Origin of the sequence: Bartonella sp. DB5-6 (assembly GCF_000278115.1) — a bacterium.
Taxonomy (GTDB): domain Bacteria; phylum Pseudomonadota; class Alphaproteobacteria; order Rhizobiales; family Rhizobiaceae; genus Bartonella; species Bartonella refiksaydamii.
Genome location: NZ_JH725115.1, coordinates 1 through 115,343, shown reverse-complemented (window position 1 = coordinate 115,343; position 115,343 = coordinate 1). Strand labels below are relative to the sequence as shown.

Annotated in this window: 100 protein-coding genes, 1 tRNA gene and 2 pseudogenes (1 of these 103 running past the window's edge); 63 read left to right on the top strand and 40 right to left on the bottom strand. The window is 38.7% G+C overall.

What is annotated here, in order from left to right; genetic code table 11:
- A protein-coding gene (locus MCO_RS01905; protein WP_007552261.1) for a peptide chain release factor 3 crosses the window boundary here: on the bottom strand, window positions 1–1,054 show its 5' portion. Its footprint begins 524 nt before the window's first position; only the first 1,054 of its 1,578 coding nucleotides appear in the window; its start codon is at window positions 1,052–1,054; its stop codon lies off the left edge, out of view.
- Entirely contained in the window at window positions 1,054–2,715 is a 1,662-nt protein-coding gene (locus MCO_RS01900; protein WP_007552260.1) for a lysine--tRNA ligase, read from the bottom strand. The genes MCO_RS01905 and MCO_RS01900 overlap by 1 nt, the downstream gene beginning before the upstream one ends.
- 167 nt (window positions 2,716–2,882) lie before the next feature.
- Between MCO_RS01900 and MCO_RS11470 the strand changes: the two genes are divergently transcribed.
- Window positions 2,883–3,005, top strand: a complete 123-nt coding sequence (locus MCO_RS11470) for a hypothetical protein (protein WP_256364614.1) — start codon at window positions 2,883–2,885, stop codon at window positions 3,003–3,005.
- Window positions 3,006–3,183: 178 nt separating this feature from the next.
- Here the strand turns inward: MCO_RS11470 and MCO_RS01895 are convergent.
- Window positions 3,184–4,260 (bottom strand): annotated as a pseudogene (locus tag MCO_RS01895) (argininosuccinate synthase domain-containing protein); the annotation flags it as partial.
- Between the two features lie 174 nt (window positions 4,261–4,434).
- On the opposite strand from MCO_RS01895, the gene MCO_RS01890 reads away from it, so the two are divergent.
- Window positions 4,435–5,073 (top strand): LysE family translocator, encoded by a 639-nt coding sequence (locus tag MCO_RS01890; protein ID WP_007552257.1) that lies wholly within the window; start codon window positions 4,435–4,437, stop codon window positions 5,071–5,073.
- A gap of 1 nt (window position 5,074) precedes the next feature.
- Here the strand turns inward: MCO_RS01890 and rlmN are convergent, their stop codons facing one another.
- The 6 genes from rlmN to lptC form a co-directional block, all read right to left on the bottom strand.
- Window positions 5,075–6,304 (bottom strand): 23S rRNA (adenine(2503)-C(2))-methyltransferase RlmN, encoded by a 1,230-nt coding sequence (rlmN, locus tag MCO_RS01885; RefSeq protein WP_007552256.1) that lies wholly within the window; start codon window positions 6,302–6,304, stop codon window positions 5,075–5,077.
- A 41-nt stretch (window positions 6,305–6,345) separates the two neighbouring features.
- Window positions 6,346–6,849, bottom strand: coding sequence for an invasion associated locus B family protein (locus MCO_RS01880; RefSeq protein WP_040298658.1), 504 nt, complete (start codon window positions 6,847–6,849; stop codon window positions 6,346–6,348).
- Between the two features lie 1,112 nt (window positions 6,850–7,961).
- A complete protein-coding gene (gene ptsN / locus MCO_RS01875) occupies window positions 7,962–8,426 on the bottom strand; it encodes a PTS IIA-like nitrogen regulatory protein PtsN (RefSeq protein WP_007552254.1) in 465 nt (154 codons plus the stop codon).
- A gap of 1,393 nt (window positions 8,427–9,819) precedes the next feature.
- On the bottom strand, window positions 9,820–10,614 hold the full coding sequence (lptB, locus tag MCO_RS01870) for an LPS export ABC transporter ATP-binding protein (protein WP_007552253.1): 795 nt from the start codon (window positions 10,612–10,614) through the stop codon (window positions 9,820–9,822).
- 6 nt (window positions 10,615–10,620) lie between these two features.
- On the bottom strand, window positions 10,621–11,229 hold the full coding sequence (locus tag MCO_RS01865; RefSeq protein WP_007552251.1) for an LptA/OstA family protein: 609 nt from the start codon (window positions 11,227–11,229) through the stop codon (window positions 10,621–10,623).
- Between the two features lie 82 nt (window positions 11,230–11,311).
- Window positions 11,312–11,956, bottom strand: coding sequence for an LPS export ABC transporter periplasmic protein LptC (gene lptC / locus MCO_RS01860; RefSeq protein WP_007552249.1), 645 nt, complete (start codon window positions 11,954–11,956; stop codon window positions 11,312–11,314).
- 174 nt (window positions 11,957–12,130) lie between these two features.
- Between lptC and ihfB the strand changes: the two genes are divergently transcribed.
- The 7 genes from ihfB to MCO_RS01825 all read left to right on the top strand — a co-directional run bounded on the left by ihfB (window position 12,131) and on the right by MCO_RS01825 (window position 17,222).
- Window positions 12,131–12,409 carry an integration host factor subunit beta gene (ihfB, locus tag MCO_RS01855; protein WP_007552248.1) on the top strand — a complete coding sequence of 93 codons (279 nt, stop codon included), beginning with the start codon at window positions 12,131–12,133 and terminating at the stop codon, window positions 12,407–12,409.
- An 8-nt stretch (window positions 12,410–12,417) separates the two neighbouring features.
- Window positions 12,418–12,714, top strand: coding sequence for a lipopolysaccharide assembly protein LapA domain-containing protein (locus tag MCO_RS01850; protein ID WP_007552247.1), 297 nt, complete (start codon window positions 12,418–12,420; stop codon window positions 12,712–12,714).
- Window positions 12,715–12,881: 167 nt separating this feature from the next.
- Entirely contained in the window at window positions 12,882–13,814 is a 933-nt protein-coding gene (locus tag MCO_RS01845) for a class I SAM-dependent methyltransferase (RefSeq protein ID WP_007552246.1), read from the top strand.
- A 2-nt stretch (window positions 13,815–13,816) separates the two neighbouring features.
- Window positions 13,817–14,671 carry an RNA methyltransferase gene (locus MCO_RS01840; protein ID WP_007552245.1) on the top strand — a complete coding sequence of 285 codons (855 nt, stop codon included), beginning with the start codon at window positions 13,817–13,819 and terminating at the stop codon, window positions 14,669–14,671.
- Complete coding sequence (lspA, locus tag MCO_RS01835; protein ID WP_007552244.1) at window positions 14,661–15,164, top strand: signal peptidase II; 504 nt, start codon at window positions 14,661–14,663, stop codon at window positions 15,162–15,164. The genes MCO_RS01840 and lspA overlap by 11 nt, the downstream gene beginning before the upstream one ends.
- 287 nt (window positions 15,165–15,451) lie before the next feature.
- Window positions 15,452–16,225 carry a Bax inhibitor-1/YccA family protein gene (locus tag MCO_RS01830; RefSeq protein ID WP_007552243.1) on the top strand — a complete coding sequence of 258 codons (774 nt, stop codon included), beginning with the start codon at window positions 15,452–15,454 and terminating at the stop codon, window positions 16,223–16,225.
- A 118-nt stretch (window positions 16,226–16,343) separates the two neighbouring features.
- Complete coding sequence (locus tag MCO_RS01825) at window positions 16,344–17,222, top strand: endonuclease/exonuclease/phosphatase family protein (protein WP_007552242.1); 879 nt, start codon at window positions 16,344–16,346, stop codon at window positions 17,220–17,222.
- On the opposite strand, the gene polA is transcribed toward MCO_RS01825, so the two are convergent.
- The 6 genes from polA to MCO_RS01795 form a co-directional block, all read right to left on the bottom strand.
- The gene (gene polA / locus MCO_RS01820) at window positions 17,219–20,125 is read right to left on the bottom strand and encodes a DNA polymerase I (RefSeq protein ID WP_007552240.1); all 2,907 of its coding nucleotides are present in this window, start codon (window positions 20,123–20,125) and stop codon (window positions 17,219–17,221) included. The genes MCO_RS01825 and polA overlap by 4 nt on opposite strands.
- Before the next feature lie 342 nt (window positions 20,126–20,467).
- Window positions 20,468–21,175, bottom strand: a complete 708-nt coding sequence (dnaQ, locus tag MCO_RS01815; RefSeq protein WP_007552239.1) for a DNA polymerase III subunit epsilon — start codon at window positions 21,173–21,175, stop codon at window positions 20,468–20,470.
- A gap of 4 nt (window positions 21,176–21,179) precedes the next feature.
- Window positions 21,180–21,767 (bottom strand): dephospho-CoA kinase, encoded by a 588-nt coding sequence (gene coaE / locus MCO_RS01810; RefSeq protein ID WP_007552238.1) that lies wholly within the window; start codon window positions 21,765–21,767, stop codon window positions 21,180–21,182.
- On the bottom strand, window positions 21,764–22,645 hold the full coding sequence (locus MCO_RS01805) for a shikimate dehydrogenase (RefSeq protein WP_007552237.1): 882 nt from the start codon (window positions 22,643–22,645) through the stop codon (window positions 21,764–21,766). Before MCO_RS01805 ends, coaE begins: the two co-directional genes overlap by 4 nt.
- The gene (locus MCO_RS01800) at window positions 22,638–23,234 is read right to left on the bottom strand and encodes a Maf family nucleotide pyrophosphatase (protein WP_007552236.1); all 597 of its coding nucleotides are present in this window, start codon (window positions 23,232–23,234) and stop codon (window positions 22,638–22,640) included. Before MCO_RS01800 ends, MCO_RS01805 begins: the two co-directional genes overlap by 8 nt.
- Before the next feature lie 10 nt (window positions 23,235–23,244).
- Window positions 23,245–24,069, bottom strand: a complete 825-nt coding sequence (locus tag MCO_RS01795; protein WP_007552234.1) for a pyruvate, water dikinase regulatory protein — start codon at window positions 24,067–24,069, stop codon at window positions 23,245–23,247.
- A gap of 650 nt (window positions 24,070–24,719) precedes the next feature.
- Between MCO_RS01795 and rho the strand changes: the two genes are divergently transcribed.
- The 6 genes from rho (at window position 24,720) to MCO_RS01765 (ending at window position 31,704) form a co-directional block, all read left to right on the top strand.
- Window positions 24,720–25,985, top strand: a complete 1,266-nt coding sequence (rho, locus tag MCO_RS01790) for a transcription termination factor Rho (RefSeq protein WP_004856222.1) — start codon at window positions 24,720–24,722, stop codon at window positions 25,983–25,985.
- 32 nt (window positions 25,986–26,017) lie between these two features.
- Window positions 26,018–27,325, top strand: a complete 1,308-nt coding sequence (gene mnmE / locus MCO_RS01785) for a tRNA uridine-5-carboxymethylaminomethyl(34) synthesis GTPase MnmE (protein ID WP_007552233.1) — start codon at window positions 26,018–26,020, stop codon at window positions 27,323–27,325.
- A 108-nt stretch (window positions 27,326–27,433) separates the two neighbouring features.
- Window positions 27,434–29,302 carry a tRNA uridine-5-carboxymethylaminomethyl(34) synthesis enzyme MnmG gene (mnmG, locus tag MCO_RS01780; RefSeq protein WP_007552232.1) on the top strand — a complete coding sequence of 623 codons (1,869 nt, stop codon included), beginning with the start codon at window positions 27,434–27,436 and terminating at the stop codon, window positions 29,300–29,302.
- Entirely contained in the window at window positions 29,302–29,949 is a 648-nt protein-coding gene (rsmG, locus tag MCO_RS01775; protein WP_007552231.1) for a 16S rRNA (guanine(527)-N(7))-methyltransferase RsmG, read from the top strand. The genes mnmG and rsmG overlap by 1 nt, the downstream gene beginning before the upstream one ends.
- A gap of 6 nt (window positions 29,950–29,955) precedes the next feature.
- Window positions 29,956–30,753: a ParA family protein gene (locus MCO_RS01770; protein ID WP_007552230.1), complete on the top strand. Its 798-nt coding sequence runs from the start codon at window positions 29,956–29,958 to the stop codon at window positions 30,751–30,753.
- A gap of 45 nt (window positions 30,754–30,798) precedes the next feature.
- Window positions 30,799–31,704 carry a ParB/RepB/Spo0J family partition protein gene (locus MCO_RS01765; RefSeq protein WP_007552228.1) on the top strand — a complete coding sequence of 302 codons (906 nt, stop codon included), beginning with the start codon at window positions 30,799–30,801 and terminating at the stop codon, window positions 31,702–31,704.
- A 227-nt stretch (window positions 31,705–31,931) separates the two neighbouring features.
- On the opposite strand, the gene MCO_RS11465 is transcribed toward MCO_RS01765, so the two are convergent.
- The 6 genes from MCO_RS11465 to dapF all read right to left on the bottom strand — a co-directional run bounded on the left by MCO_RS11465 (window position 31,932) and on the right by dapF (window position 37,103).
- The gene (locus tag MCO_RS11465) at window positions 31,932–32,066 is read right to left on the bottom strand and encodes a hypothetical protein (RefSeq protein ID WP_007552226.1); all 135 of its coding nucleotides are present in this window, start codon (window positions 32,064–32,066) and stop codon (window positions 31,932–31,934) included.
- Window positions 32,067–32,204: 138 nt separating this feature from the next.
- Window positions 32,205–32,966 (bottom strand): hydroxyacylglutathione hydrolase, encoded by a 762-nt coding sequence (gloB, locus tag MCO_RS01755; RefSeq protein WP_007552225.1) that lies wholly within the window; start codon window positions 32,964–32,966, stop codon window positions 32,205–32,207.
- Between the two features lie 69 nt (window positions 32,967–33,035).
- Window positions 33,036–33,725, bottom strand: coding sequence for a septation protein A (locus MCO_RS01750; protein ID WP_007552224.1), 690 nt, complete (start codon window positions 33,723–33,725; stop codon window positions 33,036–33,038).
- Window positions 33,722–34,954, bottom strand: coding sequence for a signal recognition particle-docking protein FtsY (gene ftsY / locus MCO_RS01745; protein WP_007552223.1), 1,233 nt, complete (start codon window positions 34,952–34,954; stop codon window positions 33,722–33,724). Before ftsY ends, MCO_RS01750 begins: the two co-directional genes overlap by 4 nt.
- 14 nt (window positions 34,955–34,968) lie before the next feature.
- A complete protein-coding gene (mtaB, locus tag MCO_RS01740) occupies window positions 34,969–36,252 on the bottom strand; it encodes a tRNA (N(6)-L-threonylcarbamoyladenosine(37)-C(2))-methylthiotransferase MtaB (RefSeq protein ID WP_007552222.1) in 1,284 nt (427 codons plus the stop codon).
- Window positions 36,252–37,103 carry a diaminopimelate epimerase gene (gene dapF, locus MCO_RS01735; protein WP_007552221.1) on the bottom strand — a complete coding sequence of 284 codons (852 nt, stop codon included), beginning with the start codon at window positions 37,101–37,103 and terminating at the stop codon, window positions 36,252–36,254. Before dapF ends, mtaB begins: the two co-directional genes overlap by 1 nt.
- 231 nt (window positions 37,104–37,334) lie before the next feature.
- Between dapF and MCO_RS01730 the strand changes: the two genes are divergently transcribed.
- The 8 genes from MCO_RS01730 to lpdA all read left to right on the top strand — a co-directional run bounded on the left by MCO_RS01730 (window position 37,335) and on the right by lpdA (window position 48,447).
- Window positions 37,335–37,880 (top strand): AprI/Inh family metalloprotease inhibitor, encoded by a 546-nt coding sequence (locus tag MCO_RS01730; RefSeq protein ID WP_040298655.1) that lies wholly within the window; start codon window positions 37,335–37,337, stop codon window positions 37,878–37,880.
- Between the two features lie 99 nt (window positions 37,881–37,979).
- The gene (gene zapE, locus MCO_RS01725; protein ID WP_007552219.1) at window positions 37,980–39,155 is read left to right on the top strand and encodes a cell division protein ZapE; all 1,176 of its coding nucleotides are present in this window, start codon (window positions 37,980–37,982) and stop codon (window positions 39,153–39,155) included.
- Between the two features lie 280 nt (window positions 39,156–39,435).
- On the top strand, window positions 39,436–40,398 hold the full coding sequence (mdh, locus tag MCO_RS01720) for a malate dehydrogenase (RefSeq protein WP_007552218.1): 963 nt from the start codon (window positions 39,436–39,438) through the stop codon (window positions 40,396–40,398).
- Window positions 40,399–40,492: 94 nt separating this feature from the next.
- Entirely contained in the window at window positions 40,493–41,689 is a 1,197-nt protein-coding gene (gene sucC, locus MCO_RS01715) for an ADP-forming succinate--CoA ligase subunit beta (RefSeq protein WP_007552217.1), read from the top strand.
- 3 nt (window positions 41,690–41,692) lie between these two features.
- On the top strand, window positions 41,693–42,595 hold the full coding sequence (sucD, locus tag MCO_RS01710) for a succinate--CoA ligase subunit alpha (RefSeq protein WP_007552216.1): 903 nt from the start codon (window positions 41,693–41,695) through the stop codon (window positions 42,593–42,595).
- A 157-nt stretch (window positions 42,596–42,752) separates the two neighbouring features.
- A complete protein-coding gene (locus MCO_RS01705) occupies window positions 42,753–45,752 on the top strand; it encodes a 2-oxoglutarate dehydrogenase E1 component (protein ID WP_007552215.1) in 3,000 nt (999 codons plus the stop codon).
- 32 nt (window positions 45,753–45,784) lie between these two features.
- Window positions 45,785–47,008, top strand: coding sequence for a 2-oxoglutarate dehydrogenase complex dihydrolipoyllysine-residue succinyltransferase (gene odhB, locus MCO_RS01700; RefSeq protein WP_007552213.1), 1,224 nt, complete (start codon window positions 45,785–45,787; stop codon window positions 47,006–47,008).
- 32 nt (window positions 47,009–47,040) lie between these two features.
- On the top strand, window positions 47,041–48,447 hold the full coding sequence (gene lpdA / locus MCO_RS01695) for a dihydrolipoyl dehydrogenase (RefSeq protein WP_007552212.1): 1,407 nt from the start codon (window positions 47,041–47,043) through the stop codon (window positions 48,445–48,447).
- 128 nt (window positions 48,448–48,575) lie between these two features.
- Here lpdA and MCO_RS01690 read toward each other — a convergent pair whose 3' ends face one another.
- Window positions 48,576–49,814: a saccharopine dehydrogenase family protein gene (locus MCO_RS01690; protein ID WP_007552211.1), complete on the bottom strand. Its 1,239-nt coding sequence runs from the start codon at window positions 49,812–49,814 to the stop codon at window positions 48,576–48,578.
- 59 nt (window positions 49,815–49,873) lie between these two features.
- On the bottom strand, window positions 49,874–50,971 hold the full coding sequence (locus tag MCO_RS01685; protein WP_007552210.1) for a carboxynorspermidine decarboxylase: 1,098 nt from the start codon (window positions 50,969–50,971) through the stop codon (window positions 49,874–49,876).
- A 171-nt stretch (window positions 50,972–51,142) separates the two neighbouring features.
- Between MCO_RS01685 and MCO_RS01680 the strand changes: the two genes are divergently transcribed.
- The 7 genes from MCO_RS01680 (at window position 51,143) to mnhG (ending at window position 57,915) form a co-directional block, all read left to right on the top strand.
- The gene (locus MCO_RS01680; RefSeq protein ID WP_007552209.1) at window positions 51,143–51,631 is read left to right on the top strand and encodes a BA14K family protein; all 489 of its coding nucleotides are present in this window, start codon (window positions 51,143–51,145) and stop codon (window positions 51,629–51,631) included.
- Between the two features lie 232 nt (window positions 51,632–51,863).
- Entirely contained in the window at window positions 51,864–54,785 is a 2,922-nt protein-coding gene (locus tag MCO_RS01675) for a monovalent cation/H+ antiporter subunit A (RefSeq protein WP_007552208.1), read from the top strand.
- Window positions 54,785–55,126, top strand: coding sequence for a Na+/H+ antiporter subunit C (locus MCO_RS01670; protein ID WP_007552207.1), 342 nt, complete (start codon window positions 54,785–54,787; stop codon window positions 55,124–55,126). The genes MCO_RS01675 and MCO_RS01670 overlap by 1 nt, the downstream gene beginning before the upstream one ends.
- Window positions 55,126–56,748 carry a monovalent cation/H+ antiporter subunit D gene (locus MCO_RS01665; protein ID WP_007552206.1) on the top strand — a complete coding sequence of 541 codons (1,623 nt, stop codon included), beginning with the start codon at window positions 55,126–55,128 and terminating at the stop codon, window positions 56,746–56,748. The genes MCO_RS01670 and MCO_RS01665 overlap by 1 nt, the downstream gene beginning before the upstream one ends.
- Complete coding sequence (locus tag MCO_RS01660; RefSeq protein WP_007552204.1) at window positions 56,745–57,230, top strand: Na+/H+ antiporter subunit E; 486 nt, start codon at window positions 56,745–56,747, stop codon at window positions 57,228–57,230. The genes MCO_RS01665 and MCO_RS01660 overlap by 4 nt, the downstream gene beginning before the upstream one ends.
- Entirely contained in the window at window positions 57,227–57,508 is a 282-nt protein-coding gene (locus MCO_RS01655; RefSeq protein WP_007552203.1) for a K+/H+ antiporter subunit F, read from the top strand. Before MCO_RS01660 ends, MCO_RS01655 begins: the two co-directional genes overlap by 4 nt.
- On the top strand, window positions 57,505–57,915 hold the full coding sequence (gene mnhG / locus MCO_RS01650) for a monovalent cation/H(+) antiporter subunit G (RefSeq protein WP_007552202.1): 411 nt from the start codon (window positions 57,505–57,507) through the stop codon (window positions 57,913–57,915). Before MCO_RS01655 ends, mnhG begins: the two co-directional genes overlap by 4 nt.
- 16 nt (window positions 57,916–57,931) lie before the next feature.
- Here the strand turns inward: mnhG and MCO_RS01645 are convergent, their stop codons facing one another.
- The 4 genes from MCO_RS01645 to MCO_RS01625 all read right to left on the bottom strand — a co-directional run bounded on the left by MCO_RS01645 (window position 57,932) and on the right by MCO_RS01625 (window position 60,896).
- Entirely contained in the window at window positions 57,932–58,333 is a 402-nt protein-coding gene (locus tag MCO_RS01645) for an MliC family protein (protein WP_007552201.1), read from the bottom strand.
- Window positions 58,334–58,350: 17 nt separating this feature from the next.
- Window positions 58,351–58,746, bottom strand: coding sequence for an MliC family protein (locus MCO_RS01640; RefSeq protein WP_007552200.1), 396 nt, complete (start codon window positions 58,744–58,746; stop codon window positions 58,351–58,353).
- A gap of 409 nt (window positions 58,747–59,155) precedes the next feature.
- Window positions 59,156–60,289 (bottom strand): 3-dehydroquinate synthase, encoded by a 1,134-nt coding sequence (aroB, locus tag MCO_RS01630; RefSeq protein WP_007552199.1) that lies wholly within the window; start codon window positions 60,287–60,289, stop codon window positions 59,156–59,158.
- Window positions 60,264–60,896: a shikimate kinase gene (locus MCO_RS01625; RefSeq protein WP_007552198.1), complete on the bottom strand. Its 633-nt coding sequence runs from the start codon at window positions 60,894–60,896 to the stop codon at window positions 60,264–60,266. Before MCO_RS01625 ends, aroB begins: the two co-directional genes overlap by 26 nt.
- 76 nt (window positions 60,897–60,972) lie before the next feature.
- On the opposite strand from MCO_RS01625, the gene MCO_RS10475 reads away from it, so the two are divergent.
- The 4 genes from MCO_RS10475 to MCO_RS01610 all read left to right on the top strand — a co-directional run bounded on the left by MCO_RS10475 (window position 60,973) and on the right by MCO_RS01610 (window position 63,917).
- Entirely contained in the window at window positions 60,973–61,155 is a 183-nt protein-coding gene (locus tag MCO_RS10475; RefSeq protein WP_155799330.1) for a hypothetical protein, read from the top strand.
- A gap of 1 nt (window position 61,156) precedes the next feature.
- Complete coding sequence (locus tag MCO_RS01620) at window positions 61,157–62,095, top strand: site-specific tyrosine recombinase XerD (RefSeq protein WP_040298605.1); 939 nt, start codon at window positions 61,157–61,159, stop codon at window positions 62,093–62,095.
- A gap of 78 nt (window positions 62,096–62,173) precedes the next feature.
- Complete coding sequence (locus MCO_RS01615; RefSeq protein WP_040298653.1) at window positions 62,174–63,130, top strand: acetyl-CoA carboxylase carboxyltransferase subunit alpha; 957 nt, start codon at window positions 62,174–62,176, stop codon at window positions 63,128–63,130.
- 37 nt (window positions 63,131–63,167) lie between these two features.
- Entirely contained in the window at window positions 63,168–63,917 is a 750-nt protein-coding gene (locus tag MCO_RS01610; RefSeq protein WP_007552195.1) for a murein L,D-transpeptidase family protein, read from the top strand.
- A gap of 434 nt (window positions 63,918–64,351) precedes the next feature.
- Here MCO_RS01610 and MCO_RS01605 read toward each other — a convergent pair whose 3' ends face one another.
- The 3 genes from MCO_RS01605 to MCO_RS01595 all read right to left on the bottom strand — a co-directional run bounded on the left by MCO_RS01605 (window position 64,352) and on the right by MCO_RS01595 (window position 67,865).
- Window positions 64,352–65,413 (bottom strand): GTP-binding protein, encoded by a 1,062-nt coding sequence (locus tag MCO_RS01605; protein ID WP_196794016.1) that lies wholly within the window; start codon window positions 65,411–65,413, stop codon window positions 64,352–64,354.
- Window positions 65,414–65,421: 8 nt separating this feature from the next.
- Window positions 65,422–66,525: a D-alanyl-D-alanine carboxypeptidase family protein gene (locus tag MCO_RS01600; RefSeq protein ID WP_007552193.1), complete on the bottom strand. Its 1,104-nt coding sequence runs from the start codon at window positions 66,523–66,525 to the stop codon at window positions 65,422–65,424.
- A gap of 533 nt (window positions 66,526–67,058) precedes the next feature.
- Window positions 67,059–67,865, bottom strand: coding sequence for a 1-acyl-sn-glycerol-3-phosphate acyltransferase (locus tag MCO_RS01595; protein WP_081488136.1), 807 nt, complete (start codon window positions 67,863–67,865; stop codon window positions 67,059–67,061).
- A 128-nt stretch (window positions 67,866–67,993) separates the two neighbouring features.
- Between MCO_RS01595 and thiD the strand changes: the two genes are divergently transcribed.
- Entirely contained in the window at window positions 67,994–68,866 is an 873-nt protein-coding gene (gene thiD / locus MCO_RS01590) for a bifunctional hydroxymethylpyrimidine kinase/phosphomethylpyrimidine kinase (protein ID WP_007552191.1), read from the top strand.
- Window positions 68,863–69,429: an NADPH-dependent FMN reductase gene (locus MCO_RS01585; RefSeq protein WP_007552190.1), complete on the top strand. Its 567-nt coding sequence runs from the start codon at window positions 68,863–68,865 to the stop codon at window positions 69,427–69,429. The genes thiD and MCO_RS01585 overlap by 4 nt, the downstream gene beginning before the upstream one ends.
- A gap of 1,191 nt (window positions 69,430–70,620) precedes the next feature.
- Here MCO_RS01585 and MCO_RS01580 read toward each other — a convergent pair.
- Window positions 70,621–70,695, bottom strand: a tRNA-Gly gene (locus MCO_RS01580).
- Window positions 70,696–70,890: 195 nt separating this feature from the next.
- On the opposite strand from MCO_RS01580, the gene MCO_RS01575 reads away from it, so the two are divergent.
- The 7 genes from MCO_RS01575 (at window position 70,891) to MCO_RS01540 (ending at window position 78,266) form a co-directional block, all read left to right on the top strand.
- Window positions 70,891–71,868, top strand: a complete 978-nt coding sequence (locus tag MCO_RS01575; RefSeq protein ID WP_007552188.1) for an ABC transporter substrate-binding protein — start codon at window positions 70,891–70,893, stop codon at window positions 71,866–71,868.
- 63 nt (window positions 71,869–71,931) lie between these two features.
- Window positions 71,932–72,828 (top strand): ABC transporter permease, encoded by an 897-nt coding sequence (locus MCO_RS01570; RefSeq protein ID WP_007552186.1) that lies wholly within the window; start codon window positions 71,932–71,934, stop codon window positions 72,826–72,828.
- Window positions 72,821–73,615, top strand: a complete 795-nt coding sequence (locus MCO_RS01565) for an ABC transporter ATP-binding protein (RefSeq protein ID WP_007552184.1) — start codon at window positions 72,821–72,823, stop codon at window positions 73,613–73,615. Before MCO_RS01570 ends, MCO_RS01565 begins: the two co-directional genes overlap by 8 nt.
- 4 nt (window positions 73,616–73,619) lie before the next feature.
- Window positions 73,620–74,660, top strand: a complete 1,041-nt coding sequence (gene holA, locus MCO_RS01560; RefSeq protein WP_007552183.1) for a DNA polymerase III subunit delta — start codon at window positions 73,620–73,622, stop codon at window positions 74,658–74,660.
- Window positions 74,661–75,388: 728 nt separating this feature from the next.
- Window positions 75,389–76,321 (top strand): prephenate/arogenate dehydrogenase family protein, encoded by a 933-nt coding sequence (locus MCO_RS01550; RefSeq protein ID WP_007552181.1) that lies wholly within the window; start codon window positions 75,389–75,391, stop codon window positions 76,319–76,321.
- A gap of 583 nt (window positions 76,322–76,904) precedes the next feature.
- Entirely contained in the window at window positions 76,905–77,759 is an 855-nt protein-coding gene (locus MCO_RS01545; protein ID WP_007552180.1) for a YihY/virulence factor BrkB family protein, read from the top strand.
- A gap of 12 nt (window positions 77,760–77,771) precedes the next feature.
- The gene (locus MCO_RS01540) at window positions 77,772–78,266 is read left to right on the top strand and encodes a YaiI/YqxD family protein (protein ID WP_007552179.1); all 495 of its coding nucleotides are present in this window, start codon (window positions 77,772–77,774) and stop codon (window positions 78,264–78,266) included.
- Between the two features lies 1 nt (window position 78,267).
- On the opposite strand, the gene MCO_RS01535 is transcribed toward MCO_RS01540, so the two are convergent.
- A complete protein-coding gene (locus MCO_RS01535; RefSeq protein WP_007552178.1) occupies window positions 78,268–78,948 on the bottom strand; it encodes a TlpA disulfide reductase family protein in 681 nt (226 codons plus the stop codon).
- 33 nt (window positions 78,949–78,981) lie between these two features.
- Here MCO_RS01535 and argH point away from each other — a divergent pair.
- From argH to MCO_RS01510, 5 genes and pseudogenes are all read left to right on the top strand, one after another.
- Window positions 78,982–80,398, top strand: a pseudogene (argH, locus tag MCO_RS01530) (argininosuccinate lyase).
- Window positions 80,399–80,460: 62 nt separating this feature from the next.
- Window positions 80,461–80,640 carry a lipoprotein gene (locus tag MCO_RS01525; RefSeq protein WP_007552173.1) on the top strand — a complete coding sequence of 60 codons (180 nt, stop codon included), beginning with the start codon at window positions 80,461–80,463 and terminating at the stop codon, window positions 80,638–80,640.
- 9 nt (window positions 80,641–80,649) lie between these two features.
- A complete protein-coding gene (lysA, locus tag MCO_RS01520) occupies window positions 80,650–81,924 on the top strand; it encodes a diaminopimelate decarboxylase (RefSeq protein ID WP_007552172.1) in 1,275 nt (424 codons plus the stop codon).
- Window positions 81,925–82,040: 116 nt separating this feature from the next.
- Window positions 82,041–84,476 carry a TIGR02302 family protein gene (locus tag MCO_RS01515; RefSeq protein WP_007552171.1) on the top strand — a complete coding sequence of 812 codons (2,436 nt, stop codon included), beginning with the start codon at window positions 82,041–82,043 and terminating at the stop codon, window positions 84,474–84,476.
- A gap of 229 nt (window positions 84,477–84,705) precedes the next feature.
- Window positions 84,706–85,500, top strand: coding sequence for a class I SAM-dependent methyltransferase (locus tag MCO_RS01510; protein ID WP_007552170.1), 795 nt, complete (start codon window positions 84,706–84,708; stop codon window positions 85,498–85,500).
- Between the two features lie 392 nt (window positions 85,501–85,892).
- Here MCO_RS01510 and MCO_RS01505 read toward each other — a convergent pair whose 3' ends face one another.
- From MCO_RS01505 to tsaD, 3 genes are all read right to left on the bottom strand, one after another.
- The gene (locus tag MCO_RS01505) at window positions 85,893–86,576 is read right to left on the bottom strand and encodes a response regulator transcription factor (protein ID WP_007552169.1); all 684 of its coding nucleotides are present in this window, start codon (window positions 86,574–86,576) and stop codon (window positions 85,893–85,895) included.
- A gap of 628 nt (window positions 86,577–87,204) precedes the next feature.
- Window positions 87,205–87,639, bottom strand: coding sequence for an EVE domain-containing protein (locus tag MCO_RS01495; RefSeq protein ID WP_007552167.1), 435 nt, complete (start codon window positions 87,637–87,639; stop codon window positions 87,205–87,207).
- A gap of 477 nt (window positions 87,640–88,116) precedes the next feature.
- Window positions 88,117–89,211, bottom strand: coding sequence for a tRNA (adenosine(37)-N6)-threonylcarbamoyltransferase complex transferase subunit TsaD (gene tsaD / locus MCO_RS01490; protein ID WP_007552165.1), 1,095 nt, complete (start codon window positions 89,209–89,211; stop codon window positions 88,117–88,119).
- A 382-nt stretch (window positions 89,212–89,593) separates the two neighbouring features.
- Here tsaD and MCO_RS01485 point away from each other — a divergent pair, with 382 nt between their 5' ends.
- The 4 genes from MCO_RS01485 (at window position 89,594) to MCO_RS01470 (ending at window position 94,383) form a co-directional block, all read left to right on the top strand.
- Window positions 89,594–90,766 carry a COG4223 family protein gene (locus tag MCO_RS01485; RefSeq protein WP_040298651.1) on the top strand — a complete coding sequence of 391 codons (1,173 nt, stop codon included), beginning with the start codon at window positions 89,594–89,596 and terminating at the stop codon, window positions 90,764–90,766.
- 11 nt (window positions 90,767–90,777) lie between these two features.
- Window positions 90,778–92,334 carry a heme biosynthesis protein HemY gene (locus MCO_RS01480; protein WP_007552160.1) on the top strand — a complete coding sequence of 519 codons (1,557 nt, stop codon included), beginning with the start codon at window positions 90,778–90,780 and terminating at the stop codon, window positions 92,332–92,334.
- 95 nt (window positions 92,335–92,429) lie between these two features.
- Complete coding sequence (locus MCO_RS01475; protein ID WP_007552158.1) at window positions 92,430–93,176, top strand: glutamine amidotransferase; 747 nt, start codon at window positions 92,430–92,432, stop codon at window positions 93,174–93,176.
- Between the two features lie 220 nt (window positions 93,177–93,396).
- Window positions 93,397–94,383, top strand: coding sequence for a DUF2125 domain-containing protein (locus MCO_RS01470; RefSeq protein ID WP_007552157.1), 987 nt, complete (start codon window positions 93,397–93,399; stop codon window positions 94,381–94,383).
- Here MCO_RS01470 and MCO_RS01465 read toward each other — a convergent pair.
- Complete coding sequence (locus MCO_RS01465; protein ID WP_007552156.1) at window positions 94,380–99,089, bottom strand: NAD-glutamate dehydrogenase; 4,710 nt, start codon at window positions 99,087–99,089, stop codon at window positions 94,380–94,382. The two genes, MCO_RS01470 and MCO_RS01465, sit on opposite strands and share 4 nt — an antisense overlap.
- Before the next feature lie 253 nt (window positions 99,090–99,342).
- On the opposite strand from MCO_RS01465, the gene MCO_RS01460 reads away from it, so the two are divergent.
- From MCO_RS01460 to rpsP, 4 genes are all read left to right on the top strand, one after another.
- Window positions 99,343–99,999, top strand: coding sequence for a carbonic anhydrase (locus tag MCO_RS01460; protein WP_040298600.1), 657 nt, complete (start codon window positions 99,343–99,345; stop codon window positions 99,997–99,999).
- Between the two features lie 216 nt (window positions 100,000–100,215).
- The gene (gene ffh / locus MCO_RS01455) at window positions 100,216–101,787 is read left to right on the top strand and encodes a signal recognition particle protein (protein WP_007552154.1); all 1,572 of its coding nucleotides are present in this window, start codon (window positions 100,216–100,218) and stop codon (window positions 101,785–101,787) included.
- 24 nt (window positions 101,788–101,811) lie between these two features.
- Window positions 101,812–102,135: a chorismate mutase gene (locus tag MCO_RS01450; RefSeq protein ID WP_007552153.1), complete on the top strand. Its 324-nt coding sequence runs from the start codon at window positions 101,812–101,814 to the stop codon at window positions 102,133–102,135.
- A 16-nt stretch (window positions 102,136–102,151) separates the two neighbouring features.
- Window positions 102,152–102,514: a 30S ribosomal protein S16 gene (gene rpsP / locus MCO_RS01445; protein WP_007552152.1), complete on the top strand. Its 363-nt coding sequence runs from the start codon at window positions 102,152–102,154 to the stop codon at window positions 102,512–102,514.
- 133 nt (window positions 102,515–102,647) lie between these two features.
- Here rpsP and MCO_RS01440 read toward each other — a convergent pair whose 3' ends face one another.
- Window positions 102,648–102,863: a DUF1674 domain-containing protein gene (locus tag MCO_RS01440; RefSeq protein ID WP_007552150.1), complete on the bottom strand. Its 216-nt coding sequence runs from the start codon at window positions 102,861–102,863 to the stop codon at window positions 102,648–102,650.
- Between the two features lie 83 nt (window positions 102,864–102,946).
- Here MCO_RS01440 and htpX point away from each other — a divergent pair, with 83 nt between their 5' ends.
- The 5 genes from htpX to MCO_RS09955 all read left to right on the top strand — a co-directional run bounded on the left by htpX (window position 102,947) and on the right by MCO_RS09955 (window position 109,268).
- Window positions 102,947–103,990: a zinc metalloprotease HtpX gene (gene htpX / locus MCO_RS01435; RefSeq protein WP_007552148.1), complete on the top strand. Its 1,044-nt coding sequence runs from the start codon at window positions 102,947–102,949 to the stop codon at window positions 103,988–103,990.
- A 38-nt stretch (window positions 103,991–104,028) separates the two neighbouring features.
- Complete coding sequence (locus tag MCO_RS01430; protein WP_007552147.1) at window positions 104,029–105,396, top strand: RsmB/NOP family class I SAM-dependent RNA methyltransferase; 1,368 nt, start codon at window positions 104,029–104,031, stop codon at window positions 105,394–105,396.
- Window positions 105,397–105,459: 63 nt separating this feature from the next.
- On the top strand, window positions 105,460–107,169 hold the full coding sequence (locus MCO_RS01425) for a heparinase II/III family protein (protein WP_007552146.1): 1,710 nt from the start codon (window positions 105,460–105,462) through the stop codon (window positions 107,167–107,169).
- 171 nt (window positions 107,170–107,340) lie between these two features.
- The gene (gene purH / locus MCO_RS01420) at window positions 107,341–108,957 is read left to right on the top strand and encodes a bifunctional phosphoribosylaminoimidazolecarboxamide formyltransferase/IMP cyclohydrolase (RefSeq protein ID WP_007552145.1); all 1,617 of its coding nucleotides are present in this window, start codon (window positions 107,341–107,343) and stop codon (window positions 108,955–108,957) included.
- A 158-nt stretch (window positions 108,958–109,115) separates the two neighbouring features.
- Window positions 109,116–109,268 (top strand): DUF1127 domain-containing protein, encoded by a 153-nt coding sequence (locus tag MCO_RS09955; protein WP_007552144.1) that lies wholly within the window; start codon window positions 109,116–109,118, stop codon window positions 109,266–109,268.
- A gap of 293 nt (window positions 109,269–109,561) precedes the next feature.
- On the opposite strand, the gene MCO_RS01415 is transcribed toward MCO_RS09955, so the two are convergent.
- Window positions 109,562–110,338 carry an SURF1 family protein gene (locus tag MCO_RS01415; protein ID WP_007552143.1) on the bottom strand — a complete coding sequence of 259 codons (777 nt, stop codon included), beginning with the start codon at window positions 110,336–110,338 and terminating at the stop codon, window positions 109,562–109,564.
- Window positions 110,339–110,614: 276 nt separating this feature from the next.
- Between MCO_RS01415 and rpmB the strand changes: the two genes are divergently transcribed.
- On the top strand, window positions 110,615–110,920 hold the full coding sequence (gene rpmB, locus MCO_RS01410; protein WP_007552142.1) for a 50S ribosomal protein L28: 306 nt from the start codon (window positions 110,615–110,617) through the stop codon (window positions 110,918–110,920).
- Between the two features lie 117 nt (window positions 110,921–111,037).
- Window positions 111,038–111,724 (top strand): VUT family protein, encoded by a 687-nt coding sequence (locus MCO_RS01405; RefSeq protein ID WP_040298596.1) that lies wholly within the window; start codon window positions 111,038–111,040, stop codon window positions 111,722–111,724.
- Between the two features lie 400 nt (window positions 111,725–112,124).
- On the opposite strand, the gene cobT is transcribed toward MCO_RS01405, so the two are convergent.
- Window positions 112,125–114,026, bottom strand: coding sequence for a cobaltochelatase subunit CobT (cobT, locus tag MCO_RS01400; RefSeq protein ID WP_007552139.1), 1,902 nt, complete (start codon window positions 114,024–114,026; stop codon window positions 112,125–112,127).
- A gap of 14 nt (window positions 114,027–114,040) precedes the next feature.
- Complete coding sequence (gene cobS, locus MCO_RS01395; RefSeq protein ID WP_007552137.1) at window positions 114,041–115,027, bottom strand: cobaltochelatase subunit CobS; 987 nt, start codon at window positions 115,025–115,027, stop codon at window positions 114,041–114,043.
- Window positions 115,028–115,343: the final 316 nt, after the last annotated feature.

The following is a 115,343-nucleotide window of genomic DNA, read 5'->3' as shown; positions in this document are numbered from 1 at the left end:
CATAAGCTTTATCAGCAATTTGACGTGAGCGGGCAAAGAAAAATTGAGGTGCTGACAGTGTCATTGGCTTTCCAGTCCGTACCAACTTTGTCTTCATACCACGCTCAAGTGTCCCTGAACACACCCGCAAAAATGCAATACGATCACGATGATGAGGGTCCATATTAGCCTGAATTTTAAAGACAAACCCTGTCATTTTGGGTTCTGTCGCTATGACATTGCGTTGATCTGCTAACTGATTACGAGGACTTGGACCAAAATCAATGAACGCATTGATCAAATCACGAACACCAAAATTTCTTAAAGCCGAACCAAAATAAACCGGTGTCATATGTCCTTCACGGAAAGCTTGCAGATCAAAATTTTTGCAAGCACTTCGAGCAAGGTCTACTCCTTCGATAAAAGACAAGCGTTGATTTTCAGGAAGCAAATTTGCAACTTCGTTAGGTCCCGAAACCGTCTGTTGCGTAACCTCATCATCTTTTTTTCGAAAACGGTCATGATGAAGGTCAAATGTTCCAACAAAATCTTTACCTATACCAATGGGCCACGTTATTGGTGCGGTATCAAGTGCAAGTTTCTCTTCAATTTCATCTAAAAGTTCTATAGGGTCGCGCGCTTCACGATCCATTTTATTGACAAAAGTAATAATAGGTATATCCCGCATCCGACACACTTCAAATAATTTCAGTGTTCTCGGTTCAATTCCGCGTGCACCATCAAGCACCATAATAGCACTGTCAACTGCCGTAAGAGTACGGTACGTATCATCGGCAAAGTCCTCATGACCTGGAGTATCTAACAAATTAAATATATGGTCTTGATATTCAAATGTCATCACTGAGGTCACAACCGAAATACCACGATCACGTTCAATATTCATCCAATCGGAACGGGTTTGAATACGATCTTTTTTCGCCTTTACTTCACCGGCAAGTTGAATCGCTCCACCAAACAATAAAAGTTTTTCTGTCAGTGTTGTCTTGCCCGCATCAGGATGAGCAATAATCGCAAATGTACGCCGCCGTTTTATCTCTTGCACTCTCTGTTCCATTATTCCCCCGTAGGCCGTGCAAGCGCTTCAGCAATCAGTGTGCGCATTTCATTAATCCCATACAGTGCAATAAATGATCCTAATCGCGGTCCTCGTTCTTGCCCTAAAAGGATTTCATAGAGCATTTGAAAAAAGATATTTGAAACACCTGGGCCTCCTTCAGGGCTTTTTTTGTTGTGATCTTGATAACGCTCTGTTAAACGTGCAACATCCAGAAGCGCATTTTGAAGAATGTTGCCATCAGCATTTTGTGGTAAACTAGCTAATTTTGCATCAATCTGCTCTAATGTTGTGCGTTCATCCTTATCTGGTGTTCGAAACTTTTTGTTTGGTTTGACAAAGACATCAAAATATTTAATGGCAAATTGCACTAACTGGTCAAGTTCTGGATAAACTTGTGCATTGGCTCCTTTAGCATAGCGAGAAATAAAACCCCAAAGGACCTCTTTATTCTCCGCATTTGAAGCACTAACTAAATTTAAGAGCATCGCAAAGGATACAGGCAAATCAATCAGCGGAGGGCAACCACTATGGATATGCCATACGGGGTTATTAAGCCGCTCTTGCCATTTTTGACGACCATAGGCTGAAAGATGTGCATAATACTCATCAACGGCTTTCGGAATAACATCAAAATAAAGTCGTTTTGCTGTTTTGGGCTTTGAAAACATGTAAAGCCCCAAACTTTCTGTTGGTGCATAGGTTAACCACTCATCAATGGTTAAACCATTTCCCTTGGATTTGGAAATTTTCTGTCCCTTATCATCCAAAAAGAGCTCATAATTAAATCCTTCTGGTGGATTTCCACCAAGCACTTTGCAAATTTTAGAGGAAAGATTGGTAGAATCAATAAGATCTTTACCCGCCATTTCATAATCAACCCCAAGCGCTTTCCAACGCATTGCCCAGTCCACCTTCCACTGGCATTTAACCTTGCCACCTGTGACCTCCGTTTCAATGGCTTCTCCGGTTTCAGGCTCAATATAGGTGACTGTTCCTTTTTCAACATTACGGGAAACCATCGGCACTTGTAATACTTTTCCAGAAAAAGGAGAAATAGGTAAAAAGAGAGAATAGGTAGCTCGCCGTTCTTCACCCAATGTTGGGAGGATAATTGCCATTACCTTGTCATAACAGATAAGTATTTTTAAAAGTGTTTCATCAAAACGACCAGAACTATAATAGTCCGTGGCACTCGCAAATTCATAGTCAAAACTAAAACGATCAAGAAAAGCGCGCAAACGTGCGTTATTCGCTGCTCCAAAAGAAGGATAACTATTGCCAAAAGGATCCGGTACGCGGCTGAGCGGTTGACCAAGATAACTTTCCATCTTTTCTCGATCAGGTACATTATCAGGTACTTTACGCAAACCATCCATATCATCAGAAAAACAAAACAGTTTTGTTTTAACTTTATTCTCCGTGAGAATATGGAAAGCATGACGCACCATGGTTGTACGTGCTACCTCCCCAAAGGTTCCAATATGCGGTAAACCAGAAGGTCCATAACCAGTTTCAAATATTACACTCTCTGGATAACCTGTTTTTTCATACCGCTTTATAATTTTACGTGCTTCTTCAAATGGCCAAGCTCTCGATTGAACAGCCGCATCTCTTAATTCTGGCGTAAGGCCAAGGGCATCACACTGATCACGCATCATTTCTTTATCCTAAAAATTAAACTCTTTCATGATATGGTGTATGGTTCTTGAATTTATTCGTCAATAATAGCAAGTGAAAAGACATAACCTCTTATCATACTATTGCCATAATTAGCATCTGCCCTATTATTCTGTTTATATTTTACGTCAACAAAAGTGTGAATATTATGAATCGCAATTTACTTGTTTTGATTATCGGTGCTTTACTCGTTTTTCTTATAGGTTTTTCTTATTACACTTACCAGCAAGAAAGCAAAACCTCTAGCATTGAACTCAAAATTGATAAATAATCTGTCTGTAACCAAAATCAATTAAAGAAGTTACCTTCTTCAACTTTTAATATAAAATATGTTCTGCGCTTAACACTATCAAAATGACTTCTGTTATGTTTCTATGTGTTGATGAGCGTGTTTCTCATGTGCGCAGACGTAGAGCATTTAATTTAATAAAGCCAGCAGCATCTTTTTAGTCATAAGTATCTTCATCATCCTCAAAGGTCACCAATTTATTGGAATAAAGCGACTTTTTACTTTCGCGTCCTCCAACGATCACATCGCTCTTATAAAGTTTTAATGTAACTTCACTTTCAATATTTTCTTAGGATAAATTAATAGCTGCCTGCAACATTTTGCGTTCAGGGAAAAATCAAAAGCTGTAATAAATAAGTTCTGCATAACACGGCATTAATTCATCTTTCAAATGAACCGCACCCCGATCCAATGTCAAAGATTCCATCGCTCGACGAACAGCTAGAAGAATAGTTCCTCCTAGTGTCTCATAAATGCCACGCGATTTCATGCCGACAAAACGATTTCTACTAAATCCAACCGACCAATACCATTGTCGCGTCCATAACCATTCAATTTAGAAAGTAATTTTACAGGAGAGAAACTTTTCCCATTGATCGAGATTACATCACCTTCTTTAAAACCAATAGTGATTCTCGTTGCTTGATCTGAAGCAGCTTCCGGCGAAATAGTACGCATATGCACATATTCAGGAGCAAGAAGAGCCGAATCTTCTAAAATTTTTTCCTCTGATGAGGTATGCTATAGATTCGCATCAACCGGAAAAGGTACCTCACCTTGCTTATCCTTTTCTGCCGGAATTTGCTGTGCATGCGCAAAGTCAATTAAATCCATCCTGCTTTTAAAAAACCAATCACGCCATGGAGCAATAATTTTGATATCAGGATTAAGTGCATAAGCAGAAAGCTTAAAGCGTACTTGATCATTGCCTTTTTTTGTTACCTTGGGCCATTGACCTTACTAAAAGGTAGGACTCTTCATAAACTGCATTAGCTCGAAACATCGGAAAGACAAAATCACGCACAAATTTTTCGCACAAATCTTCGATATAGATTTCTTTAACATCAAGCATTTCAGCTTTACGATGAAGTACTAACTCTTCCTCCCCTGCACAAATCGGCTGCAAAAGTTACAACTTCAGCACCTAGTTTGTTTTGCAACCATTTAAGAATAATTAAGGTATCCAGTCCTCCTGAATAAGCCAAAAAAGCTTTCTAACATTTTGCCACTTTTTTATTTTAAAATTCTACTGTGTTTGTTTTCTTTGAACTTAGAATTATGCAAAAAATGAAAATAAATTCCTTTTGAGCAGCATTTAAAAGATGCAAAAAAACAAAAAAGTGTAAAGAAGCATTTTTTGTAAGAGGTGTAAGTTATTTGAACCTCTTTACACGATAATGAAGAGGTTTATATGTCATTTCTTCCTGAATGGTCTATTTTAATACAGTTTTCTGCGGCATCTTTGATTTTAGCACTTATTCCAGGACCTGATATGATGCTTTCTATAGGACGGACCATTACACAAAGCAAAAAAGCCGGAGTCATGTGTGCTTTAGGGAGTGCAACAGGCTTTGCTATTCAAGTTACCGCCGTAGCACTTGGTTTATCAGCTCTTATTTTTGCTTCACCGCACGCTTTTGTTCTTCTTAAAATTGCTGGTGCTTTTTATCTCTTATGGTTTGCTATTCAAGCATTACGTAAACACTTAACATTTTCTGTTGAACCAGCACCATCTAAATACCAAAGCTTTAAACGCAACTATTTCGCTGGTATTGGAATTAATCTTTTAAATCCCAAGATCATTCTCTTTAATGTGACCTTTTTACCGCAATTTATCAATGCTAAAGATCCTATGGCGACACAGAAATTACTCATTTTAGGACTTTCTTATATCCCTATTTCTCTCCCCATTACAATTTCCGCGGTTTTTATGGCGCACAAACTTTTGCAAAGCCTCAAACAAAATCCTCTTTATATGCGTTTTCTTAACTGGCTTATTGCTGGTACTTTTACCAGCTTTGCTCTTCACCTCCTTATAGCTGAAAATTGAGTCATTGACTGGCAACCGCATCTTCAAATTGCACACGTTCAGACTTACGTAAACGTTCTGAAGCAGATTTGAGCTGACCACATGCAGCTAAAATATCGCGTCCGCGCGGCACCCGAATAGGTGAGGCATAACCTGCTTGATTAACCACATCAGCAAAACGCTCAATTTGTTCCCAATCAGAACATTGATAATTCGTCCCTGGCCATGGATTAAAAGGTATCAAATTGATCTTAGCAGGAATACCTTTAAGTAACTGGACCAACCGTTTGGCATCATCCAAACTATCATTTATGTCTTTCAGCATAACATATTCAAATGTAATTCGCTTTGCATTAGAAAGACCAGGATAATTACGGCAAGCATTCATTAACAAAGCAAGTGGATATTTTTTATTGATCGGGACAAGCATATCCCTTAGCGTATCATGTACTGCGTGAAGTGAAATCGCCAACATAACACCAATTTCCTCTCCGGTTCGGATAATTCCTGGAACGACCCCGCTGGTTGAAAGCGTAATTCGGCGTTTTGATAAAGAAAGCCCATCTCCATCGGAAGCAATTAATAAAGCTTTTTTAACTGCTTCAAAATTATAAAGTGGCTCCCCCATTCCCATCATAACGATATTGGTGATCTTGCGCCCTTCAACTGGAACAATTGCCCCATCAGGAGTATTTCTATCAGGAAAATCCCCCAAACAATCACGTGCAACCAATAATTGCGCCAAAATTTCTTCCGCTGTCAGATTACGAACTAGAACTTGCGTTCCCGTATGGCAAAAAGAACAGGTTAGCGTACACCCTACCTGAGATGAAAGACATAAAGTACCACGCCCTTCTTCAGGAATGTAGACTGTCTCAATTTCAACAGGTCTTCCAGCCCCACGTGCTGGAAAGCGCAAGAGCCATTTACGCGTACCATCTTTTGATATTTGTTCCCAGACAATTTCCGGACGTGCAATGGAAAAATGACTTTTAAGCATTTCTTGCATTGGTTTAGAAATATTCAGCATTTCATTAAAATTTGAAACACCACGCACATAAAGCCAATGCCAAATTTGGCGTACACGCATACGTATTTGACGTTCTGGAACACCAATAGTCTTTAAGGCTTGCATCATTTCATTTTGCGATAAGCCAATTAAGGAAAGCTTAGACCTCTCTTTCACGACAACGTTATCTGTGCCTCGTGCTGGACATTCACCAACCGGTCTAAGATCATATGAAACAGACATTGTTTTCTAATTTATACCACTATTTTAGAGTTACAGAGACCTTAATGGCATTTCTGGACCGCACTTAATGCAGCGGTGACTCCTTTTAAGGAATAAGTGTAAGTCGTATGGGTTCCCCGTTTTGAGGTCGCCTTCACCGTCATATTTCTTCCAGCACGCATAGCAGAAACAAGTTGTTTTTCTGACTCTGGTGACGCCAACCAAGCGGAAGAATCCTTTGTGAAAAAATCAAAATCCTGCCCTCCAATAGTAACAATAACTTTTGATCCTTCTTTAAGGGTATAACCAGCCATGAATTGTGGTTCAAACACAACAGGTGAATTCGAGCGCTTGGTAACCAAAAAGAAATTATCGCCATGATTAACCGTCGTTGGAAGTGCCTCCAAAGGTACTGACAATACGTAGCAAATTGTATTTTTGGGCGATTTATAAGAATAAGCTCCCCAAGCCTCAAATTGATTTAGACGGCTTGGCACTTGTGCACATGCTGCTCCTGCTGTAACTAAAACCATTATAGATGCAGCAATAAAAGTCTTTTCAAACATCTTCATTTAACCCACTTCTTTAGTCTTTCACAAAATTTCTTCATTGAAAAAGCTCAACAAAAGCTCGTCTACGCCTTAGTATAGTTTTTATCCTCCCCTCATGAAAGAATATTTTTGCACTAATTTAAGAGCAGATTTATTTACATTCAATCATGACCCTTTGGTTGTTATTAAAACATGAACTCTTTAATTCAATAGAAAAACTAAAAAACAATATATAGCTTTTCAAATATTATTTATAAACTTAACACACTCAATGCACTTGGTTAATAAAAATCGCGAACACCTCTTCTTGGTTATTGTGTGTTCATAGTATGTATTCAATGTCGTCTTTTCACGGCCTTAAAGCCTTTTCGCAAAAAGTTATCAGCATATTTACTATACAACATAGAATGTATAGCTCCGACCTTGACTATTCTACGTAATTTTGCCTGCCTTGATGCCATTTACCTTTACTATACGTCTTCCCATTTTCAATTGCCAATTTCTGAAGAGATTTCAACAATCTACATTAGTTTAACCGTATTGTTTTGATGTATTTCTTGTCATAGCTGTTCCTAAACCTTCTACCTTATAGTTTTTTTTAACAACTTCCTAATTAATTAAACCGTGATTAAACAAGCTTGTACATGCGTAAAAAAATCCTCTTACCCAATCTAAAACCTCTCATTTTCATTCTTACCGTACAAAATCGTTTTTTCAGTATTGGGTTCTATGCAAGAACTGATACTTAAAGCAAACCTGCTCTTAGACCGTTGGCCTCCTTCGTCAGCTTACATAAAGAAATGATAACCCTTATCTCACTTTAAGACCTAAATACCAACATTATCAAAAAATATTCAAATCACACTGATTAAGAAAAAAGACCAATTTGTAATACCCAACTTATTAAATAGGCCTAAAAGCGTGATAATTAAGGGCTGTGTACATGAAAAATAGCGAAAGTCTGTGATTTTTTCTATCCTCTCCCATTTTTAATATGAAAAATTTCTTGATAGCAACTTCTTCAAAATTACATAATATGATTAGTAATCCTCAGTTTTTTAAGCATAAATTATGCCATTTTCTAACCCACTTTGTGATAAACTATCCGCAATATACCCCACTGTCTTTTAAGCGGCATTTGATTCTGAATTTTGAATCAATAAAGCATAAAGTGCGCTGGCATCATGAGTATTGCGCAATTTTTGAACAACATCAGCATGACGCAAAACACGCGCAATCTGCGACAAAGCTTTTAAGTGATCTGCACCTGCATTCTCAGGTGCTAAAAGGAGAAAAACAAGATCAATAGGCTCGTCATCGAGAGCTTCAAAATCAACGGGGCTTTCAAGGCGTGCAAAGATACCAATGATCTTGTTAATACCAAGCAATTTTCCATGAGGAATCGCAATACCGCCACCCAGACCCGTTGAACCTAATTTTTCACGCTGCAAAACAATATCAAAAATTACACGTTCACTAAGACCTGTTAGTTCAGCAGCTTTTTCAGCTAAAATTTGCAGAACTTGTTTCTTCGAATTTGCCTTAAGAACCGGAATAATTGCTTCCGGTGCAATTAACTCACTCAAATTCATACTTTAATTTTCCTTTTACACGCTCAAATGCTCACCAATAAACCTGTAAAAAGTGCAGATACCTAAAGTTCTCTCACTTTCTTGCATCATCACATGTGACGTTACTTTTCAATTTATAATGGGTGATAATTCAATTCATCTCATATCACTCTCAGCGCAACAATAAATAGCATTCAGATCCTCATTAACAGCATGAGAAAACAAAGAAATGAAGTTATCCATAAAATTAATTTCCCTACAACATGAGTAAAGACCATCATTCATAAATTTAATGACCGTTCCGCTACAGAAGTTGGTGTACAATTCTTTACCAAACTTTTCCTTTCTTTTTTAAATTAGCTCCTATAAAATGAGAAGCACATCGAGACAAAATAGTACTTTACTTCGACAATATAGCGTGGGGCTTTAGTGCTGCCTGACTACAACAATTTGAGGGCTTTAAATCGTTCAATGGTTATTTTAAAGAGATTTACAGATTTTATCTGATATCCGCAATTGCGCTTCCGTTTTTAAATGCACAACGCAAACCACCAAAATACCACAAATCCTATTCGGTAACCATAATATATATAACACATAGCGTTACCATCAAAATATCTAAAACAGCATCCTCGACATATTGCTTAATTCAATAATGAAAAGCATTATTAGTATCTATGTAACTTTCAACAACACGCGCATTTATTTATAGCCTCGTTTATCATTCATTATTATGTTAATCTAGGGATATTTTCTCCACGGTACAATCAAAAGCAAACTAAACCGATAATAATAATAGAATCACCGTACTTTGATGAGTTCCTTTTTCACAACTCAGCAAAAATTCAGTTTAAGATTATAGTCATAAAAGAAGTTTTGGCATAAATAAGGAACTTCTTAGCAATAATGCGATAAATACAACCATTAGAGGAAGTCTTATTGTGTAATCAAACAAAAACACCTATTTTCCAACAACTGTATCACCTTATTTTATTTACAGCTTTTAACAATATTACCACAGCTTCTATATACCGGCACCATCATACTCATTGCTAGCTCCCAATAAATTGATAACTGTTCTTGAGAGGCATTTTAGTCCTTTTTAAATGGCTTTTAATTGATTCACCATATGAAGATTTGAGACTAGGAACTCTTACTGTATTTGGATTTTTCATTCAACAAGCAAAATGTTTAATTATCATTATAAATAAATGTGTTGTGACAAAATAAGCAACTATTTTTCTTAATTATGTGATGAAAACACATATCGGTCAACAGTTGTATTTAAGAATTAAAATGAAGTCTCATTCACTCCTGTGGAATATTTTTGATTACTTAAACATATGAAAATGGCTCTTGTGCTTATCACGTTGATCCGTCTAAGCTTAAATGAGAACGCATAAAGACTGTAAAATCAGAGAGAAAATTGATTTCCTAAATAAATCCTACGTACATCAACATTGTTAATAATATCATTAGGACAACCGTGAACTAACACTTGTCCCGCATGAATAATATAAGCGCGGTCGACAAGTCCCAATGTTTCGCGCACATTATGATCCGTTATCAAAACACCAATTCCACGTCGTGTTAAATGACGAATAAGCTGCTGAATATCAAAAATGGCGATAGGATCAATTCCTGCAAATGGTTCATCAAGTAACATAAAATTTGGGCGAGAAGCTAAAGCACGCGCGATTTCAAGCCGCCGACGTTCTCCCCCTGATAAAGAAAGAGCAGACATTTTACGTAAATGGTCAATTTTAAACTCATGCAAAAGACTCTCTAACTCTTCTCGTCGTTTAAGGTGATCTTTTTCAACGACCTCTAAAACAGCTTTAATGTTATCTTCTACTGAAAGACCACGAAAAATAGAAGCTTCCTGCGGAAGATATCCAATACCTAAACGAGCACGTCGATACATCGGAAGATGCGTGATATCAAAGCCATCAATTTTAATGGACCCTCCATCAGATTTAATGAGACCGGTAACCATATAAAAACAGGTTGTTTTTCCCGCACCATTAGGACCTAAAATGCCAACGGCCTCTCCAGTACGAATGCCAAAAGACACACCATTAACAACCTGTCTTCCGCGGTAAACTTTAATCAAATGACTGGCAATTAAAGTTCCCTTTAAGCGCTTTTTTAAAGCTTCACCTGTAAGATCATGTTGGTCCATCTGTTTTTTTCTTTTGATTCCAAACATGAAATCTTAATGGCCATTCTGTTGACTTTGTTTAAAAATAATAGAAACACGGCCCTTTTTCTCAGAAGTATCACATCCTTCTAGAAAAGCCTTCCCGCTTTTCATATCTGCCGTTAGTTTGCACCCTGTTGCCACATTATTACCATCAGTTAAAACAACATTCTTTCCTGTTAAGCTCATTATTTTCGACTTTCCGTCAAAAACGCCTTTATCACCCGTAGCGATTTGTGTGGCAATTTTTATATATACTTTTCCTAAAGCTTCCATTTTCTTAATACCTGTCGAGCCAAACCAAGCAGGTGGAGATGCTTTCGTATCTATTGGGCCCTTATCAGCAACTTTATGCGCTTTATCGTAGTAAACAACTAATTTTGCTGTTCGCAGAAGACGCTCACCTTGAACAACCGAAACATCACCATTAAAGAGTGCTATTCCCTCTTTATCAAGTATTTCTAAAGAATTTGCATAGAGTTCTAGGGGTTCTTTGTCATTTGATAAATTTATCCCAAAATGGGCATTTTCAGTATATCCAAAAGCTGTTCCAACCCCTAATATTCCTAAACTCAAAGCCAAACTTACACCAATCCATTTTTTGTATGATCCCTTCGGCTTCATTTCACTACTCTCATATTCTTTTGTTCATATATACACATACTTTTCTCTCATAAAGATCATTTAAATTCGTATTGATACCCTCTCATTGTTTGTCAAACACTAAATGCACACCACCATGAAAGTATATGTTTTGTCCTTTTTCTCGAACTTGCAAAGCATTTGCTACAAGATGTAAACCTGCACGCTGAATATTGACAGGTTGTTTTGTATTTAATTGCCCCTCTGACAAATTAATATTTGCTGCTATAAACTGTGCAACCATTCCGTCATTTGTTGTAATGGTAAATGGCTTATCCAACTGTAAATAACCATTAATATTATCGTAAAATCCCCCTTGTGCATTGAGAAAAACGCGTTTTTGTTTGCCCACAAACACTTCAGCTGTAATGCTTTGTAACCCAATTACTCCAGAACGTGTACGATCTTGAAACGCCTCTTTTGCTTTAAGCCAATAAGGTTCACGAGAGCGCGTGTAACCTTCTAATTTTGGATTGAGCATTGTCAATTTCATTACCCCCTCTTCTTTGCTATTCAAACTCACAGGATCAGAAGCAACGGGAGTAAAGGAAAATGTAAACCAGCAAAAAATGAACGCTACCATTAGTGCTAAGAGAGGTAAAAAAAATTTTAATATGCTAATACGACGCGAATGGTGAGATGCTTTTTTAAAAACATCACCAAAAGACGATTGCGGTGAAAAAGCTTCATAATGATTGTGTACGGACATACTATCCTAATCTTTTAAATGTTCCGTGTTTTTCAATTTGATACCACTTATAAGATGTATTTTAAAATTTTGTTTCTTGCAATTTGTTTTTTCTTGGTTTTATTTTGCTTTCATCCATTTATATATTGTAATGTGCAATTATAGAAAACCTTTTTGTGTGAAAGCGAGGCTATTTTGGTTAAATCAGAGCTTGTACAAATTATTGCCCGTCAGAACCCGCATCTCTTTCAACGTGATGTGGAAAATATTGTGAATGCTATTTTTGAGGAAATTGCAACAGCACTCGCGAATGGCAATCGTGTTGAACTTCGCGGATTTGGAGCTTTTTCCGTCAAAGGCCGCTCAGGACGTAAAGGTCGTAACCCTCGAACAGGTGAAGCTGTTGTTGTTGAAGAAAAATGGATTCCTTTTTTCAAAACTGGTAAGGATTTGCGTGATCGTCTTAATCAATGAGTAAAATTATGACAATTAAACGTTTCTTTTTAGCAATTATTTTGGTGATTCTCACGGCATTTTTGCTTGCTTTTATCGTAACTAATCGTCAAATAGTTACATTAACTCTTGATCCTTTTCGGATAAGCTCTGGAAATTTTACTTATCACGCTCCACTTTTTATATGGCTCTTTATTTTTTTCGGTCTTGGTATTTTATTAGGAAGTTTAACCAATTGGCTTGCATACCATAAATGCAAAAAAAACCTCAAAAAAAGCAAAGCTGAGCTCGAAAAATTAAAAAGGTCGATCACAGATGTGATATAATAGTATTTTAGTACTCTTTATTTATAGTGTTCAATAAAGAATAAAAATACCCTTTTTCTTTTTTTATATACATGTTTTAATTTATTTTAGCCTCTTTGCACTCTTACTTGAAATTCAAGAGGTTTGTAACGTGAATTTTTAAAAATACCTGTATCGTGATACAAAATATGCCTGCACAATACTTTAAACCTCACCATAATAATAGATATCCGCAAGAAAAGTTACCTCTTATTTTAGAAACAGGTATGAGTGCAGATTATGCTCTCATTGATTCTGGTAATGGGCAAAAATTAGAGCGTTATGGAGGTTATCACATTATTCGTCCTGAAGGTCAAGCACTATGGAAACCCGTTTTATCACAAGAGCAATGGGCTAATGTTGATGCTATTTTCACAGGCAATCGAGATGAAGAAAGCATTGGTCGCTGGCATTTTCCTAAGAAACCGCTTGGTGAAACTTGGCCACTTTCTTGGAATGGACTGTCTTTTCTAGGTCGTTTTACTTCCTTTCGTCATGTAGGGGTCTTTCCTGAACAAAATGCCCATTGGCGTTTTATGGAAGAACAAATTGTCAAAACGACACGCCCAATCAAATTACTCAATCTTTTTGGCTACACAGGTATTGCCTCTCTGATTGGCGCACGTGCTGGCGCAAATGTTACGCATGTTGATGCATCTAAAAAAGCTATCGCTTGGGCAAAAGCGAATCAAGAAAAAGCTGGATTATCAAATCGTTCTATTCGCTGGATCTGTGATGATGCCATAAAATTTGTCGAACGCGAACTGCGTCGAAAAAAAAACTATGATATGATTCTTCTCGACCCCCCAGCCTACGGACGTGGACCCCATGGCGAAATTTGGCAACTGTTTGATCATTTACCAGCGATGATCACAAACTGTCGTAAACTGCTCTCCGATAAACCTCTTTCTATCGTCCTTACCGCTTATTCTATTCGTGCTTCCTTCTACGCACTTCATACTTTAATGTGTGATGAATTCATAAACTTTGGTGGTACGGTTGAATCAGGAGAACTAATCTTGCGTGAAGAATCTGCGGGACGTGCCCTTTCTACTTCTCTTTTTAGCCGTTGGATTGCCTGAATATGTGTATACCAAAAATCGGTAAGGTTAAAGAAATCACCTCTCTTAGCAATCCCATCATCAAAAACCTTCGGGCACTTAATCAGAAAAAAAACCGTAATCGAGAAGGTCTTTTCATGGCAGAAGGACTGAAATTAGTGATTGATGCTCTCAATCTCGGCTGGACAATACAAACACTCATTTTTTCTAAAAGCAAAATAGAGAACACTGCTATTGAAAACACCGCTGCGCGCACTGTAGCCAATGGTGGTTTTGTCATAAAAGCCTCACAAAAGGTGATGGAATCTATTACTCGCCGTGATAACCCACAAACAGTTATTGGTATTTTCAAACAACAGTGGCAACCACTTGAAATGATAAAAGAACAAGTCGGTAACGTTTATGTTGCGCTTGATCGGGTGCGTGATCCTGGAAATCTTGGCACCATTATTCGCACTGCAGATGCCGTAGGAGCTAAAGGCGTTATTTTGATTGGCGAAACAACAGACCCTTTCTCACCCGAAACAGTCCGCGCAACAATGGGATCAATTTTTTCCATTCCACTTTATCGTTTTGATGAAAGCACCTTTTTAAACTGGTCTGCTTACTTTAAAGGCATGATCATTGGCACGCATCTCAAAGGATCTACCGATTATCGTACAATTGATTTCAAAGGCGGACCTATTATACTTTTAATGGGAAATGAAAAACAGGGGTTACCAGATAACCTTGCGAATCGTTGTGATCAACTCGCACGTATTCCGCAAAGTGGGCGCGCTGATTCGCTTAATTTGGCGATAGCAACAGCTATTATGCTTTATGAAATTCGCCGCCCTTATTTAACACTGGAACATGTGAGGCCAGAACATGATGCGTAAATCACTCCCTCTTTTTCTCCTTGGCTTGATACTTACTGTAGGGTTTGATCAAGCAATAAAATACTGGGTTATGCACAATATGCCTTTAGGAACAGAAAGCCCTCTTTTTCCTTTTCTTTCCCTCTACCATGTGCGTAATTCTGGCATTGCATTTTCGTTTTTTTCTTCTTTTTCGCAGTGGGGACTTATTGCCATTACATTCGCTGTTATTGCTTTTCTTTTATGGCTCTGGAAAAATGTTGAATATAAAAAGTCTTTAACGCGCTTTGGTCTTACCCTTATTATTGGCGGAGCTATAGGCAATCTTATTGACCGCATCCGTTTTCACCATGTCACTGATTATATACTCTTTCATATTGATGATATTTTTTATTTTGCTATTTTCAATCTTGCAGATAGTTTTATCACGCTCGGTGTCATTACTATTCTTATTGAAGAATTGCACATCTGGATAAAATCAAAACGTCCTTCCAATCATACATTTTCCAAATAAGAGCCTATTTATCCATCTAGAATAGCTGTATTTCATACAGTATAATGGTTTTGTTACAAAAAAGACTTTTCCTTACTAATTTGTAAGGTTTCTTCCCCAGACAAGTCTCTTGTAATTTTAAAATAAATCTCCATAATAAAGGGAGGTATGCTGGATTCCGCCAGCGGCACCTGGAGTTGGTTGTATATGCTGAGATAATAAAGTTTGTACAAGACTTCCTTTCGTGGCGAGAGAGATTCTTTTCAACTCCAACATCTGGCGGAACATATGCTAAAGGACTTTATATTATGGCTGATTTCAAAAAATTACGTTCGGCGTCTGTTTCTCGTGCCGATGCATCAATAGATCAAGGATTGCGCAGCTATATGCTGGGCGTCTATAATACAATGGCCATTGGTTTGCTTATTACAGCTGCTGCCGCTTACGCAGTTGCATCATTAGCAACGACAACAGATATGAGCCAAGCAGCCGCTCAAATCAATAGCAGTGTTTACTTAACCCCGTTTGGAGTAACATTTTATACCTCGCCATTCTCTTATATTATTATGTTTGCACCACTTGTGGCGGTATTATTCCTCAGTTTTAAAATCAACACATTGAGTACAAGTGCAGCTCGTAGTCTCTTTTTTGGTTATGCTGCTCTCGTTGGACTTTCACTGTCCTCGATCGTTTTGCGCTATACAACAGAAAGTATTGTGCAAACGTTTGTCATTACCGCTGCTGCTTTTGGTTCTCTTTCACTTTATGGTTACACAACAAAGCGTGATCTCACGGCGATTGGTTCATTCCTTTTTATGGGTCTGATTGGTTTGTTGTTGTCTATGATTGTGAATATCTTTCTTGGATCAAGTGCCTTGCAATTTGCTATCTCCGTGATTGGTGTGTTGATTTTTGCTGGTTTAACAGCTTACGACACACAAAACATTAAATTGATGTATTACGAAGGAGATGAAAGTGACACGAAAGGTCGTAAGATTATTATGGGTGCACTAAATCTTTATCTTGATTTCATTAATATGTTTGTTTTCTTGCTGCAATTTCTCGGCTCAAACCGTGATTGATTGCGAAAGTCAAAGTTATAGTTCAATTAAAGAACCTTGTTTCTTTTGAGAGACAAGGTTTTTTTGTTTTTAGCACAAATGCTTACCTTTTACCTTCTCGCACAACCCACTTCACAAAATGATAAAGATACTTTACAAGCAAAAATTTTCTCAGTTTACCTCATTTATCCAGCAAAAGCTTCGTAGTTCCCTTTTACATGCTATTCGCAGCCATTCTCGTCATCGATCAGAGATAATCAATCAAAACAATAACTATGATCTTACTGTTGCTTCCTATAATGTTCACAAATGCGTAGGTGTTGATAAAATTTTTAATCCTACGCGTATTGTACGTGTTATTTCTGAACTGAGTGTTGATATTCTTGCTCTTCAAGAAGCAGACAAACGTTTTGGTGAACGAATTGGCTTGATTGATCTTCAATTGTTAAAAGCCGAAACAGGTCTAATCCCTGTACCCCTGAATACCATGTCACCTCAAGGGCATGGCTGGCATGGTAACGCTCTTTTTTTGCGAAAAGGGCATGTACGAGATATCTTACAACTCACTCTTCCTGGTATTGAACCACGTGGTGCTGTAATTGTAGAGTTTGAAATGGAAGTAGGACTTATTCGTATTATTGCCGCTCATTTTGGCTTATTGCGCCATTCTCGTAATCAACAAACAAAAACGCTCTTTACACTTCTTCAAAAACGCCCCCTTATGCCTACACTCCTCGTTGGAGATTTTAATGAATGGCGGATGGGTAAAGGCTCTTCTTTAAATCATTTTTCTCCCTATTTCGATAGCACACTTGGAACTGTACCAAGCTTTCCTTCTCGTTTTCCTTTTTTGGCTCTTGATAGAATTCTTGCTTTTCCCCATCAATTGGTGACAAATATTGAAAATCATTATTCACCACTTGCACGTATTGCTTCAGATCATTTGCCTATCAAAGCTTATCTTGACCTTGCTAATGCAATGACCATTATTAAGAACAAAATAAGTGAAAAAGGCTAATGTGCTTCATCCCAATTTTGAGCAACCATTACTTTCACTTCAAGTGGTACAGATAAAGAAAGAGCCGGCATTGTAGCATTTTCCATAACCTTTTTAACGACAGCCATGGTTTTTTCACTTTCATTTTCTGGTACTTCAAAAATGAGTTCATCATGCACTTGTAGCAACATCTTTGCCGATAGTTTTTCTTTTTCCAAAGCACCTTCCATTTGAATCATGGCACGACGAATAATATCCGCCGCTGAACCTTGAATCGGTGCATTAATAGCAGCACGTTCATTAAAAGAACGAATTTGTAGATTAGCCGCTTTTATTTCCGGATAATGGACACGGCGTCCAAAAATGGTCTCTACATAACCATTTTGGCGTACAAATGTTTTAGTCTTCTCCATATAATCTTTAATTCCCGGAAATCTTTCAAAATAAAGTTGAATATAACGCCCAGCCTCCTGTCGCGACAGACCCAATTGATTCGCTAATCCAAAAGCTGAAATGCCATAAATAATGCCAAAATTAATCGCTTTCGCACGTCGTCGTATATCTGAGGACATTCCTTCTATCGAAACCCCAAACATTTGCGATGCCGTTATAGCGTGAATATCCTGACCTTGGGCAAAAGCTTCCTTTAGCGCCGTAATGTCGGCAATATGTGCAAGAATGCGCAATTCAATCTGGCTATAATCAGCCGATAGTAGTACATGTCCTTTTGGAGCAATGAAAGCCGTGCGTATTTTACGTCCTTCAGCAGTCCGCACTGGAATATTTTGTAAGTTAGGTTCTGATGATGATAACCGTCCCGTTGTTGTTATTGCTAAAGAATAATTGGTATGAACACGCCCTGTTTTTGGAAAAATATAAGAAGGTAGAGCATCTGCATAGGTAGATTTTAGTTTTGCAAGTTGACGCCAATCAATAATTTTACGAGGTAAAATATGACCATCAGCAGCTAACTCCTCTAAGGTCTGTGCAGAAGTTGACCACTGTCCACCTTTCGTTTTAGCACCTCCAGGCAACCCCATTTTGCCAAAAAGTATATCACCCAATTGCTTTGGTGAGGCAAGATTAAATTTCTCCTCAGCAAGCTGATAAATTTCCTCTTCTAAAATAAAAGCAGCCTGCGCTAATTCTCCTGAAAGACGCAATAAAATCTGTCTATCAACGAGAATTCCACGTTCTTCCATTCTTGCAAGAACTTCTATCAGTGGTCGATCAAGACGTTCATAAATTTTTGTCATCCCTTGCGCCACGAGTTGTGGTTTTAAAACTTGCCATAAACGGAGCGTTACATCAGCATCCTCCGCCGCATAAAGGGTCGCCTGTTTTAAATCCACTTGCGCAAAAGAAGTAATCTTTTTTCCGTTATATGTTAGATCTTTGTAAGCTATAGGTTTATGTCCAAGCCAACGCTTAGATAAATCGTCCATATTATGTGTTAGAGTTCCTGTATCTAAAACATATGATAAAAGCATGGTGTCATCAAAAGAACGCATCACAACGCCGTATTGCTTCATGACTAACCAATCATACTTTATATTCTGACCAATTTTTAACACCGATTGATCTTCTAATATCGGCTTTAAAAGTGCCAAAGCCTTTTGTACTTCAATCTGCTCAACAATACGCCCACCGCCTAAAAGATCATCTCCCCCTTCAACGTGTTCAAGGGGCACATAGGCAGCTTCTCCCGGCTGTAATGCTAATGAAAAACCAACCAGCTTCGCTTGTAGTGGATCAAGTGAAGTCGTTTCAGTATCAAAAGAAAAGAAGCCTTGTTCTTGTATTTTTGATAACCATTCTTTCAAAATTTCTTCATTAAGAATAGTTGTATAGGCATCTCTTGTAATTTTTTGGGTAAGAGCTTGATCTTTACGTTTTTGTGCTAAACATTGTGGAGAATTCTCAGAGAAATCATGAAAAGATGCTCTCTCAATTTTTTTGACATCAGAATCACGCTCGTGGGCGGGTTTTTCCCACTCAACGTTTATATCGAGTGTATCAATAACTGCTGCGTCACATTCCATTGTTGCTGCTACACGACGTGTTAATGTCGTAAATTCCATCGCTTTAAGAAAGGCGATTAAGCGTGGACCATCTTGTGATTCTAAAACAAAATCATCTAAATCATTATCTACAGGTACATCTGTTTTAAGCCGAACGAGTTCACGAGAAATTTTTGCTTGTTCACTATAAATTTGAATATTTTCACGCCGTTTTGTTTGTTTAACTTCTGTTACTCGTTGCAATAAAAGATCGAGAGAACCAAATTGATCCAGCAATTGGGCTGCAATTTTGGGGCCAATACCCGGAATGCCTGGAACATTATCTGTCTGATCTCCAATCAAAGCTTGCAAATCAACCATTTTTTCAGGAACAACACCCCATTTCTCTATAACCTCAGAAATACCGATATGCTTATCTTTCATTCCATCATATAAAAATACATGTGTATTTACTAATTGCATCAGATCTTTATCAGAAGAGATAATCGTTGTTTTTGCTCCAATCTTTGTTGCCTGTGTTGCATAAGTAGCAATTAAATCATCTGCTTCAAATCCTTCCTTTTCGATACAAGGCAAATTAAAAGCCCTTGTTGCTTGGCGTATTAGAGCAAATTGAGGAATAAGATCTTCAGGAGGTGCCTCCCGATTAGCTTTATATTGTGGATAAATTTTTTTTCGAAATGTATCGGATGAATAGTCAAAAATAACAGCAAAATGCGTTGGAACAACACCGGTAGCTGTATTGCGTGCATCACAGAGCAATTTCCACAGCATATTACAAAAGCCAGCTACGGCTCCCACAGGAAGTCCATCCTTTTTGCGCTTTAAAGGTGGCAAAGCGTAGTAAGCGCGAAAAATATAGCCCGACCCATCAACCAAAAAAAGATGATCTGTTGCTTTCATGACAATTTTATTTCTCCATTAAAAAAACAATTCACTTTTTTATATATTTTTTTCATTCTTATTTTTAAAATTTATCGACCTGCCTCTAAAAAGCCATTTTCTTTTTTCATAAAGCATGAAGTCGTTGCACTTTATATTTGGTACCTAGAGCTTTTCTTTGCTGTTACAGGATATAATAGCTTTCATTTTGCTCCTCCTATGATAGCTGAGGTACTATGTAGCGACAGGGTCGTTGTGGTGTTCCCCTCCCCACAACGACCGTATTTTTTCGAGGAACACATTTCTAAAGGCTTTGTTTTTCCTAGGTTTTCAAATAACTTTTTCAGGGAAAAGGTGGTTGAACTATTCAGAAACTTCAAAGTCATTCCACAGAGCTTTTTTACCCATTTTGTTGATAAAGTCAGCATGCATACTTCTTTCTTGTGCACTTAGTCTTGAAGGTAAAGGCTGTGGGCGTAGTTTCACTACGTAGAGAGCATCTTTGTTATTTTGAGTATCCTCATCAATACTCCCCCTGTTATCAAAACCCAATATGCCCTGCTTTCCACCAATGAGTTCAATATAAACATCTGCAAGAATCTCCGCATCAAGCAAAGCACCATGAAGAACACGATGGCTATTATCAATTCCAAAGCGTTTGCACAAAACATCAAGAGAATTAGGACCCATGGGAAATTTACGCCGCGCCATAGCCAATGTATCAAGAATATTATCAACACTGATAAGTGGTTTATTTGCTCGTTCTAATTCTGCATTAAGAAAACCAATATCAAAACTCGCATTATGTGCAATCATTGTTGCGTCATTAATAAATTCCAAAAACTCATCAGCAATATCACTAAAACTTTTTTCATTCTTTAAGCGTTCATTGGTTAATCCATGAATTGCTACAACTTCATCAGGAATAATAACGCCTTGCGGATTCAAATAAACATGGAATCGGCGCCCTGTAAGATAATGATCAACCATCTCTACACAACCGATTTCGATTATGCGATCTTTCTCTTTATCTAAACCTGTTGTTTCCGTATCAAAAATAATTTCACGCATTATTTTACTTCTTTAGCAAACTTTTTATCAGGCAAAAAACTTGTTGACGTGTATTCTCTAAATCTTTTCCTGTATCAATAATAAAATCAGCATGTTCTCGCTTTTTTTCATCAGACATTTGCTTAGTGTTGATAAAGGTAAATTTTTTTTCATTCATATTTGGACGAATCATTGCACGCCTTTTTTGTATTTCTGGTGGAGCAGACACAACAACTACACTGTCTACACGTTTTTCACTGTTTGTTTCAAAAAGAAGTGGAATATCAAGAACAACTAATTTTTCTCCCTTTTGGCGTGCTATATTAATAAACTCTTTTTCTTTTTTTTTGACTAAAGGGTGGATTATTTTTTCTAATGTTTGTAATTTTTTATCATTGTTCATCAAAATTTCAGAAAGCTTTAGGCGATTAACTTTACCATTTTCAATAATACTAGGGAATGTACGTGCTATAAGTGATAAAGTTGGTTCACTCTCATAAAGTTGATGTACCGCTTCATCAGCATTAAAAACAGAAATACCAGCTTGCTTGAAAAAATCAGCAACTGTTGATTTTCCCATAGCAATTGATCCAGTAAGCCCTATAATTTTCATTCCTTTTTTTCACCCATATCCTCTAAAATTGCTGCTCGTAACGCCTTTGTAACCTGTGGTCTTATTCCAAACCATCGTTCAAAACCAGGAACAGCTTGATGTAAAAGCATACCAAGTCCATCTACTATCCTTAAACCATGCGCTTTTGCTTGTTGTAAAAAAGGTGTTATCAATGGTGTGTAAACGATATCTGTTACCAACGTTGTTGTTTTTGTTTTATGAAAATCGCAAAAAAAGGAATTACTTTCATTTTCGTGTGGATTTGTCATTCCCACAGAAGTCGTATTGACAATTAAATCAGCTTGGTAAAGTATTTCGCTAGAACAGTACCAATCGTGGACTTTAATAGGTTTTCCAAAATGTTCAGCTAAATCATTTGCCCGTTTTTTTGTACGATTCAGCAAGAAGATACGTTCAAATCCACGCTCCTTTAAGGCATATAAGATTGCACGTGCAGCGCCACCAGCACCAAAAACAAGGGCTGTCTCTCCAACCCAATTAGGAATAAAATCATCAAGATTAGCACTGAAACCATAAGCATCAGTATTTGTGGCACAAAGTTTATCTCTTTCATACCATAGTGTATTAGCAGCACCAATCATTGTTGCTACATTATCTTTATGATTAGCTAAACGAAAAGCTTCCTGTTTATGTGGCAGAGTAACATTGCCCCCACAAAAACCTCTTTTTTGTATAGATGCAAGAAAATCACTAAATTTCTCAGAGGTTACTTCTTGTGCTAAATATTCGCCTTGTAAATTATATTGTTTAAGCCAAAAATTGTGAATTTTTGGCGACTTTGAATGATAAATAGGAGTACCTACAACAAAAGCGCGTGGAGAAATTATTTTTTCATGTTTTATTGTAAAATTAACCATCAATAATTCCCAAATGACGTAGTTTTGCTAATAAAGGTAACAAAGGTAAACCAACGATAGTGAAAAAATCTCCTTCAATTTTTTCAAAAAGATGGATTCCTTCTCCTTCAATTTGATAAACTCCGACGCTGTTTAAAACATCTGTTCCCACACGGGCTAAATAACGTTCAATAAATTCTGATGAGAGAGGACGTACCGACATATATGTACTAAAAGCTTCTACCCAAATTTCTTGGCCATTCTGAAATAAAGCTACTGCACTATGAAGAGAATGGGTTTTTCCTGATAAATCACATAAACGTTGATACGCTTCCTTTCTACTTGTGACTTTGTGAAAAACTTGTCCTTTCAACTCAAGTACTTGATCACAACCAATGACCAAAGCACGAGGAAAGCGATCAGAAACATTTTTTGCCTTTGCACTTGCAAGAAAGCAACTGAGTTCTTTAGGAGTCTTTGTTTCTCCTGTCTTTTCTACTTCTCTTTCATCAAAAGAAACTCCTTCAATGAAAAAATCTAAACCTGCTTTTTTCAATAATTGCGCACGATAAGAACTAAGGGATGCTAAGATTAACATGTCTGTTACCATAAAAGTTTTTTTATTTTCCTTCACGAAATCGCGATAAAAGTTCAAATATAGCTGCAGCTGTTTCTTCAATAGAACGTCTTGTAACATCAATAATAGGCCAACCAAAACGTTCGCAAATGCGTTTTGCATAAGTCAATTCTTCAGCTATACTGATACGGTTTGTATAACTTTCAATGGCAAAACTATCTCCTAAATCTCGATTTTGACGAATGTGTGATATTCTTTCAGCTGAAGCTATTAAACCAATGATCAAAGCATTTTTTGCTTCCAAAAGGGCTTCTGGTAAATCAATATTCGGAATAAGAGGAACGTTAGCTGTTTTAATTCCACGATTTGCTAAATAGATACTCGTAGGAGTTTTAGAAGTTCTTGAGATTCCTACAAGTATCACGTCCGCATCCGATAAATCATTGGAAGACTGTCCATCATCATGCTCTATTGTAAAATCCAGTGCCTCAATACGGCGAAAGTAATCTGCATTAAGATCATGCTGTGCACTTGCACGTAAATTTGTCGGCATTCCAAGATATGTCTGAAAAGCATCTAGAACAGGATGCAATATGTCAATATAGGGAACTTTTATTTTTTCACATTTTTTCCTAAGAAGGAGTTTAATTTTTTTATCAATGATTGTGTAAAGAACAATACCCGGCTCTTGTTGTATTTCATTAAGAGCTCTTTCCAACTGTGTTTCATTACGAATCATTGGATAAATATGCTCTGTTGCTTGGCTCATTGTATATTGTGATGCAACAGCTCTACCAACAGAGATTAATGTCTCTCCTGTTGCATCAGAAAGCATATGCAAATGAAAGGATTTTTTTTCTTTTGTCACAAAAATTTTAACTCCTTGTTAACAAATGTGCATATATCCTAGGGACTTTTTATAAAGCTAAAATTTAGAAAAAAAATTCATTATTATGCACAAATTAAACAGTTGTGATAATTTTTATCCCCTTATGAGAGAAAAATGGGGATAATGCTTTTAAAATAATGTTTTACTTCTTTTTTTCCATCTTACTTTGTGGATAAAATTGAGTATAACTAACTAATAAATAGTATTCCACGTTAAACACAGGTTTAAATAATAAGAATAATTCCTTTTTAAAATTTATTAATATAAAAAATATGGGATAATTAAAAATAATTTTAATTATTTATTTATTTATGATATAGGTTAGATCCATCAACTTTTTTAGAATATTATAAGATAACTTTACTGACTTATAAATAATTTATTTTATATAATTTTCTTTAAATACTATTAAAATAGTTTATGAAACGACACATTTTTGAGTGTTTTAATTTATATAAGCGTTTTTTATTACAGAATAACTTATTTTATATGAATTGTATTCATATAAATGGTTCTTGCATATTTAAAAATTGAGTGTATAATGGTCTTTTCTTATAAGAATGTTCCGTTCTCTATTTTCCGTAAATTAATTCAAGGATAATTTCCCGTTACTCTAAAGAGCATATTTCATGCAAGAAATGAAACTACAAGAACTTAAAAGTAAAAATCCCGTTGAACTTGTCTCTTTTGCTGAAACATTAGAAGTTGAAAATGCTTCTTTAATGCGTAAACAAGAATTAATGTTTGCTATCTTGAAAAAACTTGCTTTACAAGATGTGGAAATTATTGGTGAGGGAGTTGTTGAAGTTTTACAAGACGGATTTGGATTTTTGCGATCTGCTGATGCTAATTATCTTCCAGGTCCTGATGATATTTACCTTTCTCCAGCGCAAATTCAATCTTTCTCTTTAAAAACAGGGGATACCGTTGAAGGTCCTATAAGAAGTCCAAAAGAAGGAGAACGTTATTTTGCTCTTCTTAAGATTAATACAATAAATTTTGAAGATCCTGAAAAAATTCGCTATAAAATTCATTTTGATAATCTTACTCCCCTTTATTCTAATGAACGTTTTCAAATGGAAATACAAGATCCTACAGAGAAGGATATGTCATCACGGGTGATTGACTTAATATCGCCTTTAGGAAAAGGGCAAAGAGGATTAATTGTAGCACCTCCTCGAACAGGAAAAACAGTTTTACTTCAAAATATTGCTCATTCTATTACGACTAATCATCCTGAATGTTATCTTATCGTTCTTTTGATAGATGAACGACCAGAAGAAGTTACAGATATGCAGCGTTCTGTACAAGGGGAGGTCGTTTCTTCTACTTTTGATGAACCGGCAATTCGTCATGTACAAGTAGCTGAGATGGTTATTGAAAAAGCAAAACGTCTCGTTGAATATGGGCGTGATGTTGTTATTCTTCTTGATTCTATTACACGTCTTGGGCGTGCATATAATACGGTTGTTCCTTCATCAGGTAAGGTTTTGACAGGTGGTGTAGATGCAAATGCGCTACAGCGTCCAAAACGTTTTTTTGGTGCAGCACGTAACATTGAGGAAGGTGGATCTTTAACCATTATTGCAACGGCTTTGATTGATACTGGTAGTCGTATGGATGAGGTTATTTTTGAAGAATTTAAAGGTACAGGTAATTCGGAAATCGTTCTTGATCGTAAAGTTGCTGATAAGCGTATCTTCCCAGCTATGGATATATTAAAGTCAGGAACACGTAAAGAAGAACTTTTAGTAGCACGGCAAGACTTACACAAAATTTTTGTACTACGTCGTATTTTGGCGCCTATGAATGTAACAGATGCAATTGAGTTCTTGATTGATAAATTAAAACAGACAAAAAACAATAGTGAATTTTTTGATTCAATGAATACGTAGAAGTATTGGATTTTTTGATTGGGATACATCCTGTGGATACAATCTTTGCTGTTTCGAGTGGATTGTTGCCTTCAGGGGTTGCGGTCATTCGGCTTTCTGGTCCCCATGTTGTAGATGTAGTTAAAACGCTTTGTGGTTGCTTACCAAAAGCGCGATTCATGCATTATGGAAATCTTATTGCTCGTGATGGTAGTTTTTTAGATTCTGCTTTAACTGTTTTTTTTCCTGCTCCTCACAGCTTTACGGGGGAGGACTGTGCAGAGTTTCATTTACATGGAGGAAAAGCAGTTGTTAATCGTTTTCTCGATGAGTTATCCACATTTACTGGATGTCGTATTGCAGAGGCAGGTGAATTTTCACGTCGTGCATTTATAGAGGGAAAATTAGATCTTGTACAAGCAGAAGGTCTTGTTGATTTAATAGAGGCAGAAACGGAAAGTCAGCGACGTTTAGCAGTTATGGGTACAAGTGGACGTTTAACTACACTTTATAGTGATTGGCGTCATAAGCTTATAAAAGCACGTGCTTTTATAGAAGCGGATCTTGATTTTTCTGATGAAGATGATGTTCCAAATTCAATATCTGATAAAGTTTGGAAAGATATGAAAAAACTCTGTACTTCTCTTCTCAAACATATTGATGAAGGGGAACGTGCTAGTATTTTACGTGATGGATTAAAAATTGTCATTGCTGGTGCTCCAAATTCTGGAAAATCAAGTATTATGAATCGTTTGGCTGGAAGATCTGTTGCTATTGTGACAGAAGAAGAAGGAACAACTCGTGATGCTTTGGAAATAAGACTTGTTTTTGGTGGTTTACCGGTCCTTGTGACGGATACTGCTGGTTTTAGGAAAACAGAAAACAAAATTGAGCAATTAGGAATAGAAATTGCAAAGCAGCATGTTAAGGATGCTGATTTAGTTATTTTAGTTTATGATATGCTAAATCCAAAGGAGATTGAATTACCAAAAACATCGGCTGAAATATGGCGTGTTGGTAATAAGCTTGATCTTTATGAAAAAAATGAAAACCATTGGTTTATACAGTTTTCTGCAATAACTGGTTTAAATTTTGATTTTTTTATTAAAGAACTTGAGTTATTTTGTTCACGTCGTGCTTCCGAAATTGGAAATCTTGTTCCAGCACGTAAAAGGCAACTTCAGTTATTAAAAGAGGCTGTTAAAGAAATAGAATTTTCCATAAATAATCATACTCTTGATTTAAGTTTACGTGCAGAACATCTTCGCCGTGCAAGTGATTTTCTTGGAAAAATTACGGGAGATATAGATGTTGAAGATTTGCTTGATATTATTTTTTCAGAGTTTTGCGTTGGTAAATAATGATTCACGTGAAACATTGATTATTTCATAGACAGATTTAAAAGATAGTGTATTTTACATCTTGTTTCACGTGAAACTTGAGAATAGGTTCTTTATGGAATGAAATAAATGCAATTATATGATGTTGTTGTTGTTGGAGGTGGTCATGCAGGCTGTGAAGCTGCTTCAGCTTCGGCACGTGTTGGAGCACGGACCGCACTCGTTACACATAAAATATCAGCAATAGGAACAATGTCTTGTAATCCTGCTATCGGTGGGCTTGGAAAAGGACATCTGGTTCGTGAAATAGATGCTTTGGATGGTCTCATGGGGAGAGCAGCAGATGCTGCTGGGATTCAATTTAGACTACTTAATCGACGCAAAGGACCAGCAGTAAGAGGACTGCGTACACAAGCTGATAGACAATTATATAAGGAAGCAATTCAAAAAATTTTACAAGAACAAGATAATCTCATTCTACTTGAAGATGAAGTAGTAGATCTGATAGTGAAAGATAATTATGTTTCAGGTGTTATTTTAAAAAAACAGGGAACACTTTTTTCTGGTGCTGTTGTTTTAACAACAGGGACATTTTTAAACGGACTTATTCATATTGGTGATAAGAGGTGGACTGCTGGACGGATGGGAGAACAGTCAAGTGTAAAACTTGCTGAACGCTTAAAAAAATATAATATAAATCTTGGAAGATTAAAAACAGGAACTCCAGCTCGTCTTAGTAAAAAAACAATTTGTTGGGAGTGTCTTCCCAAACAACAAGCTGATGAATATCCAGTTCCCTTTTCTCTCTTAACAGAAAAAATTGAACAGCCACAAATTGAATGTGCAATAACACGTACGAATGTGCAAACACATCAAATTATTCGTAAAAATATTCATCGGTCTGCTTTATATTCTGGAAATATTGAGGGATTAGGACCACGTTATTGTCCTTCAGTTGAAGATAAAATTATTAAATTTGGGGAACGTGATGGACATCAGATATTTCTAGAACCAGAAGGATTAAATGATGATACTATTTATCCAAATGGTCTTTCTACTTCTCTTCCTGAAGATGTCCAAATTTCTTTATTGAAAACAATTGAAGGGTTAGAAAATGTTAAAGTTTTACAACCTGGTTATGCTATTGAATATGACTTTGTTAATCCACAACAACTGACTAAAACTTTAGAATTGCGTTCTTTACCAGGATTGTTTTTAGCTGGACAAATTAATGGTACAACAGGATATGAGGAAGCAGCAGCACAAGGACTTTTAGCTGGATTAAATGCTGCACGGAAAGTTTCTGGATTAGATGAAATTCTTATAAGTCGTTCTACGGCCTATATTGGTGTTATGATAGATGATTTAATTTCACGTGGGGTTTGTGAGCCTTATCGAATGTTTACATCACGTGCTGAATTTCGTTTGTCTTTGCGGTCTGATAACGCTGATGCGCGTTTAACACCTTTAGCACAACAATGGGGTATTGTGAGCCAAATACGTTGGGATTATTATCAGAAAAAACAACAACGTCTTGATCATGCACGATCAATATGCCAAGAACTTTTTTTAACGCCTAATGAAGCTTCTTCTCGTGGATTACAAGTAAATCACGATGGAATTCGGCGTTCAGCTTATGATCTGCTTGCTTATCCTCATATGACTATAGAGCGTCTTTCACATCTTTGGCCACAATTACAATCAATAGATTCTAAAACTGTTGAATCTTTAGAAATTGAAGCGCAGTATGCAGTTTATCTAGAAAAGCAAGCACAGGATATTGCTGCTCTTCAGCGAGATGAACGTTTAGAAATTCCTTCTTCTCTTGATATTCAGGCAATTTCAGGTCTTTCAAATGAGTTAAAAACAAAAATTAGAGAAATATCACCACGTTCAATTGCAGATGCTCAAAAAATTGATGGTATGACACCCGCGGCATTATCTCTTATTATTACGTATATTCAACGCCAACGACGTGAAAAGGCTCAATTGGTTTAATGGATATTTCTACAGAACAAAAATATCAAGCACTCTTAAATATTATTCCTTCTGTTTCACGTGAAACTATGGAGAATTTAATACGATTTGAAACTTTGATAATTCAATGGAACAAACATATTAATTTAATCTCTTCTACAACAATACCAGTTCTCTGGACACGCCATATTTTAGATTCAGCTCAAATATATCCTTTACACAGCAATTTCCTGCACTGGTGTGATCTTGGATCAGGCGGCGGATTTCCTGCAATTGTTATTGCTATTTTTCTGAAAGAAAAAAAAGCAGGACATATTGATCTCATTGAAAGTAATGGTAAAAAAGTAGCTTTTTTACGAATGGTTATTGCTCAACTTAATCTTCCAGCAAAAGTTTACCATTGTAGAATTGAGGATGTGTACAAAAAAATAGAGACACCAGAAGTTATAACAGCGCGAGGATTGGCTTCTCTTGATACTCTTTTACAACTTATTTTTCCTTTATTAACACAAAAAACAATAGCTCTTTTGCAAAAAGGTCGGGATTACGCTACAGAAATAAAAAATGCCTCTGCCAATTGGCAGTTTGATCTGCTAAAACATAAGAGTAAAATTGATGAAAGTTCTATTATTTTAGAAATTTCTCATGTTAGATCATGTAGAGGGTAAAGCAAAATGAGCGAAACGCGGATTATCGCTATTGCAAACCAAAAGGGTGGGGTCGGAAAAACAACCACAGCAATTAATCTTGCAACAGCTTTAGCAGCCATTGGGGAAAATGTTCTTATTATGGATGTTGATCCACAAGGTAATGCTAGTACAGGATTGGGAATTGATCGTAATAGCCGCCCTTTATCCTCTTATGATGTTTTGGTTTCAGGAATTTCAGTCACAAAAGCAGCTTTAAAAACAGCTGTACCCAATCTTCATATTGTTCCCTCTACTCTTGATCTTTTAGGCGTAGAAATGGAGATTTCTTCATCAAAAGATCGCATTCAACGTTTACGTAAAGCTCTCTATGATGATCCTAAAATGGAAAAGAAATTCAGTTATATTTTAATTGATTGTCCTCCGTCTCTTAATCTTTTAACACTCAATGCTATGGGAGCTGCAGATTCTGTTTTAGTTCCTATGCAATGTGAATTTTTAGCACTTGAAGGTTTGAGCCAACTGCTTGAAACAGTAAAACAAGTAAGATCCGCACTTAATCCATCTTTAGAAATTCAAGGTATTGTTCTAACAATGTATGATGGGCGTAATAATCTTTCAAATCAAGTTGTGGAAGATGTACGCTCTTTTATGGGAGATAAAGTCTATCGTACTGTTATTCCGCGAAATGTTCGGGTATCGGAAGCTCCCTCTTTTGGTAAGCCGGTATTGCTTTATGATCTCAAATGTGCTGGGAGCCAAGCTTATTTGCGTCTAGCATCGGAAGTGATCCAACGTGAAAAGCAAGCATGTGCTGCTGCTTAAAAATGTAAAAAATAATTTTTGTAAGAAAATTTGAAGAGCAAGACTATGTATGATGATCAATCAAAAAAAAGACTGGGACGTGGGTTGGCAGCGTTGATTGGGGATATCAACTTAAATAACGATCTTGTACGTACATCGAGTGGTGATAAATCGATAGAATCCAATACAGTTTCTCCTGTTTATGAGCGATTTGTGCCTCTTGAATCTATCTCGTGTAATCCACACAATCCGCGGCGTCATTTTACTGATTCAGAACTTGATAATTTAGCACAATCAATTCGTCAGCATGGAGTAGTTCAACCTGTTATTGTAAGGACTTCGCGTGATCATCCTCATCGGTTTGAATTAATTGCTGGTGAACGACGGTGGCGTGCTGCACAACGCGCCAATTTAAGTCAATTACCGGTCATTGTTCGCGATGTAGATGATAAAACGGCTTTGGAATTAGCAATTATTGAAAATGTTCAACGTGCTGATCTCAATCCTATTGAAGAAGCAATGGGATATGAAATTTTGCTGAATGAGCATGGATATACACAAGCAGATTTAGCACAAGTTATAGGAAAAAGTCGAAGTCATGTTGCAAATACACTCCGTTTGTTGAAACTTCCACCAAAGGTACAACAATTTTTAACTGATGGACAACTCTCTGCTGGTCATGCACGCTGTCTTATTACCGTCGATAATCCACAGGATTTGGCCGAAAAAATTATTCGTGAAAGTCTCTCAGTACGACAAGCAGAAATACTTGCATATGAACAAGCAAATCCTAAAGTCAAAAAACGAACTACCGTGCAAAAAGATACAGAAACAAAATCTTTAGAAAAATTACTTGCAGATGTCATCGGAATGAAAGTTATCATTCGGCATGGTAAAAAAGGTGGTGATTTAAAAATACACTATTCTTCATTAGAACAATTAGATGATATTTGTCGGCGTTTACAAAGCTAATTAATGTCTAAAATAATACGAATTATTCACTATTTTTTCTTAAAATAGTAAACATTCTATACATATGTTTTTTTGCCAAATTCCAAATTATCTGAAAATATAGTGTTTTTTTCATCAAAAGAAACACCTTCTTTTTTAAGATCTTCAAAAGAAGCTAAAAGCATTGTTAATGTTGTTTTAAGAGCTAAGGAATCGATAACGAAATCTTTAGGTGTGATATTATTTTTTTAAATACTCATTAATTTTTGTTTGTTAGAAATAGATGCTACTAATCCTTCAACATTATCTTCATATTCAATTTCAGTATTGGATACTTTTGACTCTGGTGATGAGTTTTCACATTCTTTTCCAATTTGTTCCATTTTAAAAAGGAAATCTTCTGTTAAGGTGTAGTTTGCAATGACATGCGGGAAATCAAATTTATTGACTGTTTTTTTCCTTTGCCATTGTTAGTTGAGTGTATATTAAAAAAGAAAAAGGAAAAACAAACTTCAATATGGCTAGAAATTATCCTTTCTTCTCCGGATTTCAGCAAAGACTTTTTCATCTGTTTCCTTTTCCATCGCGAGTTCTTTTCGTAAAGTGCTACTATCCCAGCGGAGAAAGGGATTGGTAGCTTTTTCTTGCCCTAAGGTTACAGGTAAAGTCATAGCGTTTTTTGCGTGTAATAAAAAAACATCTTCTACCCTTTTATGAAGTTCTTGATTATATGGATCAATTGTTAATGCGAAAAGAGCATTATTTTTAGTGTATTCATGACCACAATAAAGAAGTGTCTCATTGGGAAGCTGACGAAGCTTTTTTAAAGAGTTTAGCATTTGTATAGGTGTTCCTTCGAAAATACGCCCGCAGCCAAGTGAAAAAAGTGTATCTCCAGCAAAGAGTAAATTATCCTCAGGAAAGTAGTAGGATAATGCACCTAAAGTGTGACCCGGTGTTGAAAGAGCAAAAAGCGGGCATGTACCAAAGAAAAAACTTTCATCAGGTTGAAGTGTTTGGTCAAGATGATTAATCTTTTCTTGCTCCGCTTCTGGTCCAATAACGACAGCCTTATAAACTTGTTTTAATTCTTCCAGTGCTTCTACATGGTCCTGATGATGATGAGTTACAAGAATAGTCTGAAGTGTCCAGTTATGGCGTTTTAAGGCATTATGAATCGCTTCACTTTCAGGCGCGTCAATTGCGGCTGTGTAACCGCTTTTTTCATCATGAATGAGTACACCAAAATTATCTTTTCGACAGATGAACTGTTCAATTAACATATCTTTTCTCCATGAACAGTATGCAGCGATAAATTTACAAAATAATTTGTAGTTAGAGATTTGCAGTGTTTAAGGATCAGATTTGTCTCCTTCTGTAAAAAGTCCTTGTGAGTGTTTAAGGATAAGAGGCATTTGGGTAAGCATGAAGAGGACTGTTAAGGGCATAACACCAAATACTTTAAAACTCGTCCAAAAATTATCGCTAAAATTACGCCAAATAATTTCATTCAAAAGAGCAAGAAAAACAAAAAAGAATGCCCAACGATAGGTGAGTTTTTGCCAACCTAAGTCATCGAGTTTTAAAGTAGAATCTAAGGCATAACGCAAAAGTGGTTTCTTAAAAAACATTCCACCAAAAAGAATGAGGGCAAATAAGCTATTAATAATTGTTGGTTTCATTTTGATGAAAGTATCATTGTGAAGCCAAAGAGTTAAAAATCCAAAGACTAGAACAAATATTCCCGAGATAAGAGGCATTATAGGGATTTTTCGTGCAAGAATCCATGATAAGCTTAGTGCAATAATGATTGCTACCATGAAAATAGCTGTTGCAGGAAAAATAGGTTTATTAAAATTTTTAAAAAATCCAATATTGTTTATCAACCATTCGCCTTTATAATTGGCAAGGAAAAAGACAACTAAAGGTCCCATTTCCAAGAGAAACTTAAGTGTTGGTGAAAGGGGCTTTTTTTGGTTATTATTCATATTTCCCGAATTGGAATTATTGTATGAGCGAGGTTTAAAAGGAGATTGTTTCATGTGTGTTTTCCTGCAATAGTTTCGGCAAATTCAGAAGCAGAAAAAGGTTGAAGATCCTCAATATTCTCTCCTATACCGATAAAATAAACGGGTAATTTGTATTTTGCTGCGATGGCAATAAGAATTCCTCCTCGTGCGCTACCATCGAGCTTTGTCATGACTAAACCATTAACACCGGCAATATCGCGGAAAATATCCACTTGGTTGAGCGCATTTTGCCCAGTGGTTGCATCGAGTGTTTGAAGGATTGTATGGGGTGCTTGAGGCGAATGTTTACCTAAGACACGAATAATTTTTGCCAATTCGTCCATTAATTCAGTTTTATTTTGTAGGCGTCCAGCTGTATCAATGATCAACACGTCACTGTTTGCTTTTTTAGCTTTTTCATAAGCATCAAATACTAAGCTAGCAGCATCTGCACCGAGTTTTGTGGAAATAACAGGAGATCTTGTGCGTTCACCCCAAATATGTAGTTGTTCAATAGCGGCAGCGCGGAATGTGTCACCAGCCGCTAGCATAACTTTCAGTCCTCCAGCAGTGAGTTTGGCTGCAAGCTTTCCAATTGTTGTCGTTTTTCCAGTACCATTTACACCTACCAGTAAAATAACGTGAGGCTTATGACTAAGATCAAGTTCTAGTGGAACTGCAACAGGTTCCAATACTTTTCTGATTTCATCAGCTACAATAGTGTGAATGTCATCAGGGGATAAATTTTTCTCATAACGGTTGGAAGCTAAAGTCTCCGTGATGTGTGTAGCTGTTTCTACACCAAGATCCGCTTGAATAAGAATATCTTCCAGCTCTTGTAATGTTTCTTCATCAAGTTTTCCTTTAACAAAAAGGTCACCAATTGATTCACTTAAACGTTGTGAAGAAAGAGCCAATCCTTTTTTTAGGCGTCCAAACCACGCTGTTTTTTTCTGTTCAACAGAGGATATAGGTGGAGACTCTTCAACTTTTTTTTCACGGATTATATCTGTGACAATTACTTTGCGAGAATGTGGTTCAAAAGACGGAATTTTCTCATCGTAGTTTACAGATATGGTATTTTGTTTTTCTGCTTGTTCTTGTTTTTCTCTCTCTAGAGAGGATTGATCGTTTTTTATGGTTTCATTTTTGTATTCATTTTCTTCTCCTATATCGACTTCATAAGGAGTAGAAACTTGTCCTATTTCCTGCTCTTTAGATTTGTTAAAAGAAAATATTTTTTTGATAAAAGATTTTGTCATAAAGGCTCTCCTGCTCAAGCTGCGTTCAATTTTGGGAGGACAGCAATTAATTTATCGCCATCATGATCAACGATAAGGGCTTGAACAATTGTTCCAGCTTTTGCACCTTTGATTTGTACAAGGGTATAATCTTCTGTTCGTCCGATTTCATCTTTTTCAACGAGAATTGTTTGTTGACTATTTTGTAAGGAAGCAAGATGTTTTTGGTAAGCCACCTCACCCGCTTCGCGCAATCTTTGTGCACGAATCTTAACTATTTTACGATTTATTTGTGGCATACGTGCGGCTGGTGTTCCTTCTCTTGGGCTAAAAGGAAAGACGTGGAGATGTGTTAAATTACACTCATTGATCAAAGCAAGACTGTTTTGAAACATTTCTTCTGTTTCAGTCGGGAAACCAGCAATTAAATCGGCTCCATAAACCATTGTAGGACGTTTGGCACGCAAATCTTGGCAAAATTGAATTGCATGTTCGCGCAGATGCCGCCGTTTCATTCTTTTTAGAATCATATTATCGCCTGCTTGCAAGGATAAATGCAAATGAGGCATGATTCTCTTTTCATAGGCTAAAAGATTGATCAGTTTTTCATCTGCTTCGATAGAATCAATCGATGACAGTCGCAAACGAGGTAAGTCAGGAACGTGATGCAAAATTGCTGAAGTTAATTTTCCTAGAGTGGCTTTTCCAGGGAGATCATGACCATAACTTGTAAGATCGACACCTGTAAGAACCACTTCTTGAATGCCATTGCCTGTCAATTGTTTAATTTGTTCAATGACAGCTCCCATTGGGACTGAGCGTGATGGTCCGCGCCCGTAAGGAATAATGCAAAATGTACAGCGATGATCACATCCATTTTGTACTTGTACAAAGGCACGTGTTCGTTCTTCCATTGCACCTACCATATGTGGGGCGATTTTTTGTACTTCCATGATATTATTGATACGCAACTTTTCGGAATGGTTGATACCAAAATCAGGAAATTGACGATAAGAATGAGCGTGGAGTTTGTCTTCGTTGCCTAAAACGAGATCAACTTCTGTCATCGAAGCAAAATTTTGCGCTTCTGTTTGTGCGGCACACCCTGTCACGATAATGCGAGCATGAGGATTTTCACGTCTCGCTTTGCGGATAGCTTGTTTTGCTTGTCGCACGGCTTCTGCAGTGACAGCACAGGTATTAAAGATGATCGCACCATCTTTTAGTTGATCTAGTCCTGAAGAAGTGCTTTCTTTGCGTATGATTTCCGATTCATAGCTGTTCAGACGACAACCAAATGTTACAACTTCTATTGCCATCAAACGGAATCCTTTTTATAGCTCCCTGTTACAGGGTTTAAAAAACCACTAAATTCATATTTGAATGGGCCAGTCATGATAATGTGATCATCTTCTCGATAAAAAATATCCAGTGTTCCCTTTGGTAAATTTACATCGATATGGCGTTTTGTGAGCCCACGCCGATAGGCAGCTACTGCACTTGCACAAGCAGCACTTCCACATGCTTGTGTTAATCCTACTCCTCGCTCCCATGTGCGTAAATTTAGGCTTTTCTTTGACGTGACGCAAGCAATAGAAATATTGCACCGTTCTGGGAAAAGGGGATTATACTCAAGTTCTGGTCCATATTTTTCCAATGGAATATCTTGAATATCACCCTCAACAAAAAAAATGGCGTGGAGATTGCCAACAGAAACAAGACAAGCATCCTTTAAGGGACCAGCTGTAATTTCTACGTGATTGGTATCAATTATTTCACGTGAAACAGGCATCTCTTTTGTATTGAAATTTGGGCATCCCATATCGACAGAGATGAGATTGTTGGTTTGGCGTTTGCCTTCTATAATTCCAGCTGGTGTTTCTAATCGAAAGGTTTCACCGAAATTATGGTCTGTGAGCCATGCTATGACACAACGCGTACCGTTACCACAGGCTTTAGCCATTGAACCGTCAGCATTCCATATTTTGATGCGAAAATCAGCTTCATTTTTTGTGGTTTTGTGAATAGCCATAATTTGATCGAAATGTGTTTGAGAATCTGCCGATAGAGCAAGAATTGCTTGTTGTGTGAGTGCATGTGTGCTTTCACGCATATCAGCCACAATGATTTGATTTCCAAGACCGTTCATTTTGCTGAATGGCGTTTTCATGAAATTTCTCTATTTATAGTGATTGCCTACAAGAGATATATGACTGAAAATCTTATAAATTTCCAGTGTTTAATGAATATAAAACTTAGTGCAAAAATTATTATCGTTCGAAATAAGCAATTTTTACCCTATTTTTTTAATTTATTAATTTATCTTTGTAAAATGCCATATAACAAATGTTCATTAATTTCTGAGGAAGCTTCTTTAATTATCATGGGAAAGAGTATAGATATGTCATTTTCAAAAATTTCGTTTTTCGTTGCAATATCAACTGTAACGCTTTTAGGAGGGTGTTCAACATCGCGGTTTGGTAGTAACGATAGTGGCAACGGATTAGAAGTTTTTTATCCACTTCAACAAATGCCGACAGAAGTGATGGCCGATCCATCTTTCTCTCGTTCGTTAGCATCTGAAGCAGCAGATTCTTCGATGTATGAGAAAGGAGATTCCCAGAGTGATGGACGGATGGCTAGTCTCGAATTGCCAAGCAATGCTACTGATTTGTTTCCGGCTAGTATTGCTGGGGTATGGAATCTTTCTATGGGTGGTAAAGTTTGCCGAATTGCAACGCCACAAACAAAATTTGGTCAAGGATACCGCGCTGGCCCTTTACACTGTCCAGGAATCGTTTCTCAGGTAAGTTCATGGGCTGTTAAAGGAAAAAGATTATATTTTTATAATAATTCAGGACGTGTTATCGTTACCCTTTATTCTTCCAATGTTGATCGTTTTGAAGGACGCACACTTGATAATCATCCAGTTGTTTTAAGCCGCTAGATTGTTTTTGGCCATTTATGAAAAAATAAGAGATATGCGCACAATTTTGTGAAGAGAACTTGTATTTTCATCAAGAACGGGTTGAAAAAGGTTATTTTGATGATTTTAGTTTCAACGCGCTATAAGGAGCTGGTATACAAAGGAGAAATCAGTTTTGATCCTGCTCAATTGGCTTTAGCAGAGCGTTTTGATCATTTATTACAAAAAGTTACGGAGCAAAGCGTTTCTCGGTCTTGGATATTTGGGTCTCTGTTTAAAAGAAAAAAACAAACCTTTGCTCGTGTTGCAAAACAAGGTGATGAAGATGGTTCTTATCAGGGGATGTATATTTATGGTGAAGTAGGACGAGGCAAAACCATGCTGATGGATTTGTTCTTTTCTTGTTTGCTACAGGAGCATAAAAAACGTGCTCATTTTAATGATTTCATGGCTGATGTGCATGAGCGCATTAATATTTATCGTCGTGCATCAACGCACACAAAAGCCAGACACGATAATCCTATTTTAGCTGTTGCTGAAGATCTTGCACGAGAAGCTAAAGTGCTTTGTTTTGATGAATTTAGTGTAACAGATATTGCTGATGCTATGGTGTTAGGACGTCTTGTCTCTGCCTTATTTGATAAAGGAGTTTTTTTTATTGCGACTTCAAATGTTGCTCCTGATAATCTTTATTATAACGGCTTAAACAGAGAGCTTTTTTTGCCTTTTATTCAAGTTTTGAAAGCACATGTTTGCGTTATCAATCTTGATGCAAAAACAGATTATCGTCTTGAAAAATCAAATCTACAACATGTGTATGTAACGCCGTTAGGGGTGCAAGCAAATGAATGTATGGATCAAGCGTGGGTATTGGTGTTGCAAGGACAGAAGGAAATGTCTGATGAATTTTCTCTAAAAGGGCGTATAGTTTATATTCCACGCACTGGAGCGGGTTGTGCACGTTTTGATTATAAAGATTTGTGTGCAAAACCTTTGGCAGCAGCGGAATATTTAGCATTAGGAGAACGTTATCATACGATTTTTCTCGATAATGTACCGGTGATGGACGATACGTGTCGTAATGAAACAAAGCGGTTTATTTTGCTTATTGATACTCTCTATGAGCGCCACATAAGATTATTTATGTCAGCGGCAGCTCTACTTGAGGATTTATATAAAGGGCGTGCGCAAACTGCGGAAACATTTGAGTTTAAAAGAATACAATCGCGTCTTTTTGAAATGCAAAGTCAGGATTATTTGAAACTTTGGGCAGAACGGTTTCTTTTGAAGAAGTAAAAAGTCAAGTAATTTACCTTTACGTAAACTGTTAAAACAATAACTCTTTGAATTCAAATACAAGGTAATAATTCTGTTGTATTTTTTTTAAATTCATTTTATCGATACATCATAGTAAGTTTTTAATAATCGTTTATGTGGAGAATTTTTGCTTTTATGAGGAGAAGGATTTCATATTCTTTTTTATATCACTATTAAAATAGGGCTAAGGTCAAAAAAATACTCAGTATACTAGCGCTTATATGTGTGCGCTGTGTTTTCTAATATTAGGAATGAAGAAATGGCACGAAAAAAAATAGCTCTCATTGGTTCAGGTATGATTGGTGGCACTTTAGCACACATTATTGGGCTTAAGGAGCTTGGTGATGTTGTTTTATTTGATATTGCGGAAGGTGTACCACAAGGTAAAGCTCTTGATATTGCCGAATCGTCGCCTGTTGACGGTTTTGATATCAGTTTAAAGGGAGCTAATGCTTATGAAGCAGTTGAAGGTGCTGACGTTGTTATTGTGACAGCAGGAGTAGCACGAAAACCTGGTATGAGTCGTGATGATCTTTTAGGCATTAATCTAAAAGTGATGGAGCAGGTTGGTGCTGGGATTAAAGAATATGCGTCTTCAGCGTTTGTTATTTGTATTACCAACCCCCTTGATGCAATGGTATGGGCATTGCAGAAATTTTCTGGTCTTCCTACACATAAAGTAGTTGGTATGGCTGGTATTCTTGATTCGGCACGGTTTCGCCGTTTCTTGTCTGAGGAATTTAAGGTCTCTGTTAAAGATGTGACAGCTTTTGTTTTAGGAGGGCACGGTGATTCAATGGTGCCTTTGGTGCGTTATTCAACGGTTGGTGGTATTTCTTTGCCTGACCTTGTGAAGATGGGTTGGACAACACAGGAAAAAATTGATCAAATTATCCAGCGTACCCGTGATGGTGGAGCAGAAATTGTCAGTTTGTTGAAAACAGGCTCTGCTTTTTATGCTCCAGCAGCATCTGCTGTTTCTATGGCTGAAGCCTATTTGAAGGACACTAAGCGTGTTGTTCCTGTTGCCGCCTATCTTTCAGGAGAATACGGAGTTAATGATACGTATGTTGGTGTTCCCGTTGTACTTGGCGCAGGTGGTGTTGAGCGAGTCATAGAAATTGATCTCGATAAAGAGGAAAGAAATGCTTTTGAGCATTCAGTGAATGCTGTGCAAAAGCTTTGTGAAGCTTGTATCGCTATTATGCCTAGTCTCAAATAAATTAAGCAAGACTCTGTTCATTAAAACAGGGTATTCAGAATATTAGGGTTTGAGGTTAATAATAAAGTTATTTGTAAAAGAAAAGGACAAATGCATGAATATCCATGAATATCAGGCCAAACGTCTGCTTCATGAATATGGTGCACCAATTGCAAATGGTGTTGCTGTTTATTCTGTGGAGCAAGCTGAAAAGTGGGCAAAAAAATTGCCTGGGCCACTCTATGTGGTTAAAAGTCAGATACATGCTGGTGGTCGTGGTAAGGGCAAGTTTAAAGAACTTGCTCATGATGCAAAGGGTGGTGTTCGACTTGCAAAATCCGTTGATGAGGTTGTTGCAAATGTCCAAGAAATGCTTGGTAAAACTTTAGTAACCAAACAAACTGGTCCAGAAGGTAAGCAGGTTAATCGTCTTTATATTGAGGATGGTGCTGATATCGAACGGGAGCTTTATCTTTCATTATTGGTTGATCGTACAGTTGGTCGGGTTGCGTTCGTTGTTTCAACGGAAGGGGGAATGGATATTGAAACTGTTGCTGAAGAGACACCAGAAAAGATATTAACTCTACCCATTGATGCTACGCAGGGGGTTATATCTGCCGATTGTGCAAGGCTTTGTGATGCATTGAAATTGCAAGATAGTGCTCGGGAAGATGGTGAAAAGCTTTTTCCAATTCTCTATAAGGTGTTTTGTGAAAAAGATATGAGTCTTCTTGAAATTAATCCGCTTATTGTAATGAAGGATGGTCATTTGCGCGTTCTTGATGCAAAAGTTTCTTTTGATAATAATGCTCTGTTCCGTCATCCAGACATTTTGGAATTGCGTGATATCTCAGAAGAAGATCCAAAAGAGATCGAGGCATCGAAGCATGAACTTGCCTATGTTGCTCTTGAGGGCACAATTGGTTGCATGGTCAATGGTGCAGGTCTTGCTATGGCAACAATGGATATCATTAAGCTCTATGGAGCTGAGCCAGCAAATTTTCTTGATGTTGGTGGTGGTGCTTCAAAAGAGAAAGTGACTGCTGCTTTTAAAATTATTACTGCTGATCCGAATGTTAAAGGCATTTTGGTCAATATTTTTGGTGGGATTATGCGTTGTGATGTTATTGCTGAAGGTGTGGTTGCTGCTGTTAGAGAAGTTGGTTTAAAGGTTCCTTTAGTTGTTCGTCTTGAAGGCACGAATGTTGAGCAGGGTAAAGCGATTATCAGTGATAGTGGTTTAAATGTTATTCCTGCTGACGATTTAGATGATGCTGCTCAAAAAATTGTTGCAGCCGTGAAGGGAGCTTAAGCGATGTCGATTCTTGTGAATAAGAATACAAAAGTTTTGGTTCAAGGGCTTACAGGAAAAACAGGAACATTTCATACAGAACAAGCGCTTGCTTATCATGGTACGCAAATGGTTGGAGGCGTTAATCCTAAAAAGGGCGGTGAAATATGGGAAGGCTCCAAAGGTGAAACTCTTCCTATTTTTGCTAGTGTTGCTGAGGCAAAAGAAAATACAGGTGCAGATGCTTCTGTTATTTATGTTCCGCCTTCGGGAGCAGCGGCGGCTATTATAGAAGCTATAGATGCAGAAATCCGTTTGATTATCTGCATTACGGAAGGTATTCCTGTTATGGATATGATTAGAGTAAAGGCGAAATTAGAAGAATCAAAATCACGTCTCATCGGTCCTAATTGTCCTGGTATTCTTACGCCAGATGAATGTAAGATTGGTATTATGCCTGGTTCTATTTTTAGAAAAGGATCTGTCGGGGTTGTCTCACGGTCGGGAACTTTAACTTATGAAGCCGTTTTTCAAACAAGTTCTGAAGGTCTTGGGCAGACAACAGCTATTGGTATTGGTGGTGATCCTGTTAAGGGAACAGAATTTATTGATGTGTTGGAAATGTTTTTAGCGGATGATGAAACCGAGTCTATTGTTATGATCGGTGAGATTGGTGGTTCTGCTGAGGAAGAAGCAGCACAGTTTCTCAGAGATGAAGCAAGAAAAGGTCGTAAAAAGCCGGTGGTTGGTTTTATTGCGGGTCGTACAGCGCCTCCGGGACGCACAATGGGGCATGCTGGTGCTGTTATTTCTGGTGGCAAAGGTGGGGCAGAAGATAAAATTTCTGCAATGGAGTCAGCAGGAATACGGGTTTCTCCTTCTCCATCACAGATAGGCAAAACTTTGCTATCAGTTTTGAAAGGCTAAAAAGAATTTCATCTGAATAAAGGTGTATCTTTATTCAGATGAGAATTAAGTATAAAAGTAAGGCTTTTTTGAATTTTCTGACCTTCGTTTGCTTCGTAAGCATTTGTAAGGTCGAAGAGAGATATAAGGAGACGGAATAGATGTTCCGGAGAAGTGTATGGCAAGGCAGGACGAAATAAATGGTCTTTTTGCAAAAACGTCGTTTCTGTATGGTGGAAATGCGAACTATATAGATCAGCTTTATGCTGAATATGAAAAAAATCCCACTAATGTAGATTCACAGTGGAGGGCTTTTTTTGAAACACTTCAAGATAATAAGGAAGATGTTCTAAAAAATGCAGAAGGAGCAACTTGGCAACGTGATCATTGGCCATTAAAAGCAAATGGTGAGTTAGTTTCTGCTCTCGATGGTGATTGGTCTGTTCTTGAAAAGCGTATTGGCGATAAATTAAAGGAAAAAGCAGCAACTGGTGCTGCGCAAAAAGGAAAAGCCTCTAGCGAACAAGATATTATTCAAGCAACGCGTGATTCTGTTCATGCGCTCATGATGATTCGTGCTTTTCGCGCACGTGGGCATCTTCGTGCACGGCTTGATCCTCTCCAGTTGGCGGAAGAAATTGAGGATTACAAGGAACTTTCTCCAGAAGCTTACGGTTTTACTCCTTCTGATTATGAGCGTCCAATTTTTATTGATCATGTTTTAGGGTTAGAATACGCAATTATTCCACAAATGCTTGAGATCCTTAATCGTACCTATTGTTCAACGATTGGTGTGGAATATATGCATATTTCTGATCCTGCTCAAAAAGCATGGCTTCAAGAACGTATTGAAGGACCAGATAAGCGTATTGCTTTTACACAGAAAGGCAAGAAAGCTATACTTAACAAGCTTATTGAGGCGGAAGGGTTCGAGCAGTTTTTAGATACAAAATATAAAGGAACAAAGCGTTTTGGACTTGACGGTGGTGAATCTCTGATTCCTGCTCTTGAACAGATTATTAAATGCGGTAGTGCTTTGGGGGTGCAGGAAGTTGTTTTAGGAATGGCACACCGTGGTCGTTTAAATGTTCTTTCACAAGTTCTTGCGAAACCACATCGGGCTATTTTTCATGAATTTAAAGGAGGGTCTTACAAACCCGATGATGTAGAGGGTTCTGGTGATGTAAAATATCATTTAGGAACTTCGGCTGATCTTGAATTTGATGGTAAAAAAGTTCATTTATCGCTTGTGGCCAATCCATCTCACCTTGAAATTGTTGATCCGGTTGTTATAGGAAAGGCACGTGCTAAACAAAATCAACTTGTAGGTCCTACATACACTGACGCACTCTCCTTAAGTGAGCGCTCAAAGGTTTTGCCATTGCTTATTCATGGTGATGCTGCTTTTGCAGGACAAGGTGTTATCCAAGAAACTTTTGGTCTTTCAGGTCTTAAAGGTTACAACGTTGCTGGTTCCCTGCACGTCATTATTAATAATCAAATTGGATTTACAACTGATCCACGCTTTTCACGTTCTTCGCCTTATCCATCAGATGTAGCAAAAATGATTGATGCACCAATTTTCCATGTGAATGGTGATGATCCTGAAGCTGTTGTCTTTGTTGCAAAAATAGCGACAGAGTTTCGTCAAATTTTCCATAAGCCTGTGGTGATTGATATGTTCTGTTACCGCCGTTATGGACATAATGAAGGTGATGAGCCTTCTTTTACACAACCACTTATGTATAAGGCTATCCGTAATCATAAAACAACCCTTCAACTTTATGGTGATCAGTTGATCGCGGAAGGGGTGATTGCTGCTGAAGAAATTGAACAGCAAAAAAATCTATGGCGTGATAAACTTGAAGTTGAGTTGGAAGCGAGTGCTTCTTATAAGCCTAACAAGGCTGATTGGCTTGATGGGAGTTGGACAGGACTGAAAGCTTCCAATAATGCTGAGGAGCAGTATAATGGAACGACGGGTGTTGAGTTAAAAATCTTAAAAGAAATTGGTCAGAAACTTGTTGAGATTCCAGCAGACTTCCATGTGCATAAAACTATACAGCGTTTTTTGAACAACCGCGCTAAAATTTTTGAAAGTGGTGAAGGTGTTGATTGGGCAACAGCTGAAGCTTTAGCTTTTGGTTCTCTCTGTTTAGAAGGAGCGCCAGTTCGTCTTTCCGGTGAGGATGTTGAACGTGGAACTTTTTCACAACGTCATTCAGTTCTTTACGATCAGGAAAATGAAGCACGTTATATCCCTTTGAATAATTTACAAAAGGGACAGGCATTTTATGAGGTTGTCAATTCTATGCTCTCTGAAGAGGCCGTTCTTGGTTTTGAATATGGGTATTCTCTTGCTGAACCACGAGGATTGACGCTTTGGGAGGCGCAATTTGGTGATTTCTCTAATGGGGCACAGGTCATTTTTGATCAGTTTATTTCTTCTGCAGAGCGTAAGTGGCTTCGTATGTCTGGCCTTGTGTGTTTGTTGCCTCATGGTTTTGAGGGGCAAGGGCCAGAGCATTCTTCAGCACGTTTAGAACGTTTTCTTCAGCTTTGTGCAGAAGATAATATGCAGGTTGCTAATTGTACGACTCCTGCAAACTATTTTCATATTTTACGTCGGCAAATTAAGCGCGATTTCCGTAAGCCGTTGATTTTGATGACACCAAAATCTCTTTTGCGCCATAAACGAGCGGTTTCTTTTCTCAATGAAATGGGACCAGAAACAAGTTTCCATCGTTTATTACTTGATGATGCAGAATGTCTCAAAACCTCTGTTATTAAATTACAGAAAGACAGTAAAATTCGCCGTGTTGTTCTTTGTACCGGTAAGGTTTATTATGACCTTTATGAAGAGCGTGAAAAAAGGGGCATTGATGATATTTATTTGATTCGCGTTGAACAGCTTTATCCTTTCCCAGCCAAAGCTTTGGTGGATGTATTATCGCGCTTTTTGCAGGCAGAAGTTATTTGGTGCCAAGAAGAACCGAAGAACATGGGGGCGTGGTCATTTATTGAGCCTTATTTAGAATGGGTTTTGACGCATATTAATGCGCGATATTCACGTGCACGTTATGCAGGGCGTTCTGCAAGTGCATCGCCGGCTACGGGATTGATGGTACAACATGCTGAACAGCTTGCCGCGTTTCTTAAAGACGCGTTAGGTTCTTAATTTATTACTACTCTGATGTATGGAAAAATATTATGACTACTGAAATCCGTGTTCCTACTTTGGGCGAATCGGTTACCGAGGCAACAATTGGTAAATGGTTTAAAAAACTTGGCGAAGCCGTTGTTATGGATGAACCCTTGGTTGAATTAGAAACTGATAAGGTAACAGTTGAGGTTCCTTCGCCTGTTTCGGGGAAATTATCTGAAATCATTGCAAAGGAAGGCGATACTGTTGAAGTGAATGCGCTTTTAGGGGCAATTGAAGCTGGGGTAGCTGGTGTTTCTCAATCTTCTTCGCCTTCTGCTACACCTGTTGCGGAGGTTCTCTCTGGGGTGGAGCCGTCTTTTTCAAATGATACAATGCCTCCTGCTTCTTCAGCAGCAAAATTGATGGCTGAAAATAATATCACCAAAAGTGATGTTTCAGGTTCTGGAAAACGTGGACAAGTTCTCAAAGAAGATGTTCTTAATGTGTTGGCACAAGGAACAAAAGCATCTAGCTCTGCGGTTTCTACAGCTAGCTCTGAATCTAGATCTTCGATCGCTCCAGTTCAAGAAGCGCTGGAAGAGCGGGTTCGTATGACGAAACTGCGTCAAACAATTGCGCGTCGTCTTAAAGATGCACAGAATACAGCGGCAATGTTAACCACATTTAATGAAGTTGATATGTCTGCAGTGATGGATTTGCGTAAGCGTTATAAAGATCTTTTTGAAAAGAAACATGGTGTTAAGCTTGGCTTTATGGGATTTTTTACCAAGGCTGTTTGCCATGCATTAAAAGAGCTTCCTGCTGTTAATGCAGAAATTGATGGAACAGATATTATTTACAAAAATTATGTCAATGCGGGAATTGCTGTTGGAACGGATAAGGGGCTTGTCGTTCCGGTGGTTCGTGATGCGGATCAGATGTCACTTGCAGAGATTGAAAAAGAGATCGGTCGTTTAGGGCGTCTTGCTCGTGATGGAAAATTAGCAGTTTCTGATATGCAAGGCGGAACTTTCACCATTACCAATGGAGGGGTTTATGGGTCGTTAATGTCGACGCCAATTTTAAACGCACCACAATCTGGTATTTTGGGAATGCATGCGATTAAAGAACGAGCAATGGTTGTTGAGGGACAAGTTGTGATTCGCCCCATGATGTATTTGGCACTTTCTTATGATCATCGTATTGTAGATGGGCAGGAAGCAGTAACTTTCCTTGTGCGTATTAAGGAAAGTTTAGAAGATCCGGAACGCCTTGTTCTTGATTTGTAAAAGTACAGTTTTCAGGATGAAAGGAAAAACGGATGTCTTATGATGTGGTCGTGATTGGAGCGGGACCAGGTGGTTATGTTGCAGCAATAAAGGCAGCGCAACTGGGGCTTAAAACAGCAATTGTTGAAAAGCGTACGACATTAGGAGGTACATGTCTCAATGTTGGCTGTATTCCTTCTAAAGCGTTGTTGCATGCGTCAGAAGTGTTTGCTGAAACGCAGCATGGTTTTGAAACTCTTGGTATTTCTATTGCAAAATCGAAGCTTAATCTTGAACAGATGATGGCACATAAAAAAGCTGTTGTAACAGCCAATACGAGTGGCGTCTCTTTTTTGATGAAAAAAAATAAAGTTGATACTTTTTTGGGTACAGCTAAAATTTTAGGTGCAGGTCAAATTGAAGTTGTTGCTAAAGATGGTAACAAACAAACGATTGAAACAAAGAATATTATTATAGCTACCGGTTCAGTGAGTTCAGGCATTCCAGGGGTGAATGTTGAAATTGATGAAAAGATCGTTGTATCTTCTACGGGAGCGCTTTCTCTTGAAAAAGTCCCAACGCGCATGATTGTTATTGGAGCAGGTGTTATTGGTTCAGAACTTGGTTCGGTTTGGAGTCGTTTAGGGGCTAAAGTCACCGTTATTGAATATCTTAATAAAGTTTTAGGATCAATGGATGGAGAGGTTTCACGACAATTTCAAAAATTAATGGAAAAACAGGGTATTGAGTATAAGACTGGTGCAAAAGTAACGGCTATTACGCAATCTGGTGTAACCGCTCAAGTAACCTTTGAAGTTGTCAAAGGTGGTGAAGCTGAAACTTTAGAAGCTGATGTTGTGCTCATTGCTACTGGACGTTCTCCGTATACGGAAGGTCTTGGTTTGGGAGAGGCGGGTGTTCAGTTGGATGAACGCGGCTTTATTGCTATTGATGCGCATTGGCAGACCAGTATTCCAGGAATTTATGCGATTGGTGATGTCGTTAAAGGACCAATGTTAGCGCATAAAGCTGAGGAAGAAGGTGTTGCTGTTGCAGAAATTTTGGCAGGTCAAAAGGGACATGTTAATTTTGATGTCATTCCTAGTGTTGTTTATACACAGCCAGAGATTGCCAGTGTAGGAAAAACAGAAGAAGAACTTAAAGCTGCCGGTATTGAGTATAATGTTGGCAAATTTCCCTTTATGGCTAATGGTCGTGCACGTGCGATGCAAAAGAGTGATGGGTTTGTTAAAATCCTTGCTGATAAAAAGACAGATCGGGTTTTGGGTGGGCATATTCTTGGGTTTGGTGCTGGTGAAATGATCCATGAAATTACAATTTTAATGGAATTTGGTGGTTCATCAGAAGATCTTGGGCGTTGTTGTCATGCGCATCCTACTTTATCGGAAGCAGTGCGGGAAGCAGCTTTAGCGACATTTGCTAAACCACTTCATATCTAATAAGCTCCATGACGCTTTTGAAGAAGCAGAGGGAGAGTTTTTATTTTTTCGGCTTAATGGATTGTGTATTAAAAAAACCGCCCTTTTTAATGGCGGTTTTTCTGTATTCATTATTGGTATGTAAAGTCTTAAAATTGTAATTTTGTTTCTTCTTGTTGTTCTCGTATCCAAGTGGAAAGCCCCATATGATCGAGATGTTTGAGAAAGGGATGTGGTGGTAACTCTTCTACATTGACCATGGTTTTAATATCCCATTCGTCGGTGGCAATAAGAAGAGCGGCGGCTGCGGCTGGTACACCAGCTGTGTAAGAAATGCCTTGGGCACCAGTTTCGTTAAAAGCTTGTTTGTGATCGGCTATATTATAGATGAAAATCTCTCTTGATTTTCCATCTTTTTCACCTTTAATAAGATCTCCAATACAGGTTTTTCCTGTGTAATTCGGTGCTAAAGAGGCGGGATCGGGTAAGACAGCTTTCACGACTTTTAAGGGGACGACTTCTTGACCTTCCGCTGTTTTAATAGGTTGTTCGGATAAAAGTCCAAGATTTTTTAGAACTGTAAAAACAGTGATATAACGTTCACCAAATCCCATCCAGAAACGGACATTTTCCACATCGAGATTTTTGGATAATGAATGAATCTCATCATGTCCAGTCATGTAAGCTTTTTGTTTTCCAACAATGGGAAGATTCCATTCATGGCTGACTTCAAACATTTTATTGGAAACCCATTTTTTATTTTGCCATGACCATACTTGCCCTGTAAATTCTCGAAAATTAATTTCTGGATCAAAATTTGTGGCAAACCAACGTCCATGATCTCCAGCATTAATATCAATAATATCGATATCTGTGATTTTATCAAAATAACATTTATGCGCTAGCGCTGCATAAGCATTCACAACGCCTGGATCGAAGCCGGCTCCTAAAATAGCAGTTATACCAGCTTTTTCACATTCTTGACGACGGGGCCATTCATAATTGCCATACCAAGGAGGTGTTTCACAAATTTTAAGGGGATCTTCGTGAATTGCGGTATCAATATAGGCGCATTTGGTTTCGATGCAAGCTGAAAGAACTGACATATTAAGAAAGGCTGATCCAACATTGATGACAATTTCACATTTGATTTTTTTTATGAGTTTTACAGTTTCTTCTATATTCATTGCATTGAGCATGTGGCCCATAAGAATGCCTTGTTCTTTCAGTGCGTTTTTTTCTTTAATAGAAGTAATGATGGCTTCACATTTTTTGAACGTTCGTGAAGCGATATGTATATCGCCGAGAATATCGTTGTTTTGGGCACATTTATGCGCAACTACTTGTGCAACGCCTCCAGCACCAATAATGAGGACATTTTTCTTCATTTTGGGTTTTTCTCCTTAATTAATATTGTCGCATGATGGTTTTGTTATATGGTATTCGGTTACGAAAGGCTCTTTTGGTAATCACTATAGCTGAATTGGCGTTGAATTGTTAGCGTTCCATCAAATTCTTTGATGACAATTGCGGGCATTGCAACGCCATTGAACCAGTTTTTCTTGACCATTGTATAACCTGCAGCGTCTTGAAAAGACAATCTATCACCTATTTTAAGAGGTTCAGGGAACCGAAATGTTCCAAAAATATCACCAGCGAGACAGGATTTTCCGCATACCATAATTTCGTGAGGTCCTTGATTAGGTTCTAATTTTGCATTTTCGCGGTAAATAAGAAGATCAAGCATATGGGCTTCAATTGAGCTATCAACGATAGCGAGATTCTTTTCATTATATAATGTATCAAGAACACTAACTTCTAATGTGGTGCTTTTGGTAATAGCAGCCTCTCCTGGTTCCAGAAAAATGGTGACATCGTGGGTTTTTGAAAAACGTTTTAAGCGTTCTGCAAAAGCTTCCAACGGGTAATTTTCAGCTGTAAAATGAATTCCACCACCTAGGCTTATCCAGTCAGCCGCGGTAAAGAGTTCTGCAAATTTTTCTTCCATGTGACTCAGCATTTGGTTGAAAAGATTAAAATCAGCATTTTCACAGTTGTTGTGGATCATCAAGCCATTGATGAGAGGTAAGACCTCTTTAATAGCGCTTTGGTTCGTTTCGCCCAAACGACTAAAAGGACGAGAGGGATTGGCAAGATCAAAATTTGATGCGCTGATGCCTGGATTTAACCTTAAGCCTCGTTGAATGTTTTTTGTGGCGTTGGCAAAACGTTGAAGTTGTTGGATTGAATTAAAGATGATTTTATCTGCGTAGCTACAGGCTTCATCAATTTCATCATCTGCCCAGGCGACCGAATAGGCATGAGTTTCTTTGCCAAATTTTTCTCTTCCTAAATGCAATTCATAAAGAGAGGATGATGTGGTTCCATCCATAAACTCAGACATTAAATCAAAAACACTCCATGTGGCAAAACATTTCAAAGCAAGCAAAATTTTTGCTCCAGACATTTTGCGTAAACGAGTGATAATTTCCATATTTTTTATGAGCTTAGATTTATCTATAAGATAATAGGGAGTTTTAATCATTGTTTATCCATTCTCTTTTGAAGGGATCTTATTGCTAGGATTAACGTTTAGTACAAAGAGTAACAGAATATCTCAAGAAAAAGCAGTTTTAAAAAAAGAATCTGTTTTTGTCTAGCAATAGAGAGGTTTTCTGTAACTGAGTTTTGTTTTTGTTGTTTTGAGACTTGCGTTATGTGTATGACAAAAAAATTATATTATGTTTTAGCTTTTGTATTTGTTGGAAGTCTTTTCATTGTAACAACCAATATCGTTGATTTATTGCAAAATAAAAGTAATGCTAAAGTCAAAGTGGTGCCTCAAACTTTTATTCAAGAAAGTTCGGTGCCTTTAATTTTTACAGGGCGTAGAGAACTTAATGGTTTTAAGGGGTACCATAATTATCGACGTGGTTATGTTAAATATAGAGATAATTGGTGGTATCCTGAAGCAGCCTTTGTTACAGCACCACAGCTAAACACAAAATGGCCGCCATTAAAGGTTACATCAGATGCGAAAAGGATGTTTTTAATCTCTTTTTTAGAGAAAAAAGAGCTAGGGTGGCTTAAACAACATATCGAATCTTGTCGTACGCGTTATCGTTCTTACAATAAAGATGATAATAGCTATCAGCCTTTTCATGGTCCTCGTAAGCAGTGTCTTTCGCGCTTTTTTAAAGGATAAAAATTATTAAATGTAAAAAAAATAGTTATAAGTATCTTGCCGTGTTCGTTACTGCTCTTAAAATAAAGGGGGAATTACGCTGTGTTGTTTTTTTCATGCGGCGGCAGTTTTTTTAAATTTTAAATGCTTTTAAGTTTTATTAAATCTTATTATCATTAAGTGTGGGATGGGGGATAATGTAAATTTTATTTTGTCGATGACAAAATGTTAAGGGCAGGATGGAGCTTAAAGAATGACAACACGGGAAGCAATGTTGATATTGCTCGTTTTGCTTCCCTTTTGTGGAAGTGCTGTTATTGGATTTTTTCGTTCGACAGCAAAAAATAATGAAGCGTGGTTTGCGGGAGCCATTGCGCTTTTCAGTTTTCTTTTTACAATAATGCTTTATTCTGCAGTTCGCGGAAATCGTGTAGTGCGTTTAGATATTTCTTGGCTTCCAGAATCGGGAAGTGATTTGATTCTCCGTATGGATGGTCTATCGTGGCTTTTTTGCTTGCTCATTACAGGAATTGGACTGCTTGTTGTTGTTTATGCGCGTTATTATATGGATCCAGCAGATTCTGTACCGCGGTTTTTTTCTTTTTTTCTGGCCTTTATGGGGTCGATGACAGGAATAGTCTTATCAGGCAATCTTATCTTTTTGGTTGTTTTTTGGGAACTTACTAGTATTTTTTCCTTTTTGTTGATCGGGTATTGGTATCATAACGCGAGTGCACGTGAAGGTGCTCGTATGGCTTTAACGATTACAGGCTTTGGTGGTTTTGCCCTTTTTATTGGAGTTTTACTGATTGGCAATATCGTTGGCAGTTTTGATTTGGATAAGGTATTGCAGTCGGGCGATATGATCCGATCAAGTCCTCTTTATAATCCTGTTCTTATTTGTATTTTACTGGGAGGGTTAACAAAAAGTGCGCAGTTTCCGTTCCATTTTTGGTTGCCTAATGCGATGGCTGCTCCAACGCCTGTATCGTCTTATTTGCATTCGGCAACAATGGTTAAAGCAGGATTATTTTTGCTTGTTCGGTTATGGCCGGTGCTTTCTGGGACAGAATCTTGGTTTTGGCTGGTTGGCTTTTCAGGTCTCTCAACACTTTTGCTTGGAGCCTATTTTTCCATGTTTCAGCAAGATTTAAAAGGGTTGCTTGCTTACTCAACGATTAGCCATCTTGGATTGATTACCACGCTTTTAAGTCTTGCTAGCCCACTTGCATGTGTTGCGGCGATTTTTCATATGGCCAATCATGCTACTTTTAAAGCTTCTTTATTTATGGCCGCTGGCATTATTGATCATGAGACGGGAACACGTGATATGCGTAAGCTGACAGGTCTTTATCGCTCTATGCCTATTACTGCAACTCTTGCTTTAGTCGCGAGTGCAGCGATGGCGGGGGTTCCTTTATTGAATGGTTTTTTATCGAAAGAGATGTTTTTTGCTGAAGCGGTTGAAACGCATATGGAGTCATGGCTTGATTGGATTGCACCTTATGTAGCAACACTGGCTAGTCTGTTTAGTGTGACCTACTCTATACGTTTTATTCATGGTGTCTTTTTAGGACCCAAACCTATTAGTTTACCGAAAACTCCTCATGAACCACCGCGTTTTATGCGTTTACCTATGGAACTTTTGGTGTTTATTTGTTTGGCAGTTGGTATTTTTCCTAATTTAACGATAGGGACTATTTTGGATAATGCTGTTGTTTCTGTTTTAGGGCCGATAACAATTCCTTATAGTTTGGCTGTTTGGCATGGTTTTAATACTCCATTAATGATGAGTTTGGTGGCTTTATCAGGAGGGGGATTGCTCTATGCTGTTGGGCATCGTTATTTTTTATCCTGTGATGATGGGCCTCCTTTTTTTCGTCACTTGAAAGGACATCGTATTTTTGAACGCATTCTCGTAATTATTTCTTGGAAATGGGCACGTGCAGTGGAATCTATTTTGTCAACACGTCGCTTGCAAATACAGTTACACTGGATTTTTGGTGTTTGTTTTACATTTGTTGGTCTTTTGCTTTGGTGTGATGGTTTCATTCCTGTAGGTTCGTTACCACTTTTTCCGCTTGATATTCCTTTTCTTGCTCTTTGGGTGGTTGGCGGATTATGTGCGCTTTTAGTTGCTTGGCAAGCAAAGTTTCACCGCCTTGCATCTCTCATGCTCTTAAGTGGCGCTGGCTTAATGACTTGTGCAACCTTTTTATGGCTTTCTGCACCAGATTTAGCAATAACGCAATTGGTAGTTGAAGTTGTGACGACTGTCTTATTGTTGCTTGGTTTGCGGTGGTTGCCTAAGCGTTTGCATAATCCTGATCCAACGCCTGTTCGTTTTTTTGTGCGTTTGCGTCGTGCACGTGATTTTGTCATAGCTATTGTGGGAGGTGTCGGGGTAGCGTGGCTTTCCTTTACGATGATGACACGTCCTCAAGGTACGAAAGTTTCCGATTTTTTTCTTACCAATGCTTATTCGGGTGCTGGTGGTCGCAATGTTGTGAATGTGTTGTTGGTGGACTTCCGTGGTTTTGATACTATGGGAGAAATTGTCGTTTTAGGTGTTGTCTCACTCACTGTTTTTGCTCTTTTAAGACGGTTTCGTCCTGCTCCTGAAAGTATTGATGCGCCTTTTCAACAACGTATTCAGAAAGCTTTTGATATGGCACAGCCTGATCGGAATGTGGGGGATACAGTGTTGAATTATCTCATTGTTCCTGCTGTTATAATGGGTTGGCTTTTTGCAATTATTATCGCTTTTTCGGTTTATTTATTTATACGGGGGCATGATCTTCCAGGAGGTGGATTTGTCGGTGGTGTGACTCTAGCGATAGGTTTTATTTTGCAATATCTTGCACGTGATATTCGTTGGGTAGAAAATCATTTGAGAGTTTTGCCCTTGCGTTGGATGGGATTTGGTTTATTGTTGTCAGTTACAACGGGAGTTGGGGCTTGGTTCGTTGGGTATCCTTTTTTAACCTCTTTTTTTCAGTATATACATCTTCCGTTGATTGGGAATGTTCCTATGGCATCTGCTTTTTTGTTTGATTTTGGCGTGTTTTCTCTTGTGTTGGGAGCAACTGTTCTCATTTTAATTGCACTTGCACATCAGTCAATTCGTAGTTACCGAATCGGTAAGAAACCTATTCTGGATGAGAAGGAAAATTAATGGAAATTGTTCTTTCTTTGGGTATTGGTGTGCTTGTTGGATCAGGCATTTGGCTTGTGCTACGCCCACGAACTTTTCAAGTTATTCTTGGTTTGTCTTTGATGTCCTATGGTGTCAATCTTTTTATATTTTCAATGAGTAGACCGCGTAGCAATGCTGCACCGATTGTTGATTCTTCTATGGTGATCAATCCAGAAAATTATGTCGACCCTCTTCCACAAGCTTTGGTTTTAACAGCAATTGTGATTGGTTTTGCAACGACAGCTTTATTTTTGGTTATACTTCTGGTTTCACGAGGATTAACAGGTTCAGATCACGTTGATGGACGTGAGGTGCAGTGATGGAAGCTTGCGTGCAGCATCTTCTCATTTTGCCTATTCTTTTACCTTTAAGCACTGGAGCACTCCTCCTTTTTTATGATGAACGCCGTTCAAAACTTAAATCATTTATAAGTCTTTTTTCTGCGGGATTATTGGTCATTATCGCTGTTTTATTGATCATGCGTGCTCTTGAAGTTGCTCCGTCTTCCCACGTTTATCGACTTGGTAATTGGCCTTCTCCTTTTGGAATTGTTTTGGTTCTTGATCGCTTAAATGCTATGATGCTTTTACTTTCCAGCTTGTTGATGATGAGCGCGTTGGTTTTTGCACAGGCTCATTGGTATAAAGCAGGTCCTCATTTTCAGTCATTGATGCAATTTTTTATGGTTGGAATAAACGGTGCTTTTTTGACAGGTGATTTGTTCAATTTATTTGTGTTTTTTGAAGTTATGTTAACGGCTTCTTATGGGCTTGCATTGCATGGTTCTGGTCAGTTTCGTGTGCGTGCGGGGTTGCATTATGTTGTGGTTAATCTGGTTGCTTCATTGTTTTTTTTAACTGGTGCGGCTCTCATTTATGGAGTCGTTGGCACCCTTAATATGGCTGATTTGGCTGTAAAAATAAGGCATATAGCTGCGGAAGATATTGTTTTATTCGAAATAGGTGCTGTGTTTTTGGGTATTACTTTTTTACTAAAAGCGGGCATGTGGCCACTTAATTTTTGGTTGATGCCGACTTACAGCGCAGCGGTAGCGCCTGTTGGGGCTTCTTTTGCGCTTTTGAGCAAGGTGGGTATTTACGTTATTTTACGTTTGACGTTGTTATGGTTTGGTCCTGAAAGTGGATATTTTAACCATTTCGGTCATACGATTTTATTTTATGGTGGGCTTGCCACTATGGCTTTTGGTTTTGTTGGGGTGTTGGCTAGCCAAGTTTTGGTACGTTTGGCATCCTATAGCGTTCTTGTCTCTTCTGGTACATTATTGGCAGCGATTGGGATCGGTAATACAGCGCTGACAGCAGGAGCGCTCTTTTACATTGTTTCTTCAACTTTAGCACTTGGTGCTTTTTTTCTTCTGGTGGAATTGGTTGAACGTTGCCAAGATGTGGCTGCTAATGTTTTGACTGTCACAATGGAAGTGTATGGTGATGATGAAGAGGAAGAAGATGATGAAGTCGGTACTTATTTACCGGTAACTTTAGCAATTCTGGGGGCTTGTTTTAGTATTTGTGCTATTTTGATTATTGGTTTACCACCTTTTTCTGGTTTTGTCGCTAAATTTATGATGTTCACAGCAATTTTAGACCATACTAAGGGAGATTTGTCTGCTTCTTTACCAGTTTACTATGATTGGTTCTTTGTGATTTTTGTTACTCTCTCTGGTTTTGCGGCTTTGATTGCTTTGACACGAACGGGTATTCGAACTTTTTGGGTTTCTCTTGAGGGAAGGATTCCGCGTGTGCAGGTCATAGAATTCGCACCAATTGCTATTCTCCTTGCTTTGTGTTTCCTTATAACAATTGCAGCTGGTCCTGTTAGTCATTATATGTCTGAAACAGCAAAGACTTTGTATGATTCCCAAAATTATATTGGGAGCGTTTTAGGTGATTTTTCTCTTGAAAAGAAGGAGATGAATCAATGAGCTATTTTTGTCCTTTCCCTTTTTTCAGTGGTATGATTGTTTTTATGTGGTTGACCTTAAACGGTTTTAGTTTAGGTCAATTTCTTTTAGGTATTATAATTGCTTTGTTTAGTGGTTGGGTTATGCGGTTTCTTGAACCGGAAAAGATCACGATTAAAAACTGGAGTGCAGTTTTTCGTCTCGTTTTTCGTGTGTTTATCGATTCTATACTTTCAAATATTTCGGTGGCTTACTTTGTTTTAACAAAAAGGTCTAAAAAACAGCAGTCGGGTTTTATTGTCGTGCCTCTTTTGCTCGAGAGTCGTACCGCTTTGGCTGTTTTAGCATGCATCTTTTCTGTCACTCCAGGAACCGTTTGGATTGCCTATAATAGAAAAAATGGTGAGCTTTTGCTTCATGTTTTGAATTTTAAAAATGAGTATAACTACCAACAGTTTATCAAACAACGGTATGAGCAATTGCTTTTGGAGATTTTCTCATGAGTATGATGATCCTTTATTGGGGGATTTTGCTTTCGCAGTTTTTTTTAGGTTTGGCGATGATTCCAGCGCTATTTCGGTTGATTTGTGGTCCACGAGCGCAAGATCGGATTGTGGGGTTGGATGCTCTTTATATAACCACAATTCTTTTGTTTCTTACATTTGATATTCGTTCAGGAACAACCATTTATTTTGTAGCAGCTCTCATTATTGGGCTTTTAGGCCCTATATCAAGCATTGCTTTGGCAAAATTTTTAATGCGGGGAGAGATTATTGAATGAACGATGATGTATCGCTTGTGGTTGCTATTGCTATCACAGTTTTTTTAGTATTGGGATCTGGGCTCACACTGATTGGAGCGATAGGATTGGTGCGTCTTTCTAGTTTTTATAAGCGCTTGCATATGCTTTCACTGAGTACAAGTTGGGGGGCGGGTAGTATTCTTATTTCCTCGTTTCTTTATTCAATATTTGTGGACCATCACTTTGTTTTTCATGAAATATTATTGATGTTTTTTTTACTTGTGACAATACCTGTAGCTTCCATGTTGGTATCGCAAGCGGGGGCTTACCGAGACCATTCAGAAAATGAACAAGAAAAACCGCTGGCTCTTTTGTCGCGTCAGATGGAAGAACAGATATCCATATTAGAAGGAACATCATGCGATAAGAACCAGCGTGATTTCTAGTATGTAGGAACTTTCTTTATTCTGTGCCTTTTTCTTCTACACAGTTGAGGGGCATTTCCTCCTTTGGATCATTAATGAGGTCATAAAATGTCGCCTCATCTTTTTGTGTCCACCAAATATATTGAGCTCCCACATATTTTGCTCCAGAAGCAGCAATGACATTGGAAGCGATGATGCGCTTTCCGTTCCATTTGAGATCAACTAACGCAATCTCACCGGCATTGTAGTAGGTTGCTTCAACACGCTCTTTTTTTGTTTCGGTATTACCAGTATTACATTGATAGACTATGGTTTCTTTTGTTGGTTCTGGATCGTCTGGCACCTCGATGACCAAAGAACCAGCAAAAGCACTGATTGAACTAAACAGAGATAAGCTTAAAACGCCTAAAAATTGTAAATTAAAAAATTTTTTTTTCATAATGTTTACCTAGTTATTTAGAATAATAGCATTGTTTCATCCTTACAGTGGATGAGTTTTTTTCCTTCTGGGTCGTGAACACGGTTATGAAGTGTGACTTCGTTGTTCACTTCCCACCAAATATATTGTGCCCCTTCATATTTTTTCCCTGTATCGGCAATGACATTTGCAGCAATAACGCGATCACCTTTCCATTTAAAATCAACCAATGAAATATCATCGGCATTGAGATAAGTTGCTTCAACACGCTCTTTACTTTTTCCAATATCACATTGATAGGCAATGGTTCGTGTTGTTGGCTCTGGATTGTCTGGTACTTCTAAAGTTAAAGTAGCAGCCAAGGTACTGCCTGAGCTAAAGAGTGATAGACTTGAAGCGGTCAAAAATCCTAAAATATGTAGAGTTTTTCTCATAATGCTTCCCTATATTAAGCAGAAGAATAATTTAACTTATGTGATGGTGTCTACGGCAGGATTCGAACCTGCGACCCCAGGATTCATACCACTTCGGTTTTCACCGCCAGCTTTACAGACTGTGTGTGGTCTGGACTGTCTCTTCACCTTAAAGCTTATGCTCTTTAGGCGCTGCCCGTTCAGTCTCTACACCTTCCTCTCTTTTGAAGAGAGGCTTGGCTCGGGATTGGCATGGGGAAGTTCCCATAAAGCTTTCCCCGAATTTGAGCAGATCCACTTTGAGGATTTCTCCTTAAAGCGCCCAATTTCTTCAGGAATCCTGTGCTCTATCCTACTGAGCTACGCAGACATCATCATGTTTATTCCTTTAATAGAAGTATAAAAACGAATCAATTATATTCAATATGAATTAACGAATTTTCGCTAATTTTTGTTCCAGAAAAGTTAGAACTGCCTCTGAGGAGACATTTTTTGCAATAAATGATTGGCCAAGTCCGCGTGTTAAGATGAAGGTCAAATTGTTTTTTGAGACTTTTTTATCTTGGGAGATGAGAGTCATCAGTGTTTCAGCATCTGGTAGCTTACCTGGGATATCTTGTAGTTGTGTAGGTAACCCCACTGCTTTAAGGTGTGTTTCGATGCGGTGTGTGAGTGTGGGGTTTATTAAATTCAGTTGAGCGGAGAATTGGTGAGCTAGAGTTATCCCAATTGCTACAGCTTCGCCGTGGATTAAACGGTTTGAGTCGTAAGCTGTTGCTGTTTCAAGCATATGTCCAAATGTATGACCAAGGTTTAAGAGTGCGCGTTCTCCTGTTTCGTATTCATCGCGTGCTACAATGTCAGCTTTAAATTGGCACGAGCGGACAATGGCTTCTGTTCGCATAGGGCCATTAGAAAAAATTTTTTGCCCGTTTTTTTCAAGCCATTCAAAGAAATCAGGCTGGTTAATGAGCCCATATTTAACCATTTCAGCGTAACCAGCACGAAATTGGCGCAATGGTAATGTATCAAGGATACAAGTATCAGCGATAACACAGCGTGGTTGATAAAAGGTACCAATAAGATTTTTACCATATCGGCTATTGATTCCAGTTTTTCCACCAACAGAAGAATCAATTTGTGCAAGTAACGTTGTGGGTATCTGAATGAAATTCATACCGCGGCGTATGATGTTTGCGGCAAACCCTCCTAAGTCACCAATGACACCGCCACCAAAAGCAATAACGCTGTCACCTCTTTCTAAACGTGCAGCAAGAATTTTATCAATAACGGTTTGCAGAGTTGAAAATGATTTTGATTGTTCTCCTGCTTCTACAACAATAGGAACAGCATGAATTTTATTTTTTGTTAACTCTGTCTGTAATGTATCCAAATGAAGGGATGCAACATTTGTATCTGTAACAACTGCCAAACGTGTTTGATGAAAATCTGTTTGGTGAAGAGAACGCTTAATCAGCAAAGTAGTTTGAGCAATGAGATTTGGGCCAATGATGATATTGTAACAGTGCTTGTCCAGTTTAACAGTAACGGTTTTGGCTTGCATGCTTGTTATTCCTATTGTTATTTTCTGTAAAGAGGTAATGCTGTACAGATCGTATGACATTTTTTGCTATGGTATGACGGTTTTCTTTGTGACTGTTAATTGTTAAATTTGCCTTTGCATAGATAGGATAACGCTGTTCCATGAGTTTTTGCATAGTTTCTTTAGGGTTTTCTGTTTGAAGAAGTGGTCGGGTTGGACACCGTGAAACACGTTTCATGAGGATATCAAGATCTACTTTGAGCCAGATAGATATTCCATTTTGATGAATAGCTTTTCGGATGTTTTGGTTTATGTAGGCACCGCCACCTGTTGCTAAAACAAGAGGTTTTTTTTTAATGAGATTTAGAATAACACGCTGTTCAAGAGCACGAAATTCCGGTTCACCATAAGTTTCAAAGAGTTCAGTAATGGTCATTTGGGCAGCTTTTTCGATTTCCTGATCAGAATCGTAAAAGGGTAAATGGAGTATGGTAGCAACGCGTTTTCCGATCACTGATTTGCCTGCACCCATAAGACCTACAAGTACAAGTGCTCGTGTATCCAGAGTTGATAAGAGCTGCTTCTTTATCTGTGTCATCGAGATATATTTAGGTTGATTACTTTTCATAGCTTATTTCGGCATTTATCTGCTTTAAAGTCAATTCCTGTTAATCTTTGTAAGGTATGATAAGAGGTAGAGTATTTTGGAAATAGTTTATTATCTTATGCCAACATTGACCAGATTTTTGATGATTCTTTTCATTTCGCTTGCTATCCTTTTTAGTATAATGGTTGCTCTTACAGTTTGGGTTGAACCGGTAACTGTAGATACTTATATCAACGTCCCCTTGGATTCATTAGATCTTTCTTCAAAAGCGAATGAATGAAATGAAAAGTGATGCTGTGATAGATCATTTTCTTGAGATGATGAGTGCGGAGCGAGGGGCTTCTCCTCATACGCTTGCGGCTTATCAGCATGATTTGCAGTGGGCACAAGACGAATTGTCTTCGTATTCTGTTTCGCTTTTTTCAGCACAAAAAGAGGATTTAATTGCTCTTTTATCGCTTATGCATACTCTTGGTTTTGCGGCATCTTCACAAGCACGCCGTTTGTCGACTTTGCGTCAATTTTATCAATTCCTTTATGCTGAAGGATTGAGAGCAGATGATCCTTCTCATGATATTGACGTGCCTCGTCAGGGGCGTTCTTTGCCTAAAATCGTCAGTGAAGAGGGGGTAACAAAATTGCTTGATTTGGCGCAGTTGGAAGTGAATCAAGCAGATTATGGGTCTAAGGATTATCTTCGCGCATTACGTCTTCAGGTATTGATTGAAATGCTTTATGCAACAGGGCTCCGTATTAGTGAATTGGTGAGTCTTCCAGTGCAGGCTGTTCGAGGTAAGGAGGCTTATATTTTTGTTTGCGGTAAAGGTAAAAAAGAGCGAATGGTGTTGTTATCAAAAAAAGCATGTCAAGTTCTTTCACAATGGTTAGTATTGCGTGATCAAGGAAAGGATACGGCAAGTCTTTACCTTTTTCCTGCGCATTCAGAAACAGGGTATATTGCTCGTCAAGTTGTTGCACGGGAGTTAAAAAGGCTTGCCAGAAGGGCAGGAATAAAAGATGACAGCTTGTCTCCCCATGTGTTGCGCCATGCTTTTGCTAGCCATCTTTTGCAGAATGGTGCTGATTTGCGTGCAGTTCAACATTTATTAGGTCACTCTGACATTGCTACCACCCAGATTTATACACATGTTTTGGAAGCAGGACTTTATCATTTAGTTAATGAGCATCACCCACTTGCCGATGAGCAGAAGGCTGGGTAAAGAAAAGGTGATGTTTTTGAAAAATACTTTATAAAGCGAATTATAAGTGTATAAGTGACACCAAATAAGTTAGGTACAATGTATAATTATCTTGATTTTGAAAAACCAGTTGCTGATCTCGATGGGAAAATTCTTGAATTAAAACAGATTTCTCAAGAAGAAGGCAGTCTTGATATGAGCGACGAGATTGCGCGTCTTGAAATGCGTTCCCAGACGGCATTGCGTGATATTTACAAAAAATTATCGCCATGGCAAAAAACACAAGTGGCTCGTCACCCTGATCGCCCGCATTTTATGGACTATTCTGCACGTTTGCTGAGTGATGTTACACCTTTGGCAGGAGATCGTAAGTTTGCTGAAGATGAGGCTATTCAAGCGGGTTTCGCCCGCTTTAAAGGTGAAGCTGTTGCGTATATAGGTCAAGAGAAAGGTCACGATACGCAAACTCGTTTGCGTTATAATTTTGGTTCTGCACGTCCAGAAGGGTATCGCAAAGCTGTACGTATTATGGAAATGGCGGACCGTTTTGGTTTGCCATTACTCACTTTTGTGGATACAGCAGGGGCTTATCCTGGTGTGAGCGCTGAAGAGCGCGGACAAGCAGAAGCAATTGCTCAATCAACAGCGGCGACTTTGCGCTTAAAGGTTCCTGTTGTTTCGGTTGTTATTGGAGAAGGCGGTTCAGGGGGGGCGATAGCAATTGCTGCGGCCAACAAAGTGTATATGCTAGAACATGCGATTTATTCTGTCATTTCTCCTGAAGGGGCAGCTTCTATTTTATGGCGTGATCCTGCTCGTGCGAAAGATGCTGCAACGAATATGCGTATTACTGCTCAAGATTTGTATCGATTAAAGATTATTGATGGTATTATTCCAGAGCCTTTGGGAGGTGCACATCGAGGAAAAGAAACTGTGATTGATGAAACAGGTGATGTTATTTCAGAGGCTTTAAAGGCTATGGCTGGCAAAGGTGGGGAAGCTCTTAAACAAGACCGTTGGGAAAAATATCTTCAAATTGGTAGATCTCTAGCATAAATGATTTTTGTGAGGGGATAAATTGGAGTTTTATTTGATGACATTCGACAGATACATCACAATGTGTGTTTTGTTTGCAATGGGAATATTGACGGCATGTGGGGTAAGATTGCCAGCTTCTATCCGTGCTAAAGTTGAGCAACCGCTACCGCAAGAAATTCAAAATAGAATGGTTTTGTATAATATTGATCCCTATGCGCCGATTATGATGCGGTTTTTTAAGGAAGAAAATATTGCCGAAGTTTGGAAACAGTCCCGTTCAGGACCTTTTGTGCTCATGGCACGCTATGGCATTTGCAAATGGTCTGGTCAGCTTGGACCTAAATATAAGGAAGGGGACTTTCAGACGCCAGAAGGTTTTTACACTGTTAGTGCAAACCAAATGAATCCTTATTCGAAATATTATCTTTCTTTTAATATAGGATTTCCTAACCTTTATGATCAGGTCCATGGACGAACAGGAAGCAATCTTATGGTGCATGGTTCTTGCTTTTCTGCTGGTTGTTATTCCATGAGTGATAAGAATATGGCACAGATTTATGCTTTTGCACGTGATGCTTTTAGAGGTGGACAGAGGGAATTTCAGTTGCAGGCTTTTCCTTTTCGTATGACTGATGCCAATATGACGCGTCATAGGGATGATCCTCATTATCAATTTTGGGTTATGCTTAAAGAAGGTTATGATTTCTTTGAGGAGAATCGTAAACCTCCAAAGGTGGTTGTTTATGAAAAACGTTATGTTTTCAATCATAACTCTGATCAAATTTCAGCTGCTTTAACGCAGTGAGTGCCAATTTTATCGTAAAATGGTTTCCCTTTGACTTCTTTCAGAATGCTTTATTCTTTTATCTGTATGTCGAGTATTACCTTTCAGTATAGGTGATGTAAGGCGCATTCATGCATATTGAAAATACAATGTCATTTCTGACTGATTTTAGTTTTTGGCATTAACTAAGTGGAAAAGTGTGTCGTTGAATGGAATATTTAGAGCAGAGTTTGTTTGGTAGCTTATGAAATGAATCACATAAATGATAGGCAGTTAGTACCTATTTAAGATAAATTAGTCTGATTAGAGATCGATATGGGTTAAGAATCTTCGTCCTTTAGAGTGGGGGAAAGGGAAGAATGATGTGTTAGCGTTTGTGGTGAGATGTTATAGAGAATATTCTAAAATTCACAGTGTTATCTATTAAAGATTTTTGTTCAAAAGAAGAAAAGAAGTTAAAATTTCATTCCTGGAATAATCAGAGGATTATCCAATATGGCGGTTTTGTCTGCGGTATCTATTGCTGGTTTGTTTAAAAAAGCATCAAGGAGTTTTTGTATCGCTTCTTTCTCAACACCATCGGCAATGATGACAAAACGCGTTTGTGTGATTCCTTTTGGCCATGCTGGAAGTCTTATTGGTGGGTGGAAGAATGTCTGTATACCGTGTAATACAAGTGGGCGCTGTGGGTCGTCGCGTAATGCAATAATTGCTTTAATACGTAATAATTTTGCACCATAAAGATTGTTTAGGAGATCTAAAAAAGTTTCGATAGTGGCATAATCTATAGGTTCTTCACAGTCTAATGAGAAGGCGCGAATGGTCAAATGGTGAGCATGATCGTGAGGAGCTGGCGTGAGCCATTGTTTCAGTTGTGTATTCTCTCCTTTTTCATCCCATAATGTTTTATTTATTAATATACTTGGGCAGCAATGATCAGAATGCACATCGATGATTTGTGCTGTAGGGTTAATCATTTTGAGTGTGTTAATGAGCGTATTTAAAAGCACTTTTGAGGCAGTAAGGTCTGTTTTTGTGAGGACAATTTTGTCAGCAAGTACTAATTGTTTGCGTATTTCAGGGTAGTGTTCGAGTATGGAAAGTGTGCTTAATGTGTCAAATGTTGCAAGAATAGCATCGATAGACACTGCTTGAATTAAGGTAGGATGGCTTAGAAGAGCTTGTACAATAGGGACTGGATCAGCTATCCCTGTTGTTTCAATGATAATGCGATTGAGTTGTTTGATATTTCCTCTATGAACGCGATCAATCAAATCTGTCAGTGTATCAATGAGATCACTGCGCAGATCGCAGCATAAGCAACCATTGGCGAGTTCAATAATTCCTTCTGTCGTCTTTTCAACCAGAAAATGGTCTATACTTATTTCACCAAATTCATTGATTATAACAGCACTTTCAGCCAAGAGAGGGTCGCGTAGCATGCGGTTGAGTAAAGTTGTTTTGCCAGAGCCTAAGAAACCAGTAATAAGAGTAAGAGGAATGCGTTTTTTTTTCATATTCATTATTAGCTGTGGCTTGCGGCTTTTGTTATAGGGTGGTTTGCTTGTTTTTTATACGAAGTATGGAATTTTTTTAGCGGCTTTGCTTTTGCTTTACGCGTTGGTGGTGCAGAAATGAGGCGCACTGGTAAAGGAAAAGAGGGAGTAGGTGAAGCAGCAATTAAAGGTGAGGTGAGGATAATATTTCCTTGATCATCATAAGAATTGGCGTGCATTTTTACGGCTTCAGGTGTACAGGTTTGTTGTTTCATGTTGGTCGCTTGTGCTCTTTTCATTCCATAGGGTTTTAGTGTTACCAATGTTGTTTGCAGCGATCCTTGGCGCAAAAAACCTGTTTCAAGAAGTTGTGCGGCTTTTTCTTCTCTTTCACTCACATTGTTAGATCCTAAAATGACGGCAATAATTGTGCGTTTATTGCGGGTTGCTGAGGCAACAAGATTGAAGCCAGAGGCACAGATAAAGCCTGTTTTCATGCCATCTATTCCGTTAAAACGACCAATGAGGTTGTTTGAATTGGGTTGGATTTTTCGTCTGTCACCAAAATCAATGGCCGGTATAGAAAAATAATGGGCATATTGGGGAAATTCTCGACGAATTTGAACCGCTAAAAGAGCAATATCGCGTGCTGTGGAATAATTGTATGGATCTGGTAATCCACTTGCATTAGAAAAATGCGTTCCAAACATTCCTAAGCGTAGAGCCTCACTGTTCATTTGTTGCACAAAAGCTTCTTCTGAACCTGCAATCGCTTCACTCATGGCAATAGCCAAATCATTGGTGGATTTAACCAGAGTAATGCTTAAGGCTGTATCAAGTGTGAGAACAGAGCCAGCTTTGTAACCTGAACGGTGCGCAGGAGCTTTCGCCGCGTATTCGCTGATGGTGATGTGTTTGTTGGGTGAAATTTCCCCTGTGCTCATGGTGCGAAAAATGACATAAGCGGTCATTAATTTTGTTAAGGAAGCTGGATACCAGCGCTTAAAAGCTTGGTTATGCTCTAAGATACGTTTAGTTGTAACATCAACAGATATAAAGGGCTGCGCCAAAGCAAGAGTGCTTGCCAAACTCAAAATAAAAGATAAAAATAAACGCGTAAAGAGTCTTTGCATTAAGTTAGATCCAATACCTTCTTATTATTGATTTAGAATTATTTTAAATGTAGTACGCAAAATTTTTGAGTCCATGATTATAGAGGACAGATGGTTAATAGCTTATGAGTTTTTTTTCAGGAGTAAAACCAGCGCTTATCTTTATTTTTGCTCCTTGAATTCGGTTTTGCTAATTGTAAGATTCTCTAGAGTAATATCGTTTCATTAACGAAAGCTGTAGAACATCTCACTTTGCTCTTTAATCCCATCTCTTGATATTATTCATGAATAGCATAACATGAAGTTTTTTAGGCATCACCGTTTTTATGCTTATAGGTGTACATTGCACTATATTACTCCCAATGTTATAATTGCCTTTGCATTTGAGGGTGTTTATAAGAGGTATATTTACCTCTTTCTCAATTTTTCTATATGCTGCTTTTTTCTTAATAACGGACAATCAAATTGATGATTCATTATAGAAGGGAAAGTAAGATATGCTGTATTTGGTATTTTTAAATCAATATGAAAGGCAATAAATTATTGTTTGTAAGTCAATGTGTTGATTCCTGATGATTCAGTTTTTGAAGTTTTTTCACAGCGCAGGGTGGCATAGGGGGAGGGCTAGGATCTTGGGCTGCTAATAAGAGCAATTCATCACAGGCTTTTTCTGTTTTTTGGACGAGTTGGTCTAGAAAATCGCGTTTGCTTAAACCAGCTTCTATGGGAGGGAGAATGCGAACACGGATTGTTCCGGGATAGCGGCGGAAATTGCCTCGTGGCCAATATAAACCAGCATTGTGTGCAATAGGAACCACTTGAAGCCCCAATTCATTGTAGAGAGCAATAATCCCTGATTTATAATCTGGTTCTTGCCCTGGCTGTCGGCGTGTTCCTTCGGGAAAGATCAGAATTTGGCGCCCTTGTTTTGCTTTTTCCTTTGCTTTTTGTATAATGGTTTTTAAGGCTTTAATGGGTGTTGTTCGATTAATGGGAATAATTTGTGTTTTTGCCATGTACCAACCAAAAAATGGAATCCATGTTAGTTCACGTTTTAGGATAAGAGCGGGATCATCAAAATAGGGGATAAGGCTGAAAGTTTCCCATGCAGATTGATGTTTGGGAGCAATAATATAAGCTCCTTTAGGGAGGTTTTCTAAACCTTCAATTTCATAGTTTGTGCCTGCGATATGTTTTTGCAAAAAAAGTGTGATGCGCGCCCATGTTTTAGGTACAATCCACGCTTTTTTACGTGGCATGAGAAAATAGATGGGGGCGTAAAGAATCATTTGTATAAAGGTTGTTGTATAAAAAGCGAATGTAAAAAGAAGAGAACGAAGGATAAGCACTATATTTTCCATTTTATATCTGCAAAGAGACTATATATAACGTACTTTACACGAGAAAACATTTTTCTTTATGTTTTTTTTAAAGTCTATTTTTCGGGAACTTATTTTCTGATATTTTGAAACATGAGGAAAAAATATTAATGAGGTTGCAGGGGAGCCAAGACATTCTTTTTATTCCACGGATTTTATCTATTGCGGGGACTGACCCTTCTGGTGGCGCTGGAATGCAAGCAGATTTGAAGGTTTTTTCAGCCATGAAGACCTATGGTATGAGTGTGGTTACAGCTGTTGTTGCGCAAAATACACAAGGTGTACGTGCTTTTCAGGCGTTGGATGCTTCTTTTGTTGCTGATCAAATTGATTCTGTTTTTGAGGATATTCACGTTGATGCTGTTAAAATTGGCATGGTGGCCAATGCTCAGATTGCGCAAATTATAGCAGAGCGTCTTGCTTATCACAAAGCGTGCTTTATTGTTTTTGATCCTGTTATGGTTGCAAAAAGTGGTGATGTCCTTTTAAGTCCTGATACAATTGAAATTATGCGTGATGTTCTTGTGCCGATGTCAACACTTATTACACCTAATTTGTCTGAGGCAACCATGTTGTTGGGATGTGAAGTGCAATGGTCATTAAATGCTATGTACAAATATGCCCCACAGCTTCTGGCTTTAGGTTGTAATGCAGTTTTGTTGAAGGGAGGACATTTAAGCACTCTTACTTGCAAGGGTACAGCGAATTACGATTGTTCTAGCCCAGATCTTTATTGTGATAGTAAAGAACTTGTCATGCTTGAATCTTCTCGTTTGACAACTACGCATGATCACGGAACAGGCTGTACTATTTCAGCTGCAATTGCGGCTTTATTGCCTACACAGCCTTTAGTTTGTGCAGTTAAACAGGCAAAAGACTATTTGAATGGGGCTTTATCTGCCTCAAACGTTTTGCAAGTGGGGAAGGGTCGTGGACCACTTCATCATTTTTATGAACTATGGGATAAAGGAGAAGCTTATTGAATATTGCTATTATTTTGGGGTCTATACGCCAACCATCGTTAACAAGAACTTTATCCAACTGTTTGGCAGATTGCCTATTGATGTGTGGTGCATTTCTTCATTGGGTTGATTTGCGTGAACAGCCCTTACCTATTGCTGATCCAGATTATCATCATAATGTAGAGGCTAATCCCAGTGCTGTCGTACGTCAGTTTGTTAAAACAATCGCGGCAGCTGATGGTGTTATTCTCGCTAGTCCCCTTTATCAAGGGTCTTATTCGGGCGTTCTAAAAAATGCTCTTGATAATTTGGCTTATGATGCTTTTTTAAATAAACCGGTTGGGCTTATCTCTCATGGTAGTACAGCTAAAAAATGCGCACAGCCGTGTGAGCATTTATTGCCGGTTGTGCGCACGCTTTACGGTTATCCGCTACAATGCCAAGTAGCTTCATCCAAAGAGGATTTTACATCAGATGATGAAGGTCGTACATGGAAAGTCATAAGTGAAGAGGTCCGAGCACGTTGTGAGCGGCTTGCTAATGAAATGTGCGCATTTTTAAAACAAAAGGGTGGGGGGATATGATAAGACATGGTGAACAATATCGTTATTTAGTAGTAGGTGGTAGGAGAATGCTTGCTCTCTTTGTCAATCGTTAGAACTGCAAGAAGTGATTATTGCAGCGCGCTTTCTTTTTCATTAAGTCTAGCTTGAAGCATTGCAAAAAAACTATGTGTGTACCATTGGATTATTTATTATTGTGTAGCTTCGCTGGCACAATTTTTAGAAGTTATGATGCAATGGCATGGGCTAAAATATTGCCTATGGTGGGTTCATTTGCTTGCTCACGCATTTTCCTGTGCGTTGATTGAGGTGGTTAGCTCTTTTGGCTAAACAACCGTGTATTCTTCATGTTTTTGGTTCCAGTGTTCATGATTAAATGATTGTTGATTGCGCGCACAAAAATAAGGTTGATTTTATACCAGTTAAATTAATAAGAAAAATAATGCCAAATGGTTGGCGGTGGCTTACCCATCAGAAGAAGAGCCTATAGGCAGTGAACGCAATGAACAGTTATGTGAATGAATAAAAATTGTGATTATTTGAGATGGCGAATTGGGTGAGTTTTTTTGTATATTCTTTTGAAATGTCAATACTTGTTATGAACAGGGCAATTTATTAATTACTTTAATCGTACTAGAAGCTTCAAATAAGGGAAAACAAAACAGCGAAAAATAGAAGTTGTGGAAACAGATCATCAAAGGGTTAACTTGACCCTTTGATCAGTCGCGATGCACTTTTAGTTTACAAGGTGTAAGTTTACCACTTTACTCTTATGATGAGGAATAGGTGCAAGTTGCACCTATTTCTCAAGGAGCGATGGTGCAAACATTGCACAGTTACATACTGAAGAGAAATTCGGTCAAATTGACCGAATTGCTCAAACGTTTTTTCTCTTTCAACAATGTGCATTGGATAAGAAAAGACTATCAATCAATTTACCCTAAAAGAGGTCATCCCATCTTATCATGCTGCTTCTCAAATAATGCGATTCCCGCTAAAGAACTCATCACCACAAATTGCGATTTTTAGGATGAAGAAAAAGATGTATTAAAGGGTCTTTAAATGATCTTTGAAAGACCTTTGAAGACCCTTTGAGAACCCCTAAAAAACTTTTTGAAAAAAAATAAATTGGTATAAAACCTAGTGGCAAAATATACAAAACCTGCCGTCAAGCTACAGCATTAAAGCGAAAGTAGACTAATATACAAACTATGGAGCGGGCGATGGGATTCGAACCCACGACCCCAACCTTGGCAAGGTTGTGCTCTACCCCTGAGCTACACCCGCTCACTGATTCGAAACATGTTTTGCTTCAGATGCTGCTTGTATGGCGTAGGCTTTTGTGAATTGCAACAAAAAAATAACATTTCAGTTTGATTTATTTATTCATGTTTCAAAAAGGGAAATAAAGATTGATTTTGGAAGATTCTTCAGTAATAAATTATTTCCTTTTTAATTGTTGCAAAAAAGGGGCGGAGTGAAATGTTGAGAAGAGTAAATGTATTATGGATTGCAGTTGCAGCTGTTTTTATCATCAATAGTTTTGCAAAAGCCGGCGATCACGTTAAACACGTTAAAGTTGCAATTACACAAATTATGGCACATCCTGCTGCAGATACAGTTCGTAAAGGTGTAGAAGATGTGCTCGAAGAAAATGGTTATAAGCAGGGTGAAAATTTCGAACTCACTTTTCTATCAGCGCAGGGCAATATTTCTACAGCAACGCAAATTGCACGTAAATTTGTTGGCGATAAACCTGATGTGATTGTTGCAATTAGTACGCCTTCAGCACAAACAATGTTTGCAGCAACGAGAACAATTCCTATTGTCTTTGCTGCGATTTCTGATCCTATGGGAGCAAAAATAGTGTCTTCACTTACCAAACCTGGTGGTAATGTGACTGGAGCTTCTGACCGTATAGATATTACAAAAAGCGTTAAGCTTTTGCAGGAAGTAAAGCCAGATTTGAAAAAAATTGGTTATCTTTATAACGCTTCTGAAGCCAATTCTGTTTCAACACTTAAGATGTTAAAAGATGTGGCAAAAAAGGCTGGAATTGAAGTTATTCCTTCATCAGCACCTAAATCTTCTGATGTGCAAGCGGCAACACGAGCTTTAATTGGCAAGGTGGATCTTATTTTTATTCCTGCTGATAATACGGTTCTTTCTGTTTTAGAGGGAGCAACAAAGGTTACACAGGAAGTGAATATGCCTGTATTTACTGTCGATTCTAATTCTCTTGGGCGTGGGCCTTTTATGACGCAGGGCGTAAATTTTTACGATGTGGGGGTCGAGGCTGGAAAATTGGTTGTGCGTATTCTGGAAGGTGAAAATCCTGGAGATATTGATATTGTGCAGGCGGCTAATAATGACCTCCGAATTGATATGAAAGCAGCCAAAAAAGCTGGCATTGTTATACCTCAGACAGTTATTGAACGTGCGACAAAAGTTCTTCAATAGGTTTCCATTCATATGGCGTTGACACAATAAAAGTATGTTAAATTTTCATGGAGTGGTCTTTGCATGAATATATTTGCGTTTTCTGGTGCTGTAGAATTGGGCCTTATTTATGCGTTTGTTGCACTTGGAGTTTATCTTTCGTTTCGTGTTTTAGATTTTCCTGATTTAACTGTTGATGGTTCGTTTCTTCTCGGGTCGTGTGTTTGTGGTGTTTTGATTCTTTTAGGTTTCAACGCATGGATTGCTATGGCATGTGCTTTTTGCGCGGGTATGGTGGCAGGTTTGTTAACAGCTTTGCTGAATTTACATTTTGGTATTTTAAATCTTTTGGCTTCTATTTTAACAATGTCAGCACTTTATACGGTTAATCTTCGTATTATGGGGATTATGGGAGGCTCTAATGTTAATTTGGCACTTTCTGATACTGCTTTAACCCCCTTGTATAATTTGTTTAGCTTGCCTGATGTCTTTGTGCGTCCTCTTTTCGTTGGTACTGTATTATTGGTTGTGGCATTTTTAATTTGGCGTTTTTTGGAAAGTGAAATCGGTCTTGCTATGCGAGCAATGGGAGCTAATCCACGGATGGCTACGGCGCAAGGGGTTCATACGTCAGCGTTGATTTATTTTGGCATGGGTCTTTCAAATGCTTGTGTTGCGCTTGGCGGTTCTCTTTATATCCAAACTGCGATTGCTACTGATATTACCGGTGGAACTGGTACGATTGTTTTTGGTTTAGCCGCGGTCATTATTGGGGAGACTCTCTTTCGTACACGCAGTATTTTTTGGATTATTGTTAGCTGTATTGTTGGGTCTGTACTTTATCGTGTAGTAGTGCAATTTGCGTTTGAGGCAAACGGGATTGGTATTGATACGTCGACAGATCTTCAGTTAATCACTGCGCTTTTAGTTGTTTCAACCATTGTTATACCACGCTATTTGGGGAGGCGTAAACATGATTGAATTTTCTCATGTTGGGGTTACATTTAAACCGCGGACGCCTTTGGAAAAACAGGCATTAATTGATATTAACCTCAAGATTGATCGGGGCAGTTTTGTTACGGTTATTGGTTCAAATGGTGCTGGTAAATCAACTTTGCTTAGTGTTTTAGCAGGTGCAACTCTTCCTACGGAAGGAAAAGTGGTGATCAATGGACAAAATGTTTCTAGGCAATCTGTAAGTGAGAGAGCTGGGGAGGTTGCTTGTGTTTTTCAAGATTCATTAATAGGAAGTTGTGGTTCTTTAACAATTGAAGAAAATTTGGCTCTTGCTGCTCTTCGGGGGAGCCGCCGTGGTTTGCGTTCAGCCTTAAATCATGAAAAACGGCAATTTTTCCGAGATGAAATTGCTCAATTAGGTATTGGTCTTGAAGCGTATATCCATAATCCTATGGACAGTTTATCGGGTGGACAACGTCAAGCAGTTTGTCTTGTGATGGCTACTTTAGCGCATGCGGATGTTTTATTGCTTGATGAACATACCTCGGCATTAGATCCAGGAATGGCTGATTTTGTGATGCGGTTAACTGAAAAAATCGTTGAAGAGAAAAAATTAACAACTATTATGGTAACGCATTCTATGCGTCAGGCTCTTGTTCATGGTGATCGGACATTGATGTTGCATGGTGGAAAGGTAATTTTTGATGTGTGTCAAGAAGAGCGTAAGGGTTTAAATGTAAATGATTTAATTGGCATGTTTCAGAAAGTTCGCGGGGAAGCTCTTGATGATGATGAACTGTTAATGGATTAATATTTTGGCTCAGAAAAAAGCGCATGAAGTTGACACTTTTCTAACGCGTCTTTCGCGTTCTTTTCCTATTATTCTCATTTATGGACCAGATCGCGGTCTTGTTTGTGAACGTGCGCAGCGTTTTGCTAAGCTTACACAAGTTGCGGTAGAGGATCCATTTTCAACGATTCGTTTGGATGCTACTGAGATTGATAAAGATCCTGCTCGTTTAGGAAATGAAGCGCGTACTTTATCGCTTTTTGGGGGAGATCGTTTGATATGGGTTTCTCATGGTGCTAACCAAAAAGGTTTTCTGACAGCTTTAAAGCTTTTAATTGAGGAACCGCCAGAAGCGTGTTTTATTCTTATTGAAGCAGGGGATTTGAAAAAAGGAACGGGTTTACGCAATGTTGTTGAAACGGCATCAAACGCGATGGCTCTTCCCTGTTTTGCGGATGATGCTCGTTCTCTTGATGGCTTGATTGATGAGATTTTAGGGCATTTTAAGAAAACCCTTTCTTTGGATGCGCGTAAGTGGTTGCATGAAAGTTTGGGAGGGGATCGTCTTGTCTCACGCAGTGAATTGGAGAAGCTTTGTCTTTTTGCTTCAAATGTCCATATTACTCTTGAAGATGTGAAAGCTATTGTAAGCAATGTGAGTGCTCTTTCTTTAGATGAAGTGATTGATGCTCTTCTATTGGGTGATGTGTCAAGTTTTGAAGCTCATTTTAGTCGACATGCAACACTGCATGGTGCGCTTTTTTTAATTTTGAGTACGGCACAAAGGCATTTCCAGCAATTACAGCTTTTGCGTTATCAAGTGGAGGTTGAAGGGAAAGCGCCTTTTACAGTGGTTTCTCAAGCGCGCCCACCGATTTTTTTTCAACGGAAAAAAATAGTTGAACAGGCTTTAAGATATTGGAAATTAGAGCATATTTCCTACGCAATGGAGAGAATTCAAAGTGCTGTTTTAGATAGCCGTAAGAATCCACTTTTGGGTGAAGCTATCATTCGTCAAGTTTTGCTAGGGCTTACAATTGCTGCGCGGCGCAAAATGGCTGGTTAAAATATTCAGTTGTGTTGGGTGGTTTATTTGAAAACCTTTTATGAAATAAGTTTTTTCTCATAAGATTTATTTGTTTTTTGAAAGCTAAAGATAGCGGTTTTCAAAAGTGGATATGACATAATTTGCATTTATCATTCTTGTAATCTGTTATGGTGATAATCAGAGGCTTATGGAGAGAAAACTTTTTGTTTTTATGCCTTTGATGAAAGATAAATATTATTTTTATCTATGAATTTGTTTCATAATAAGGATATTAAGTTACTCTCAGAATTTTCTTTGTGGGAGAACGCGTTTGCCTCATTGGCTTGATTTATGGCGTTGAGGGAAGAAAACATACTTTTAGAATTACGGCATCTTTTTGCACGATTTGTTTAACGGAATTTTCAACATTAGAAAATTATATTGACTGTTGTTATCAGAGAGTTTGGTACAATGTAACTCAAGCACTATACGAAGATTAGTATCTGTTTAGTAATGCATGCTTGTAAGCAATGAATTGTCAGATTTTAGGGTTTGATGTTACGTTTTCTATTACTTATTTTTTTGTGCATTTTCTAGGTAAAAATGATCTGTTAGTGGTTTGCGCAGACGATTATTGGGCTGCGTGTGATTTTATTTGTTCTTTTATCGGTTGTGGTTTTTTAAATGTTTGGTACATAAATCTTGAACAAATAGAGAGAAAAATCGTGGTTTTGTTACCTTTTTCAAAGAGTTTTTAAAGGTGAAAGATGCTCCATATTCAGTTTGAAAAAATAGCACTCATTGGAATCGGTCTTATTGGTTCTTCTTTAGCAAGAGTGATTAAAAAGAAAAATCTTGCAGTTCAAATTTCTATTGCAACACGACGGCAAGAAACTTTGAAAAGGGCGCATGAGTTGGAACTTGGGGATTTTTATACAACCGATAATGCAGAAGCTGTTGAAGGGGCAGATTTAGTGATTGTCTCTGTTCCTGTTGGAGCGAGTGCAGAGGTGGCAAAAACTATTCGTGATCATTTAAAGGCGGGAGCGATTGTGACTGATGTTGGCTCTACAAAAGCCTTGGTTATTGAGGAAATGGCGCCTTTATTACCAAAAACAGTTCATTTTATTCCTGGCCATCCGATTGCGGGAACTGAATATTCAGGACCGGATGCTGGTTTTGCTGATTTATTTATGAATCGCTGGTGTATTTTAACTCCTTTTGCTGAAAGTGATGCTGTAGCTGTCACGCAATTGACAGCGTTTTGGGAGGCTTGTGGTGCGCGTGTCGAGAAGATGACTCCTAAACATCATGATCTTGTTTTGGCGATTGTTTCGCATTTGCCGCATTTGATTGCTTATAACACTGTTGGGACAGCGAGTGATTTAGAAAAAGTGACGAATTCAGAAGTGATTGCTTATTCTGCGTCTGGTTTTCGTGATTTTACGCGTTTGGCATCTTCTGATCCTGTTATGTGGCGAGATATTTGTTTACATAATAAGGATGCTATTTTAGAAATGTTGAGCCGTTTTAATGAAGGGATCGCTTCTTTAGAACAGGCAATTCGTTTGGGAGATGGTGAGACATTGTTTAACTTTTTTACGCGTACACGTGCTGTGCGACGTAATATTATTGCTGCGGGGCAGGAAATTGATGCTCCTGATTTTGGACGTCATAATGTTTCTAAGGAGAGGGGATAAAAACAAAGTTTTTTCTAGAAATCTATATTCCTTTGAAGTTGCGAATTGCCGTAAAGAAGATAAGTGATTGATCGGGTACAGATGACTAAAGTTTAAAAGGTTTTATGTGTGCAAGATTATTATCTGTAGCATGTGATGCATAAGGAGATCATGAGATTTAGAAGAGGGGCTCCCGAATTAAGGAGTTGTGGATCTTTATATAACGCGTTGCTTTTTTGTGCTTATGTTAAGGATTATTTCTAGTCAATCTCGCGCACTGCGTTTATACTTAGATTGCTCTTTCGCGGCATTTGGCATATTCTGAGGTTTGAAAAAGTTATTTGGTATGTATCCAATTTGTAATATCACAGATTGCTTGGGGTAGGTTTTTGTAGACGCCTACCTGTTTTGCCGACTATATGAATGGGTTGATATGGATAGATTTTATCGTCTTTGGTAGGTGTTCTTTGCGGTTTTGCTACGAAGTGAGGCTTGACCATATTGATCATTGTACTTTATATTGGTAGAGGTTCGTTTTTAGATTTTAATGATTTTTATAGAGCTTGCATAAGTTAGAAAGAGTGTTACCAGAAAGTATTAAGATTTGTTAAGAAATATCTTTTGGTATAGCTATCGTATTCTTGTTGATGCAGTAAGCCATTATTGGCGTGGTAATGGTAGTGCTTTTGCCAGTCATATCGCTCTTTCTGGGCTTTTAGCATTTTTCCCTTTCGTTATTTTTGGGACATCTCTTGCCAGTTTTATCGGTGCTTTTACTTACACGCCGCAAAAAATAAAAGCGCTTGTACAGTTGTTGCCAGATGTCATTGCAGAGCCTTTATTTCAGGAAATTATCAATGTTTTAACTATTCAGCGAAGGGGCGTGTTAACACTTTCTGTCATTGGAGCAGCCTATTTTGCCTCTAATGGGATAGAGGCTTTGCGTACAGCTTTAAATAAAGCTTATCGCGTTGTTGATCGACGTAGTTTGTTGTTTTGTCGTTTTCAAAGTTTGTTTTTTGTAATTCTTGGTACCGTTGGTCTTGTTGTGATCAGCTTTTTATTGATTTTGGCACCTTTACTGATCAAAATTATGCAAAATCATTCTTTTTTTATTACCGAATATATTGGTATAATTCGTTTATGGCGTTACATAATTGCAGCAGTTGTTCTCTTTGTAAGTCTTTTGATCGTTCATAAATGGTTACCGGCAGAGCGGCGGAAATTTGTAGATATTTTACCAGGAATCGTGGTAACGATGTCAGTGTGGTTTATGGCTTCTATTGCTTTTGCGCAATATTTAACAATGTTTGATTATATTTCTACTTATGCGGGGTTAGCATCTGTTATGGTTGCGATTATTTTTCTTTACATGTTGAGCGCAATTTTTATTTTGGGAGGTGAAATAAACGCAGCAATAATGTTTTATCGCAAGCATTTACGATTTTCAGATGAATGAAAGAACCTATTATTGTGTGAAAGACAAGTAACGAATACACGAGTAAAACCTGCCATCACTTTGTTGATTGATGCAGATGCTTGTCCTGTAAAAGCAGAAATTTATCGTGTTATGAATCGTTATCAGTTAAAAACCTTTGTTGTAGCAAATCGTTTTTTCTCTCTTCCAGATGAAACACTCATTGAAAGAGTGGTCGTTTCTGGCGGACTTGATTGTGCGGATGATTGGATTGTAGAACATGTACATGAAGCTAGTGTTGTTGTTACTAGTGATATCCCTTTAGCAGCACGCGTTGTGCGGGCTGGAGGCGTTTGTCTTTCGCCAGTGGGGCGTGTTTTTGATGCAAGTTCAATCGGTCAAGCGTTAGCTATGCGCAATTTGATGGAAGATTTACGAGGACAAGGGCATATAACAGGAGGACCTCGTCCTTTGTCTCGCAAAGATCGTTCTGCTTTTTTGTCAGCACTAGATCTCGTTATACAACGTTTAAAAAGGCGCGGTTATTAGGTTATTGTGCTTCTTTTATAACAGCTTTTATAAGCGCTTTTGCATCGTCATTGGCCCATGGAGCTGCACCATTGAATGAAGCAATAAGGTACCCCTCTTTATTGATAAGAAGTGTGACGGGTAACCCTAAAGCAAGCCCTTGTTTTCTAACGTTGTTGAAAATATCCATTGTTTCATCGCGATAATAGAGTAAATTATCAGCGTGAACATCTTGTAAAAATTTCTGAATTTTTTCAGAAGAGGCTGTTTTGTCTATATTAATAGCTATGACATCAAAATTTTCTCCACCCATCTCACGTTTTAATTGCGCTAGTTCGGGCATTTCCGTGCGGCAGGGGGCACACCAAATAGCCCATAGATTGATCAACAGGGGTTTTCCGGTAAATTCGCCGAGTTTGTGATCTTTTTTTTGAATATCTTTGAAAGAAAGTTGATTCATATCTGAGAGTGTATCAGCAAACCGCATGTGGGTAAAAAAGCCTTTTGCTGCTTTTCTGATTGCTGTTATTTTTTCTTCTTGTGTTTTTTCGGCATTTTTTCCGGAAATGGTGAAAAAGGACATTACCTTGTCATGAGGGCTTTTTATTGCGTATAAGCTGATAGCAGATAAGATCACGATAACAAAAAATGATGCGATGAAGAGCCTCTTTTTGTTCTTCTTTTTTTGAGTTTGAGGAATCATGGTTTTTATCCTTTTTATGGGTGTTTTCAGAGTATAACTGATGAACAGTTAAAGAACAAAAGATGGGGTGGCTATTTTATAACAGGATCTGCGCAATTATGAAAAAAATTAATGCTACAATTGATTTTGATTAGAAACTTTATCGGCAAGATATCGAAAGCTTATTGCTTATGTGGAAATGTTAGCGCAAACGGAAATTACTTCACTATCAGATTATGAAAAAATTATTCATGGTTTAGAGCTTATTCGTCAAAAAAATTGAAGATGGTAAGTTTATTTTTTCACGAAGGCTTGAAGATATTCATATGAATATTGCAGTACGGTTGAGTGCATTGATTGGTTATGTAGCAAGGCATTTGCATATACGGCGCCTTTACGCAATGATCAAGCTGCTGTTGATTTACGTTTGTAAGTATGTGAGGCGTCGCAGAGAATAGCGCAAGCTTTAAAAAGATTAATAGGGTAATTGCTTGTTCGAGCAGAACAGTATATCGGTACCTTTATGCTAGGTTTTATGTATTTACAATCGGCACAGCCTGTAGCATTTTGTCTTATATGATTGGCTTATGCTGAAATGTTTGATTGAAGTTTATCACGAATATGCGATGTAGTTAAGCGAATGAATGAATCGCTCTTGTGGGCTACGGCTTTGGCAAGTACAAGCTTTCTGATTGATCGTTTTATGACGGCAAAAGCGTTAGATTTTCGAGAACCAGTATGTAATTCAATTGATAATGTTTTTGATCGTGATTTTGCGTTGGAGTTTTTAAGCGTTGGTGCTCGTTGTGCAACGCATCTTTCGCGTTTAGCAGAAGAAATTGTCCTTTGGTTTGAGTGAACAATTTCATTTTATTCGTTTATCGGACGCTTTTTCAAACGGTTTATCCATTATGTCACAAAAGAGAAATCTCGATGTTGCGAAATTTGTGCGTGCAAAAAGTGGGTAGCTGAATGGGGATCCGTTTGGATTGTTAACGGTGTGAAAGAATTGCCTCTTTCTCATTCAAAAGATATGCAGGAAGATAAACAATGTTTGGTTTGATGGGGCTTTGTGTCTAGAGTTAGCGCTGGAAGTAATGACAGGGATTATGGGTGATCTTAAAGTTAATGAAGGGGCTGTGAAACAAGCAGCTGATTCTGGTTATGTAACCGCAACTTATGCAACCACGACGAATTTTGCCGATTGATTTGTGCGTGAGTTAGGGCTTCCTTTTTGTGAAGCACACCATATTATGAGGTGTGCTATAGCATTGGCAGAAACGAAACAATGTGCTTTGAATGATTTGCCATTGGTTGAACTTCAAGCGATATATCCAGATATTCATGTGGCGTTTTTTGATTTTTTTTCGGTTGAAAAATCAGTTAAAAGCCGTAAAAGTTTTAATGGAACAGCGCCTTCAGAAATACTTTGTCAATTGCCTATTGGAAAAAACGCCTTGTAACTGTCTGAATGGATGGATTGTAAGTCCAAAAAATAATAAAAAGAAGTATTGATAGGAGAAAAAAGGGCGTATGAAAATCATTTTAAAGAATTTAACAATTGTCCTTTTGGGGTGTGTTGTTATTGTTGGGTGCGGTCGTAAAGGGCCATTAGAGGTGCCTTATTCAACTATGGAAAAGCCTGTGCGAGGAGCTCCTTCTACTAAAAGTGAAGAAGATAAACCTTTTGTGCTTGATCATTTGATACAGTAAGGGGAGCATATGCATTTTTTCACTTATCATCAAGGCATACTTCATGCTGAAGGGCTTTCGCTTTCTGCTCTTGCTCAGGATGTTGGAACACCTTTTTATTGTTATTCGGCTAGTGCATTGGTGGAGCGTTTTCAGGAGTATCAAAGGGCATTTCAAGAGATGCCCAGTTTGATTGCTTACGCGGTTAAAGCCAATTCTAATCAAGCTGTTTTACGGCTTCTTGGCTTGAATGGATCGGGAGCTGATGTTGTTTCAGAAGGTGAGTTGCGGCGTGCTCTTGCTGTTGGGATTCCTGCGCAGCGTATTATTTATTCTGGTGTTGGTAAAACAGTGCAAGAGATAGATTTTGCCCTTTCTCAAGATATTTATTGCTTTAATGTTGAATCAGAATCGGAACTCGAACAATTGTCAGCTCGTGCTGCTGCACTTTCAAAAACAGCACGGATTTCACTACGCATTAATCCAGATGTTGATGCAAAGACTCATGAGAAAATTACAACGGGAAAATCTGAGAATAAATTCGGTATTCCGCTGTTGTTGGCAAGAGAAGCCTACAAAAAAGCGGATTCTTTACCTGGATTACAGGTTTGTGGTGTCGATATGCATATTGGAAGTCAGATTTGTGATTTAAAACCGTTTGAGGAGGCTTTTCTTATTGTCGCAGATTTTGTGCGTCAATTATGGAGCGATGGTTATGCGATAACGCATATAGATATTGGTGGTGGGCTTGGTATTGCATACGGTAATGAACAGCATAACATACCTTCTCTTTTTGATTACGCAGCGCTTGTAAAGAAGCTTATTTCACCTTTAGGGATCAATATTATCGTGGAGCCGGGACGTAGCATTGTTGGCGAAGCTGGTGTGTTGGTGACTTCTGTTCTCTATTTAAAAAGAGGGAAAGGGCGAAATTTCGTTATTGTTGATGCGGCAATGAATGATTTTATACGTCCAACGCTTTATGATGCTTGGCAGAATGTAGTGCTTGTGAAACAAGCATCAAATGATGCGTCGCTTATTCGGGCAGATATTGTTGGTTCAGTTTGTGAAACCGGAGATTATTTGGCATTAGATCGTTGTGTTCCTATTTTGGCTACAGGTGATCTTTTGGTATTTACGGGAGCGGGCGCTTATGGTGCGGTGATGGCGAGTACCTATAATAGTCGGCTTTTGGTACCAGAAGTTCTTGTTCAAGATACGCGTTACGCGATTATTCGTCCGCGTCTTGATTATGCGCAATTGATAGGCTGTGACCATATTCCAGATTGGCTCGAGTGTTGTTAAGTGTTTGTGGTCTTATTTTTACTAAACTTTGATGAAACAATTTATTTTCTGGAAATAGTTTTGTATGGGTTTTATAATCGCAATTTGCCACTGTAAAAGGGGACAAATTTTTGTCTATGAAAAATGAAAACATCAGAAGTTTTGCAGGAATAAAGCTTTTGTATGTGCGCATTTTAATGTGGTTTATCCTCTCATTTGAGCGGATATGGGTGCGGTTGTTGCCGTTTTTCTTAATTCTTAGTCTCTTTTGTTCGCTTAGTTGGTTTGGTATTTTTGGTATTCTAGGTTATTGGCCACATTTACTCTTACTTGGGTTTATGCTTTTTTTTGCTGTGGGGAGTTTGTTTTTTCTTATTCATTTTCGGTTTCCTACAACGAGGGAAATTAATCAGCGTCTTGAACAAGAAAACGATCTTAAAAATCAGCCTTTAAGCGTTCAAACAGATCATTTATGTTCCGAAAATAGTGAAGATTTTAGAGCAATTGTTTGGCGCGAACATCAACGCCGCATGGCCAAACAATTATATCATTTAAAAACCGGATTTATCTATCCTAATAGTGCAGCTCGTGATCCTTTGGCACTGAGGACTTTATGTATTCTTCTTTGTGTGTGTGCTTTTAGTTTTTCTTTTGGCTCGCTTGGGGGGCGTTTGGCAGATGCGTTTGATTTCCGCCCTCTTGTTGATGAAACATCTATGCGGATTGATGCTTGGGTAACACCTCCTGCTTATACCGGTGTTGCGCCTATTTATTTAACAAAAGATGAAAAAACACAGCTTGCAGTTCCTGAAGGGAGTGACGTCGTTGTACGTATTTTCAATGGTGCTGGTGTTACGGTGAAAGCAAAATCTGAAGAAGATGCGCGCGAAGTTTTGTTTTCAAAGAAAAACGAAAAGGTGGCTTTGGATGATTCAGTTGTTCATTTTGAAACACATTTAAAACATTCAATAGTTTTGTTTGTCTCATCACGTCATAAGCAACAACAGTGGCATTTGCAGGTGATTAAAGATCAATCCCCAACAATTCGTTGGCTAGAAAAACCGGGGCGGATTTTGACTGGTTCATTAGAACTTCAGTATGAGCTGGATGATGATTATGGTGTGACAAAAGCTTTTGTTGCAATAGAGCCTTTTTTAAATCAGCACAAAAATACTTCCTCTCTTTATAAGGCACCTGAAATAAAACTTCTTCTTCCACGTGGTGGAAAGGGTAAAATGAGGACGGTACAAGATGTGGCGACGCATCCATGGGCTGGTTCAGAAGTTAAAATAACTTTGGTGGCAGAAGATGGTGCGGGGCAGCAAGGTCGTAGCAAAACTTTTGTTATGACATTACCACAGCGTGTTTTTTCCAATCCTGTTGCGCGCGCAGTGATTGAATTGCGTCGTTTGCTGGTTCTTAATGCTTGCGCAAAAGAGCATGTACTTGATATGCTTTCTGCTTTGTTTGTGCGCCCAGAAGAGGGGCTTAAAAATATCACACATTTTCTTGTTTTACAGAGTGCGTGGACAAGGCTTTCTATGGCAGAAACAGAAGATGATTTGCGCAGCGTTGTCGATTATTTATGGCAGATAGCTTTGGGTATGGAAGGCAATCAGTTCGAATCTGCCCAGAAAAATTTAAAACAAGCACAAGCTGCTTTACGTGATGCACTTCGTTATGGTGCTCCAGCTACAGAAATTGAACGCCTTATAGCAGATTTACGTCAAGCTATGGATGATTATATTCACGCTTTGGCTGAAAATGCACAAGATAAGAGCAGCCCTAACAAAGGCAATTTTAACTCTCCAAATCTTTCAGAAGATTCATTACAAAAAAAGCTCGATTTAATTGAAGAAATGGCCAAGGTGGGCTCTTCTTTAGCAGCCGAACAGCTGTTAGCTGAAGTTGAACAGACTCTTGATCATTTGCAAGTGCAAAAAGGTAATCAAAATGAGGAGAAAGGTCAGAGTAAATCTGCACAAATGAAAGAAAAAATGGATCAGCTTGGAGATTTAATGCATCGTCAGCAAGAAATTCTTAATGAAACACATCAATTAGAAATGGAACAGCAGCGTGGAGAAACTATACCGGAAAAGCAAAGAAAATCTTTAAAAAAACGTCAAGCTGAGTTGCAGTCTGAATTATCAATGTTAGAAAAAGAATTATTAGCGCAAGGGTTTAAACCAAATGGTGCATTCAAAAGGGCAAAAGAAAAAATGAACTCTGCAGAAAATGCTCTTGAACACGGAAATAGTCAAATATCCATACAAAATCAGTCAGATGCTTTAGAATCTTTGCGGCAAGGTGCGCAAAATATTTTAGAAAAAATGCGTGAAGTACTTAAAGAAGCCGGAGAAAATCAAAATGCTGTTTCTAGTCCTGAAGATCCGCTGGGACGCTCACTTTCTCCAAAAACGGATCAAGAAGGGCAGGAGGGTATGGCTATACAACAAGAAAGTAATCAAATGCGTGCGCGACAGATTTTGGAAGAAATTCGCAAACGTCTTGGTAAGGAGCATATTCTAGAAGAAGAAAAAAACTATCTTGAAAGACTGCTTCATTTTAATTAATCACTTTGTATTTCTTTTAACTGATGTCAAAAAGGATGCGTTGGAAGTTTTTTCAGGATGCGAAATTCAAGGATAAAAAGAATGGTGAAAGTGCTTGTCATGAAGTGATCCTAGAATATTCTATACGTTTTTTGTTATTTGGGTTTAAAGTATAAAATATTAAGGTTTCCGTCATGGCGGAGAGAAGGCAGGAATCCATATAAGTGGGGTATATGAAACCTTGTGATGTTTGAAGTTTTTTTCTACACGGTATGTTGAGTTGGATATAATCACACTGAAAGATTTTTACGCTTCGGCACTTGGGCTGTGTGTGCAGGTAACGCTGTGTGACCAATTAAATTTATGGTGGCCTGATCTTACTGATAAACGGGTTATGGGTTTGGGGTATGCACTTCCTTATCTTTCTGTGTTGCGTACACGTGCGCAACAATGTTTCGCTTTTATGCCTGCTGCACAGGGTGCTTCACCTTGGCCTTGTGCTGAGAAAGTCGCTACAGCACTTGTTTTTGAAGAAGATTTGCCGCTTTCTGATGCTTCAGTTGATTGTATTTTACTGGTACATGCGCTTGAATATACAGAAAATTCATACGAAACATTGAATGAAATATGGCGTGTTTTAGCTCCCAATGGCAGCTTGATTGTTATTGTTCCTAATCGCCTTGGCTTTTGGGCGCGCAATACTTGTACACCTTTTGGTTACGGCGAACCTTATAGTCGGCAACAGATTGTTCGTTTGTTTGAAAAAACAAATTTTATCTCTGGACCAGTGCAAGAAATTGTACATTATACGCCTTCTTCAGGTTATGTCTCGCGGTTATTTTCATTTTTTTATGAGCCATTTACACGTCATTTTTTGCCTTATTTTGGCGGACTCTTAATGTGTCAGGCAAAGAAACGTACTTATCAAGGCTTACTTGTACAGCGTCGACAATCGCGGCGTATTTTTATTCCTGCGTTATCTCCACAAGCTTACGAAAGCTCTTTTCACTTTGCTCCAAGGGATATTTCACGACAGTGTCCGTGAAGCATATAACGCAAAACCCATAGGGTACCGCCATTTTTACTTATGCGAGAGGGGCAAGTGGGTGCTATCATTCTCTCTGCTAGCTCAGAACGTCGCGACTTCTCTTGTATTAAAACGGTTTTTGAGAGGTGTATTAAATTTTGTCTCAAATGGCTTTTTATATACACGCCTATCTTACTTATGATGTGCAAGCAAAAGGTTTCCATTAGTTCATTATAAGATGGATTTGCAATGAGACAAACTCACTCTATTAGAGGTTCTCATTCCAGTAGCAGAACGGTAAATTATAATTATAAATCGAAGTGTTGTGTCTAATTTCTGTTTTTTATTCTGTTTTAGAGAAAAATTGAGGCATCAAAAACGTTTTTGAAGTTGTCAATGTTCGAGAAGCTTTAAAGGTTTAAGCGATAGCCATTTTGATCGGTGATGAGAATCTGTGCATTAGAGGGGTCTTTTTCGATTTTTTGTCGTAAACGATAAATATGAGTTTCTAAGGTATGGGTGACAATGTTTTCGTTATAACCCCAAACTTGTTCTAACAGTGTTTCACGGCTCACGATTTTGTCATTGGTGTCATAGAGGTATTTAAGAATTGCTGTTTCTTTTTCTGTGAGGTGTGTTTTGTTGTTGTGTTGATCAATGAGAAGCTTTTGTCTTGGTTTAAAAGTATAGGGACCAATATATGAGATTATATCGTTATTTTGCTCATATTGACGTAATTGAGCGCGGATTCGTGCCAATAACACTGCAAAGCGAAAGGGTTTTGCTACATAATCATTAGCGCCTGCTTCAAGATCTAAAATGGTATCGCAATCTGTATCATGATTTGTTATCATGATAATGGGAGCGCGAAAGCCTTGAGTGCGCAATTTCCTAATGGCTTTATGTCCATCAAGATCAGACAGTTCAATACCAAAAATAGCGAGATCAACATTTTTCTCTTGGGTTATTGTTATACCTGCTTCAGCCGTTTTTGCCTGGAATACTTCAAACTCTTCATGCATTTGCAATTGTTCTACCAAAATGGGGCGCAGATCATCATTTTCTTCAACGATTAAAAGGGTGTAGCGGTTCATTTTTTTCCTTATAAAATCTGTTGATACACCAAGTGGTGGAGGGTAGTTTCATGAAAAATGAGATTTTATGCAAGGAAAATTACAAAAGAAACGCTATAAAAAACAAACTTTTATTGCTTCTATGGTTATGCGCAACAAGCCGGTGATGACACGCGGGGTATTTTACGCGTTGGTCAGAATTATTTTTTCTGCGCTCTAGGGCGAGTTGGTATTTCTGCTTTTAAGCGTGAAATTGATAGCACAGTACCTCTGGTTCATATGCCTTGTTTGAGCGAATTTCGTAGTAATTCTTGTCGTTCTTTCCTATGTTCCATTTTGCCTTTTCGTTGTATTCGAGTGCAAGATGATTGGTGTGATGCAAGTGGTGATGCCAATTATAATTGCTTAGTACGCCTTCCTTCCTGCCGTAGTGCTGAAAAGATGCATCGTGAAGTGTGAAGATGGCCTTTATGCTATCGTTTTTATGTTGGATTAGAATAGTACAGAACAAAAAATAGCAAAAGGGAGTGCCATTTTTATGCATTTAGCGCGAGAAGATTATAGGCCGACAGAAGGATATATCGTGCTCTTTTGTCGTGACATGGAACATCTTTTGCTGCATATTAGCCAACGACCAAAAATTATCATTTTAGGTTGAAAACGTTTTCATCTCAAGGTTGCCCATCAAACAGATTTCTTTCCATTCATCTTCTGTTACAGGTTGTACTGATAAGCGGCTGGCATTGACCAGCACCATATTTTCCAGTTTTGTATTTGCTTTAATCTGTTTTAATGAAACAGGTGTTGGCATATCACAAAGTGCACGGATATCCACACATTCCCAGCGTGGATCAGAGGTAGTAGAGTCAGGATGTGCTTCAGCACAGACTTCTACAATGCCTACGATTTCTAATCCTTTATTTGAATGATAAAAAAAACCTTTGTCGCCATATTTCATAGCGCGCATATTGTTACGGGCTTGGTAATTGCGTACACCATCCCATTGTTCACCATCAGCACCTTTTTGCTTTTGCATGTCCCATGACCATTTATGGGGTTCAGATTTAAAAAGCCAATAAGCCATGCTCTCTCCTTTTCATAGACTGTTCTGTATTTCATAAGTCATGTGCGTTTTTATAAGCATCTGTATAACGTCATAAAATATGATTTTTAAAATGGAATAAAGAGTGCATATTATCGATTTGTGTTTTCTTGATTGAAAATTGTCGAATTGTGGTAGAAAAATGAGCCATATTTTTTATGTTTTCATATGATGTATGAAAATGTCTTATCTTCACTCATTTCCAGCAGAAAAGGTATGCGTGTGGTTGAAGAATAGGCTTAAAGTAAAGCGTTAAATATAAAAAGTTTGGGTGTTTTTTAACTTTGGTCTGGGAAGGCTTGTCAATATGATTGTGTTGAGTTGAAAAAATGATGCAAGTAAATTAATTTCAAAGGCTTAAAATCTACAATGATAATAGCCATACGGCAACGAGCAGTTGTTAAATGATGGTGTTCCGTATTGTTTTTCGTGGAGGATATAAGCACTGCTTTATTTTTCTTATGCTTTTGTTCCACGGCGTCCCATCCCAATTAAGGGAGCAGCTTTTTCGTCCAGAGGCCAGCGTGAGCGGGGGGCGATATCAAAGGGGCTTGTTTCTCCTCGTACGAGTTTTTGTGCACCGGCAAAAGCAATCATTGCAGCATTATCGGTACATAAGGAGAGAGGGGGAGCTATAAATTCAAAACCGTGTTGGTGTGCGAGTTCTTGCAATGTGGATCGAATGGCTTGGTTGGCAGCAACTCCGCCTGCGACAACTAAAGCAGGTGGACGGCGTTTTTGATATTGAGAGAAGGGATATTGGTGGATAAAGTGTTGCAGAGCCAAATGAACGCGATCATATACTGTATCGGTAACTGCTGCTTGAAAACTTGCCGCAATATCGGCAACATCGCTTTCTGTAAGAGGAGCCATGGCTGTTGCTGCTTGTCGAACGGCGGTTTTGAGACCAGAAAAAGAGAAATCTAACCGTTTTTCACCTTTTAAAGGTCGTGGAAGAGGGATACGATTTTTATCACCCAATAAAGCTGCTTTTTCCAGTGCTGGACCTCCAGGATAAGGAAGACCTAAAAGTTTTGCTGTTTTATCAAAAGCTTCTCCCAATGCGTCATCAATAGTAGTTCCTAAACGCTGGTAGTTACCTATTCCGTGAACAAGGATTGTTTGTGTATGACCACCTGAAACCAACAGCAATAAATAGGGAAAATCAACATTATGCGTTAGAACGGCTGTTAAAGCATGTCCTTCTAGATGATTTACGGCAATAAAAGGTTTTCCGGTGGCAAGAGAGAGTGCTTTTGCACTCATAACTCCGACTAAAAGTCCTCCTATCAAACCTGGGCCATTTGTGGCTGCAATGGCGTCAAGCTCTTTTAATTTTGTATTCGCTTCTGTTAGTGCTCTCAAAATTAAACTATCGAGAATTTCAACATGGGCACGGGCGGCAATTTCAGGGACAACACCGCCGTAAGGTGCATGATGATCAATTTGGCTCCAAACAATATTGGAAAGAATGTTACTGTCTCCTTTATTATTATATTCCACGACAGCCGCTGCTGTTTCATCACAACTTGTTTCTATTCCCAACAGGCGCATTTCAAACAAAACCTTATGTTGAAGATTCTTTCCTGTGTGCGTACCACGGACAGGCAAAGATGCAAAGAATTTCTCTTGGGGGATCTTCTTTTGGAGTTTATTTTTCTATGAAAAAATGTGGTTTAACACTTTTCGTGAATATAATAACAAGCTCTCTCTTTCAGTATAAAAGACGTCTTTATTTTCAATAATACAGTTTTATTAAATTATATCATTACAAATATTTCTGATAGAGATGTAATGTTAGAAATTTTGATAAGGTTATACTTTTTGTAAAAAGAGTGTAAAACGAGCTATGGTATTTGAGAAAAGCTTAATTTTAAAACTTTTTTCATTTTATTATTTTATCGTTAAAAGAAATTATGCACAAAAAGTGATAGAAATGGTAGACTCTTCAAAACCAAAAGTTAAACCGCATTATACTGGTGATCGCCGTAAAAAGCCTGTGATTGAACATGAAGCTGTGAGCCATGATTCAGAGCAAGTCATACAAAACTCTGTAGAAACGGATACAGAGAAACAAAGTATGCAAAGTAAACACGGGTCTGGTTTGACTTGGCTGTTCTCGTTTATTTCAGGAATTTTTGGTGGTCTCATTGCTTTAGGCTTTTTGATAGGGTTTCAATGGGTGGGCTTGCTTCCTTTTTCTTTCGTGGAAAGTCATGTTGGTGGAGAAAAAGCTTTACAAATTGCGGAAACCGCAAAAAGTCAAAGAGAAGAAATAAGAGAGCAATTGGAGCGGGTGTTTGAAGAAATTGATGCGTTGAAAACAGAATTTTCCTCTTTTTCATCACGACAGGTTGAAACAACGCGAAGTGATGAAGCATCGCGAGAAGAAAACAGAAAAGCTTTTGGAGTTTTAGAGGAAAAAGTAAGAGGTCTTGAAGAATCTGCGCAAGCTTTAGCAGGTGTATCAAAAGAGATAGAAACAGCTTTGTCTGCTGGACAAAGCAATGCAAATGATCTTGTTGTGTTAAAGCAACAGTTAAAGATTATGCAGGAAGAGATTTCTGCTAAAAATGATGAACATAAAATAAATACTGCGCTCTTTATTGCAATTAGTTCCCTCAAAAACGCTGTAGAACGTGGTGGGTCTTATAGTAATGAATTAAAATTGTTACAGCAATTATCACCTTCAATTGAGGGACTTGATCTGTTGCAAAAGACAGCTATGATAGGTCTTCCAAGTTCAGCGCAACTTTCAGCTGATTTTGCTCGTGTTGCAGATGCAATCGTTGGTACGCAAAATGATGTGGCATCAGATGTTGGTTTTGGGGGACGGATTTTGGCATGGATAAAAGGTCTCATTGTCTCGCGGCCAATTGGTAATGTTGAAGGAATGACATTAGGGGCGATTGCGGCACGGATGGAAGTTGCTATTCAGGCGGGTGATTATGAAAAGGCTTTGAGTGAATGGAAAACGTTGCCCCAAAATGCAAAAGATGTTTCAGTAGATTTTATTCATCAACTTGAAAAACACGTTGCTGTTCATCATTTTCTTCAACAGTTGTTGGTGTCTGTGCAACAAGGGCCTTTTAAAGCAACAAAGATGTAAATAGGCTCAAGATGATACGTGTTTTTATTTATAGTTTTGTTGTATGTGTGCTCGGACTTGCTTTCGGATGGGTAGCTAACCACAATGGTGTTTTTGTTATAACATTTTTGCACTTTCGGTTTTCTTTTTCATTGCTAACAGCTTTAAGTGCGCTCATTTTACTGTTTGGAATGCTGGCGTTTTTATGGTGGCTTTTATCTGTATTTTTTTCTGTACCTAGTGCTCTTTCCAGTTACTTTTATAAACGTCACCAAAAGCGTGGTTATGAAGCTCTTTCACAGGGGCTTCTTGCAGTTTTTGCTGGAGATGGTATTTTTGCACAAAAAATGGAGGCCCAAGTTATAAAATATCTTGCAGGAAAACATGAGCCGTTGGTAAAGCTTTTACAAGCCCAAATCCGATCTTTGCAAAATAACTCTCTGCACGCCATTGGTCTTTATGAGGAGATGAGAAAAGAAACACCGACAAAATTAGCTGGGCTGTACGGTTTGTTTCGTGAAGCTATGAAGAGTAAAGCTTATGAAGCAGCGCAGCAATATGCAGAAGAGGCATTGGCTTTATCGCCCGCACTTTTATGGGCGCATCAAGCAGTACTTGATCAGCTTAGCGTGAGCGGGCAATGGGACAAAGCACTCAGTGTGTTTGAGCGAGCACAAAAGACTTTACCGCGCTCTGTCCGTTCAACTCCAGAGCGACAGCATATACAGGCTTTGTTGTTAAGTGGGAAGGCGCTTCATCTGTTCGAAAATCATCCTACTGAAGCACGTACCGCCATTTTGAAAGCACATAAATTGGCACCTGATTTTGTTCCAATAACAGTTATTGCTGCTGATATTCTTTATAAATTAAATGAGACGAGTAAAGCTGATAAAATGATTATTACAGCTTGGCAGAAAGAACTTCATCCTGATTTGGGAGCGCTTTATCTTGAAAGAGAAGAAGGGGCCATTGGACGATTAAAAAAGGCTAAGACACTTGCTTCTTATAATAAAGATACATTTGAATCGGCTTTCCTTATTGCCAAGGCTGCTTTGGATGCTGGTGAAACAGTACTCGCAAGGGAGGAGGCCCAAAAAGCACTTCAGTATCATCCGCGAGAAAGTGTTTATTTGTTGTTGGCAGATATTGAAGAGGCACAGGGAAATAATCAGGGAGCAGTGCGTCAATGGCTTTCTTTGGCACTTCGTGCTGAACGTGATCCGGTGTGGATGTGTGATGGGTCCATTTTTTCTTCTTGGTTGCCGGTTTCTCCAATAAGTGGACGCCTAGGTTGCTTTGAATGGAAAGTGCCTCCCTGTATGCCTCCTCTCACATTAGAGGCTGCCAATATTGTGCCAAAAAAACAAAATAAAGAAGATATTATAGAGAAAAGTTCTGGTGTTGAAGTTAAGAGGCTTGAAGAATTATCTTCTGTAGAGGATTCTCTTTTGCATAATATGCAGGTAGGCAAACAAGATACAAGAAATGTCAAAGCTTTTAGTCGAACTCACTTAAATGTTGATGATCCAGGGATTAAAACAGAAGAAGAGGAGACTCCTTTGCCAAAGGAGAAGTTCCGTTTATTTTAAAAAAAGAGGGTTATAGTGAATATTGTTCGCTCAAATTATTCTATTGTGCTTAAAAAATAAAACTTTACTTGATTGTAAAAGTGAGTGGTTAAAAAATGTTTTTAAGTCAAAGGTGTCTTGATAAAAAGCTGAGAAAGAGCAAACCAAGAATTGCAGTCGTTATTCATCGTCGATCTACATATACTGGTCGTTTGGGGAAATTTTTGCAACAAAGCGGTTTTGTTCTTGATGTTTATCGTCCTATTTTAGGACAAAAGCTTCCCAATACATTGGAGCATTATGCTGGTGTTGTTATTTTGGGCGGGCCGATGAGTGTGAATGACAGGGAAGCATATATTACTGAAGAAATTGATTGGATTTCTTTGTCACTGAAAGAGAATAAGCCTTTTTTGGGTATTTGTCTTGGAGCACAAATGTTAGCGCAAAATCTAGGGGGGCGTGTTGGTACAAGAAGTGACGGAACTGTTGAAGTTGGCTGGTATCCCTTAGAAGCCACTCTACAAGGAAAGGCGTTGATGAATTGGCCAGAAATGGTCTATCATTTTCATGATGAAGGTATTTATGATTTACCTAAAGAGGCAGTGCTTTTGGCAACAGGTCATACATATCCTACACAAGCTTTCCGTTATGGAAACAATGCATGGGGTTTGCAATTTCATGCTGAATTTACTCGTGCTATGATGCGGCGTTTAGTGATTCGCTCAGCGCATAAATTGACCGAAAAAGGTGCCCAACCCGCTTCTGCACATTTGAAAGGTCGTTTAATCTATGATCAGGCTTTAAGTCAATGGTTTGAAAATGCATTGCAACGAATTTTTTGTACACCCGTCGTAAGTGTGTGAGAGTTAAGAGTTTTAATCATTGTCTTAAGATAAGGAAAGTTTTCATTTTGACTATGTTTTTTTCATTGAAATCAATACGGAAAAGCCTTTCTTTAAGCTATCTATTTTGTGGGATATTTTGTCTTATTCTGATACTCATTTATAGCTCGTTCTGGTTTTTTTTTCACGTAAAATAGAAGATTGTGCTTCCGTTATACTCGCAAAGGCATCTTCGCGGGATATGATAGCGGTGTGCGGACATCTGAACAAGAATGGTTATCCGTTACGTATTGGTGTTGTTTGTGATCAGTTTCAATTTGCTTGGCCTTTGCGCGGGTTTTCTTTATCAACGGATCGTTTGACGGTTGGTGCACCAATTTATGCACCACAGCGGGTAGAGTTAAACGTTCATTCTCCTGCATCAATTCTTTTTGCTGGAAAAGCTCCTATAATGTCACATTGGCACAATCTGGTAATTGAAACAGAGCCTTATTGGAAGGCGGGTAAAACATTGAAACTTATGGCTGAAGGGCTTGAAGTTTCCATCCTTAACACATCTGTTGAGGATCAAAAATTCCAAAGTAAATTGAAATCGCAGACGACTGATAAAAAGACAACACAAGAAAATGTTGAAGATCAGGTATCTTTGAGAGATGATGATGACACCGTTGTGTATCCATTAAGCCCAAAAAGTGTGCTCCCAAAAATAACGGCAGAATTTATACGGCTTGATGTTAAACACGAGAAGAATCGCTTATCGGGGCATGTTACTTTTGATAGTTTGGATTCTGCTATGTTTCTTGCACCTTACTTTGTTGATTTTCCAAAAATTGATGGCAACTTGACATGGGCACTTAATGAGATACCTCATCTGTTTGAAAAGGGAGAAGACAGTTGGAAGCAGCATTTGTATGGAAAAAGTGGTATTTTAAAGCGTGGCGAATTAATTTTTCATACAGGCGGCACATTGCGTATAAGTGGACCTTTTTCCTTTGATAATGAGGGATATTTGACAGCAAAATTTGAACTTGCTTTTGTGAAGCATATGGAGCTTCTTACAACTATGCAGCGTTTATTTCCCACGCAAGCTAACAATCTTCAAGCTTTATTTTTTATTTTAGGCGCTATGCCTAAAAATGCAGATGGTATCCCAGTTCTACCTTTGTTGATTACCCATGGGTGGGCAAAATTAGGATTTTTAAAACTTGGCCGTCTTGCACCGCTTTAAGTTTGAAAGGTAGTATTGTACAGTTGAGCAATCATCCCTGCTGCAAAGGTAAAACGAGAAATATTGAGATCGTTTTCAATGAGGGCAGCAATGCGGTTTGTTACATTATGAATTTGCTCTTCATTTGTTTTGTTCCAAGCGGCAAATGAAGCCTCTTTCGAGCCATAATTTTTCAAGATTTTTGTAACAATTTTTCGCAAGCTTTCAGAGATATTTTCTTTGGCTTGGTTTAAAGCCATACTATCATAGTAATCAAGTACAGGAATTGTTCTACTTGCTTCATTAATGCGGTTTATACGAATGATTTGAGCCAGTGAAAAATAGATTTCTGCTGTTTTAATAAGGTCGCTGTTGCTTTGTTTTGCAATCAAAGAAATGTCACAAATTATTGGAGCAGCTTCCAAGAGAGACAATTGCTTTGCTAAAGATTTTGGTGCTCCTTCTTCACTATAATGGAGCGTTTTTTCTTTAATTTTTTGATTAATATCTTTATCGTTGGAGTGTGTCAGTTGTTCTTCAATAATGTTACGGGCTTGCTTTATTGTTTTTACAAGTTCTTCTAATGGAGTTGAAAGGTCCATATTGCGCAACCCCCAATTTGTTGTCTCAAAGAGCATTGAAGTAATAGTTGCGTAAAATTTGTTTTGGACAAGACCAGGTATCTTATTATCAAGTTTATCAATTTGATCAGATAATTGGGGTATTTCAAAACCGTCACGGATTGCAATGAAAACACGAATAATATTTTCAACCTTTTGTTCTGTTGCATCTTGTAGTTGATTAACAAAAGTAGGCCCTCCACGATTCACAATATCGTTTGCAATCAGTGTAGCAATAATATTACGACGCAACTGATGATTAATGATTTCTTTCTCAAAGTTTGTCTGAATTTGAGTTGGGAAATAGTGCAACAAGAGTGCATCAAAATAACAATCATCAATAATAGGACTGTGGACCATTTCTTCTTTTAGAGTTAATTTGGCATATGCCAAAATAACGGCGAGTTCCGGACGTATAAGGCCTTGACCTTGTGTTATTCTTTGCCGCAAAATTTGTTCATCAGGGAGAATCTCAACTCTACGATCCAGAAGTTTTTTCTGTTCCAAATCATGCATAAAACGTATTTGATAAGGCAAATCGGCAATACTTTGGCTTTCAGCTAAAGAAAGAGCAAGGGGTTGCAAATAATTGTTGCGTAGGACTAATTGTTCAACTTGTGGAGTCATTTTTTTCAAGAGTTCGTTGCGTGCTTCTTTGGTAAGCGTTTTTGCACGGAGCGCTGATGCGAGAACAATTTTGATATTGACTTCAACATCTGAACAATTAACACCTGCAGAGTTATCAATGGCGTCCGTATTGCATCGTCCACCGTTTAAGACATATTCAATTCGACCACGTTGTGTAACGCCAAGATTAGCACCCTCACCAATAACTTTTGCACGAACTTGTTCACCGGTAATGCGGAGTGCATCATTTGCACGATCCCCTACTTGTGCATCAGTTTCTGTTGTTGCACGGATATAGGTACCAATGCCGCCAAACCATAAAAGATCAACAGGTGCTTTGAGAAGTGCAGAAATGATTTCAAAGGGGGTTCCCGTTTGTTGTTCAAAGCCAATGGCTTGTGCTGCTTCTGGTGAGAGAGTAATGGTCTTTGCTGTACGTGAAAAGATGCCACCACCCTTTGATAATTTTGTATGGTCGTAATCCTGCCAGCTTGAACGAGGAAGTTGAAAGAGGCGCATACGTTCTGCATAGCTCTCAGCTATGTTTGGATCTGGGTCAATAAAGATATCGCGGTGATCAAAGGCGGCGATAAGTTTTGTTTGTTTGGAAAGGAGCATTCCATTGCCAAAAACATCGCCAGACATGTCACCAACACCGATACAGGTAAAGGGAGTTGTTTGAATATCGCGATTAAACAATTCTCGAAAATGTCTTTTAACTGCTTCCCATGCACCTTTAGCTGTAATCCCAATGGCTTTATGGTCATAGCCTGCTGAACCTCCAGAGGCAAAAGCATCATCGAGCCAAAAGTGGTTTGCTTGGCTGATGCTGTTTGCTGTATCAGAAAAGGTTGCTGTGCCTTTGTCGGCAGCAACAACAAAATAAGGATCATGGTCATCATGGCAGATGATGTTGTGAGGAGCGTTTATTTTACCGTTCACTAGATTGTCGGTGATAGAAAGCAAAGCTGTGATAAAGTCAATATAAGCTTGTCGTGCGGTTTCTATGATTACAGAACGGTCATTGGTTTGGGGAAGACGATGAGGATAAAATCCACCTTTTGCACCAACGGGAACGATAACTGAATTTTTAACCTGTTGGGCTTTGACTAGGCTTAGCACTTCAGTGCGATAATCTAATGCACGATCAGACCAACGAATTCCACCGCGGGCGATAGGACCAAAGCGCAAATGGACTCCTTCAACTTCTGGTCCATAAACAAAAATTTCTCGATAAGGACGCGGTTCAGGTAAGCCTTCAATTTGGCGTGGATCTAACTTTGTTGCTAAAATACGCCGCGGGCTACCATTTGCTAGAGGGGTAAAGGCATTGGTTCGTAAACTTGCATCAATGAGATTACGATAACGGCGTAAGATGAGATCATCATCTAAGCCTGATACTTTCTGTAGTTTTTCTTCAATACGTTGTTGAATGACTTTCTGATTTTTTTTTCGCTCTTTTTCTGTATGGCTTTGATGAAATTTCAAATGAAACAGAGTATAAAGATCTTGGGTAATGTCTGGGTAGGCGTTTAAAGTTTGGGCGACGCGATCTTGTGAATAAGGGATTCCGGCTTGTTGGAGATAGCGTCCATAATGGCGCAAGATGACAATTTCATGCCAATCAAATTGAGCGGTTTGCGTTAAAGCATTAAAGGCATCATTATCAGCATCTTGGGACCAAATAGCTGTGAATGTTTCGGCGTGTTTTTGACTGTTTTTGTCGAAATCAATACAAAGTTGGAAGGCGCTCTCTAGTTGCATATCATGAAGATATACGGAGTGTTCATTGCCGTCTGGTAATTCAAGTGTTTGCTCAGCAATGACCCGAAATCCCATATTTTCAAGAAGTGGTACGCGCTTGGAAAGGGCTAATGCTTTATGGCGGTGAAAGAGCCGAAGAGAAATGCTTTGTTTTTCTTTGTTGTGTGTATGATAAAAAGTAACGAAAAGCGGTTTTTTATCATGAAGACTTAAAATATGCCCAGCATCTTCAATTGCATCTTCAGCCGAAAATAAGTCACGATAGCTGTTGGGAAACTGGCTAGCTAAACGCATTTGTTGGTCTGTTGCTTTACGGGTAAGAGCTATGGTTTGAACACTGTCTTCCCAGCTGCGTGCTATGGAACGAACATTTTGTTCAAGCACTGTGCGCTCAATAACAGGGGCGCTTTCGCTCCCTTTTCGATGGATGATATAATGAACACGGATGAGAGTGCTTTCTAAGAAGAGTGGATAGGATTCAAAAAAATCACCTTGGTAGAGCTCAACAAAGTATTCACCAATTTTTTCGCGAATATTGCTGCTATATTGGTCACGGGGAACATAGACAAGTATAGAAACAAAACGCCCAAAAGAATCAATATGGGCGAGCACTCGTAGACGTGGGCGTTCGTCTAATTGCATGATAAGTTTGGCATTTTCTGTTAATGTATCAACGTCAGAGCGAAACATTTCATCTCTTGGATATGTTTCTAAAACACTGATGAGTGCTTTTCCAGAATAGTCGGCGCGATTGTGTCCAAGGCGTTGAATAATGGTTTTTGCTTTTTCTTTTAAAAAAGGGATTTGCAAGATAGAGCGCGTATAAGCTGAGGAAGTAAATAACCCTACAATGCGCAATTCTCCACACAACTTGCCTTCTTTATCAAAGATTTTAAGACCAATATAATCGAGCCAAACAAGACGGTGAATTTTTGAACGGCTGTTGGCTTTCGTCACAATAAGCAAGTTATCGCTTTCCATAAAAGAGAGGATTTCTTGGGGAGGTTCTTCCACTCTTGCATCACCAATAATACGAATAGAGGTATCTGTGAGAATACCCAATTCAACGTCGCTGGCTGTAAAGGCTTTTGTGGGCTCTTGGTTTTTGGTGAAGTTATAAGTGCGCATGCCAAGGAAGATAAAATTATGGTCCATCAACCAGTTAAGAAATTCAATGGCTTTTTCACCTTCTTGTTTGTAGTGTGCTGGGAGATTTGTTTGATAAGCATGGATATGCTTTTCGACTTCTTTAAGCATAGGTTCCCAGTCTTGTACAGCTGCATTAACTTGTTCAAGAACTAAGGTGATTTCATTTTGCAGTTTTTGTATTTGCTGTTCGTTTAATGGCTCTATATGAATTTGCATGAGGCTGATGCGCTGTCCAGAAGCGCAATCAAGTACGGGATGTGCAATCAAATAAATATGATTTTTGTGCTGATTAAAGATATTTAAAATCGAATCAAGCAGGAAGGGTTTGTTATCGTTGACAAGTGTGACAACGGTTATAGGTTTATGGTTGCGGGTCAAATTTTGTTCAAAGTAGATGGTGCTTTTTCCTGCTTGATGGAGGTTAAAGGCTTTAATCGCGGTGGTTACGGCTTTTTGGAGTTCCTCATTCTCGTAACAAGCAATATCTTCTTTATCAGTATGAGCAAAAAGGATTTGTTCTATTTTGTCTTGATTGCTTTTTATCTCTGATGTTTTTTGTTTTATCACAATATTTTTCCCTTTTTTGCTTTTAGCAATCTCTCTTATTTATAAGAATAGGCCGTTATACCATTCTCTGCACTGTAGCACCTTCTTTTTGCGGGGAATAGTTATTTATATTGGAGATAATAAAATTATTTCTTCCACTTTATAAGTAATAATTTGGCATTTTAAAAAATTATGTCGATGAAAGGACATTTTTAGTGTTTTTTTGTGTTAATAGTTTGTTTGTAAAAATATACAAAATGAAAGTAAATAAAGAATGATGTGTTTGCCAGAAAGACTTTTAAGTGGTTACCGATCCTTTATAAAAAATCATTTTTCATATAAAACAGCACATTATCAACAATTGGCGCTTGAGGGGCAAAAACCTGAGGTTTTGGTCATTGCTTGTTGTGATTCGCGCGCAGTACCAGAAACAGTTTTTGATACTAAGCCAGGCGAAATTTTTACGATACGTAACGTGGCAAATTTGGTTCCTCCTTTTTCTCCTGATAACCAATATCACGCAACATCAGCAGCTCTTGAATATGCGGTGCAGTTGCTTGAAGTTAAGCATATTGTTGTTTTTGGTCATGCGCATTGTGGGGGGATTAGCACTGCTCTTAAGGGGACATGTAAGTCTTTATCGTCAAATGATTTTATTGGTCAATGGATAAGCCTTTTGGCGCCAACAGCACAAGAGGTTGTTGGCAATAAGTCGTTGTCTGTGTTAGAACAGCAGACTGCATTAGAGCAACTTTCTATTCGTCATTCGTTGAAGAATTTAGAAACATTTCCATGGATAAAGGCGAGAAAAGATCAGGGTATTTTAACGTTGCATGGGGTTTGGTTTGATATTTCAAGTGGTGAATTATGGAATATAGAACAGGAAACGGGTCGTTTTGTGCCTGTTGAGGTTTGGAACTTTGAAGTATAACGCTTGCTCTCTTTTAAAGATATTGTATGATAAATCTTGACAAAGCTAGGGTTTTATTGTTTGAAAGAGCGAGCTTTCGGTACAAAATTAACTTGGAGCCACTGACTGAGACCCCATTTTAAGGGTATAAAAAGATCTCAGAGGTCAACATCCGACAACGCGGTGCGTCCTCGGGTGCCACTTTGGTTTGTGTGTTATGCAGCAATGAGGTAGATAATGTTTGAATCCTTACAAGAGCGTCTTGGCTCCATACTGTCTCATTTGACAGGGCGTGGAGCTTTGTCGGATCAGGATGTAGCAGAGGCCCTGCGCGAAATTCGTCGCGCTTTATTGGACGCTGATGTTGCACTTGATGTCGCGCGTTCTTTTACCGATAGGGTTCGTGAAAAAGCTGTTGGGGCCGAAATTGTTAAGTCAATTAAACCTGGACAGATGGTTGTCAAAATTGTTCATGATGAATTGGTTAATGTTCTTGGAAATGAAGGAGTTCTGAGTGATTTAAATGCACCAGCACCTGTTGTTATCATGATGATTGGTTTGCAAGGTTCTGGAAAAACAACGACAACAGCAAAGCTTGCAAAGCGTTTAACCGACAAAAATAATAAAAAAGTTCTCATGGCGTCATTAGATACACGCCGACCTGCGGCACAGGAACAACTCCGCCAATTAGGAGAGCAAGCAAAACTTGCAAGTTTGCCTATTATTGCGGGTCAGTCTCCCGTCGATATTGCAACACGTGCGGTACAAGCCGCTAAATTAGGCGGTTATGATGTTTTGATTCTTGATACGGCAGGACGTAACCACATTGATGAAGCTTTGATGCTTGAGTTGGCTGCGATTAAAGCGTGTTCTCTTCCTCATGAAATTATGTTGGTTGCTGATAGTCTTACAGGTCAAGATGCTGTTCACCTTGCGCGTTCTTTTGATGAGCGTGTGGGAATTACAGGAATTATTTTAACACGTATGGATAGTGATGGCCGCGGTGGTGCCGCTCTTTCAATGCGTGCTATTACGGGAAAGCCGATTAAAGCAATTGGAACTGGTGAAAAAATAGATGCTTTGGAAGAGTTTCATCCTAGTCGCATTGCTGATCGTATTCTCGGAATGGGTGATATTGTTTCTTTAGTTGAAAAAGCTGCTGAGACAATGGATCATGAGAAAGCGGCCGCTTTTGCAAAAAAAATGCAGGCTGGAAAATTCGATCTCAATGACCTTGCAGAACAATTGCAAAAAATGAAAAAACTTGGGGGAATGGGCGGAGTTATGGGAATGTTGCCGGGTTTTGGTAAGGTAAAAGATCAGATTGCTGCTGCGGGACTTGATGATCGTTTGTTTAATCGTCAATTGGCTATTATTTCGTCAATGACTCCCCTAGAGCGTGCTCATCCTGAAGTTTTGAAACATAGTCGTAAACAACGGATTGCTAAGGGTTCTGGTACAAGTGCTGCTGATATTAATAAGCTTTTGAAAATGCATCGCCAAATGGCTGATATGGTCAAAGCCATAGGGGGTAAGGGCAAAAGCGGCTTGATGGGAAAAATGTTGGGAGGGTTTGGTTCTAAGATGGGGCTTGGTGGTATGGGAGCTGTTGTCAAGGATTCTGAAGCTTTGCCCGATTTATCGGGGTTTGATCCAAAGCAGCTCTCAACACTTCAAAAACAGATTGAAAGTGGTAATGGAGGGAAGGCTTTACCTGGTCTTCCAAGGCGTTGTGGGCCTGTTTTTCCTAGCCTTTCCAATGGCACTGCTGATAAGGGGTTGTTTCCTCAGCATCTCAAGAAAAAATAAGATGTAAAGAGAGAAGGAAATATCATGCAGGAAAAAATATTGGATGAATTGGCGCGTTTACGTACCTCTATTGATAATTTTGATGCAGCGTTGATCCATATTTTGGCAGAGCGTTTTCGTTGTACGCAAGCTGTTGGGCACTTAAAAGCCCGTTATGATTTGCCTACAGTTGACACTCTGCGTGAGCAGCGACAAGTTGAGCGGTTGCGGCAATTGGCTACAGATAGTCATCTCGATCCTGATTTTTCTGAAAGATTTTTGAAGTTTATCATTAAAGAGGTTGTGCATCATCATGAGTTGATTGCTGAAGAACAAAAACAAGTAAATTTAAACGAAAGCCAGAGCTGAAAATAGGAGATAAAATATGGCATTAAAAATTCGTTTGTCCCGTGGAGGCTCCAAAAAGCGTCCTTACTATCACATTGTGGTTGCAGATGTTCGTAGTCCGCGTGATGGGCGGTTTCTTGAGCGTGTTGGTGCATGGGATCCCATGTTGCCTAAAGATGGGCCACGTGTGAAGCTGAACGAAGAACGTATTCAATATTGGCTTGGTCAAGGTGCACAGCCAACAGATCGCGTTTTACGGTTTTTGGATGCGGCTGGTTTAAAAAAGCGTCCAATCCGCAATAATCCACACAAAGGTGAACCTGGTAAAAAGGCACAAGAACGTATTGCAGCAGCAAAGCAAGCTGCTGAAGAAGCGGCAGAGTCAACAGCAGAAGCCTGATTGCTTTTAAAAATAATCAATTGTGCTTTTAGAAGCTTTTATCGAGAAAAGTGATTGTTATCCGTTTTTGTCTATCAAAAACGGATCTTCATTTGATAAGGTGTTTGTTTTTTCTAAAATCAGTATGACTCTTTTAAAAGTCAATGGCGCGGCCTTTAATTTCCCAGTCTCCATAACGTGAAGGGTCTTTGCCGCCGCGTCCACCATTTTCTAAAGGTCTTTCTTCCTTTATTTCATGTTTACGCCTTTCCTCGGCTTCGTTTAGGGCGCGTTTTGCTGCGGGAGAGAGGGATTGTTGTTTATCTGCGGTTGCATTTTGAGTGCTTATTTTCTTGTCTTTTTTATCCATTTTACACCTATTCCATTGAAGAAGCAGAAAGAAAACCCCATCATATAGGAATGATTGTCTTTTATCATGGAGTTTTTTGAGTAATGAATATAATGCGTACGGCAATGCTTTTGGCTTTTATGACCGCTCTTTTTATGGGGGTTGGTTATCTTGTTGGGGGGGGCAGTGGCATGATCATTGCTCTATTGATGGCAAGTGGTTTGAATTTTTTTTCTTATTGGAATTCTGATAAAATCGTTTTACGCATGTATGGTGCGCGTGAAGTTAATCAGTATTCCTCACCAGTTTATTATAAGATTGTGAGCGATTTAGTACAAAAAGCTTCTCTTCCTCAACCAAAAGTTTATGTTATTGAGAGTGCGCAGCCAAATGCTTTTGCTACGGGACGTAATCCTCAAAATGCAGCTGTTGCTGCGAGTACTGGGTTGTTAGAGCAATTGAGTGTGGAGGAAATTGCAGGCGTTATGGCGCATGAGCTAGCACATATTGAGCACCGTGATACGTTAACAATGACTCTGACCGCAACGATTGCAGGAGCGATTTCTATGCTCGGTAATTTCGCTTTTTTTATGGGGGGAACGCGTAATTCTTCAGAAAATTCTCATGGTGGGGGGCTTGGGGGCATTATTGCTTTGCTTGTGGCGCCTTTTGCGGCAATGTTGGTGCAAATGGCTATTAGTCGTACGCGTGAATATGCTGCTGATCGGCGGGGAGCTGAAATATGTGGTAATCCTTTATGGTTGGCTTCGGCATTGCGTAAAATTGCCGATGGTGGACGTGGAGTATACAATGAGGAAGCAGAGCATAATCCGGCAACAGCACATATGTTTATTATCAATCCGTTGAGCGGGGAAGGGGCCGATAGCCTTTTTTCTACCCATCCGGCGACTGCGAATCGTATTGCGGCTCTTCGTCGACAAGCAGAGGAGATGAAGGGGGCAATATCCAAAGGTATGGGGTGGAATAAAGAAGGTGGTTTGCATGAAAAAAGGGGGATAGATTATGGAGATTTTGATCATAATGCGCAAACTAGTGTATCAGGTAATCAGGAAAATGATACTGTTCAACGCGTTACAAAACGCCCTTCTTGGCTTCGTTATGAAGATTCAAAAAAACCTCGATCATAGAGCTTTTGAGGGGATAAAGACATAAAGAGGTGTCCGTTTTGAAGCACGAAAAAGCGGGGCGTGTGTCCGAAAAAAATGTTCCGGGATTAGCTGTTCGGCAGGTGTGTGTGCGTCTTTTAGGGGCAGTGCTTGATAAGCATGCGTCTCTTTCTGGTTTAACGGATAATGAACATGGACATCCACAATATTTAAGGTTTTCACATCGAGATCGTTTACTGTGTCGTGCTATTTTGGCAGCGGCATTGCGTCGTCGGGGACAAATTACAGCTGCTTTATCACGCTTTTTAGTGCGGACTTTGCCTTCACAAGCATTTTCATTGCAGCATCTTTTGCATATCAGTGTGGCACAGATTCTTTACCTTGATATTCCTGATCATGCTGCGATTGATTTAGCAGTGCGTGTAGCTAAACTTGATCCTCGTATGCGCCGTTTTTCAGCGATGGTGAATGCACTTTTACGCAATGTTGCACGTGAGGCAGATGTGTTGCGCCAACAGGTTCCTACCATTGAAGAGATTCCGGTGTGGTTTGGGGAGCTGTTAGTGTCAGCTTATGGAAAAGAAAAGGCTGAACAGATTTTAGAAATTCAAAGTGTTCCACCCCCTCTTGATTTGACAGTTAAATCCGACAGTGTTGAATGGGCTAAGCGGCTTGGCGGTGTTGTTTTGCCCAATGGTTCGGTTCGGTTAAGCCATGTGGATTGTTCTGTTTCTGATTTACCAGGCTATAGGCAAGGGGCTTGGTGGGTTCAAGATTTTGCTGCAGCGTTGCCTGCTTGTTTACTTGGAAATATTCAGGGCAAAAATGTTGCTGATCTTTGTGCGAGTCCGGGAGGAAAAACAGCACAATTGGCTTTGCAGGGGGCTAATGTGACAGCGGTTGATATGTCTGCTAATCGGGTAAAGCGTTTAAAAGAAAATATGGAACGGCTTCATTTTTCAGTTCGCACTTGGCAGGGGGATGTGAGAAATTTTCATCCCAAACAGCTTTTTGATGCTGTTCTTCTTGATGCCCCTTGTTCTTCTACAGGAACAATACGGCGTCATCCGGATATTTTATGGACAAAATCGGTAGATGATGTTGGCAAATTAGCGGCATTGCAATATGATTTACTCTTGGCGGCAATTGCTTTGGTCAAGAAGGGGGGGCGTATTGTTTTTTCCAATTGTTCATTGGCAAGAGAAGAAGGTGAAGATCTCATTGAGAAAGTTTTATCGGCACGTGGTGACATTGTTTTAGAGCCTATTTGTGCGGAGGAAATGGGCGCACTGGCGCATTTGCTTTCTTTTGCGGGGACTTTGCGAACAACGCCTGCAGACTTTTGTCACCAAAATTTTACTGATGAAAAAAAAGTGTTTTTAGGAATGGATGGTTTTTTTGCAGCTCGCTTGCGGAAAGTATCTTAATTAACGGTTCATTTACTAAAATGGCCGAAATTGTACACGATTCAGCATATATGGAGATAGATTGTGGCAATTGCGGTAAAAGGACCTCAAGTAAAAACGTCGGATTTGGTATATGGGGCACACCAATTTATACGGCGTTTATGGGTAGGACCGCTGTTTCGTTGGCGATTTTCAGGGTTTCGTCCCCATAAAATTTTAGCACATCCCGTTGATTTGCATTTAGCTGATCCGGTGATGGCACGCGAATTTTATCATGGTCGTTTTGCTTTTGCCGGTCATATTGTTCATTCTGGTGTTGCTTCCCCTTTTTCATTAGTTCCACCAACATCGGAATGGGAAGCTGCTCTTCATGATTTTCATTGGTTGCGGCATATGGCGGCAGCGGAGAGTGATTTAGCTGTGGCACATGCGCGTTCTCTCTTAGAAGATTGGTTTCATCATGGTGGCAAAAAGGTAACGGGGCTTGCTTGGAGTGCACCGGTTGTGGCACGGCGTCTAATTTCGTGGATCTGTCATTCGAAAATGTTATTACAAGGAGCAAGTGAACGGTTTGAGAAAAACTTTTTGCGTGCGCTTGGTTTTCAATTTCGTTATTTGCGTGTCACGATTTCGAGTATGGAAAACAATGACCAACGTTTACAAGCAGCAGTGGCTTTGACATTTGCATCTCTTGCTTTGCCTGTTTCTGCGGCAATGAAAAAAAAGGTGCAAACCTTTCTCATCGAAGAGCTTTCACACCAAATCTTGGTCGATGGCGGACATATTTCGCGTAGCCCTATTATTTTACTCAATTTGTTATCGGATTTATTGTCTTTACGTCACCTTTTTATGCGTAGTAATGAAACAGCACCGCGTGTTTTGATTGATTCTGTTGAGCGTATGTTGCCAGCTTTACGATTTTTTATTCATGAAGACCAAACATTAGCGCATTTTAATGGAGTTGGTCCTCTTGTTCCCGAACGCTTATTGGCAATTTTACAGCTTGATGAGACTGCAGGGCATCCTTTTAGTTATGCACGCTATTCAGGGTTTCAACGTCTACAAGCCAATAAAACGACAGTGCTTGCGGATACCGGAAAGTTTCCGCCACGCTCTGCTGCCCAATACGCTTGTTCGGGGTGTTTGTCTTTTGAAATGTCTTCACATGGGAGCCGCTTTATTATCAACACGGGTGTTAATCCTTATGGGCGTGAAGAATATCGACATTTAGGGCGTTTCACTGCTGCACATTCAACAGCAACGGTTAATGATTGTTCGGTGGGGATTTTTCATAAAAAAAAGAGAAGTGGCACTTCATTTCTTCTTGAAGGGCCAACGGATGTTAAAGTGCGTCGTATAGAGGATTCAGAGAAAACGGGTTTTATTGCGAGCCATAATGGTTATGTGCGGCCTTTTAATCTTGTTCATGAACGTGGTCTTATTTTAGCGACAAATGGAGAAATGATCGAGGGTTTTGATCGCTTTTTTATGCCAAACAAGGAGCCTTCCAAGAGACATAAGATAGATCAAAGTGAACAAAATAATGTTGCTGTTCGGTTTCATCTTCATCCGCAAGTTCAAGTCAATTACGATGGTAAGCGTGTGCGTTTAGCTGTGGGGGATGAGCAAGTGTGGTATTTTATATCGCCTGACACTGATATTTGTCTTGAAGATTCCATTGATTTTGCTGCACTAACAGGACCACAACGCACACAACAGATTGTTTTATATTTTCGTCCTGCATTTCAGGAAAAGGTTCGTTGGCGTTTTATCCGCTGTCCGTTAGAGCAATGATTTGCTTTTTTATAACATTGATAAAGAAAGTTATTCTTTAGTGTATTAAAAAGCATTCTATCCTTTCAGTGTATTTTGATAAAGGCATGTGCTATGAATGTATAAACTGGCTTTATGCATGTAAGCCAGTTTTGTTTGAATTTTAACCATTTCATTTTTAGGGTTCCTGTTATGGGTGTTGTTGCAAAAAATTTTCCCATACCTGATCTTCATCGGGTCCGGCGTGTTCTTCTTTCTGTGTCTGATAAAACGGGCGTGGTTGCATTTGCAAAAGCGCTTCACGCTTACGGTATTGAATTAATTTCAACAGGAGGAACAGCTAAAGCTTTAATGGCTGCTGATTTACCGGTAAAAGATGTTGCCGAAGTTACAGGATTTCCGGAAATAATGGATGGACGTGTAAAAACACTTCATCCCTTAATTCATGGTGCTCTCTTAGGTGTAAGAGAAAATCCTAGCCATGCAGATGCGATGGAGAAACATGGTATCCATGGAATCGATCTTTTGGTCGTGAATCTTTATCCTTTTGAAAAAACTTCACAATCTGGAGCGGATAGGCAAACAATTCTTGAAAATATTGATATCGGTGGACCGGCAATGATCCGCGCTGCGGCAAAGAATCATGCTTATACAGGTGTTGTAACAGTGGTGCGTGATTATGCATTGGTTCTCGCTGAATTAAAGAAGTATGATGGGTGTTTAAGTTTATCCATACGACGTCAATTAGCAATGCGTGCTTATGAACATACTGCTGCTTATGATGCGGCGATAGCGGCATGGTTTGCACAGGATTTAAAAATTGAAATGCCATCTTGGCAAAGTTTTTCTGGTCATATTGAAAGCGTTATGCGCTATGGGGAAAATCCGCATCAACAGGCGGCATTTTATCGCAATAGTGATAAACGTTTTGGTGTAGCAACAGCTGAACTTTTGCAAGGAAAAGCACTCTCTTATAACAATATGAATGATACAGATGCGGCATTTGAGCTTGTGGCAGAATTTGATCCTAAAATGACTGCTGCTGTTGCTCTTATTAAGCATTCAAACCCTTGTGGTGTTGCAGAAGGGCGGAGTTTGAAAGAGGCTTATTTGAAAGCTCTACAATGTGATAATGTTTCGGCGTTTGGGGGAATTGTTGCTTTAAATCAACCTCTTGATGAAGAATGTGCGGAAGAGATTGTTAAAATTTTCACGGAAGTGATTATTGCTCCTGGTGCAACAATGGCAGCACGTGAAATTATTGCAAGGAAAAAAAATCTCCGTTTGCTGGTAACAGGTGATGTTCCTAATCCTCGTTGTGGAGGGTTGATTGCAAAAACGCTTGCGGGTGGGATTTTAGTGCAATCGCGTGATAATGTGGTAGTTGATGATCTTAAATTGCAAGTGGTGACAAAGCGGGTGCCAAGTCAAGATGAAATGCGTGATCTTCAATTTGCTTTTCGGGTAGTTAAACATGTCAAATCAAATGCTATTGTTTATGCAAAAAATAGCGCAACAGTTGGAATTGGTGCGGGACAAATGAGTCGTATTGATTCAGCAAAAATCGCTGCGCGTAAAGCTGAAGAAAGTGCACAAAGAGCAGGCTTAACAGAATCTTCTGCGAAAGGGTCTGTGGTTGCGTCGGATGCTTTTTTTCCTTTTGTAGACGGTTTATTAGCAGTTGCTGAAGCAGGTGCAACAGCGGTTATTCAACCGGGGGGATCAATGCGTGATGAAGAGGTGATTGCCGCTGCCGATGCGCATGGTTTAGCCATGGTTTTTACAGGTGTACGGCATTTTCGTCATTAACGGTTTTCGTGGGTGATCTTTTCGTATGAGATAAATTTTTAGTTAAGCTTATCGTGTCATAGGTGCATATCTGTTATGAAGTTATAGCACAACTCTTTTTTGTAATTTGCTCTACCTTATCTTCTGAAGAGAATGATTATAGGATTTGAGTAAAAAATATGAGTATTCTGCGGTTTTATAATAATTGGCGTCGTTATCGTCGGACAGTTAATGCATTGAGTCATCTTTCAATATATGAACTTAATGATCTTGGTATTTGTCGTGGTAATATTGATTCAATTGCACGGCTTTATTCTCGTAAATCTTTCTAAAATTTGTTTATAGGGGCATTTGAGAGAGTATTTTATTGTAAGGGAGAGTGTCTTATGAGGGCGTTTTTTCTCTCTGTTTTTGCTGAAATAAAGAGGGCGCGTGTAAGGGTGATGTTTATGTATTTACCTTGGTGTTTGCTGTGTGCTGTTTCTTGAAAAAACAAAGGGAGTGGTGTGTAAAACTCTCAACACAATGGTGTGATGGTATGTTCTGTTGTGGAATATACGCTTTTTAAAGCAAGGCTATTTAACAGTTATGTTTTATAAGGTGAGTATCTAGCCTCTAATCTTTTTTAGTTTTTTTGCCGTAGCAGGAAAAGAAAGGCTCCTAGAACACCTGCAGCTAAGGTAAACCACGTAATAGCATAGACAAGATGATTGTTCTGAAAGTGTACGACAGTGAGACCACCAATGGGGAGGTCTGCTTGTGTATCTGTTTTTTTGCTAGCATCGATGAAATAAGGAGCAACAGTGGATAGGCCAAGCTTTTGTGCCATAGCAGGAAGATCGCGCGTATACCATAAGTTCGTGTCAGGATTATTTTTGCGTGGAAAAAAACCATTTTTCTCACTCATGCGTAACAAACCTATAACTGTCGTTTGTTTTATCTCTGTGGCAGAATGCGGGATGTTTGTGTGTGATTGCTCTGAGTTTTGAAAGTCATGGCGTGCGTCCATGGGGATAAAACCACGATTCACAAAGGTTAATGTGTTGTCAGCTGTTTGTAAAGGGGTTAAAACCCAGTAGCCCGTGGTATCTTGAGCAACGGCAGTGACAAAAATATTTTTATCTGTCAAAAATTTTCCCGTAATGATGACAGGGCGATATTCATCTTTTTCAAAAGTGGTATGCGCCCATTGATCTTGCGGTGGTGCTTTTATGGGAGGCAAATGGACACGTTGATTGGCACTGATGATAAGGTTTGTTTTCCAATTTAATCGTTGTACTTGCCATACACCTAATGCACTAAAGAGAAGAAAAAAACATATACATAAAATACCGAACACAAGTGAAGAAAAACTGGTGTGTTTTTGTTGAAGCTCTGTCATGGAAAGATCTGTTTGGTTCATGATTGATGCTTCCTTTATAGTATGATAAGAGTTCTTTTAGCACGGTGAGCATTAAAAAAAAGCATTTTGTATGCCTTTTATGGGAAATGATAAAAGAATGAGCCAATAAGGGATGCAAAAGGTTTTACAAAAGGCTTGACCTTTTGTTGTCAACGCCTTATTAGAAAAGCAGTTTCCCAATAGTACTCGTTCAAGGTAGTGTTGTGCGTTTTTTTGTTCGTTCTATTTTGCAGGTATTGGGATTGAAAAGTTTTTTAGAGTTTAAAGGTGAAGTTTATGTCTCGTGCCTGCGAATTGACAGGAAAAACAGTTCTGTATGGTAATAATGTTAGCCATGCAAACAATAAAACCCGTCGTCGTTTTTTACCAAATCTTTGCAATGTGACATTGATTTCCGAAGTGTTACAGCAGAGTTACCGTTTGCGTGTTTCGGCAAGTGCTTTGCGTTCTGTTGAGCACCGCGGTGGTCTTGATGGTTTTTTGGTTAAAGCTGCTGATAAAGAGTTATCGCAACGTGCGCGCTTGTTAAAGCGCCAAATTGTTAAGAAAAAAGCTGAACAAGAGGCTGAGCAAGCAGCGTAATTGTCTTTGATATATTACGCTGTTGGGTTGTTTGTTTCCTTTCTATAGGAGTGTATTCTTTCAGTTTTCTACGGTTTTGTCGTTGTATTTGATCGATTCCATTACCAAAGTAAAAAAATGTTTCCAGAGCGCAGGTTTTTGTTAGCACAGCAAGAGAGAAGATTTATAGTTTTTTCTATCTTTGCAATGTGTTTTACTGTTACTGCTTCTAATGTTTTGGTTCAGTATCCTGTCTATTGGTTTGGGTTGAATGAACTTTTGACCTATGGTGCTTTTACCTATCCGATTGCTTTTCTGATTAATGATTTAACCAATCGTTTTTATGGTCCATCTGCTGCACGGCGTGTGGTTTATGCTGGTTTTTTTGCTGGTGTTTTTGTTTCTTGGATCCTAGCTACGCCGCGTCTGGCAATTGCTTCTAGTTTAGCATTTTTATTTGGTCAGCTCTTGGATATTATTGTTTTTACTCCTTTACGACGTAAAACGTGGTGGAAAGCGCCGCTATCAGCAGCGTTGGTTGGTTCAGCGTTGGATACAGTTGTGTTTTTTGCTCTTGCTTTTTCTAGCTTTTTTACCTTTATCGATCAGATGACAGGGTATGCTAATAGTTTACTCATGGAAAGCATTGTTTTTTGGGGGGTTGAGATTCCAGTATGGCTTTCACTTGCTTTTGGAGATTTTTCGGTAAAAATTGTTATGAGTCTCCTTATGTTGATTCCTTATGGAACAATCCTTAGCGCTGTGGGGATCCCTCTTTATCAAAATTATTCAAAGGATGATTCATCTTTTGTTGGTCGTAAATAACCATCTTTATTCTCTCATTTTCTTGAAGCTGAAAAGATTATACGTTGTGTTTTGTAAGAGTAGTGTTTTAGAGTCATGTTTGGTAAAAATATTTTTATAATAACACACTGATTTATAAGGATGCCTTATCCTTTTGCAAGTTGGATAAGAGTTCTGGATACAATAAGGCCTATCTCTTTCAAGTCCTCTTATTATGAATCATCATTCATTCGTATGTCACGGTTGTATCCAATGTGTGAATAAAAGTCGTTTGAGAAAGGGCACAAAATGCTTTTCATGAATGATCTAAATGTGAATGCAATTGTAACTTTTTGAGGTGTGGCAAATAGAGTGATGATTCTGGCTTGTATAGACGCATATTTTAACGTCAAAATATAATCGTTACTGATTGAGGAGTTTTTTAAAATTTCTTATGAGAATAAAGTTTCTTATCGCTAAAAAGTGTTTCTAATTGTTTTGTTATAGCATTGGCAAGTTCTTCGGCATTCATAATTGTTACAGCGTGTTGATAATAGCGTGTAACGTCATGACCAATCCCAATTGCAATGAGTTCTATAGGTGAATGTGTCTGGATTTCTTGAATCACGGCTCGTAAATGCCTTTCAAGATAATTGCTAGAATTAACGGACAGTGTTGAATCGTCAACAGGAGCTCCATCAGAAATAACCATGAGAATACGACGCTGTTCACGCCGTGATAAAAGACGTTGATGCGCCCAAATCAATGCTTCACCATCAATATTTTCTTTCAGTAATCCCTCCTGCATCATTAAACCTAAATTACGCCGTGCGCGACGCCATGGTGTATCAGCACTTTTATAGATGATATGACATAAATCATTAAGGCGTCCTGGGTTATTGGGTTTGTTTTGGGTAAGCCATTGTTCACGTGATTTTCCTCCTTTCCAAGTTTTGGTGGTAAAGCCTAAAATTTCGACTTTAACTCCACAACGTTCAAGAGTTTGTGCTAAAATATCCGTGCAACTTGCTGCAACAGTAATTGGCCGTCCTCGCATTGAGCCTGAATTATCAATGAGGAGTGAAACAACGGTATCTCGAAATTGCGTCTTACTTTCCATTTTGAAAGAGAGTGGTTGTGTGGGATCAATGATAAGGCGTGGGAGTCGTGCTGTATCAAGATACCCTTCCTCAAGGTCAAAGTTCCAATTACGATTTTGTTGTGCCATGAGGCGGCGCTGTAAGCGGTTTGCTAAGCGTCCAACAATGTTTTGGAGATGATTGATTTGTTTATCAAGATAATGGCGCAAGCGATCCAATTCGCTTTCAGAACAAAAAGCTGTTGCTTCCAAAACTTCATCAAATTGACGGGTAAAAACTTTATAATTGCCAAGTTTTTCCATTTGTTCTGGAATGGTGAAAAAGCGTTTAGATTTGTTCGATTTTCTCTGCCAAGGGCTTCTTTCTTGTTCTTCCTCGGCTTTATCATTTTCGTGTGATTGTGTCGCTTGCGTTTTTCCTTTGTCTTGCACATCGCTTTCTTGTTCAGTTGTCGCTTTTTCTTTGTTCTGAGCGTGTTTTTTGTTTTTGCTTTCTTCTTCTGCTTGGTTTTGTGGTTCACAGCCGTTTTTTATTTTTTTATTGTTTTCATTGTCAGAATTTTCTTCTAGTTTGGTTGAAATTTTGAGTGTAACAAGCATTCGACGGACAATCTGTGCAAAAGCATGTTGGTTATGGATATGATGTGTCAGTTCGTTCAGTTCTATTGCGGCTTTTTGTTCAATTTCTTGACGCCATAACTCCAAGACAGGTCCTGCTTCTTTTGGAGTAGAGCGTTTTGTTGTTTTTTCGCGGAGTAAAAGCGCGATGGCTTCTTGTATGGGCGCTTCACTTTGGCTGCTTATCTTTTGATAATGGGCTCTTTTATATTTATCCGCGAGCATTACATCAAGGTTTTGTGCAATTCCCTCCATGGCTAAAGTGCCGATTGTTTCAACACGTGTTTGCTCAAGAGCATCAAAAATGGCGCGTGCTTCTGATTCTAGTGGTGCGAATTGCGTGTGGATGTTGTTGTCATGCCACGCTTTGCGTAGTGCCATAGAATCTCCTAATCCGCGGGTAATTTTTATATCTTTATCTGTTGCATGTTGTGGCAATTCTGGTAAGCGTGCATCATTTCCGCTTAACGAGGGTCTGTTGTGGCTAAAGGAAATTTCAAGGTTAGGCGTGCAAGCAATTGCACGGATACAGGTGGAAAGTGCTTTTTTAAAAGCTTCAGTATCAAGAGTATTGTCGGGAGAATCGTTTATGAGATTTTCGCTATTGTTGCCAGTCTTGGCAGCCATGATTGACATATCCTTTAAGGCAAAACACCATGAATGAGTGATTCGGGAAGTTCTTGCCCAAAGGCACGTTGATAAAATTCTGCGACAGTAGCATGTTCTAGTTCATCACATTTATTGAGAAAAGTTAACCGAAAGGCAAATCCAACATTTTGAAAAATGGTCGTATTTTCGGCCCAAGTAATGACGGTGCGTGGGCTCATGACTGTTGAAAGATCTCCGTTGATAAAAGATTGGCGTACCATATCAGCAACATGAACCATTTGTGAAATTGTCTTTTTTCCTTCTGTTGTCTGAAAAGACTTTACTTTTGAACAAACGATATCAATTTCTTTATCATGGGGCAAATAATTTAGTATCGTTACGATGGACCAGCGGTCCATTTGTGCTTGATTAATTTGTTGTGTACCATGATAAAGCCCTGTTGTATCGCCAAGACCAATGGTATTTGCGGTCGCAAAAAGGCGAAATGCTGGATGAGGTGTGATGACACGGCTTTGATCAAGCAAGCTTAACCGTCCAGAGGCTTCAAGGACACGTTGGATGACAAACATAACATCGGGACGACCTGCATCATATTCATCGAAAACAAGGGCAATATTGTTCTGATAAGCCCATGGTAAAATACCTTCTTTAAATTCAGTGATTTGTAAGCCGTCTTTTAAAACAATGGCATCTTTTCCTACCAGATCAATGCGGCTGACATGACTGTCGAGATTAATTCGGATACAAGGCCAATTGAGACGTGCAGCAACTTGTTCAATATGTGTCGATTTACCTGTACCGTGATAGCCAGAAACCATAACACGGCGGTTAAATGCGAAACCTGCTAAAATCGCTAAAGTTGTTTGTTGATCAAAAAGATAATCGGGATCTACATCAGGAACGTGGGGGGTTTTTGTGCTAAAAGCGGGCACTTTCATATCTGTATCAATATTAAACAGATCACGAGCGCAGAGCGTAATATCGGGCACATTTTCGACGGGAAGCTTTGTTTTTGTCATTGTTTTTCTGGAAGGAAGGACGCCATTTATTTTCGTTCGTTAAGAACGATACAAGAGTTAGAGCTCTTATGCAATGCTTTACAATGAGAGTCCTAGTAGAAAAGAAATACTTTAGCAGATATTTTAACCTGCCTGTGGGAAAATAATAAATCAATCTGTCATGATCATTTACTGTTTTGCTACTTAAACGAGAGTTCCGAATAAAAATACACATTATATATAAAAAACATAATAAAGTCAAGAGGTTATATGCAATCATTTTCTATGAAACCCCTTTGGAATCCACATTTTTATGCATGATTCATTTGACCATTTT

Excerpts from the sequence above, each read along its gene's own strand:
- MCO_RS01565 (WP_007552184.1), top strand. The coding sequence starts at position 72,821 with ATGATTGAATTTTCTCATGTTGGGGTTACATTTAAACCGCGGACGCCT.
- MCO_RS01750 (WP_007552224.1), bottom strand. The coding sequence starts at position 33,725 with ATGAAACAATCTCCTTTTAAACCTCGCTCATACAATAATTCCAATTCG.
- MCO_RS01450 (WP_007552153.1), top strand. The coding sequence starts at position 101,812 with ATGCAGGAAAAAATATTGGATGAATTGGCGCGTTTACGTACCTCTATT.
- MCO_RS01615 (WP_040298653.1), top strand. The coding sequence starts at position 62,174 with ATGTATAATTATCTTGATTTTGAAAAACCAGTTGCTGATCTCGATGGG.
- MCO_RS01655 (WP_007552203.1), top strand. The coding sequence starts at position 57,227 with ATGAGTATGATGATCCTTTATTGGGGGATTTTGCTTTCGCAGTTTTTT.
- MCO_RS01880 (WP_040298658.1), bottom strand. The coding sequence starts at position 6,849 with ATGTTTGAAAAGACTTTTATTGCTGCATCTATAATGGTTTTAGTTACA.
- lspA (WP_007552244.1), top strand. The coding sequence starts at position 14,661 with ATGATGCGTAAATCACTCCCTCTTTTTCTCCTTGGCTTGATACTTACT.
- MCO_RS01640 (WP_007552200.1), bottom strand. The coding sequence starts at position 58,746 with ATGAGAAAAACTCTACATATTTTAGGATTTTTGACCGCTTCAAGTCTA.
- MCO_RS01605 (WP_196794016.1), bottom strand. The coding sequence starts at position 65,413 with ATGAAAAAAAAACGCATTCCTCTTACTCTTATTACTGGTTTCTTAGGC.
- sucD (WP_007552216.1), top strand. The coding sequence starts at position 41,693 with ATGTCGATTCTTGTGAATAAGAATACAAAAGTTTTGGTTCAAGGGCTT.
- MCO_RS01660 (WP_007552204.1), top strand. The coding sequence starts at position 56,745 with ATGAGCTATTTTTGTCCTTTCCCTTTTTTCAGTGGTATGATTGTTTTT.
- MCO_RS09955 (WP_007552144.1), top strand. The coding sequence starts at position 109,116 with ATGAGTATTCTGCGGTTTTATAATAATTGGCGTCGTTATCGTCGGACA.
- MCO_RS01865 (WP_007552251.1), bottom strand. The coding sequence starts at position 11,229 with ATGAAGCCGAAGGGATCATACAAAAAATGGATTGGTGTAAGTTTGGCT.
- MCO_RS01550 (WP_007552181.1), top strand. The coding sequence starts at position 75,389 with ATGCTCCATATTCAGTTTGAAAAAATAGCACTCATTGGAATCGGTCTT.
- thiD (WP_007552191.1), top strand. The coding sequence starts at position 67,994 with ATGAGGTTGCAGGGGAGCCAAGACATTCTTTTTATTCCACGGATTTTA.
- ptsN (WP_007552254.1), bottom strand. The coding sequence starts at position 8,426 with ATGAATTTGAGTGAGTTAATTGCACCGGAAGCAATTATTCCGGTTCTT.
- mdh (WP_007552218.1), top strand. The coding sequence starts at position 39,436 with ATGGCACGAAAAAAAATAGCTCTCATTGGTTCAGGTATGATTGGTGGC.
- zapE (WP_007552219.1), top strand. The coding sequence starts at position 37,980 with ATGATTTTAGTTTCAACGCGCTATAAGGAGCTGGTATACAAAGGAGAA.
- ftsY (WP_007552223.1), bottom strand. The coding sequence starts at position 34,954 with ATGACAAAATCTTTTATCAAAAAAATATTTTCTTTTAACAAATCTAAA.
- rsmG (WP_007552231.1), top strand. The coding sequence starts at position 29,302 with ATGGATATTTCTACAGAACAAAAATATCAAGCACTCTTAAATATTATT.
- rlmN (WP_007552256.1), bottom strand. The coding sequence starts at position 6,304 with ATGTCTGTTTCATATGATCTTAGACCGGTTGGTGAATGTCCAGCACGA.
- htpX (WP_007552148.1), top strand. The coding sequence starts at position 102,947 with ATGAATATAATGCGTACGGCAATGCTTTTGGCTTTTATGACCGCTCTT.
- mtaB (WP_007552222.1), bottom strand. The coding sequence starts at position 36,252 with ATGGCAATAGAAGTTGTAACATTTGGTTGTCGTCTGAACAGCTATGAA.
- MCO_RS11465 (WP_007552226.1), bottom strand. The coding sequence starts at position 32,066 with ATGGAACAAATTGGAAAAGAATGTGAAAACTCATCACCAGAGTCAAAA.
- MCO_RS01575 (WP_007552188.1), top strand. The coding sequence starts at position 70,891 with ATGTTGAGAAGAGTAAATGTATTATGGATTGCAGTTGCAGCTGTTTTT.
- coaE (WP_007552238.1), bottom strand. The coding sequence starts at position 21,767 with ATGAAAATTATAGGGCTTACTGGATCAATTGCTATGGGAAAATCAACA.
- MCO_RS01505 (WP_007552169.1), bottom strand. The coding sequence starts at position 86,576 with ATGAACCGCTACACCCTTTTAATCGTTGAAGAAAATGATGATCTGCGC.
- MCO_RS01840 (WP_007552245.1), top strand. The coding sequence starts at position 13,817 with ATGTGTATACCAAAAATCGGTAAGGTTAAAGAAATCACCTCTCTTAGC.
- aroB (WP_007552199.1), bottom strand. The coding sequence starts at position 60,289 with ATGCAAGCCAAAACCGTTACTGTTAAACTGGACAAGCACTGTTACAAT.
- MCO_RS01610 (WP_007552195.1), top strand. The coding sequence starts at position 63,168 with ATGACATTCGACAGATACATCACAATGTGTGTTTTGTTTGCAATGGGA.
- MCO_RS01460 (WP_040298600.1), top strand. The coding sequence starts at position 99,343 with ATGATGTGTTTGCCAGAAAGACTTTTAAGTGGTTACCGATCCTTTATA.
- MCO_RS01830 (WP_007552243.1), top strand. The coding sequence starts at position 15,452 with ATGGCTGATTTCAAAAAATTACGTTCGGCGTCTGTTTCTCGTGCCGAT.
- lptC (WP_007552249.1), bottom strand. The coding sequence starts at position 11,956 with ATGTCCGTACACAATCATTATGAAGCTTTTTCACCGCAATCGTCTTTT.
- lpdA (WP_007552212.1), top strand. The coding sequence starts at position 47,041 with ATGTCTTATGATGTGGTCGTGATTGGAGCGGGACCAGGTGGTTATGTT.
- dapF (WP_007552221.1), bottom strand. The coding sequence starts at position 37,103 with ATGAAAACGCCATTCAGCAAAATGAACGGTCTTGGAAATCAAATCATT.
- MCO_RS01535 (WP_007552178.1), bottom strand. The coding sequence starts at position 78,948 with ATGATTCCTCAAACTCAAAAAAAGAAGAACAAAAAGAGGCTCTTCATC.
- MCO_RS01525 (WP_007552173.1), top strand. The coding sequence starts at position 80,461 with ATGAAAATCATTTTAAAGAATTTAACAATTGTCCTTTTGGGGTGTGTT.
- MCO_RS01900 (WP_007552260.1), bottom strand. The coding sequence starts at position 2,715 with ATGATGCGTGATCAGTGTGATGCCCTTGGCCTTACGCCAGAATTAAGA.
- MCO_RS01675 (WP_007552208.1), top strand. The coding sequence starts at position 51,864 with ATGACAACACGGGAAGCAATGTTGATATTGCTCGTTTTGCTTCCCTTT.
- MCO_RS01765 (WP_007552228.1), top strand. The coding sequence starts at position 30,799 with ATGTATGATGATCAATCAAAAAAAAGACTGGGACGTGGGTTGGCAGCG.
- polA (WP_007552240.1), bottom strand. The coding sequence starts at position 20,125 with ATGAAAGCAACAGATCATCTTTTTTTGGTTGATGGGTCGGGCTATATT.
- MCO_RS01825 (WP_007552242.1), top strand. The coding sequence starts at position 16,344 with ATGATAAAGATACTTTACAAGCAAAAATTTTCTCAGTTTACCTCATTT.
- purH (WP_007552145.1), top strand. The coding sequence starts at position 107,341 with ATGGGTGTTGTTGCAAAAAATTTTCCCATACCTGATCTTCATCGGGTC.
- MCO_RS01680 (WP_007552209.1), top strand. The coding sequence starts at position 51,143 with ATGTGTATGACAAAAAAATTATATTATGTTTTAGCTTTTGTATTTGTT.
- rpsP (WP_007552152.1), top strand. The coding sequence starts at position 102,152 with ATGGCATTAAAAATTCGTTTGTCCCGTGGAGGCTCCAAAAAGCGTCCT.
- MCO_RS01470 (WP_007552157.1), top strand. The coding sequence starts at position 93,397 with ATGATAGCGGTGTGCGGACATCTGAACAAGAATGGTTATCCGTTACGT.
- MCO_RS01480 (WP_007552160.1), top strand. The coding sequence starts at position 90,778 with ATGATACGTGTTTTTATTTATAGTTTTGTTGTATGTGTGCTCGGACTT.
- MCO_RS01850 (WP_007552247.1), top strand. The coding sequence starts at position 12,418 with ATGACAATTAAACGTTTCTTTTTAGCAATTATTTTGGTGATTCTCACG.
- MCO_RS01440 (WP_007552150.1), bottom strand. The coding sequence starts at position 102,863 with ATGGATAAAAAAGACAAGAAAATAAGCACTCAAAATGCAACCGCAGAT.
- MCO_RS11470 (WP_256364614.1), top strand. The coding sequence starts at position 2,883 with ATGAATCGCAATTTACTTGTTTTGATTATCGGTGCTTTACTCGTTTTT.
- MCO_RS01670 (WP_007552207.1), top strand. The coding sequence starts at position 54,785 with ATGGAAATTGTTCTTTCTTTGGGTATTGGTGTGCTTGTTGGATCAGGC.
- odhB (WP_007552213.1), top strand. The coding sequence starts at position 45,785 with ATGACTACTGAAATCCGTGTTCCTACTTTGGGCGAATCGGTTACCGAG.
- rpmB (WP_007552142.1), top strand. The coding sequence starts at position 110,615 with ATGTCTCGTGCCTGCGAATTGACAGGAAAAACAGTTCTGTATGGTAAT.
- MCO_RS01620 (WP_040298605.1), top strand. The coding sequence starts at position 61,157 with ATGAAAAGTGATGCTGTGATAGATCATTTTCTTGAGATGATGAGTGCG.
- MCO_RS01570 (WP_007552186.1), top strand. The coding sequence starts at position 71,932 with ATGAATATATTTGCGTTTTCTGGTGCTGTAGAATTGGGCCTTATTTAT.
- tsaD (WP_007552165.1), bottom strand. The coding sequence starts at position 89,211 with ATGCGCCTGTTGGGAATAGAAACAAGTTGTGATGAAACAGCAGCGGCT.
- sucC (WP_007552217.1), top strand. The coding sequence starts at position 40,493 with ATGAATATCCATGAATATCAGGCCAAACGTCTGCTTCATGAATATGGT.
- MCO_RS01495 (WP_007552167.1), bottom strand. The coding sequence starts at position 87,639 with ATGGCTTATTGGCTTTTTAAATCTGAACCCCATAAATGGTCATGGGAC.
- cobT (WP_007552139.1), bottom strand. The coding sequence starts at position 114,026 with ATGGCTGCCAAGACTGGCAACAATAGCGAAAATCTCATAAACGATTCT.
- MCO_RS01665 (WP_007552206.1), top strand. The coding sequence starts at position 55,126 with ATGGAAGCTTGCGTGCAGCATCTTCTCATTTTGCCTATTCTTTTACCT.
- mnmG (WP_007552232.1), top strand. The coding sequence starts at position 27,434 with ATGCAATTATATGATGTTGTTGTTGTTGGAGGTGGTCATGCAGGCTGT.
- cobS (WP_007552137.1), bottom strand. The coding sequence starts at position 115,027 with ATGACAAAAACAAAGCTTCCCGTCGAAAATGTGCCCGATATTACGCTC.
- MCO_RS01845 (WP_007552246.1), top strand. The coding sequence starts at position 12,882 with ATGCCTGCACAATACTTTAAACCTCACCATAATAATAGATATCCGCAA.
- MCO_RS01595 (WP_081488136.1), bottom strand. The coding sequence starts at position 67,865 with ATGGAAAATATAGTGCTTATCCTTCGTTCTCTTCTTTTTACATTCGCT.
- MCO_RS01890 (WP_007552257.1), top strand. The coding sequence starts at position 4,435 with ATGTCATTTCTTCCTGAATGGTCTATTTTAATACAGTTTTCTGCGGCA.
- MCO_RS01730 (WP_040298655.1), top strand. The coding sequence starts at position 37,335 with ATGTCATTTTCAAAAATTTCGTTTTTCGTTGCAATATCAACTGTAACG.
- MCO_RS01805 (WP_007552237.1), bottom strand. The coding sequence starts at position 22,645 with ATGGTTAATTTTACAATAAAACATGAAAAAATAATTTCTCCACGCGCT.
- MCO_RS01475 (WP_007552158.1), top strand. The coding sequence starts at position 92,430 with ATGTTTTTAAGTCAAAGGTGTCTTGATAAAAAGCTGAGAAAGAGCAAA.
- MCO_RS01705 (WP_007552215.1), top strand. The coding sequence starts at position 42,753 with ATGGCAAGGCAGGACGAAATAAATGGTCTTTTTGCAAAAACGTCGTTT.
- MCO_RS01485 (WP_040298651.1), top strand. The coding sequence starts at position 89,594 with ATGGTAGACTCTTCAAAACCAAAAGTTAAACCGCATTATACTGGTGAT.
- MCO_RS01415 (WP_007552143.1), bottom strand. The coding sequence starts at position 110,338 with ATGAACCAAACAGATCTTTCCATGACAGAGCTTCAACAAAAACACACC.
- gloB (WP_007552225.1), bottom strand. The coding sequence starts at position 32,966 with ATGTTAATTGAACAGTTCATCTGTCGAAAAGATAATTTTGGTGTACTC.
- MCO_RS01685 (WP_007552210.1), bottom strand. The coding sequence starts at position 50,971 with ATGATTAAAACTCCCTATTATCTTATAGATAAATCTAAGCTCATAAAA.
- MCO_RS01800 (WP_007552236.1), bottom strand. The coding sequence starts at position 23,234 with ATGGTAACAGACATGTTAATCTTAGCATCCCTTAGTTCTTATCGTGCG.
- ffh (WP_007552154.1), top strand. The coding sequence starts at position 100,216 with ATGTTTGAATCCTTACAAGAGCGTCTTGGCTCCATACTGTCTCATTTG.
- MCO_RS01690 (WP_007552211.1), bottom strand. The coding sequence starts at position 49,814 with ATGAAGAAAAATGTCCTCATTATTGGTGCTGGAGGCGTTGCACAAGTA.
- dnaQ (WP_007552239.1), bottom strand. The coding sequence starts at position 21,175 with ATGCGTGAAATTATTTTTGATACGGAAACAACAGGTTTAGATAAAGAG.
- MCO_RS01405 (WP_040298596.1), top strand. The coding sequence starts at position 111,038 with ATGTTTCCAGAGCGCAGGTTTTTGTTAGCACAGCAAGAGAGAAGATTT.
- lysA (WP_007552172.1), top strand. The coding sequence starts at position 80,650 with ATGCATTTTTTCACTTATCATCAAGGCATACTTCATGCTGAAGGGCTT.
- mnhG (WP_007552202.1), top strand. The coding sequence starts at position 57,505 with ATGAACGATGATGTATCGCTTGTGGTTGCTATTGCTATCACAGTTTTT.
- MCO_RS01645 (WP_007552201.1), bottom strand. The coding sequence starts at position 58,333 with ATGAAAAAAAAATTTTTTAATTTACAATTTTTAGGCGTTTTAAGCTTA.
- lptB (WP_007552253.1), bottom strand. The coding sequence starts at position 10,614 with ATGTTTGGAATCAAAAGAAAAAAACAGATGGACCAACATGATCTTACA.
- rho (WP_004856222.1), top strand. The coding sequence starts at position 24,720 with ATGCAAGAAATGAAACTACAAGAACTTAAAAGTAAAAATCCCGTTGAA.
- MCO_RS01600 (WP_007552193.1), bottom strand. The coding sequence starts at position 66,525 with ATGCAAAGACTCTTTACGCGTTTATTTTTATCTTTTATTTTGAGTTTG.
- MCO_RS01515 (WP_007552171.1), top strand. The coding sequence starts at position 82,041 with ATGAAAAATGAAAACATCAGAAGTTTTGCAGGAATAAAGCTTTTGTAT.
- MCO_RS01770 (WP_007552230.1), top strand. The coding sequence starts at position 29,956 with ATGAGCGAAACGCGGATTATCGCTATTGCAAACCAAAAGGGTGGGGTC.
- MCO_RS01625 (WP_007552198.1), bottom strand. The coding sequence starts at position 60,896 with ATGAAAAGTAATCAACCTAAATATATCTCGATGACACAGATAAAGAAG.